We start from the raw sequence: 114,924 nt of genomic DNA on the forward strand, positions 1-114,924 counted from the left end.
CCGCCAGCGAGTTCAAAGACAAGACGACGGCCATCAATCAGCTGTGGCAGACCGACTTCACCTACCTGAAGATCATCGGTTGGGGCTGGTTCTACCTCAGCACTATCCTGGACGATTACAGCCGTTCCATTATCTCATGGAAACTCTGTACGAACATGAAGGCTGAGGATGTGACTGACACGTTGGACTTGGCGTTGCAGGCGTCAGGTTGCGATCAGGTCCACGTCGTTCATAAACCGCGCCTGCTTAGCGATAATGGGTCCAGCTATGTCTCTGGCGATCTTGCTGAATGGTTGCAGGACAAAGGCATGAAACACTCTCGCGGCGCGCCATATCATCCACAAACGCAGGGCAAAATCGAACGATGGCACCAGACTTTGAAGAACCGCATCCTGCTGGAAAACTACTTCTTGCCGGGTGACCTCGAAGCCTAGATCGAAGCCTTCGTGGAACACTACAATCACCAGCGCTACCACGAGAGCCTGAACAACGTCACACCGGCCGACGTATACTTTGGTCGCGACAACGCCATTCTACAACAACGAGAAAGGATCAAACGAAAGACACTCGAAACGCGACGCTTGCATCACAGACAACGCGCCGCATAATGCAACCAACCAGATGAGCCAAACTCTCTCTTAGTTTAAGCTACCATTGGTTCCAAAAACACTGACGACGGACATTATTGGCAGATTTGGTGACCCCGGCAGGATTCGAACCTGCAACCTGCCCCTTAGGAGGGGGCTGCTCTATCCAGTTGAGCCACGGGGCCGTTCCGATCGATCAATGCCTTCGTTTGTTCATCTGGTCAACGGGTCAAAGGGTCGTTAACAATGGCGGATACAATGACAGGATGACGCCGTGACGAGCCGTAATAAACGCCCATTGACCCTGCGTGATGTATCCGAAGCTTCGGGCGTCAGCGAAATGACCGTCAGCCGTGTGCTGCGCAACAAAGGGGATGTGAGCGCCGCAACCCGCCAAAAGGTGCAGGACGCCGCCAAGCAGTTGGGCTATGTACCCAATAAAATTGCCGGGGCTTTGGCGTCGCAGCGCGTCAATCTTGTTGCAGTGATTATTCCATCTTTGGGGAACATGGTTTTCCCTGAAGTCCTATCAGGCATATCCGAAGTTCTTGAAGATACAGAGTTGCAGCCCGTTGTCGGCGTGACCGACTATCTTCCAGAAAAGGAAGAAAAAGTTCTGTTTGAGATGCTGTCGTGGCGTCCCTCTGGTGTGATCATCGCAGGGCTGGAACACTCCGAAGCTTCGCGCGCGATGCTGCGCCAAGCGGGCATTCCGGTTGTCGAAATCATGGACGTTGATGGCGAACCAATTGACGCCTGTGTCGGGATTTCGCATCGCCGCGCGGGGCGTATCATGGCCGAAGAAATTCTTGCCGCAGGGTACAAGCGGATTGGCTTTATGGGTACGAAAATGCCGCTTGACCACCGTGCGCGCAAACGGTTCGAAGGGTTTACGCGTACCTTGGCCCAATCCGGCGTTGAGATCGCAGATCAGGAGTTTTACTCGGGCGGGTCTGCATTGGCCAAGGGCCGCGAGATGACCGCGAAGATGGTTGAACGCACGCCCGACCTTGATTTTCTGTATTTCTCGAATGATATGATTGGCGCCGGCGGTTTGCTGTATCTTCTCGAAAAAGGGATAGATGTGCCGGGCAAGATTGGGTTGGCCGCGTTTAATGGTGTCGAATTGTTAGACGGATTGCCACGACAACTTGCCACGATGGATGCCTGCCGTCGCGAAATCGGGGTGAAGGCCGCCCAAATTATCGCGGATTACCACAGTGGTGCGGATCAAGAAGATGGGCAGCTGGTGACACTTAGCCCAAAGCTGGCCTTTGGTGACACGCTGCGCCCTCGCAGGTAAGGTCTGCATCTGAGCACATAAGTAACTGACTCAGTTAGTGCGTATTGCGCTAGGTTGGGGGCAGCGAAAGTGACCGATAGGACTGTCATGACCTCTGAACTCGTACTCGCTAAACGCACGGGTTTACCCGATCCGCTGCGCGTTTTGATCAAAGAGTTTCCGCGCGAAGCCTGGCAATCGCATCCCGCGTATTCACAGCTGATCGCGTTTTGGTTGGATCGCCATCTGATGTTTCGACGTCTGCTGGCGCATCTGAATGATGATCTGCATGGTGTCATGAATGGGCAGAGTGATCCCGAAATCTACAAACGGGCGCTATCGCGTTTTGGTGGCATGTTGATCAATCAACTGCACGGACATCATCAAATTGAGGATGCAAAGTATTTCCCTGTCATGGCGCAGCTCGACACAGGGATCGCGCGGGGGTTTGATCTGTTGGATTCAGATCACCATGCAATGGATGGGTTGCTGTCTGGGTTGGCAGATTCAGCGAATGCTGTTCTGCAAACGGATGTGGGTAAAACCGCCAATTTTCGTGACACGTTAGGTGGTTTGCACGGTGTCCTTGATGGGTTTGGTACGATGCTCAATCGGCATTTGATTGATGAAGAAGAGTTGGTTGTGCCCGTCTTGCTAAAATATGCGCCTGCCCAATTCCAGTAACGTAAAAAAGGCGCCACAATGGGCGCCCTTTTTGTTAGCATTCATGCGCCTTAGAGGCCCAATTTGGAGTTTTTGTCGTAGAGGATGGTCACGTTGTTCATCCGCGCCTCAATGCCAAGGAAGGCAAAGAACAGGCGTTGACGTGCAGCTTCGTCGATTTCTGCGCCGCTTTGAACTTGCTCAAGAAGCGGCTGCACTGTGTCCCATTCTTCAACTGCGAACTGCAGGCCTTCTTCGATCCGGGGTGTCGGCGGGGGGCGCACCCCAACGCTTTCCAGCCCGTTGCGCAAAGCTGTCAACGTGTCGCTGAAAAGCTTGCTGTTACGTGCGAGATCGGCTTGGGCCTGTTCGACGTTAATACCTGATGCAATGAGGCAAACATCTTTGGACATTTGCGCGGCCAATGTCCGTTGACGCCCCGAAAGGTCGATCAAAAGCGCATCGGCATGAAGCAATGCAACCGGATCGGCATATTGGCCCGTGATTTCACTCACCAGAACGTTTGCAGTGTGCAATAGCGGGTCACTTTGGTCTGCGAGTGTCTTGATCTGCGCGTTGTCGTTACCGGCAACGGCGGTGGCTGTCGCTTGGTCAAGAAGCGGACCCCATGACGTGTTCAGCTCCTCCATCACTTGCAGCGTGCGTGGGCGGACTTCTGTACCCAACACGCCCATGCGGCGATTTCCATTGAGCAGAGCATCGGTGATAACGCCGAATTGCTGTGCCGAGATTTCGAGGACAGCTTGGCTTTCACGTACTGTGATGCCGGAGTTGAGGTTGCAAGCCGAAGCAATGATGCGTTGGCTAAGAGTTGAAAGCTGGCCAGCAATGTTGATGCGTTCGCTGGCACCTACGTCTGTCGCGATGCTTTGGGCAGAGGCACCGCTTGCGATGCAAAGGCTGATCGAGGCCGCTGTAGCAACCCGGCTTAGTCCAGAGAACGTGAACCGCCGAGACGTTGCCAACTTGGCCGTTAGTGTTGTGTGATATGACATATCGTTTCCTTATCGTTTCCATCCCATACGGCGGTGAGGGCAATGTGAAGCTGTCCGCCGAGTACTCCCCATACTCGGCGAAGATTTGCCCGATGCACGTATCCGATTTAGGTCTGACTGAGCAAGTTAAGCGGGTGACTTGATCCAGACTTCGACGCGACGGTTGATGCGGCGGCCTTCTTGGGTCGCGTTACAGCCAGAGGGTGCAACCTCCCCGTATCCGATTGATGAAATAGAGATGTCATTCAAACGGTCACCTGCATACGCAGCCAATTCTTGTGAGACTTGGGACGCGCGCTGTTCTGACAGAACACGGTTACCGTCAAACTGCCCAACATCGTCGGTGAAGCCGACCAGAAGAACTTCGGATCCTGCAGGCTGCGTTTCAAGGTACTCAACAAGACGGTCACGGTCGATCCGACCACGTTCATCAAGCTGCGCGGACCCTGTCCGGAAGCGGAATGTTGTGGATAGGCGGTCATAATCGACCATCTGGCCCAGCATCTGGCGCATAAAGCCAGCCTCATAAGCGTCCGCCGCAGGGTCAAGCAAGCTAAGTGCGCGGCTGCTATCAAGCGACTGCTCACGACGATCAACTGCAAATCCGATAAAGCCAGCTTTGCCGATCAGGCTGTCAGCGGCGTTCGACGTAGCAAATTCTACGAATGAGCGGGATTGGTCGGAAATTGTGTCTGCGCGGGTGTAAAGATACAGACGACGCTGCAGCGCGTATTCTTCGGTGCGTGCTGAGAATGCGTCAGGTGTCATTGTGATCCCGCATTCGTTGATTAAGCTCACAGGGTTCGCACCACGTTGGAACGAATAACCGACAACGCCGATTGCGCCTTGTGTTGCGTTAACCAATTGAGAAGCTTCGCTGCCAGATCCTGCAATCTGCGCCCCAGATGCAAGCGACGCTGTGGTGTCGCCAAAAATGCGGTCTTCAAACACGGTTCGCGTGCCGGATTCTTCTGACTGGGTAACGACGACGATTGGCAAATCTGGGCCATCAACCTGTGACCAGTTTGTGATTTGGCCGGAATAGATGGCGCGGACTTGATCGGTCGTTAGCGTTTCAATCGGGTTTTCGGCGTTGGTGATCATGACAAGGCTATCAATCGCGATGATGTGCTCTTGGGCGGGGTCAACCATGTTGCCTGCGCCTGCGTCACGTAGGCTGCGCGCCTCGCCGGGGACAATGCGGCGCGAAGACATCGTAATTTCTGCTTCTTCAGCCAGAAGTTTTTGGAAACCATCCGATGATCCTGTTCCGCTAACAAGGATTGAAACGAGATCGTCACCAAAACCTTGATCCGCAGTAAGCGTCGCAATCAGTTCGCCGTTTTGACTGGTGTTACCTAGCGCAGCAGCCGCATCAAGCGAACCGGCGTAACCCTCCAAAAGAAGCGGCATCAGGCCGGACCCAACCACGTCGGAACCCGCAATTGTGATGTCCGTATCTACAGCACCGAGCGATGGGCAAGATTCGCCCGAACAGCTCACCCGGCTTGCTGCAACCCGCAACTGACCGAGGGGGGTTAAAATGACATAGGCGTTGTCCTGGAAATCGACAAATTCGCCTGTCATGTTCACCGTGCCATCTGCGGATGACAATGTCACTTCACCTGCATGTGCCAAGCTTGCGAGTGTCAGGCCGCTCGCTAGGGTCATCATGCCTAGTGATTTATTAGTTCGCTTACTCATCGTTAATAACTCTCCTCCCCGCTACATTTTCAGCTGTGTTGTCGCAAAACAGCGGAAGTGATGTGTTCGGGCCTTTGTTTTTTTGGGTAACTGTCATTAACCGTTTCAATTGTGCGCAAAATGCGGCGAATTCTTTCCAAATTCGAGGAAATGGCCCCAATACAGATCAAAATGTCAATTTTTATGACCTAAGTTACGACCTAAAGCTGCATTTGATATAGAAACAGGTGGTTCAGCTCTTTCACAACCGACAGGTGATTCGTGCGACGGATTGTCATATTTTTTTCTAGACCATGCGAATGACATCTTTATCGATTGCCAACATATAGCCCTGACGCGCGATATTTTTGACCAATAGTTCACTGACCATCTGGTTCCCCAGCGTATCGCGTAGGCGCTTGATCCGGGTGGCGCCGGCGGCTTCTTCGCAGTCGGAACTGTCGCGACCAGATATGACGCCTTCGATTTCGGCACCAGATAGTACCTCGTCATCCATGCGGGCTTCGGCCAAGACCGACAGTGTTTCAATCGCCGCCGCGGTCAGCTTGAATTCAAAATCGTTCAGGTAGACTGCTTTTTGATCGCGGCTGATGGTCAATGAATTGACTTCGATCCCTTGGCGTTCAATGCGACCCATGCGGCGGTTCAATACCACAAGCATAGCTAGAAATGCGACGGCTGCGATTAGCAGCGCTGTCGCAAACACCAGCAAGACAAAGATGACAAAGCGATAAGATGACAACGTATCCGAGAACGCAGTGCCCGATTGGGCTAAGATTTCGAGCAGCTTGATCTCTGCGTTCCCGGTCAGCGTATCGTTTTCCACAAATAATCGTTCCACGCGCAGGTTAAATGCGTTGGCGTCAGGTAGGTTGATGAACAATAGAATAGCCGCGATTGCGAGGATCAAAACGATTGCTGCGATTCCCGCGACAACAATCCGCGATCCAATTTCACGAGCCTCAGTAGCGGAGGAAGTAGTCACCAGCGCTGTCCCTTCTTTCTTGCAGCCCTGCGTCATCAAAGACGCCAAGCACATTCAACAGTTCCCAGCCGTCTGCCCGTAGCGCGGCGCGAAGCTGATCTTCGGCTGACCGTACACTACAAGCGTCACGTACCTGTGTCACGCCATAGTGAAGTCGCAGTGGGTCGTCTTGCTTGGCCTTATAATCGGCATAGCAATCGGCTTGGGCGGCACCCGCAGTCAGACAAAACGTCATGAATGTATAAGAAAGAATTTTCATGGTTTCTAACTGACCTCAAAGCGCCGTGATATTCAATAACTTCCGATGTTATCGCGTGGGCCATCGCATAACCATCCCCCGATATTGTTTGGCAGCAGGTCCGGGCTGCAATTTCGTTTCATCAGCGTCGACCCGATCACAAAGGCGCAACAGATGAAAGGAAAACACATGTTTAAACCACTGATCGCTGGGGTTACCGCCCTGTCACTTACATTCGCAACAGCGATGCCCGCACAGGCCGATGGCATTGACCGTGACGATGCGGGGAAGATTATTTTTGGGATAGTTGCGCTTGCCGCACTGGGGGCGGCAATTGAAAACCGGAATGACAATGACCAGCATTCATCGCCCACGCAAACCCGATCACCGCAGCGCCATCCCACGCAAGGCAATGATCAAAGACATAACACGCGCCTACCGTCAGAATGTTTGCGCGATATTGGTCGCAATAACCAAGTGTTCACAAGCAACTGTCTGCAACGCAATGATGTGCGCGTGAATGCGCTGCCCAACCGTTGCGAAGTGCGCGTGTTTACAGGAAACCGGGCGCGCAACGGCTTCGATCCGACCTGCTTGCGCCAAGAAGGGTACCGTATTGATCGACGTCATTAAGGCGTCGGCATAAAGCGTGGCTTCAAGCCCCGGTCGCTGCGCCACCTTGGGGCAAGGGTTCGATATGGCCCTTGCCCCTTTTTAATCTTGAAACGCAGCCCGCGTTCTGGTCACTGGCCCTATGACACATCCTGATTATACATTTGAACAGGCCGCGATGGCGCGCGGCTTTTCGGCAATCGCTGGCGTAGATGAGGTCGGGCGCGGTCCGCTTGCGGGGCCGGTCGTGGCCGCTGCGGTCATTCTTGATACCAACAATATACCCGCCGGGCTGAATGATAGTAAAAAGCTGACAGCCAAGAAACGCGATGCGCTATATGATAGAATTATGGCGGTTGCAGACGTGTCGCTGGCGCAGGCCACGGTCGCGGAAATTGATGAACACAACATACTCCGCGCGTCGCATATTGCGATGGTACGTGCGCTTGATGGGCTCGCACGCCCAGCCGACCATGCCTTGATCGATGGCAATCTGGTGCCACGGGGCTTGACCGTTTCGAGCGAAACAATTGTCAAAGGTGATGGGCGTAGCCTGTCGATTGCGGCGGCCTCTGTTATTGCCAAAGTGTGGCGCGATAGACACATGGTGGATTTGGCGCAACAGTACCCTGGATATGGGTGGGAAAAGAACGCGGGTTACCCAACGGCGGTGCATAAAAGCGGCTTGGTCGAATTGGGTGTGACCCCACACCATAGACGTTCGTTCAAACCGGTGCACAATATCTTGTATCAAGAGTAAATTGTAACCCATTGATTCAATAAAGCTTTTGACAGCGAATCGTCTGTGACTCACACTAGGGGCAACCAAAGAGCGGAATAACCGCCGGGTGTATGAGGCAGAACATGACGATTAAAACCAAAGCAAAAGGGGCTTCCACGCTCCCTCTGAACACGATCCTTGATGGCGACTGCATTGAGCGGATGAACAGCCTGCCAGAAGGTTCAGTTGACCTGATTTTCGCGGACCCGCCCTATAATCTACAGCTCAAGGGCGATTTGCACCGTCCCGACAATTCGAAGGTCGACGCAGTTGATGACGCCTGGGACCAGTTCGATAGCTTTAAGGTTTACGACAACTTTACCAAAGCGTGGCTCAAGGCTGCCCGCCGTATCCTCAAACCGAATGGCGCGATTTGGGTCATTGGTAGCTATCACAACGTATTCCGCATGGGTTCTGAACTGCAAAACCAAGGGTTCTGGATTTTGAACGATGTTGTCTGGCGTAAATCCAACCCAATGCCGAATTTCCGCGGCAAACGTCTTACTAACGCACATGAAACACTGATCTGGGCGTCCAAGGAAGAAGCCAGCAAATACACCTTTAACTACGAAGCGCTTAAGGCCTTGAACGAAGGCGTGCAAATGCGGTCTGATTGGGTGCTGCCGATCTGTACCGGGCATGAGCGTTTGAAAAACGATGCCGGTGAAAAGGCGCATCCAACGCAAAAGCCGCAATCACTGCTGCATCGAGTTTTAGTCGCGACAACAAATCCCGGCGATGTTGTGTTGGACCCGTTCTTTGGCACAGGCACCACGGGTGCTGTATCCAAAATGCTGGGCCGGAATTTTATCGGGATTGAACGCGAAGAAGCTTACCGCAAGGTTGCTGAAAAACGTATCGCCAATACCCGTAAATTCGACAGCGAAGCACTTGAGGTTTCAGTCTCTAAACGCGCTGAACCACGCGTGGCGTTTGGTGTTCTTGTTGAACGTGGCATGCTGCGTCCCGGTGAAGAACTGTGGTCGCTGAATGGTCGTCACAAAGCCAAAGTACGTGCTGATGGCACGCTTGTTGGTGACGATATCAAAGGATCAATCCATCAGGTCGGCGCCCATCTTGAAGGCGCCCCAAGCTGCAACGGCTGGACCTATTGGCAATTTAAACGCGACGGGCAAAAAGTCCCGATTGATCTGCTGCGCCAGCAGATCCGCTCAGAGATGGCGAAGCACTGACGCAGGCCAACTTGCGTCGCATTCCCCAACGTTGATACCGCCGGTGATTGCGGAACACCCTGCCATGGTGGCAGGGGTCGCGATTACTAACTTTGCCCGCCGTCTTCGTACGGCGGGTTTTTTTGTGTCTTTGATCTCCGACAGGGACATAGTTACGGACATCTCGACCCGATTGTACAGCGCGCATTCCGCACGGTGTTACTTGGCTGCGGTATCGTGTATGTCGTTGAGAACGACACGCATCATACGCACGGGGGTCACTGCGATCACGTTTTTCGCAATGATGAGTTCAGCACAGGCACAGCCCGCTGGCGGCCCACCGTGTGATGGCGAAGGCCCACCTGCCGATGAACGCCTTGGCGATACCAGCATTCTGATGGGGCGCGTTGGCCGGGGCGACACCATCCTTTCGTGGCATTGAACCATTTCCACGTTTCGAAATGAACGGGCCTGAAAATATGCCGTTGATGCAAGAACGCGAAGCGTTCGCTGCGTTGCTACGGTCATTGTCTGATGAACAGCGCGAAGCGGCGCTAAATGTAACCGAGCTTTCTGCCGATCAGCAGGTACTGTTGCTTGCCGCGGTCGAGACATATGTCGGTGACCTTAACGAAAGTGATGCCGCAGCATATATGGCGCAGTACACCGCAGAGCTGTCTGAGACAGTATTGGGGTATTCGGGCACCACGGAAGTAAACACAGAAGACGACTACGTTCGCATCCATGGACCGACACTTTGGCAAGAAATTCCTGCGACCCATGTGGCTGTGATCACAAGGTATTTTGCGCAACACTTACAATTCCAAAACGGTGACGGGACATTCAGCCCAACGTTGGCGGATGTTGCAATTGAAACTGCTCAAAACGACCATGTTGGCCGTTATGCATTGCTAACGCTCCAGTACCAATTTCCGGCTTCCACATCGCCATTGTACCTAACCTATGACGCTATCATGCACGAAGTTCGCAATCAGCGCGCGGCTGTGTATTGGCAAGAATCAGGGTCTGATCCCCGGATTATTGAAGAATTCGGGTACAGGCCTTTGGATGGGATGCAGCAGCCAATCCAATTGGAATTCCTCTCGCGGTAATCACCGAGGAAGCGGGTTTGTGGCTTCTTTGTATGGGGTCCAGTCTTCGATTTCCGGATAGAATTTTGCGCGCCACGCTTTGACACGGGGGTGCATCATTCGCCGCCATGCGGTCGGAACAAGCGCAACCATTGTCATCACCGGATAGCCAAGCGGCAATTGCGGGGCCTCTTCTTCGGTATAGTTTTGCAAAAGTGGGAAGCGACGATCTGGTTTATAATGGTGGTCAGAATGGCGTTGTAGGTTGATCAACAGCCAGTTCGACGCCTTATGTGCCGCATTCCACGAATGGCGCGGCTTAACATGTTCATATTTCCCGTCGCCCAGATGCTTGCGGGTCAACGCGTAATGTTCGACGTAATTTACCAGCTCAAGCTGAAACACGGCCCAAAACGCCTGTGTGGCAAATAGGAAAACGCCCCACCATCCGGCAATTATCCACGCGAGGATCGCAAAGCCGACTTCAAGCGCCCAGTACCGCCAAAACGGATTTGATTGATGGTGCCAGGGCAGTTTTTTGCGCGATAGCATTGCTTTTTCGGCCAGAAAGGCGGATTTTAAACTTTGCCAAAGCACACGTGGAAAGAAATGATAAAATGATTCTCCATAGCGGGCACTGACGGGGTCGCGCGGTGTGGCAACATAGCGATGATGCACAAGCAAGTGTTCGGATCGAAAATGCCCGTACAAGACAGACCCAAGCAAAATATCCCCCAACCACCGCTCAAATTTAGGTTTTTGGTGCATGAGCTCGTGGCTGTAATTAATTCCAATTGTACCAGATAAGATGCCAAGCCCCGCAAAAAGAGCCCATTGCGACACCCAACCCAAGTGGTCGGACGCGGTGACATAAGCCATAATTCCAAAGATTGTGATCAGTTGCAGCGGCACCCAAAGAATTGTGATCGCCCGGTACCAGAACAGGTATTTGATGTTGGTTTCTGGATCGTTGTTGTCCAAGTTCAAGCCTAGCAAGAAATCCAATAGGCTGAACAAAAACCATGTGCAAAGCGGCAGTAACGCGATTGTCCAGCCACCATAGATTGCCGCGACGAGCGCAAGCGGGATCAGCATCAAGGACAGCCAAAACGGCAGCGCTGCGGTAATCCGGTTGATTGGCATGGGGCGCCTCCTATCTGCAGGCAATCTTAGGTATCCGGTGACTAGCGTTCAAGCATTGCGTAGCGTCGGGGCCGCGATGTCGTAAACTTTACGCATGGCTGTAGGTAGGGATTTTGGGTCAAATTCAGCTGCGCTGATAAATCTACCGCTTGTGGGTGTGACCCGAACATCGATGGTGGTGACCATAACCGTGAGCCGTAGGTGAAAATGCGTAAACGTGTGGCGGGCCTGTGTGTTCAGGGTTTGCCAATCCGCGTCAAGCGGCGGCGCTGGGTCCGGTGCATCCCCCCATTCCGATCCGGGCCAGCCCAACATACCGCCAAGCAACCCGTTTGCGGGCCGGGTTTCAAGCAATAGCGCCCCATCGTCGCGCTGCACCACATAAGCGAAGCCGTGCCGCGTGGGTGTTTTCTTTTTGGGCGCTTTCTTGGGAAGTTCCGCTGCGGTGCCTGCAATTCGCGCCGTGCATGGTGTGCGCCATGGGCAAATCCCACATGCTGGATTACGCGGTGTGCAGATCGTTGCGCCAAGGTCCATAACCGCTTGGGCGTAATCACCCGAGCGGCGCGCAGGTGTCAACGCACGTGCCTTTTCAGTCAGCGCCGGTTTCGATTTCGGCAGCGGGTCATGGATATCATACAGCCGTGCCATCACCCGTTCGACATTCCCGTCGACAACGGTTTCGGGCAGGTCAAACGCAATCGATGCAATTGCGGCGGCGGTATATGGCCCGATTCCCGGCAAGGTGAGAAGCAAAGCATGATCGGCAGGGAATTCCCCAGCATGATCCGCGACAACAGCGCGGGCGCATTTCAGCAGGTTGCGTGCGCGTGCATAGTACCCCAACCCGGCCCAAGCAGCCATGACATCCGCATCATCCGCTGCCGCAAGATCGTCGACGCTTGGCCATAAAGACATGAATTTATTATGATATTCTCGGACGGCAGCGACAGTGGTTTGTTGTAACATGACCTCTGACATCCAGACGGCATAGGGGTCGGGCAGGGTGCCACGCTTGCGCGCGTCGGGCGGTATCCGCCACGGCATTGCGCGGGCATGGGCGTCGTACCAGGCCAAAAGCTGTAAGCTGAGGTCACGCAATGGTTATTTACCTTTCAGAATGCAGGCGCTGACTTGGCGCAAGCGTTCACATACAGTAAAGAACAGATATGAAACAACAACGCCACATTGGCACCACGCGCGGGTTTTCTCGGGCGGCGACGTTGATGCAGACCCGCATTCGGTCTGCGAGCGAAGAGCGCGGCTTTGCAGTGACGCGTTTGTTGACGCATTGGTCAGAGGTGGTGGGCGACGCGACAGCTAGCACCGCGACGCCGGTGAACGTCAGCTACGGCAAAGGTGGTATGGGCGCGACCCTGACATTACTTACGACAGGCGCGCAGGCCCCGATGTTGGAAATGCAAAAAGAACAAATTCGTGAAAAGGTGAATGCTTGCTACGGTTACCGTGCTATTGCGCGTGTACGCATTACCCAAACCGCGCCAACCGGGTTTTCAGAAGGGCGCGTGGCCTTTACCCCCGCCCCAAAAACGCGCAAAGCGCCAACCGCTGAAATACGCGCAGCGGCGGAAACTTTGGCCGATACCGTTGAAAGTGATGAACTCCGCACGGCGCTTGCAGCGCTGGGAGCAAATGTCTTAACAAAACAAAACCCTGAGCAGAGGTGAATATGAAACGTAGAACTTTATTGGCGACCGGTGGTGCAGCCATTTTGACTGTGGGCGCGGGCATGGGCCTGATGCCACGCAATCAACAAACGGGTCTTTTGCCCGGTGCCGCAAATGCCCAAGAAGCGCCGGCTGAGTTGCCTGAAATCATGGAAATGGTCCAAGGCAATCCAATGGCGAATGTCGAAGTCATTGAATATGCGTCATTCACTTGTCCACATTGCGCGAGCTTTAATGCCAATCAGCACCAGTTGTTGAAAGCGAACTATATCGATACCAACAAAATCCGGTTTGTGTACCGCGAAGTGTATTTTGACCGTCCCGGTCTTTGGGCATCTATGATCGCGCGTTGCACTGATAATCCTGATTTCTTCTTCGCCTTTTCAGACGTGATCTATGAACAGCAATCCACATGGCTCGCCAGTGGTGACCCGACGATCATTATCGAAGAGCTGCGCCGCCTTGGAAAAACAGCCGGGCTTGACGATGCCGCACTTGATGCCTGCCTTAGCGATGCGGCAAAGGCTGAGGCGCTTTATACTTGGTACCAAGAGAATGCCGACCGCGACAATATTTCGTCGACCCCAAGCTTCTTGATCGACGGTGAAAACTATTCGAACATGAACTACGATGAATTCGCAGAAATTCTGGATGAAAAGCTGGGTTAACCGCGCTAAAAACTGAAAAAGGGCGGGTCAATAGGCCCGCCTTTTGCTGTTATAGCCCTAGCCGATCAAAGGCGGCGTCAATTTCCGTCCAATCTGCGATCTCCAAGCGGACGGGCAGGGTGACGACTTTCATCCGAAAGCTTTCTGGCAGACGCACCGCGTCTTTTTCTGTCGTGACCAGTTGTGCGTGGCGCGTTTGGGCTTCGACCTCTAGCCGTTTCATCAACGCATCGGACAATGGTTGGTGGTCGGCCAAGGCTTCGGCCCGGATCACATCGGCCCCCATTTCACGCAGCGTCCTAAAGAATTTTTCAGGGTGACCAATCCCGGCAAAGGCCAACAGCCTCAACCCTTTCCATGGCATGCCGGTCGGGAGCGGGGCCAATGCGCCGCGAAGATGCGGTTGATCGAAGTCCCAGTCATTTGCAAAGCCGTCCTGCGCCTTGTCAGGCCCGATAGACAGCACCAAATCAGCGCGTTTTAAGCCGGTTTTGACGGGTTCGCGCAAGGGGCCTGCTGGGATCACCCTGCCGTTGCCAAATCCGCGCATCGCATCGACGACTACGATGGATAGATCTTTGGCCACCGTTGGGTTTTGAAACCCATCATCTAACAAAATCACATCGGCACCAGCGGCTTGGGCGGCGGCAACCCCTGCGGCCCGGTCCCGTGACACCCATGTCGGGGCAAAGGCCGCGAGCAAGAGCGGCTCATCCCCGGTTTGTTCTGCCGTGTGGCCGTGTGCGTCAACTTGGACAGGCCCGGTGAGGTTCCCGCCATAGCCGCGCGACACCACATGCGGCGTGCGTCGGCGGGCCTTGAGCCGCTCAATCAGCGCAATCGTTGTGGGTGTCTTGCCGGTGCCACCTGCGTTGATATTGCCCACGCAAATCACCGGGACTGTCGCCTGAATCATGGGTGGCTGGTGCAAGCGCCGTGCCGTCAGCCCCGCATAGATCGCAGCCAATGGGGACAAAAGGCGCGCGGTAATGGCGGGCTTATCAGGGGCTGTGAACCAAAATGACGGTGCGTGCATTTAATACCCCAATTCTTCAAGCCGTAAGCGGATGTAATCTGCAATGCGGTTACTTACGATGGCCCCGCGTGATGTGACGTCCCAAGCGGCACGGGCCAGTTCGGCGGTCTTATCAACGGCAAGCAAAATCTCGATAATTGCGCCCAGATCATTGCTGCTCCGGATCAACCGCGAGGCGCCGGCAGCATTGAGCCGCGCGGCGTGTCGCTGGAACGGTGCAACCAAAGGGCCGTATAAAACGGCAGATCCCAATGCGGTTGCCTCGAATGGATCGCGACAACCGCCCCCACGTAAGGTCCCGCCGATAAACGTGATAGGCGCAATGCGGTACCACAGCCCGAGATTATCTTCGGTGTCGATGACATATACTTGGGTCAATTCGGTCGGTAGTGGCGTTTCAGAGCGCATATCCACATAGAACCCTTGCTCGCGCATAGCTTCGGCAAAGGTATAGGCATCACGGGGGTTCCGCGGCGCGATCACGAATAGCAGCCGGTGCGCGCGGCGGCTGGCTTGTTTATGGGCGCGGCTAAGATCTTTAAGTTCCGACAGATGCGCCGCAGCGGCAAGCCATGTGGGGCGCGTGCCAATTGCCTTAGCCAGTGCTTGCCGGTCAGTTTCATCGCAAGGTAACGGTGGTGGACAGTCTTCCATCGCGCCAGACACAATGATTGTTTCGGGGGGGGTGCCCGCCCGGATCAGGCGGTCCGCTGCGTTTTGATCTAGCGCCAAGATGGCTTCGAACTGTGATAAAAGCGATCGCATCGCTCCGGGCACCCATCCGCCAGTGACCTGTTCAAGCCCGTCCCCATTGGCGTCGACAAGAACACAATGCATCTTTGCCGCGCGCATTTCATCCATCAACAAAGGGTCAAGATCACCACGCACCCAAACCCCTAACGTAGGCTGCCAATGTGCGATAAATTCGCGGATCGTTTCTTTGCTACGGGGTTCTTGGATCGCGCGGCCGCCGATGGCATGGGTCCATTCGCGGATGGTCGGGATGATCGTAATCGGGTCGCCATCAACGGTGACTTTACGGCCCAGCGTTTCAATCGCAGTCAGCTGATCCGCATGGGTGCAACGCGCCCAAATCACCACGCCGTCAGGCCGGGCGGGATATTCCAAAAGGCGCGTCGGTAGGTCGGCCGACCCCCGGCTTGCCAAAAAGGCAGCAATGGACAGGGATCGCGCCATGTCTAACTATCCAAGCGAGGCTTAACCGCCAAGTTCTTCTGTGGATGACGCCGCGATTTCTTCATCGCGCAGACGGTGAATATGCGCGATGAAATAGCGCATATGTGCGTTATCTACCGTGCGCTGGGCTGCACCTTTCCATGCATTATACGCGGTCTCATAGTCCGGAAACATGCCAACAATGTCGATTGCATCGACATCTTTGAACGCGTTTTTTGTCGGATCGATCAATTCGCCACCGAAAACGAGGTGTAGGCGCTGGGTCATAAGAAAACCTTTGTAAAAATTGCGGTTAGCTACAGTCTACGGGTTTGCGTGGCGCGGCTCAAGCAACTCGGCAAGATTGCCGTGTAAATCAGGGCCAGCGGCCAAAACACCGGGCACCTTGGGAAGCAGATTATTGAACCCAAGCGCAAGCCCATGTTGATCGGTGACATTGGCGCCGGCCTCTGATGCGATAAGCGCGCCTGCGGCAATGTCCCATTCCCAACTTGGGCGTAATGTGATCATACCATCAAACCGTCCTTGCCCCACAAGACACAAGCGGTATGCAAGCGACGACCGAAACACGCGCTTGATTGGTGGCGTGACGCCGCCGCGCCAATTTCGCCCTTCAAAGTTGGGCTTTGCGCCGAGCACTGTCGCGCCGTCGATGGTCGCTTTGGACGCCGCAATTGGGGTGCCATTCAGCATGGCCCCACCGCCCCGCGTTGCCGTATACATCAGGTCGCGCACAGGCAGATAGACGGCTGCGCTGACCACCTGACCGTTTTCAACAACGGCCAAGGCGTGTGACCAATCTTTGCCGCCTTCGATAAACGCGCGGGTGCCATCGATTGGATCAATGATGAACTGCCGCTTTGTGGTCATGCGGACGTCGTTATCTTCGGTTTCTTCGGACAGCCAACCGTAATCGGGTCTGGCGTTGCGCAGCTCTTCGCAAAGCATCGTATCAACAGCGAGATCGGCCTCTGTCACCGGGCCTGCCCCATCGGGCTTATCGGTGATAGCCGGGTTTTGCTGAAAAAATCGCATCGCAATGTCGCCCGATTGACGGGCGGCCGCGGTCAAAAGCGCAAGATCAGTCTCCGGCAAGGGTAAGCCCTTCAACCAATAGCGACGGCACAACGCGCGATAGATGCCCGCGCCCATCGTTGGCCGGAATAATCGACATCAGCATATCGCGCAGGTTCCCAGCGACGGTACATTCGTTCACCGCATAGGTGATTTCGCCGTTTTCCACCCAAAAACCGGATGCCCCGCGCGAATAATCGCCTGTATTGGGGTTAATCGTGGACCCGATCATAGAGGTCACCAATAGCCCGGTGCCCATCTGTTTGATCAGATCATCGCGGCTTTGCGTGCCTTGGGTCAGGCTAACATTTGTTAGGCTTGGGTTGGGTGGTGCGCCTGTGCCACGCGCCGCGTTCGCCGTGCTTTGCAGCCCCAGTTTGCGCGCAGTGGCAAGGTCAAGCGTCCAGCCAGTCAACATCCCATCATCTACGATTGCGCGCCGCGAAGTTGGCAGTCCTTCGGCATCAAATAGTTTGGATCCAGTCACGCGCGCGCGGTGCGGGTCTTCGATCACTGACAGCCCTTTGGGCAAAACCTGTTCGCCCAAGGCATCGCGCAGCCAGCTCGACCCGCGCGCAATCATCATGCCATTGGTGGCCTGAAGCAAATGTCCGATCAAGCCGCTGGCGATACGTTCGTCGAACAAAACCGGGTAAGCGCCCGTTTTCGGCTTGCGCGCACCTGCGCGTTCAACAGCACGTGAAGCGGCGATTGTGCCGATTTCATCGGCGTCACGCAGGTCTGTGTAAAACACGCGGCTGTCATAGTCATAGTCACGTTCCATCGCAGCGCCTGTACCGCTAATTGCGACACATGACAGGCCGCTATCGGTCCGGGCATAACCGGCAGAAAACCCATTGCTGGCGGCCAGATGGATGCGGCGACGGCTATAGCCTGCGGATGCAGATTGTACTTGGCTAATGTCCGTATTGCGTAGCGCTGCGGCTTCGGCGCGTGCGGCGGCGTCTTGCAGTGCGGCCGGGTCTGGTTCTTCACTTGGATCGAACAGTTCGAGCCGCGCAGTTTCTAAATCGGTCGCCAGTTGTGCGGCGTCGGCTAGCCCAGCATAGGGGTCTTCGGGGGCTTCTTTGGCCATGGCGACCGCGCGTTCGGCGACTTGAACCAGCGTATCTGGTTTGGTGTCGGATGAGGACACGCAGGCTTGACGCTGGCCAACCAGAACCCGCAGCCCAATATCCACGCCCTCGGACCGTTCAGCGTGTTCGAGCGCGCCTGCACGCACGTCGATAGAAACGGATGTGCCATCCACTGCAATTGCATCGGCGCTATCCGCGCCGGCGCGGCGGGCGGCATCCAAAAGCTGCTGGGTCAGGTTGGATAGAGGCTGGGTCATGGGCAATCCTTTGTTCCCCATGACCTAATGTGCCGAACCATATGCTGCAAGCCTATCTGACCCGTTCGCCATTCACACGCACGCTGCCGGCATCGTCGATTTCCACAGAAGTGGTTAACGTGCCGTTACCATCATCGCGCGTAAACATACCGAGCCCCATGCGCATTCCAAAGACATCGTCACTGTTCAATAGATCTAATGCGATCAAATTATCTAGCAAAGCATGCGCGCCTGTCACGGTCATTCCGGCAGCACCCGTTGGGCGCGGCATGCCATCAAACGTGTCGAGATCGGTCATGTCAAAGGCAAATGCGCCCGTCGTTGCCAGCGATGCCCCTGTACCTGCGATATCAAAGGCATCAATCCGCAAATCATGCAGTTCGACCGGAGTTTGTTGGATCATCAATTCATTTTCGATGTTCAGGAAATCGAGCCATTCGACGTTGTAGGTCAGGCCTGCTGAAAGGTCGATGTTCATATCCATTGGGTCACGAGAAAGGACTTGATCGGGATCGAACATAGCCCAAGTATTTTCAGAAACTGTGAGGTCATCAAAGCCAATGTGATAGCGCGCGGTTTGGGCCGTGTCGGACTTGAGCAGCGGAACGATAATGTCAGCAACCGTGGCGCCAACCACAATATCGATCTCGCCGGGAATCCCGGCTATCTGGGTTGCTTGGGTTTCCTGGACTGAAATTTCACAACCATCGCCGATTCCGGCAAACACTAGCCCTTGATCCGAAAGGCCAAAATTATAGGTCGCTGGCCCGCACTGGTGCGCGAGCGCCATGAACACCTGACCGTTCGCCATTGTGACATGCTCGGCCTGTACAGATTCTGTTGTTTGCGTGCTTTGCATGAACATCCCCGCACGCAATGCAGGGGCAAGGTTCAACAGATCAAACCCTTCGGCAGGGATTGCAGAGTTTGTGGAAACTTGCGTGCGACCAATGGTATTTGTGTCAGTTGATTGGCCTTCGCCAAAATCTGACATGAATTCATATGTCATTGGCTCCACGACATATTCAGTGGTGACCGCGATCATTTCACCTTCGGTGACGGTTGAAACCACAGTGTAGCCACCACTGTTAACAGTAAAGCCGAAAACCATTTCAGCGAGGTCGGGAAACATAGAAGCAGATGTTAGTGATGCGGTGCCGACACCTGCGACGCTATCATAGGTGATTACGCCCGGTTCGCCGCTTGCCGTCATGCGCATATTAGATTGTTGTAGGTTCATCGTGGCTTGGATCGGTTCTGGCTCGACCATCGGAATTGTGGCCGCCAGCGTGTAATCCATAGATTTTGGCAAGGTCATTGTGACGGTGCCGTCTGGTTCATCCACCATCGTCATAGGTGGCACGCTGATTGAAATTTCACCAAACCCCATCGGTAACGCATAGGTCATCACCATATCGTTGATAAATACAGTTGATCCCTCTCGGATGCGATCCGCAGAGACCTGCAAGCCGAAAGCGGTGTAAAGCGCGTTCTGGTTCGCCCAGACATCATCTGAGGTGATGTCTGCAATTGCGGGGGTGCCAAAGATGGCAAGCGTGGCGGGTAGGGCAATACAGTATGTCACGAAAAATCCTATGGTCTACTAACGAAAAAAGGCGCGCCGGTTGCCCGACGCGCCCTTTCAAGTTCAAGTATGGCGCTTATTTCACGCGCTGTCCATTGACGAGAACATGACCTTCGCCGTTGACCTCTAGAGAGGTTTCAAGCTGATCTTCGCCCGTGGTTTGCGCGAACATGCCGATCATCATACGTGGGCCCATGACCTGCTCTTCTGGGACCAGACCCATTGCGATCAGATTGTCGATCAGTTGGTTCAGGCCGTTGACCTTAATGGCTGCTTCACCTTCGGGACGTGGCATCGGCGCAAATGTCTGCGTGTCGGTTGGGTCAAACGTAAAATCGCCGGAACCCGTCACAGCGGCACCCGCAACCGAAACATTCAACGTATCAAGCGACAATGTGTTCAGCTCGAACGGCAGTTCGCCATATTCCAGCGAATCTTGTTCTTCGGGGTTCATCATGTTGATCATTGGCTGGGCTGTGCCAGACAAGCCGATCTGCAAAGTGGCCGGATCGCGCGGCAAGATATTGCCCGGGTCGATCATACCCCAGATCATTTCATTGATCGCCATATCGATCAGATCGATGCTCATACGGAAGTCTTCCGGCGCGTCAGATTTGCCCAGCGGCATCTCGAAGCCAATACCGTATTCCGCGAAAGAAAGCTCGATTGGGAATGGTACTTCGGAGCCGGTCGCAGAAATAGCGACGTCCTTGGCCGATACGTCATAGACAATCGCAGCATTGCTTGCAGAGATCGCAAAGTCAGCAGTACCCATTGTGGCGGAACCCGCCAATTGATCGCCGTCTGCGTTTACGTCAAAAATGTAGTCTGCGCTTTCTACGGTATACCCGCCATTTACGGCAAACCCATCCGCGAACAGCATCTCAGGGTTTTCAAAATCTGCGTCCAGTGGCATGGCAACTGTAGCATCCAAATTCATGCCCATGATTTTACCGCCGCCGGTAATGTATTCGCCGTTCCCGCCGGGTAGCTGGATATCAACAAGCATATCCATCGAAGCAATCGCCATGTCGTAATCGACTGTCATCAGCGCGTCTTTAACGGTGGTATAGTTGCCAGAAAGGTCGTTCAAAACGATTTGCGCGTCGCCGGTAAAGGTCATGTCGCCGTCAACAACGTCTTTGAGCGCGATCGCAATGCTATCGGCGGTCATTTCGTAGTTCATCGCATCGACATCGCCGGAAACGATCATTTCAAGGCCGGAATTGGTCGCTTCCAAGTTGATCTCAACGTTACTCTCAGGGCTGAAAGTGATTGGATAGGATTCAGACATTGTAATAACGACGTTATCACCGTCTTCGCTGAAACGAATTTCATCGATGGTGTAGCTAGTGCTTATCTCTGGCGCAGCCGTGCTGACTGATAGGCCGGACACAACCAGTGTGTCGCCGGACATTTCTTCTGAGCCGACTGTAATATCAGCGGCCGCGAACATGCCCATCTGTTCTTGCCAGCTATCCCAAACCTCTTGGGCTGTGACGTCAGCGTGGGCGGCGCCACCGGCGACCAATGCAGCGATGCAGACGGCGCTGCGCATTTTCATTGAATGGTTCATTCCAAATTCCCTTCGGTTAAATACACCCCGATTCTTGTGTGGCACGATTGAGTCGTGCCAGTGTTCGGGTATTGGGTTATAACTTAATCATCAAAGTTGCTTACCGAAAGGGATGGGCATGAAAAATATGGATTTGGTCGGGAAAACCTTACTGATTACGGGCGCAAGCCGGGGTATTGGCGCCGCGACCGCGCGTGAATTCGCCGACCGCGGTGCGAATGTGGCTCTTGTTGCGCGTAGCACCGACGAAATTGCCGCGATTGCCGGTGAGATTGGTGAACAGGCGCTTACGATCCCTTGTGACGTATCGCGTCATGCAGAAGTGGAAGCCGCCGTGAACGCCACTGCACAGACGTTTGGTGGGTTGGATATCTTGATCAATAACGCTGGTGTCGTTGATCCTATTGGTGATTTGGCCGATGCTGATCCAGAAGCATGGGCGCGCGCGATCGATATTAATCTCAAGGGTGTCATGTACGGGATGCGCGCGGCTTTGCCGGGCATGATTGCCCAAGGGCATGGAACAATCATTAATGTCTCATCCGGGGCCGCGCATGGCCCTGTCGAAGGGTGGACCGCTTATTGCAGTTCTAAGGCCGGCGCGTATATGCTGACCCGTGGCGCTGATCTTGAAAATCGCGCAAAAGGTATTCGGATTATGGGGCTGTCGCCGGGTACCGTCGCCACCCAAATGCAGCGCGAAATCAAGGCTTCGGGGGTTAATGCGGTCAGTCAGCTTGACTGGTCTGATCATATCCCGCCTGAATGGCCTGCGAAGACGCTTGCGTGGATGTGCTCACCTGCTGCCGACGCTTATATGGGGCTTGATGTCAGTTTGCGTGAACCATCCATTCGTGAACAGGTCGGGCTCGTATGATCCAGTGCGAAGTATCGGGCGACCTGTGGCGTGTAACAATTGATCGCCCTGAAAAAGCCGGTGCGCTGACCCGCGATATGTTGGTTGAGCTGGCCGAAATCGCAGAGCGGGCGACCGTGGCAAAAGTCGTCATTTTTAGCGGAACAGGTGCTGTTTTTAGCGCTGGCGCTGATCTTGATCAGGCGCGCGCTGGGCTTGCAGTTGATCCGGTGTGGCAGCGATTGTCACATGCGGTTGCCGCTTTGCCCGGCCTGACGATTGCCGCGCTGAATGGCACCGCCGCTGGCGGGGCGATGGGGTTGGTATTGGCTTGTGATCTACGTATCGCGGTTCCGACGGCCAAATTTTTCTATCCGGTGATGAAGCTCGGTTATCTTCCTCAGGCCTCTGATCCTGGCCGATTGACTGCATTGGTCGGGCCGTCGCGTGCAAAGATGATCCTGATGGCGGGGCAAAAGATATTGGCCGAAGAGGCGCTGCAATGGGGGCTCATTGACCGCATTGTGCCTGCTGATGCCTTGTCAGCGCAGGTTGATCAATTGACACAGAATGTGATGCAGGCGGATCCGCGCCATGTCGCGGCCATCAAATCTATGATCCCCACAACGTGACCGATGCGCTGGTAATTGGGGCAGGCCCTGCCGGGCTTATGGCGGCAGAGGTATTGGCGAAATCCGGGCTTTCCGTGACGATAGCGGATGCGATGCCTTCGGTCGGTCGGAAATTCCTGATGGCCGGAAAATCAGGTCTCAATCTGACCAAAATGGAATCAATGGATCAGTTTTTAGCTGCTTACGGTGACGTGCCGCCCATGATGCGTCATGCGCTGATGGATTTTGGCCCGGATGCGGTGGCAGCATGGGCGCAAGGGTTGGGTCAGCCGCTGTTTACCGGATCAACGGGGCGTCTATTCCCCGTCGCCATGAAGGCGTCGCCGCTGTTGCGCGCGTGGGTTAAGCGGTTGAATGAGATGGGGGTGACGCTTAACACGCGCTGGCGCTGGACGGGTTGGCAGGATGACGCTGCGGTTTTCCAAACACCTAAAGGCGAACAGAATTTGTCTCCCAAGGTCATTATCCTCGCGCTGGGAGGCGCTAGCTGGGCGCGGCTTGGGTCTGATGGCGCGTGGGTGCAGTATTTACCCGCAGACGCCGTAACCCCCTTTGCCCCGGCGAACATGGGGATGTTGATCAATTGGTCAGACCATATGGAACGCCATTTTGGTACACCCGTCAAAGCCTGCATGTTGTCCGCAGGTGACCAACACACACGCGGTGAATTCGTGATTTCCGCACAAGGGATCGAAGGCGGCGGTGTGTATATGCTGTCCAAACCGCTGCGGCTGGGCGCGCAGCTGTATCTGGATCTATTGCCCGATTGGTCGCTTGAGCGGGTGCGCGCGGCACTCGCGAAGCCGCGCGGCAAGTTCAGCTTGTCAAACCATTTGCGCAAGGTGCTAAAGTTTGATCCGCTGCGGATTGCGCTGCTCATGGAATTTGGGCGGCCCATGCCGGATGACATTGGCCCCCTGATCAAAGCATTGCCAATCGCGCACAACGGTCCGCGCCCAATCGACGAGGCAATCTCGACGGCTGGCGGAGTCGGGTTCGATGCGCTGACAGATGGTTTCATGCTGCGGGGGCGGCCCGGGGTGTTTTGTGCAGGTGAAATGCTAGATTGGGAGGCCCCAACAGGTGGTTATCTGATTACCGGTTGCCTAGCGACTGGCGCAAAAGCCGCACATGCTGCGATAGAATACGCAAGCCACAGTAGCAATCTGTAGTGCGGCGCGCTAGATACGCCTAACGGCAGTACGGAGTACCGATTATGCGAGCAAAAGCATTTCTTGCGACAACAGCTTTGACAACAGTGATTTGCCATCAGGCAACGGCCCAAACTACCGACCTGAGCTATGGGCAATTTGGGCTGCCCGGGCTGGTCGATATGCCAATCGCGCAAAGCGCCCCGGAAGGTGAAATTGCAAGTACGATTGTGATGCGTGATGGGCTATTTCGTCTCAACTTCGCCGGACAGTTGACCGATCGGCTTTCTGGCAGCGCGAGCTACACGGTTACTGACCTTTATGACGGCACAGGCGTTGGGATCGACGATGGGCAATTTGAACGCTCCTTTAGCCTGCAATATCGGCTGATCAATGAGTCCGAATATTTGCCTGCGGTGGCCATTGGCATGCGTGATTTCTTGAATCCCGGCCGGTTTCAGTCTGAATATGTCGTTGCAACCAAATCTATTGGCGACAATCTGGCGGTGACGGCGGGTCTTGGCTGGGGGGCGATGGGCACGCATGAGGGGTTTGATAACCCAATTAGCGGACGCTCAACGCGACCCACATTTGATGAAACGACCCCGGAAGGCCAATTGGCGACGGATCAGTGGTTTGCCGGGGATGCAGCGTTTTTTGGTGGGGCGTCTTATCAAATTAACGACAAATGGGGTGTGACGGCTGAGTATTCGTCAATCGCCTATCCGCAAGAAGCCTATGCGCCGGTATTGGATGTGAACAGCCCGTATAATTTTGGCGTTACCTACCGCCCTGCCGATGGGGTGCAGGTTGCGTTGGCGTCACTGCACAGCAGTGAAATTTCGCTTTCGGCCACATTTGTTTTGAATGCGAATAACCGCCCCGGGATGAGCGGGATTGAAGGCGCGCCTGCGCCGATCAAGGTGCGCAGCGCAAACGCGCGTGCGGCGCAAACCTGGGACCGTAGTGCGCTCCCCGAAGCGGGGTTGCGTGCGGCGTTGCAAGCTTTGCTTGAAATCGAAGGGATCCGTTTGACCGGCCTTGAGGTGACCGACACTACGGCGCGTGTGCGTTACGTCAACACCCGGTATCGGTCGCAAGCGCAGGCCTTGGGCCGCGTTTCTCGGATGATGACGCAGATAATGCCCGGATCCGTTGAAACCTTTATTCTCGAACCTGAACAACGCGGCATCCCGCTTTCGGCGACAACTATCCAGCGTAGCGACCTAGAGGCGTTGGAAAACCGCGGTGGCGCATCCGAGGCGATGTTTGAACGGGCGCAGTTTTCAGACGCAGGTAGCGATGCTGGCCTCATGGGGATTGAAACAGATGCCCCGGCGTTTAGTTGGGGAATTAGTCCGTATTTTACGCTAAACTCGCTGAGCACGGATGGATCAATGTCGGTTGATGGTGGGCTTAAGCTGAGCGCGCGTTACCAAATCACGCCACAAACAGTGGTTTCAGGCGCGATAGTGCAAAGCCTTTTGAACAATGACGGCAAAGACCCAGTTGCGGATACCACACCTGAGCTGCAAAATGTGCGAACCGATGGCGGATATTATGGCGATGATGGGGTTCCGGTGCTGCAAAGCCTTGCGATTACCCACTACGGGCGCCCCGGTACCGATCTGTATAGTCGTGTCAGCGCGGGCTACCTTGAAACCATGTATGGCGGGGTCTCAACCGAATTGCTGTGGAAGCCAGTCGAGAGCAGCTTTGGATTTGGTGCAGAGCTGAACTATGTTGCACAACGCGACACGGACGTTGGGTTTGGGTTTGATGAATATGACTACGATGTGCTGACTGGACATGTGTCGGCCTATTATGATTTTGGCGATGGCATTCATTCGCAACTCGACCTCGGACGGTACCTTGCGGGGGATTGGGGCGGCCGGGTCACGTTGGCCCGCGAATATGATAACGGTATTCAAATCAGCGCTTATGTGAGCCAAACCGAGGTCAGCTACGAAGATTTTGGCGATGGGTCCTACAACAAGGGCGTGCGTATCACGATCCCGCAGGATTTCTTGACTGGTCAACCAAGCCGCAAAGACTATGGCACGACGCTGCGCACGCGTTCGGGCGATGGCGGCGCAATGCTGAATGTCGATGGGCGGTTGTACAATATTGTGCGGGATGCGCACCACGATGATCTGAACGATACCTGGGGACGGTTCTGGCGATGAAACAGTTGATTAAGATTGGCGCGGTACTTGGCGCGTTTCTGGGGGTGGCATCTTGTGGCGAACAGGGTGCAAGCGGCATTGGTGCGCGCGTCGCAGGCTTGGTCACGGGCCAAGATGCTGCGGCTGCCGCGCCCGCAAATGCGCTTGTGCCAGCGACAGAAATGCAGGCGAATCCGGGCAAATATGTACGCTTAAATATCCGTGACCAAGGGGCGTGGTCGTCGCTCGTGCAGGCTGGGCAGAACGGCAACCGCACCACTTGGATTGGGCAAAGCAATGTCAGCGTGACATTCGAAAACGGTCTGGTCGCTGCTACCCGTGGGCTACCGCGTGATTTAATGGGCGCAGAAGTGGCGCAATCTTGGGCAGCGATCAGAAGCGGCGGTGGAACCGCAGAGCGGCGACAGGATTACATCACCGATCAAGACGGCATATCCTCAGAACTGTTGCAATGTAGCATCGTTTCCGAGGGAACTGAGACTTTCACCCGCGCGGAAGTCGCGATCAATGCCACGCGTTTCAAAGAAACCTGCACCGGAGAAAACTTTACATTTTCCAACATTTATTGGGTAAATCGGCAAGGAAAAGTCGTGCGAAGCCTGCAAGCGGTCTCTCCTGACGCGGGCTATCTGCAAATCGACGTATTTTGATCTGCAGCAAACCACTTGGATTTCGCGATACGCCCTGATTTAATGGGCCAATGTGGATCGCCACGAAGTGGCAGACCACCCGTGCATTAATTGGAGTACCGACATGCGCCTTACAACTACTTTCGCCGCCACAGCTGCATTGGCTGTTTCCGCTGTTTCTGCAAACGCTGGCGGCATGTCCGAACCAGTCATGGATGCGCCTGTTGTTATGGTTGAAGAACCAGCACCAGCCGGCTCTTCTATCAGCAGCACATACATCGTTGTTGGTGTTATTGCTGCTCTGCTGATCGCAGCAGCTGCATCAGAAGACTAAATCTTGATCGTAAGATCTTGATGAAAGGCAGGCCTTTGGGCCTGCCTTTTTCGTTTAGCGACGCGCCATCATTGCAAGCCGCAAAAGTGCGCGTTCCATCAAGGGCCCTTGCGGCGCAGAGCTGGCCGAACGTAGTTGTAGATCCACATCCGTCAGCGCGGTGAGTGCTCGTTCCAACCTAGGCCGCCCCCAATGGCTGGCTTGACGGACGATTTTATCACGTCTTGGACCAAACACAGGTGGGCGCAAACGGCCAACACCAGCCGCAGGTCCTCCGGGATCTGAGGCAGCCGCGTGCAAGCGTCTGAAATGCCGCATCGCACCAATACACAAGGTTACGGGGGTTACCCCCTGAGCGTACAGACTGCTGAGAACAGGGCCAAGCTTATCCGCATGGCCAAGCGCCACGACCTCGAGCACATCGTCGACATCAACCTCGGCTGACTGTGGGGCGTTCAATGTAACCTCAGCCACGGTAAGCGGAGTATCGTCACCTTGTTTATATAGGCTTACCTTTTCCAAAGTTTGCCTGAAATCGCCGGGTTCTAGTGACGACGCCAGTGCCATCAGCGCATCCATCACATCGCGTTCAGGTTGGGCGACGCCCGCCTGTTTGAGTCCCGATTCAATATCCGCCATCGATGGCGGATCATCGTAAATCCCAATCGCCATTGCGTTGCGGTGGTTTTCGAACAATTTGCGTAGGGTGGATTTTGCGGTCAGCTGCGATGCGGTCACAACAATCTGTGCGTCGCCCGGTTTCCAATCCACTAAGGCAGATGTAATCGCCTTAGCCGCTGTATCTGTAGCATCTTCGACAAAGGCGACGCGGTGACCGGGGAAAAAACCTTGAGCTTTGACGGCGTCATCTAGCAGCGCGGGATCTTTGCGCAGATCAGCGGCGGCCATACGCGTGAGCCGCATTTCTTCTTCGCCCGATGGTCCAACGAGGGCGGCAATTGCTTGTTGGCGTTTTTCAGCGACACGCATTGGGTCTGCACCAAAAATCAACAGGCCCGCGTGGGTCGCATCGGGTTTGCGGCAATAGGCTGTGGCCGCGGCACCCGCCAGTTTCATGGTGCCAGCTTTGGGGTAAGGATCAAAAGCCGATCCGCGATCATGTCTGCAAGTATCACAGAAAGCCGCGCCGCGGCATCTGTTTCTGCAGCTTGTGTGGCTGTCGTTGACCCGGTCGCGGAATAGCTAGTGAAACTATCGACCTCGCCGCTTTCCAGCTGATCGCCCGTCGCGCTGTCTTTGAGCGTCCAGCGGGCCGTTCCTGTCAGGTTATACCGCGTTGTGTCGCCGTCGTCGGAAATTGCGGCGCTTCGGCGTCCTTGGGTCTGTGTAACGCGCAACACATAGCGCGGCACAGACGGTTTCCCAAGCCGCTGTTCAAGCTGCACACGCATCCGGTAACCCGCGACACTGTCATCAGTTTCAAATGCAATCGTATCGCGTAATCCGGTTCCATCCCCGTAGACAGGCACAAAGCCGCAGCCGCCCAAGGCGAGAAGCCCCAGAATAGCAAGGCGACGAGATGGTAATTTAGATGACAATGTTCACAATCCGCCCCGGTACGATGATTAGTTTTTTGGGTGTGCCGCCGTCCAATGCTTTTTGTACGGCGTTGTGATCCATGACGATGGTTTCAATCGCGTCTTTACTCGCGTCCGCTGCGACCTGAATTTCACCGCGCCGTTTGCCGTTAATCTGGATCGGCATGGTAAGGGTATCTTCCACCAACATGGCGTCGTCTGCAACAGGCCAAGGGGCTGTCGCGATCAAACCTGTTCCACCCAGCATAGCCCAGATTTCCTCGGACAGGTGCGGGGTCATCGGCGACATAAGTTGCGCCAAGATACGCATGGCTTCAGATTTGGCAGCCTTACTCGCCTTGGATTTCGACAGAACGGCGGTAAATCCGTAAAGTTTAGCAATCGCGGCGTTAAATCCAAAGGTTTCGACGCCCATGGTTACATCGTGAATTGCCTTATGCGCGGCGCGCAACAGATCGTCGTCGCCGGTGCCAGCAGCATCGTCCATCGCAGCAATGTCACCCGCAATACGGAACACGCGCGACAAGTGTTTATGTGTGGCTTCAGCGCCTGACGCCGTCCATTCAACGTCCCGTTCTGGCGGGCTGTCGGATAGTACAAACCAGCGCGCCGTATCGGCACCGAATTTCGCCAAGATATCATCTGGATCGACGACGTTCTTTTTCGATTTGGACATTTTGGCGGATGGGATGATCTCAACTTCGGTGCCATCTGCCAGCTTCCCATCAGTGACATCCTCAGGGAAATGATAGGTTGGACGGCCATCATTGCCGATGGTTTGGTAGATCTCGTGCGTCACCATGCCTTGGGTAAATAGCGCGTTGAACGGCTCAATCGCGCTGTCAGGCAGGTGCCCCGTGATGTTCATCGCGCGCGCAAAGAAGCGGCTATAAAGCAGGTGCAAAATCGCATGTTCGATCCCGCCGATATATTGGTCGACGTTCATCCAATACGCAGCATCTTCGGCATTGGTCGGCGTATCCGCATTGGGCGATGTGAAGCGGGCGTAATACCAGCTAGAATCCACGAATGTATCCATTGTGTCGGTTTCACGCAGCGCGGGTTTGCCGCACGCCGGGCAGGTGCAGTTGCGCCATGTCGGGTGGCGGTCAAGCGGGTTGCCGGGGATGTCAAACGTCACATCATAAGGCAGCTCAATTGGTAGGTTTTCTTTCTTTTCGGGAACAGCGCCGCAATCCTCACAATGCACAATCGGGATGGGTGCACCCCAGTACCGCTGGCGGGACAGACCCCAATCACGCAGGCGGAATTTTGTGACACCAGCGCCGATGCCGTTTGTTTCGCAATAGGCGATGGCAGCGTTGACCGCGTCGTCACCGGTTTGCACGGTTTCGCCAGAAAATCCTTTGACGTAGGTGACCGTTTCAGATTTCGTGGGGGTATAGGCCTCGGTCAGGGCCGTGTCGGCATCTGCGTCTGGCAGGAATGTCGCGGTGATTGGCAGACCATATTTTGTCGCAAAGTCAAAATCGCGTTGATCATGCGCGGGGCAGCCAAAGATCGCGCCGGTGCCGTAATCCATCAAAATGAAGTTTGCGATGTAGACGGGCAGTTCAGATCCGTCAAGCGGGTGCTTCACGGTCAGCCCAGTATCATATCCTAGCTTTTCGGCCTTTTCGATGGCTTCAGCCGTGGTGCCGCCTTTGCGGCATTCGGTGCAGAACGCCGCGACTTTGTCGTCTTTGGCTTCCAACTCTTTTGCCAACGGGTGGTCAGGCGAAACACCAACAAAGGACGCGCCCAACAGCGTGTCGGGGCGGGTGGTGTAAACCTCAATCTTGCCGCCATCGGTGCGTTCAAACGCGAATTGCAGACCGCGTGACTTGCCGATCCAGTTGGCTTGCATCAATTTGACCTTGGCGGGCCAGTCATCAAGGCTATTAATTGCCGATAGCAATTCTTCGGAATGGTCGCTGATCTTAAAGAACCATTGCACGAGTTCACGGCGTTCAACCTCTGCGCCGGATCGCCAGCCCTTGCCGTCGATGACCTGCTCGTTCGCCAGAACGGTCATGTCGATTGGGTCCCAGTTCACCACGGCCTTTTTGCGGTAGATCAGGCCCTTTGCCAGAAAATCAATGAACAAGGCTTGTTGCTGGCCGTAGTATTCGGGATCACAGGTCGCAAATTCGCGGGTCCAGTCGATGGACAGGCCCAGTGGTTTCATCTGCGCCTTCATGTCGGCGATGTTGTTGTAGGTCCAGTCCTTGGGGTGACCACCCGATGCCATTGCGGCATTTTCGGCAGGCATCCCAAAGGCGTCCCAGCCCATTGGGTGCAACACGTTGTGCCCTGTTGCCAGCTTGTAGCGCGCAATCACATCACCCATCGTGTAGTTGCGCACGTGGCCCATGTGGATGCGGCCTGATGGATATGGGAACATCTCTAGCACGTAGTATTTTGGCTTATCTTCGCTGCGCACAGCCAGAAACGTCTGGGCGTCAGCCCACGCAGATTGCCATTTCGCTTCGATATCGGCTGGCGTGTAGGATGTCATCGGTAGGGTCTTTCAAGAATGCAAACGCCGGGCGAAAGGGCCCGGCGCATTTGATAATCGGGCGATATGCCGAGGGGTTAAAGCCCGCCGTCAGCAATACGAAGTTGTCGGGCGCGCGATAGAATCGCATCCTCGACTGCGGTTTGGGTTTCAATGGATACGGGGCCACGGCTTGTTTGTAGGGCGATCTGCAACGACCGGGCATCAAGTGCGGGATCAATCACACGAATCGTGGCGCGGTAAGCTGTGCCACCGCCAGGTGGGGTGCCAAATCCGGTTGAGATCACGCCAGTGAACGGGTCCGCGGATTGCACGGGCAGAAAATCCAGTACATCTAGCGATGCCGCCCAAATATAGCGGTTCACCGCAACGTTTTCCGCGCCGCGTGGGGTTGGGGTGGCAACAGAGCCACCGCAAGACGCGAGGGTTCCGATCAACAGGGCCGTCATCCCTGCGCGCATAAGTGTAATCATCGACGTCAAACCATTTCCCCTTTGCCGGGATACTTTGTCATTGACGAAATATGTAGCGAAGGGCGGGGCGGGTCACAAGCAATTATGCGCAAATCCACACCCCACAAACGCAAAGAGCGACCCAAAAGGGCCGCTCTCGCTTAAGTTGGACGTTAGCTTCGCTTAGAAAGTGAAGTTAATTTCAACTGTTGCGCCTTCTTGGTATTCGTTAGTACCGATTTCGTCTTCCCAGTCGCTGTCATTATCTTCAGCATAAGAAATCAGAAGATCTGCGCCGCCACCGAGGTCGTATGTACCTGCGACGTAGTAGTCTTCGTCACCTTCGTTGTCGTTCAGGACGCCAGCGAAGACAGACATGCCGTTGCCAAGATCGTATGAGCCTTCAAGAGCCCATTTATCTGTGCCTTGGTCGTACTGGTAGTCAGCAGTAACCGAGATTGCGCCAGATGCATAAGCAACGTTCACACCGTAGTTGTCTTCGTTTGTGCCGTCATCTTCAGCAACGTAGTAAACAGTACCTGTGATTGCGTCGCTGAATGGGTAGGCAACTTTCACACCTGTAGATGTTTCGCCAGCTGACTCATCAGAAGCGTATGCAACTGTGATGTCTGCGCCACCGAATGTTGCGCTAGCTGACAGACCCCAAACTTCACCAGGGTAATAGTCAGTTTGTGACGCATAGTAGTTATAGAAACCGAAGACAAGGTCGTCGCTTTCTTCTTGGTAAGCAACAACAATTGTGAACTGACCCAGTTCAGCTGTTGCACCGAAAGAAAGTTGGTCAACAGTGTTCACACCAAAGTCTTCAACAAGTATGCCATCGTCGGATGCAACTGTGTATGACAATGATGCGGAAACAGCACCGAATGTTACGTCGCCGCGCAGAACTGTTTCGCCGTCAACGGCTGAAAAGTAATCTGCTTCCATGTCGCCAGCAGAAACCCAGTGTGTTTCAGCAGCGAATGCTGTTTCGCCGAAGAACAGGCCGGCTGTTTCAGATTCCAATGACAGAACGTAGCTGCCAGAAGTCAAAGTTTCGCCGTTGTTGTCGTCAGCAACGTCGAAATCAAAAGTTGCAGTCGCTGTAAGACCGTTGTCCAGTTCTTCGGACAAAGTGACGGCGATGTTTGCGTCCCAGTAGAAGCCTTCGGAGTCACCAAGTGTGTCGCCAACGAAAAGTGTTAGCAAAGTTCCTGGGCCCGTTGTTGTGGTACCCCAGAACGTCGTAGCGTTAACAACAGTCGAGTCGTTGTAGCCCAGTGTTGCTGAGCCAGAGAAAGATACTTCAGCAGCTGCCGCGCCACCAAAGGCGATCAGAGCAGTTGTTGTAAGAAGGGTGCTTTTCATGGATTTATTCCCTCGTGTTTTGCATTCCCAAGAATGCCAGTTTTCCTAGCATTGATGTGTAACTGCGCGGTTTGGGTCTGACACTCAAGCAAATTAGAGCCTTATTTGGCGGGTTCGTGCGAAATGATGCATCAAGGACACACAGTGTTTTGGGCGGTGACATCGCCCAGATTCCCCTTTATTTCGGCCTGAAACGTGACGTGACCCTTATTTTTCGGAGCCTTAACATGCCCCTTGCCGATATTCAGGACAAAATGCGCAACGCTTGTGATGCCGCAGGCCGCGATTATGATGATGTGACGCTTATCGCAGTGTCCAAGGTGCAGCCCAATGAACGGGTCGCGGCGGTGCTTGACGAAGGTCACCGAATCTTTGGCGAGAATAAGGTCCAAGAAGCGGCGGGAAAATGGCCGCGGTTTCGTGCGCAATACGAAGGCATCAAACTGCATATGATTGGGCCGCTCCAAACGAACAAAGCGCGCCAAGCGATGGAACTGGCACAGGCGATCCATACGGTTGACCGCCCTAAACTCGCCACAACGATTGCAAGGCTGGCCCAAGATATAGGGTCCTGCCCCGATTTATTCGTGCAGGTGAACACCGGGGAAGAGCCGCAAAAGGCCGGCGTTTTGCCGACAGAGGCGGATGCTTTCGTGGCCGAGGTGCGCGCGCTTGATCTGCCGCTTAAGGGGCTGATGTGTATTCCCCCCGTGGATGAAGAACCCGCGCTCCACTTTGCGTTGCTGGCCAAAATTGCTGCGCGTAACGGGTTATCGGGCCTGTCTATGGGGATGAGCAGCGATTTCGAACGCGCGATTGCCCTTGGGGCGACCCATATCCGCGTCGGATCTGCCATTTTCGGTGATCGTGTGCCTGCGCAATGACCGAATATAATCCACCGCAGGACCCGTTGGTCATTCTGCACGATGACCATGAGGTTGTATTAGTCGATAAACCAAGCGGGCTGTTGTCAGTACCCGGTAAAGGCGAGCATCTGGCCGACTGTCTGATGGCGCGACTCAAGGCCGTTTTCCCAACCGCGCTTTTGATCCACCGTTTGGATCGGGATACATCTGGGGTCATGGTTTTTGCATTGACCCCACATGCGCAGCGCCACCTTGGGTTGCAGTTTGAAAAGCGGCAAACCAAGAAAACCTACGTGGCCCGTGTATGGGGAGAGATGGCGGAAAAGACTGGGACGGTGGACCTACCGCTGATCGTCGATTGGCCAAACCGCCCAAAGCAAATGGTTGACCATGAGAATGGAAAACAAGCGGTGACCGATTGGCGCGTGCAGCGCAAAGGGAATGGCGAGACCCGCGTGCGGCTGATGCCAAAAACCGGGCGATCACACCAGCTTCGTGTGCATATGTTGGCGCTAGGGCATCCGATTTTGGGCGATCCATTTTATGCCGAAGGCCCGGCCCGAGACTATCCGCGCCTAATGCTACATTCTGAGACATTCCAGTTTCGTCACCCCGATGGTGGACAGGGGATGCGTATCACGGCGAAGTGCCCATTTTAGCTGCGACAAACAGGCTCAGACCATAGCGCATTTGAATTTGCGGGCCTATATAAAAGGCAACGCAATTCAAAATAGGAGCGCACACATGGGCCTACGTATTAATGACACTATCCCTGACCTGACAGTCGAAACGGATCACGGCACAATTTCACTGCACGATTGGATCGGCGATAGCTGGGCCGTGCTGTTTTCACACCCCAAAGACTTTACCCCTGTCTGCACGACCGAATTCGGCGCTGTCGCACAATTGGCTGACGAATGGGAAAAGCGCGGCACAAAGGTTCTGGGCATCAGCATCGATAGCGCGGAAGAGCACAAGAAATGGAAGACCGACATCGAATCCGTTGCAGGCACCAAAGCCGGCTTTCCGATCGTTGCCGATGAAAACCTCGAAATGGCCAAGGCGTTCGATATGCTGCCCGCGGAAGCCTATATGCCCGACGGTCGCACGCCAGCAGATAGTGCAACAGTCCGTGCCGTGTTCATCGTTGGTCCTGACAAGCAGCTCAAGCTGTCTATGACCTACCCGATGACCGTTGGTCGTAACTTTGCCGAAGTGCTGCGCGCGCTGGACGGTCTGCAAACCTCAGCGGGTCAAGGTGTGGCAACGCCGGCAAACTGGAACATCGGCGATGACGTGATCATCCCGACATCTGTCAGCGACGAAGATGCGAAAGAAAAATTTGGCGATTTCACAACTGTGCTACCTTACTTGCGCACAACCAAACTGTAATCCGCAGTGAATAGCGGGTGCAGGATACTGTCCTGCGCCCACTTTTTATGTTCGTTAGAAACGATAACCTAGCGAAACCCCGATATAGGGCAGGACGGTAATGTCATCAGCATCGCCCTTAGCGTCCTGCACGTCGGTATCATCATCTACATCTTGTTGAATGGCCGAATTGTCCGCGATGATATTCAAATCAATGCCGCCGTTGAAGATGACGCCGATTTCCGAATTGAATGACCACCCACGACCGAACGCCAGATCGTAACCAGTGCTCAACATTGGTGCAATTTTGTTTTCGAACTCTGCCGTGGCAGTGACTGATTGGCTACCAAGCCCATCAATATCTGTCGTGCCTGTTAGACTAAGCTCTGTATTGGAAAAGAACAATCCGCCGGATATGCGCCAGCCGCTTTGGCCCGGATAATAGTCACCAAGAAATGCTGCCCCACCAAGGTCAAAAGTACCGGAAAAATCGCCGTCATCATTGTTTTCATCGTAGTCCAAGCTGATCCCACCCATCAACGCACCTCTGACCCGAATGGCAGGGTTAATCTGATACGCTGCCTCTAAGTTGACCCCGAAAGTCGAGACCCCGAGGTTCACTGATGTGTCACCGACATCGCGTGCAAAGGTGGGTGTTGCAGTGCTCAGCAAGGCGCAGAATATGGGAAGGGCTTTCATGTATAGAGGCTCCGATATAAACATGTACGTCGGTTTGATACGGGTGGTACCTTTACAAAAGGTGGACGAATGCTTTGCGTGTATTGCCGTATTTGGAAAATTGGGGCGAGGGGCCCCACCTAGGATGCAAATATGTGTCTATTCCTTTGATGAACCGATTAGACAGCCTAGGATTTACCGCAGCCTCGGTCTATGAATTGGGAAACGAATGAGGTGAGCCCATGATCCGCAGTGCAATTTCAATGACTTTTGCTTTGATGTTCGTCGCAAGTTGCGGCTTGTCGGGTGGCCGTACCTTTGTTGAGGGTACAGGAGATGATCTTCTGAAACTGCGGGCGGGGCCGGGGCTTGGGTTTAACATCATCGTCGGCCTGCCAGACGGCACAGCACTGAACCTGCATGAATGCGTCACCGAAGTCGGACAACGCTGGTGCCGGGTCTCGCTATCGGACGCGCCGCAAACTACGGGCTATGTGTCGGCGGATTATCTGTCGCGGAGTTGATGAAGATAGGCAACGATTAGACTGGTCGCGATGCGTAAAATAACTTTTTGAGGCGGTTGGTATATACCTGCTTAGCGCACGAAATTGCCGTTCAAATTTGAATACTTTAATTGGCTAGTGTGGGGCAGAGACTATATACGAAGACGTCTCACGTGTAAGTTGAAACCGAACGATCCAACATGAGGGTTCAAGCGGTGCACCTAACAGAATTGAACTATCCAATTGCTATCCAAGGGCCTAACAGCGTGATGGGTGGCAAACATGCAGGGCTTTCAAGTCCCCGAAGGTGGCGAGGTAATGATTCTGGCTACTATCTAAGAGGCGAGTTCCAGGGTTCGATTATCTATTCCTCAGATGGCGGTAGGTTTGAAGTCGAAAAAATCTTCCTCAAACCTTTGACTTTAATCGATAAGTTAGTTTCGACTGTTGCCCATGCTGGCCCGCTGTCGGATGAATGCAACGTTGAAATGGAACTCCAACAGACAGGCGAACTTTCATTGACTGAATTCTGCGAGACGGTTCGAGGCTTGGCGCTGCAAAACCCAAGCTGGTGGAAACGCCATTCCGATACAGCCGAAATTGAAGCAATGTTCGTTGGGTGCAATACGATTAAGGATGCCATCAATGATATTGGTGTACTTGACGCCTCCCAAAAAATAAGGCCAAGAGGAAAGCCAACAAATGTGATTGACCAAAGATGAGACTGATTGTTGCGGAAGGTTTGGGTTCAAACCGGACACATCAAGTGATTTAGGGCGATCAGGGGTTCACACGGCTTTGAAAGCCTACAGTATTCACGCCCCAAAACCGCAAAAGGCCCCGGCGTTTCCACCGGGGCCTTTGTTATTTCAAAGCAGCGAAGACTATTCTTCTGCGGGTGCTTCTTCTTTGCCAGTTTCTTGGTTCACCATTTTCATGGCCAAGCGTACTTTGCCGCGGTCATCAAAGCCCAAGAGCTTGACCCAGACTTCTTGACCTTCTTTGAGAACGTCTGAAGGGTGGTTCAGGCGGCGGTTTTCGATTTGGGACACGTGGACCAACCCGTCGCGTTTGCCAAAGAAATTCACGAATGCGCCAAAGTCGACAAGTTTCACAACTTTGCCTTTGTAGATCACGCCTTCTTCTGGCTCTGCCACGATGGAATGGATCATGTCGTAGGCTTTTTTGATCGCTTCGGCGTCGTTAGAGGCCAATTTGATGATACCCTCGTCGTTGATGTCGACTTTCGCGCCGGACGTTTCAACGATTTCACGAATGACCTTACCGCCAGAACCGATGACTTCACGAATCTTGTCGGTTGGGATTTGCATTGTCTCGATTTTCGGAGCGTGCACAGAGAATTCCTGCGCGCCTGTCAGGGCTTTGCCCATCTCACCAAGGATATGCAAACGACCGGCTTTCGCTTGGTCCAATGCTTTGGACATGATGTCAGACGTGATGCCCGCAATCTTGATGTCCATTTGCAGTGACGTGATACCGTTTTCAGTACCCGCAACTTTAAAGTCCATGTCGCCAAGGTGATCTTCGTCACCCAAGATGTCAGACAAGATCGCGTAATCGCCATCGTCTTCCATGACCAGACCCATCGCAACACCAGCAACTGGCGCCTTAAGTGGTACGCCCGCGTCCATCATGGACAGTGACCCACCACAAACGGATGCCATTGAAGACGACCCGTTGGATTCAGTGATCTCTGAGACCAAGCGGATGGTGTATGGGAAATCAGTTGCCGCTGGCAGAACCGCCTGAAGCGCACGCCATGCCAGTTTACCGTGACCGATTTCACGACGACCCGGGCCAGACACACGACCAACTTCACCAACAGAATATGGTGGGAAGTTATAGTGCAGCATGAAGTTAGATTTATACATGCCAGTCAGCGAGTCGATCATTTGCTCGTCGTCGCCAGTGCCCAATGTGGTCACAACCAGACCTTGGGTTTCGCCGCGTGTGAACAAGGCTGATCCGTGTGTTCGTGGCAAGATACCGGTTTCAGAAACGATTGGACGGATTGTATCCAGCGCACGGCCATCGATCCGTTTGCCGTTTTTCACAACGTCACCGCGCAGAACATTAGATTCCAGCTTCTTCAGGGCTGCGCCCAAGTTGCCGTCTTCTTTTTGCTCGTCGGTCAGGGCGTCAATGATGGAGGCTTTTGCAGCAGCAACCGCACCTGTGCGCTCTTGCTTATCCGTGATCGCATAGGCCGCGCGCATTGCGTCTTCGCCAGCAGATTTCACAGCAGCAGACAGATCAGAGTAGTCATCTGGTTGGAAATCAAATGGCTCTTTCGCGCAATCTTCGGCCAGATCAATGATCAGGTCGATAACTGGCTGAATTTGCTCGTGTGCAAAGTTCACCGCGCCCAGCATTTCTGCTTCGGACAGTTCGTATGCTTCTGATTCAACCATCATCACGGCGTCTTTGGTGCCGGCAACAACAAGGTCCAAACGCTGCTCTGGGTTCAGACGCAGGTTGTGCATGTCGTCGATTTCTGGGTTCAGGATGTATTCACCATCTACGAAACCAACGCGACAAGCGCCAATTGGGCCACGGAACGGCGCGCCAGAAATGGTCAGCGCAGCAGAGGCTGCAATCATCGCAACCATGTCTGGGTCGTTGATCATGTCATGTGACAGGACTGTACACATTACCAAAACTTCGTTTTTGAAGCCGGGAACGAACAGTGGGCGAATTGGACGGTCGATCAAGCGGGATGTCAGCGTCTCTTTTTCGGTTGGACGTGCTTCGCGCTTGAAAAAGCCGCCAGGTACTTTACCGGCGGCGTAGTATTTCTCTTGGTAGTGAACGGTCAGCGGAAAGAAATCCTGACCCGGTTTTTGGGCGCGTGCAAATGTCACGTTGGCCATAACGCTGGTTTCACCCAACGTGGCGATGACAGATCCGTCAGCCTGACGGGCAACTTTGCCCGTTTCGAGTGTGAGCGTATCCTGCCCCCACTGCATTGATTTTTTTACTTCGTTAAACATCATGTTTTCCTAGTCGGGCCGAAGCCCATTTTGCGTAGGGGGCGTATTCCCCCTCATTCCGGTATCTTCTTTGGCAGGCGCTGGAATGCGGGCGCCGGACAGATTGGCTGGCCATAGCTGAATTTTAGCCATTTGAAAAGAGTATCCACTCACGCCTAGGCCGCGATGGCCTACGACCCATAGTTGCAACCAAGAAGTGCGTGACGCGGTGCTCCAACGATTTTTGGCGCTACTTAATCAATTCTAAGGAACCTTCACCTAATTATCTTGCCCAGCGCATTGGTCGCATGGCTGAAATCAGTTGGAGAGTAGAGCATGTAGGAAGTTTGGAACGGGAAAAATCGCCGCAATGGTTGGCGCAGAATGAAAATACGTCACAAATTTCCGATTCTTGTGGCCGTGCCCACCCTGGCCTTGATGGTTGCATTTTCGTTGTTGTCGTTTGCCACAGCACGAAGCGAGCTTAACGCTCAGCGCGAACTTGGTTTTACGAATTTGCTAGATGAGAAATCAAACCAGCTCACGGTCTGGTTTTCGGCAGTGAACGTAGATCTTAGGGTCCTTGCTGATAACCACGCAACATTCGATGCGTTAAAGGGGTTTCATAGCGGTTGGGAAGCCTTTGATGGAACCGCACAAGAAACGCTTCAGCAGCTCTACGTTTTTAACAACCCATACCCGGCGGGCGAAAAAGATCAATTGAGAGATGCTGCTGACGGATCCGCATGGTCGGAAACGCATGCAGAGTTTCATGAGACATTTCATAGTTTTCAACACGAACGTGAATACTACGATGTGTTTCTTTTCGATTTAGAAGGGAACCTCGTCTACTCCGTGTTTAAAGAGCTGGATTTTGCGACGAACTTCCGGTCTGGTGAATATTCCAACAGTGATCTTGGCGCGGCCTTTCAAAAAGCCACGTCCATGCCGCATGGCGAAGTGTATGTCACCGATTTTGCTGCATATGCACCGAGCAATGAGGCCCCGGCGAAATTTGTGGCAGCCCCGGTATTTGACACTGATGGTACGCGCTTGGGAGTTGTGGCCCTGCAATTACCTGCCGATAAAATTGGACATATTATCTCAGACAGCGAGGTATTGGGTGAAACGGGGCAGATTTATGCTGTAGGCGAAGATGGGACCGCGCGCTCCAGTTCGACGCGACCTGGCGGGCATGGAATTCTAGACGCACTGCCTGCGCTTCCTCAGATTGAAGCTGCGCAATACAGCGAAGAAACAATGATGGCAGGGGTGACTGGCCTATCGGGTGAACCGGTTATTGCCTATACAAAGGTGTTCGATGCTTTTGGAAAAGAATGGCACTTGATTTTAGAGCAAGACCTGACCGAAGCGAACGCTGCCACCCGCCATTTGATGTCACTTGTACTCCTTCAAACGGTGATCGTGCTAGCTATTGTCGCAGCCCTTGCATTCTGGATCGCAAGCAAGCTGACAAGCCGAATTGTCGCCTTGTCTGATAGCGTAACGACCTTGTCCGGTGGTGATTTAGAAAGCATTGTTGCAGAGACAAAAACTGGCGACGAACTGGGGGATATTGCGCGCGCGTTGGAACGCTTTAAGAGTGAACTGGCGGCGGGGAAGGATGCAATTTCTGAACGTCAAAAGAGCGTTGAGACTCAGGCAGAAGTTATGCAAAAACTTGGTGAAGCGCTGGCGCGTTTGGCCGAAGGAAGGCTTGATTGCAATCTACGAGAGCGTTTCCCGACTGAATATGAAGAACTGCGAGCAAATTTTAATAACACTGTCCGATCTTTGAGCGGAATAGTTGGGAACCTGCAAGACAACGCCCAACAAATTGATAGTGATGCGCAAAGGCTCAATGATAATACTGTCAGCCTCTCGCAACGAACCGAAAACCAAACAGCAACGCTAGAAGAGACTGCAGCCGCGATGCATGAAATTAACACTAGCGTGAAAGCCACAGCTACTGGCGCCCGTGATATTACGAGTGCGATTGACGGTACACGTGCGCAAGCAGAACGTGGTGAGAATGTGCGCCGCGAAGCTGTCAGTGCGATGAAAACGATCGAAGAATCATCGGAACAAATCGGCCATATCGTGCAGCTGATGGATGATATCGCATTCCAGACCAACCTATGGGGCTCAATGCAGGTGTAGAAGCCGCGCGGGCAGGGGACGCGGGCCTTGGATTTGCGGTTGTTGCATCCGAGGTTCGGGCATTGGCGCAGCGTTCATCCGACGGTGCGTCAGAAATTCGAAGACTGATCGTTGGGTCAAACGACAATATCGCCATTGGTGTTGGTTTGGTATCTGATATGGGCGCGGCCATTGAAGAGGTTCTTTCAGGCGTTAACGAGGTCTCAGCGCAGATCAAAGAAATCGCGAGCGGTGCAGAAGAGCAATCAACAGGCCTGTCTGAGATCAACTCTGGCATCGTTGTGTTGGATCGCGTGACACAGCAAAACGCAGCAATGGTTGATGAAAGCGCAACGTCATCGCTTGAGTTGCGTCAAAAAGCCGGAGAGATGAAGGAACTTGCAGGCCACTTTAGTAGCGGGGAGGGCGACGATAGAGGGTCAGATCGGCTACCGAGCACGCCATTTGCACAAGCGAGCTAGTTTTGTAGGCATTGTGATAGCAGTGACAAAAAAACGCCCGTCATTCAGACGGGCGTTTTAAATGATCTATCAAATTATTGGGAATGGGCGCATAGCCCATTGTCCAAAAACCTTAGCGGCGTAGGCCCAGACGTTCGATCAAAGATTGATAACGTGCGACGTCTTTGGCTTTGGTGTAGTCCAAAAGCTTACGACGTAATGCAACCATCTTGAGCAGGCCGCGACGACCGTGGTTGTCTTTTTTGTGGGTCTTGAAATGCTCTGTCAGCGTCGCGATGCGCGATGACAAGATAGCAATCTGTACTTCGGGCGAACCAGTGTCGCCTTCTTTGATTGCGAACTCTTTCATGATCCGAGCTTTGTCTTCAGCAGTAATCGACATCGGGGTCTCCTTGTGAAAAAGGGTGAATGGCGCGATCCGGGATGTCGTCCAGAAAGGCCCTTGGAGGTGTCCGGCAAGCGATTCCTTGCACGGATGGCTGCGTTTAAGAGAATTTCACCAAAAATAAAAGAGCTTTATTCAGCAACCAACACTACGTCCGATAAATCAAGGTCGGAGACGTTTGCCAACGTCGCTACAGCCACCCCATCAGCTAAGAGAACCAAGCCGCCATCTGACATAGCTGTGCTCAGGGTCGGTGGCGTGCCGGAATAGTTGACTTCAAGACTGTCTTCGCTGGGGCTAAAATCTTCGATAATAGCGTCACTCGCTAAGTGTAACAAAAACCGATCTGCTCCTGTGCCACCATTGAGCACGTCATTTATACCGCCAGACAAAACGTCGTCACCCGCGCCGCCATTCAGAAAATCGCGGGTTTGGTCGGCGCTGTCGTCAATGATGTCATCACCCGATCCACCATGCAGCGTGTCCGCACCATTCCCCCCAATCAAGACGTCATCACCTAATGAACCCAGCAGCATGTCGTTGCCGTCTCCTCCTATAAGCTGGTCATCGCCGCCGCCACCGTTCAAATTATCATCCCCGGCTTGTCCTATAAGCACATCGTCCCCGATGTGTCCAAACAGGTTATCGCGACCTTCACCGCCGTCCAACTGATCATCACCCGCGCCGCCATGCAGTTCATCATCGCCAGCATTGCCAAAGAGAGTGTCGGCGCCACCTTCACCGTCGATGTAGTCATCGCCGTGACCGCCAAACACGCTGTCATCGGCATCGCCAGAAAACAGAACCATGTCTTCGTCCATCGTGTCGACCAAATCGCCTATGGTGAGCACTTCATCTTCGTCGCCGGGATCATCCTCGGACGCCGTGTTGGCGGGCTCTGCGTCTGTTTCATCATCGCCGTCGATCAGCATGATCGCGGACATAGTGACACCCAGAATTCCTAGCATAGCTAACATAGCGCACCTGCTCATTACCTGAGTCGACTGACTCATGATGTGTCAGACTAGCACGAACAAAGGCGGAACGCGTCAGAAATCGAACCGATTGGTTAACGCGACCAGCACTCTGGCAACTGTGTGTAGCGAATATAAAGCGGGTGTTTTGGGTGGCCATCTTTGGTCAGGCCCAAATTGGATATCGGTTTGCCGGTTTCCCAAAGCAGTTCTGCAACAGCGGGGCCACGGTTCAAATGCGCGCCATGGGTGCCCCAGGCGGCGACGATTTGATCCGCCCAATCGACGGCATCCAGCAGGGATTGATCGTTATCGGGGCCAATTGGATCAGCGGCTTTGCGCATCAGCTGTGGGTTGGTTTCGCGCCATGCAAAGATGTTTACCACCCGAAACGCTCCATACCCCAAGGCGCGGGCACGCCGCTCGCACCGTTCTACTGTGGGGTCGTTTCGGATTTCTGTCGCCTTCGAGGGGTTCAGCATGACGAATAGAACGCGCGGGTTTTCGGGCTCCCAGCTACGGGTCAGCGCATAGCGATAGCTTTCGCAGTCGGAATAGACCGCGGATGACTGCGTCTCGCCTTGGGTGTGTTTGCGTATGATCATAATGCAGCGGCGTAGGGTGGATCTTGATCCACCTTACGTGACAAAAACCCGGGTTGGCTGGATTTCACCACCGCGATAAGTGCCGACAGCGATGGCTTTGCCTTCGAACGAAGCCCAAACCTCTTCACCAAATTCAACACCTGACGCGATGACAGAAGCCGGGTTGCCGTTGCGCAGTTTTGCGACGCTTTCGGCAAGGCAGCGGACCTCTGGCAGATCTTCAAGCCCAATTTCAAGTGGCTGAAGAAACGCGTCGAGCGCGGGCGTTTTCGCCAGCGCATCGACCTGATCCAAGGTGACACCATCTGTAGCTTGGAAGGGGCCAGACCAAATTCGGCGCAGCGATTTGATATGTGCTTTGCAGCCCAAGGCCTCGCCTAAATCGCGGGCGATGGATCGCACATAGCCGCCTTTGCCGCAGGTCATTTCAAGCACGACATGATCCGCGTCGGGGCGGTCGAGTAGCAAGAGTTCTTCGACCCAAAGCGGCCGCGCCGCGAGCGTCATTTCTTCGCCCTCACGCGCCTTTTTATAGGCCCGCTCACCGTCAACTTTCACGGCTGAAAACTGTGGCGGCACTTGCATGATATCGCCAATAAATGCGCCAAGTGCCGCTTTGATCGTTTCGTCATCGGGGCGGTCATCGCTGGTGGCGATCACTTCGCCTTCGGCGTCGTCAGTATTCGTTGCCTGACCTAGGCGCACGACGAAGGTATAGGCTTTGAGAGCATCCGTGATGTAGGGCACGGTTTTTGTTGCTTCGCCCAATGCGACGGCCAAAACGCCTGTCGCTTCGGGGTCTAGCGTGCCTGCGTGCCCGGCCTTCTTGGCATCAAGCGCCCAGCGGACCTTGTTCACCACAGCGGTAGAAGTCAGCCCGGCAGGCTTATCCACTACGAGCCAGCCAGAAATATCGCGTCCCTTGCGTCTGCGCGCCATCGTCAATTCCTTTGTCAGATTGCGCGCTAGCTAGTGTGCGTGCGTGCGGGGGTCAAGCGCTGGCGCTTCTGGGCGTCCTTGCAGTCCTAACGATTTGCAATCACTTCGAGAAACGCATCACCAAATCGTTCGGCGTGCCGTTCTCCGATGATCTGTTCTAAATGCCGTGCGTCAGCACCGCGCATTTGCGCCACTTTAGCAAGTATCGCGGCGGTGCAGCTCATCGGTTTATCGACCCCATGCGGGCCGCGCGTAAGATCGGCCTGCACTTCGAGCAAACGATCATAAACCTCACCCTCGCCCCGCCCGGCCAGTTTGCGGCGGGCAGGGTGGATTGGTTCGACCTCGCCAGCGATCACTTCAAGAAAGTCACGTCCGTAACTTTCCAATTTCTTTGCGCCGACACCGCCGATATGCGCCATCTCGTCCAAATTCATGGGCCGCTTTTCAGCCATTTCAATCAAGGATCGGTCGTTAAAGATAATATAGGCGGGCACGCCGGCTTGTTCCGCCAGAAATCGACGTTTAGCCTTGAGCGCGGACAGAAGAGGCGCGTCTTCTTCACTGACGAGCATCTTGACCTTTGGGCCGCTGCCACGCGCGGCGCGGATCGAATCGTGGCGCAGTTCAATGCTGGCTTCGCCACGCAGGATCGGGCGGGCAGATTCTGTCATCCGCAAGGCCCCATGGCGTTCGCGATCCGGGCGTAACAGGTCATGCCCCATCATTTGCCGAAAAATCGCCTGCCACTGGCGTTTGTCGTATTCTTTCCCAACCCCGAATGTGGGCAGGCTATCGTGGCCGCGCTGTTGGATTTTGTCCGTCAAATTTCCGCGCAGAATGTCGATCAAATGTCCCGCGCCAAACCATTCTTCGGTCCGTAAGGCCGCCGACAGCGCCATGCGCACTGCGGTTGTGCCATCAAAAATGTCGGCAGGCTTGTCGCAAAGATCGCAATTTCCACAGGGCTCAGGGTTTTCGCCGAAATATTCGAGCAGATTTTGCCTCCGACAGCGCAGCGCCTCTGCCAACCCCAACAGCGCGTTCAGTCGACCATGATCGGCGGCGCGGCGTTCCGGTGGCGCCAAGCCTTCGTCGATTTGTTGCCTGCGATAGCGAATATCATCGGGTCCAAACAGCGTGAGCGTTTCCGCCGGCGCGCCGTCACGTCCCGCGCGTCCGATTTCTTGGTAGTAGCCTTCGATAGACTTTGGCAGATCGGCATGAGCGACCCAGCGAATATCAGGCTTGTCGATCCCCATGCCAAAGGCGACTGTTGCACAAACGATCAACCCGTCTTCTTGCTGAAAACGGCGTTCGACGATCCGGCGGTCGTCGGCGTCCATGCCACCATGATAATGACAGGCTACGTGCCCCGCTTCGGTCAAGGCACGCCCAAGCGTTTCGGTTTTGGCGCGTGTGCCACAATAGATAATGCCGGATTGCCCTTTGCGCGCGGCGGCAAAGTTCAAGATTTGTGCGCGCGGTCCGTCTTTGGCGGCAAAGGCAAGGTGGATGTTGGGGCGGTCAAACCCGCGTAGGAACGTGGCAGGCTGCGCGCCGTCGAATAGTTTTTGGACGATTTCGACTTGGGTTTCGGCATCAGCCGTTGCGGTGAAAGCGGCCAAGGGCACTTCAAGCGCACGGCGCAAATCGCCAATTCGCAAATAATCGGGTCGGAAGTCATGCCCCCATTGGCTGACACAATGTGCCTCGTCTACTGCGATCAAACTCACGCCAACACGGCGCAGCATGTTGACCGTGCCGCCTGAAGCGAGCCTCTCAGGTGCCATATACAGCAGCTTTAGCGTGCCAGCATCAAGTGCGGCAAAGACTTCGTCGGTTTCTTCTTGGGTGTTGCCAGAGGTAAGTGCACCCGCGCTGACGCCTACTTCGCGCAGGCCACGCACTTGATCGCGCATCAGGGCAATCAAAGGGGAAATGACCACGGTAACGCCGTCGCGGACCAATGCGGGCAGCTGGAAACACAGGGATTTACCCCCGCCCGTTGGCATAATCGCCAAAGTGTTTTGCCCGGCGGTGACAGCCTCAACGATGTCTTTTTGGCCGGGGCGAAACGCATCAAAGCCAAAAACATCGGCAAGCAGCTTATCAGCGGGCATAGAGAAGGACCTGTCCAGTTGGGGTATTCGCGTTTCGGGCACAGTCCCACGTTCAGAATCGCGCAGCAAGTCTGCGACGCGAAAAAAGGCCGCCTTCCGTTGAGAAGGCGGCCTTTTGTGGGAGGAGGGAAATCGCGTTCAGCGTTTAGCGGACGATGTCGTAGTCACGCTCTGCGACTGTTTGACCGTTCACTTTCAGCACGGCGATGACGTCTTGTTGTGGGGCCTTTCCGACATTCACGCGGACATTGGAATTTGCGCCAGCGTGGACGTCTTCGGTGCCGATCAATGCGCCGGGTTTACCCGCAACGCTCTTGTAGATTTCGACAACGCCGTCAGCGTCAGCGCGGACCAAGCCGAGTTCCAGTACGGAACTTGCGTCCAGGTTTTCGCCCAATTCAAAGTAGTTGCTTGCAGAAGCAGTTGTACCCAGAGCTGCGATTGTTGCGGCGGCAAGTGCGATTGTTTTGATAGACATGATATATTCCTTTAATTCGTTTTCGGTGCGACATCTGTGTCGCGATTTGATTTGAGGCTTGGCGGCTTAGCGGACGATGTCGTAGTCACGCTCAGCAACGGATTGGCCGTTCACTTTGAGAACTGCGATCACGTCTTGCTGTGGCGCAGTGCCGACATTGACGCGGACATTGCTGTTTGCGCCAGCGTGGACAGTTTCGGTGCCAATCAATGCGCCGGGCTCACCCGCAACGTTTTTGTAGATTTCGACAACGCCGTCTGCGTCAGCGCGGACCAAGCCGAGTTCCAGTACGGAACTTGCGTCCAGGTTTTCGCCCAATTCAAAGTAGTTGCTTGCAGAAGCAGTTGTACCCAGAGCTGCGATTGTTGCGGCGGCAAGTGCGATTGATTTGATAGACATAATGTGTTCCTTTTTCTCTTTTGTTTAGCGATGTTAGATCGCTGCTATTTGTCGCGGCGACTTCGTTTGCCGTGTTGATGAAATGGATATCGGGTAGATTGGGCCGTTCGAAAAGGGCTCGGGTGATCACGAAAATGGTGACCGATGTGATCAGAAATCTCTCTTGAATTCCGTAGATGCATCCCCATGGGTTGGTTCTGTGCACAGGTGAACACAAGAGAGCTGAACTTTGTGCATTAAAGTATTTATCAACTGACATTCAGTTCACGAAACAACGCCGAACGCAAAAATGTGTAGGCAAATATTTCTTTCAAATCGCGCCTGCGTGACCCGATGTTGCAGTCAATGAGCGTTGCCAAGCGGTATTTGACCTCGTAGGTCTTAGAAAAATCAAGGAGTCGCGCATGGGCGAGATCATATTTGTGCGGCACGGGCAGGCAAATTCGGGTGCGACCGACGAACAAAGCTATGACAAGCTGTCCGAAATGGGCCACCAGCAGGCGCGTTGGTTGGGAGATTACCTGCGCGACCGGGAAGCGCCCTTTGACAAGGTGATCGCGGGCAGCCTGCGCCGCCACCGTGAAACGGCTGCGGGCATGGGGTTCGCTGATCCGGTTATCGATCCGCGCCTAAATGAGATGGACTACTTTAATCTCGGCCAGGCTCTTGATGATGTGCATGGCGTGCCGATGCCTGGACCTGAAGAATTTGCGGCCCATATTCCACAGGTGATGGAAGCATGGCACCGCGCGGAAATTCAGGGTGTTGAGACCTTTGCCTCGTTTGAAGAGCGTGTGACCGGTGTTTTGCAAGAGGCCGCGCAACCGGGTGTGCGGGTGCTTTGCGTCACATCGGGTGGGGTGATCGGGATGATTATCCGTCATTTGTTGCTACTGGACCCGACCCGGCTGGCGCATGTCTTGTTACCCATCATGAATACATCGGTTCATCGGGTGCATGTGATCCCGCAAGGACCGATATTGGCCAGCTTTAACGCCGCACCACATTTAGACCAGCCAGATCGCGCCCATGCGATCACGCATTTTTAGGGGAGCGCTATGGTACATCTATGGGTTCGTTCGGAAAGTCGTGCAAACGAAGATCGGGTTGGGCTAACGCCAGACGGCGCAGCACAGCTATTGGCAAACGGTTTTCAGGTCACTGTCGAAGAAAGCCAGCAGCGGATCATTCCGATTTCACAATATGCTGAAGTTGGGTGCACCATTGCGCCAGAGTTTTCTTGGGTGAACGCACCTGAGGATGCGATGATCTTTGGGCTGAAAGAATTGCCAGAAGACACGACACCACTGCGGCACAGCCACATCATGTTTGGGCACGCATATAAAGGTCAACCTGACGGGCGTATCTTGCTGGATCGGTTTCAGGCCGGAGGCGGTATGCTTTATGATCTGGAATATCTGACCCACGCGGATGGGCGCCGGGTTGCCGCATTCGGATATTGGGCCGGCTATGCCGGGGCAGCGGTATCATTGATGTGTTGGGCAGCACAACAAAAGGGTGAACTGGCGGCTGCGGTTCACAGCTATCCAGACGCGGCAGCATTGCGGGGTGATTTGGAAGCGCGTCTTGGCGCGACACGTCCAAACGCGCTGATCATCGGGGCTTTGGGCCGTGTTGGCACCGGCGGCGCGGATTTGTGCGAGGCCATGGGTGTTGCGGTGACCAAATGGGACATCGCAGAAACCGCATCAGGTGGCCCGTTCCCCGAGGTCATAGATCACGATATTTTCTTGAATTGCATCCTCGCGCGGCCGGGAACCCCCGTCTTTGTTCCCGCGGATGCAAAAACATCGGATCGCAAGCTGACCGTCATTGGCGATATCGCTTGCGACCCCGATAGCGATTTTTCACCGATCAAAGTTTATGACCGCACAACAACCTGGGATGCACCTGCGCTGCGTGTGCATGATGACCCGGTGTTGGATGTCACCGCGATTGATAACCTGCCGTCGATGTTGCCTGCCGAAAGCAGTGCGGATTTTGCAGCGCAATTATTGCCGCATTTGATGACGCTAGGCGCGTTGGACCGCGATGTTTGGGGTCGTGCGCGTGCCTGCTTTGAAAAGGCGGTGGGTTAAAACCCACCCTACATTATAATAGGTCTTCTTCGGCATCTGTTGGGTTGAGGCCTAATGCCTCCATCCCAGATTCAAGATGGTCGGCCAGATGTGGCGATCCTTTGAGATAGCTGGCGGTTGGCGTTGTTGCCTCGCGCGCGGCGGTTTGCTGTGCCTCGGCCAATTCGCTGGCGTCAAAACTGCCGCGCCCGATCCAAAACACCGCGACCAATGCGATTTGTTCTTCGCCGGTCAGTTGGTTCACAAACCCGTCGAGTTCATTTTCCGCCCGGTCAAGTTCACGCGCGAGGATAATCACCTCGGCGATTTTATCTGATGAAATGGCAAGCATGTTACGTTCTCCTATTGATTGCTTTTGGAACGAATCGACGTGTCGCGCTTTGATCTGGCGCAAGCGCAAGTCTACAAAGGCCAGAGGCCTGTGCGGGAGCAATAGCACAGCTGGGTTGAAACCGGACGCCTGAACCGCACGCGTCAAGACTAGCTGACTTTGGTGTCGCCGGGTAATGCCACAACACTTGGCGTTTGTTCTAAATCTTCGAAATCAAAGTTATCTAACCGATCTGCGCGTTTGCCGGCGCGGGTGGCGGCGGTGAGCACGCCGGACACGTCTTCGCCTGCTTGGCGCAGGTGCGTTTCGAGCTTGCTGGCTTTTTCAGAGATAATTCCGACGTCGCGGTGCAATAGCCGCAGCGCTTTGCGAATTTCACCCGCTTGTTCCCGCATCCGCGCATCTTTGAGGATCGCGCGCATTGTGTTGAGCGTGGCCATGCAGGTTGTTGGTGATACGATCCAGACGCGTGCGTCAAACCCGGCCCGCACGACTTCGGGAAGCCGCGCGTGCAGTTCGGCATAGACGGCCTCCGACGGAAGAAACATCAGCGCGCCGTCGGCGGTTTCGCCTTCGATCAGGTACTTTTCGGAAATCGCTTTGATGTGAACCCGCACCGCAGCCCCAAGCGCGCGCAGGGCATAGGCTTGATCGTCTTTGGTTTCGGCGGCGGCGTAGGCCTCGTAGGCTTCAAACGGAAACTTGGCGTCAATGACGATAGGGCCGGGCGGATTGGGTAAATGTATCAAGCAATCCGCGCGTTTCCCGTTCGAAAGGGTTGCCTGCATCGTGTAGCTATCTGCGGGCAGGGCTTTTGACACGATATCGGTGAGTTGGATTTCGCCAAACATGCCGCGCCGCTGTTTGTTCGACAGGATGTCTTGAAGGGACAGCACATCACCTGACAATTTTTCGATATTTGATTGCGCTTTATCGATGGTTGCAAGCCGTTCTTGTAACTGTGTCAGACTTTTGGTGGTTTTTTCGGATGATCCGGTTAGCGTGTCTTTCATTTTTTCTTGGACTTCGGCCAGCCGCGTTTCCATTGTTTGGATCACATGTACCTGTGCGATGGCTTGGGCGTCACTGACCGTTTGAATATTGCCCGCCAACTGGCTTTGGCCTTGGCCAAGGGCCACCACGTTTTGTGACAATTGCCCAACTTGTTGGGCGATGCTGCTGACGGCATCCGCAGACCGTCCGGCGCGGCGCGCGGTTGTGATCAGTAAGGTCAGAATAACAAACGTGGCCGCGATTGCCGCCAGCACCCCAATCACCAACGGATCGTTAAACGCGTAAACCTGATCGCCAATCTGGATCATGTGCGCCCGAACAACCGTTCAATGTCGGACAATTTCAATTCCACATACGTGGGACGCCCGTGGTTGCATTGCCCGGCGAGCGGGGTGGCTTCCATTTCACGCAAAAGCGCATTCATCTCTGGGCCTTGCATCCGGCGGCCCGATCGGATGGACCCGTGGCAAGCAACCCGGCTAAGAATTGCATCGATTTTGGCTTTGACGCTGGCGCTATCGCCCTGGTCGGACAGCTCATCAACGATGTCTTTGATCATGGCGGTCGCGTTGATTTCACCTAAAATCGCGGGGGTTTCGCGTACGGCAATGGCACCGCCGCCAAAAGGTTCGATGGTCAGTCCAAGGCGTGATAGATCATCGGCAATGGATAGGATCATTGCGGCGTCGCCGTCTGACAGTTCAACAATTTCGGGAATCAACAGCGCCTGCGCGGCCACCCCGTTTTCTGTCATCTGTGTTTTGAGTTTTTCGTAAACTAGCCGTTCGTGTGCTGCATGTTGATCAACAATCACGATGCCGTTTTCAGTTTGCGCGATAATATAGTTTTCATGTACCTGTGCGCGCGCCGCGCCAAGCGGTAGGTGCGCGGGTTCGTTCTCGATCACGGGTTCGATCCGGGCTGATTGGGCTTCCTGGAAACCCGGCGCTTGGGCCTGAAATGTCATGGACCGCGCGCTAAAGCTGGGACGATCCATTTGGTAAACACGAGGTTCGGTTGGCTGCGGCTGCATCGCGCCTAGCGTCGCAGTTGCCACAGTCGTTGACGCCCGATGCCCGGCATCGGCAAGCGCATGGCGCAGCCCCGATACGATCAATCCGCGCACAATGCCGGGTTCGCGAAAACGGACCTCGGATTTGGCCGGGTGAACGTTGACGTCGACAAGCGTCGGGTCGCAGTCCACAAAAAGTGCGGCAACCGGATGTCTGTCGCGCGACAACACATCCATATATGCAGCCCGCAACGCGCCAAGCAGCATTTTATCACGCACCGGACGCCCGTTCACAAACAAAAATTGTGCAATTGCGGCGCCGCGCGAATAGGTCGGCAACGCGGCGTATCCGCTCAAGTGGAACCCCTCGCGTTCTGTATCGATGGCAAGCGCGTTTTCCGCAAATTCGCGACCTAAAACAGTTTGCAGCCGCCCATGCAGTGCGTCAAACATATCGCCGCTTTGCGCGTCTGCGCGAAATGTGGTGCGTGTGTCACCTTTGGATGCATCGCGCAGGATAAAGGTGATGAACGGCTCCGCCATCGCAAGGCGTTTGACGACATCACTAATGGCTTGGGCTTCGGCGCGGTCGGTGCGCAGAAATTTAAGCCGTGCGGGGGTCGCGTAAAACATGTCGCGCAGTTCAACCACAGTGCCAGATGACAATGCCGCTGGGCGAGCCGCGCCCATTTTTCCGCCTGCAACGCTGATTGTTGCAGCATCGAAATCGCTAACGCGTGATGTGATTGAAAGGCGGCCAACTGCGCCAAGTGATGGTAATGCTTCGCCGCGAAAACCAAAGGAATGGATATTCAGTAGGTCAGACCCGTCAATTTTAGATGTGGCGTGGCGTGACAAGGCTAAAGGCAGATCATCTGCGGCGATGCCGCAACCGTTGTCAGTGACCCGGATCAGGGTTTTGCCGCCATCGGCGATCACCACCTCAATGCGGGTTGCCCCGGCATCAACAGCGTTTTCGACCAGCTCTTTGACAGCAGAGGCGGGGCGTTCCAACACCTCACCTGCCGCAATCCGATTGATTGCCGCGTCGTCAAGCTGCCGGATCACCGGACGGGGCTTTATCTGGGGGTCTGAAATGGCCATGCCACAAACTATAGCATTTCCGCGCGATTCTACGAGAGCAGATTTACGATCAGTTTGACGTGGTTAACAGGCCTTCGGGTTGCCCGACGACAACGAAATGTAGATCATCAGGGGCGAGCAATTCTGCGGCGACTCGGTTCACGTCGTCCAATGTGACGGCATCAATGAAATCATTGCGATTGGTCACATAGTCCGGCGAGAGATCGATCATTTGCATGCCTACCATGATGTTCGCGATATCGCTGTTACCATCAAAGCGCAGGGGATATTCCCCAGTCAGATAGGTTTTAGCCGCTGTTAGTTCCGCATCTGTAATCCCGTTTACAGCGGTGTCAGCCCAGACATCACGGGTGACGCTGATCGCTTCGGCGATGGTCGCATTAGATGATGCAACAGTCCCGATCATCATTTCCGCGTGAAATTTGGGGACCAAATAGGTGCCGATCCCATATGTCAGTCCACGCTTTTCACGCACCTCATGCATCAGCCGCGATTCAAAGCCCCCGGCACCTAAAACATGGTTCAGGATATAGGCAGCAAAGAAATCAGGGTCGTCACGTTTCAGGCCCGCGTGCCCGAAATAGGCGACGGCTTGTGGGGTCGCATAGTCGATAGCGGTCGTTCCGCCAGCAAGGTCAAAGACGATATCATCGGGCATATCTACCCCTTGATCGGGCAGGTCACCCAGCAAGGTATCAAGCATAGCGCCGACCTGTGAGGCGGTCACATCCCCCACGACAGACACATAGATATTGTCACGTGTAAGCGCATTTGCATGGGCCGCGATCATGTCCGTTTGGGTCAGCGCGTTGACGCTGTCCACGGTGCCGTCGCTATTGGTGCCGTAAGGGTGATCGCCAAATGCAGCGGCGTTAAACGCAGCGCTTGCGATGCTATTTGGGCTTTTTTCTTCGGAAGCTATATTCGCCAGAACCTGCGCGCGGACCCGGTCGATGGCGTCTTGGTCAAATGTTGGTGCGGTCAGCGCCTGACGCAAAAGTTCCAGTGCTGCATCTTGGTTTTCGGTCAGAAACTGGGCTGAAATGCCAACGGAATCATCCGATGCAGAGAACCCATAGCTTGCGGCCAAGGCTTCGCGTGCTGTTTGGAATTCTTGGGCGGTCATATCGGCCGCCCCTTCTTCAAGCAGTCCCATCATTAGATTGGTTGCACCGCGTTTGCCAGGCAAGTCTAGCGAGGTACCGCCACGAAACCGGATCTCAAGCGCGACAAATGGAATGCTGGGTTCTTCGACGACCCAAGCATTAACCCCACCGGGAGATGTGATCTCGATGATGTCAAGTTCGGCACGGGCCGTACTGGCGAACACACACAGTGCAATTGCAATCAGTTTACGCAGCATTAGCGGGCGTCCTCTTGGCTTGCGACAACCCAACCTGTGACGGCTTGATCGCGATTGAATACCTTGGCGGCGGCGGCTTTGATATCTTCTTCGGTGACAGATTGCAGGATGTCGGGCCATGCTTGCACGTCGGCAACTGTCAGACTTTGGCTAAGCGCCGCGCCATAGCGCCGCGCGAGCCCTTGGGTGTTATCCAATGCGTAAACCCCAGCGGCATGTAGCTGCGTGCGGATACTGTCGAGCCGCGCCGGGTCAATATCGTTTTCCATGAAATCAGCGATGACTTGATCCATAGCGGCTTCGGCTTCGGACAATGTGACGCCGGAGGCGGGGACAACAGCGACCCGGAAAACACCTGTATCTAGTGAATTACCGCTATAGGACGCATTAGTATAAAGTGCAGTTTGCGTGTCGAATTGCAACGCTGTGCCAAGGTCCGAGGTGAATGACGACCCCCCCAAGAGTTCGGCAAGGTAAGTTAGCGCTGCGGCTTCTTCTTGGGCGCCGGGGTTGCGTTCCGGGGCAAGATAGCTGCGGCTAAGATAGGGTTGGCTGACGCGTGGATCAGTATAGGTAATGCGGCGTTCGGCGCGTTGTGGCGGCTCTTGCGGGCGGACGCGCTCGGGTAAGTTTGGCTCTGCAGGGATCACACCGTAATGGGTTTCGGCGAGCGCGCGCACCTCGTCTGGGTCCACGTCACCTGCAACTACCAAAATCGCATTATTGGGCGCGTAGTAAAGGTCATAAAACGCGACGGCATCTTCGAGTTCAAGCTGCTCCATCTCGTGTTTCCAGCCGATGATCGGCACGCCGTAACGGTGGTTTTGGAACAGGGCGGCGTTGAACTGTTCACTGGCCAAGGCGTTGGGATTGTTTTCGGTACGTTGATTGCGTTCCTCAAGGATCACATTGCGTTCGGTTTCGATATTTTCAGCGGTGAGCGCCAGATCGGTCATCCGATTGCTTTCCATCTGCATCATTAGTTCCAGACGATCCGCTGCGATGCGTTGGAAATAGGCCGTGTAATCGTAGCTGGTAAAGGCGTTATCACTACCGCCATTCGCCGCAACAGTCGCTGAAAACTCACCAGATGCCAGCACATCCGTTTGCTTGAACATCAAATGTTCGAAGAAATGCGCAATACCTGATGTGCCTTCGGGTTCGTCGGCTGATCCGATCTTGTACCACACCATATGCACGGCAACAGGCGCGCGGTGGTCTTCGATCACGACGACTTCCATGCCGTTATCAAGATCAAAGGTTGTCACCTCTTGTGCCTGCGCGGCAGTCGTTGCGGTGATTATCGCCATAGCGGTAAGCAAATGTTTCATCGGAACCCTTTTTGGTTAGCTCAGGCGTAAACTGACGCTAGGACCCGCGATGTTCAAGCCGCCATACGCGGTTGTGAAGGAATGTTTTATTCCGCCGCTGGCGCGTTTGGAACAAGAACGCCAAGCGCTGCAAGTCGCGCCAACTCTGCATCTGCATCCAATGCTTGCCCCGCGTAGAGAGGGAAGTACCGGTCACGGTTCAATGGGTTGAACACGTTTGACGCTTGCTTGCGTCGGCGTGCGGTCGCATCGCGTTCGGCCAAGTTGGCACGAATGTCGGCGTCCACGCCATAGCGCGTCACTTGTGCGATCAGGCCGGAATCGCTTGCTGGGATACCGCCAGCCAGTTGCACGGCACGATTGCCACCAAGCGCCGCAATCGCATCGGCTTTGGGTGTGGGGTCAGCAAGGTTCGCACCACCGGGTGTGGGTGTCACAAGCGCCAATGTTTCAGGCAATGCTAGCGGCTGCGCGGGAATGACCGAAAATTCGTCGGGTCCGCCATCCGTTGTCCGCATGTCGCGCAAGGAACGTTCCGTATTGCCGCAGGCCGCGAGCGTGACCAAGGCTAGAACTGATAAAATCATTGCTCGCATAAAAGCACCCATTGGTAATGTCGGGGTCTTGTACCCCAAGCCCGCGACAAGGTCACGTGCTCTTCTTCTTGGGTTTAGATTTGGCATCTTCGCCGAAAAACGCAAGCCCAATTGCCCCAATAAAGATCGCAACATCCGCGATGTTAAAGGAATAAGGATTGTTGATCCCGCAGCACGACATATTCAAGAAATCCGCGACCGCTTCATAAAAGATACGGTCAATGACGTTCCCAATCGCGCCGCCGACCAACAACCCGGCTGACAGGTAGACCCATTTCGATCCGCCATTTTTGCGCAGCCACCACAACACGGCGATTGAAATGACAATCGCCAATCCGATCAGAACCCAGCGCATATCAAACCCGGAAAAGAGCCCAAAGTTCACGCCGCGATTCCATGCCATCTGAAATTCAAGATATGGCGGAAACACCTCGATCTTGCCCTGGCCTGGGTTCCCCAGACCGAGCCAATGCACGACATAGTATTTGCTGGCTTGGTCTAGCAATACCACGACAATCCCGGTCCAGAACGTCAGACGCATGAGCCGCCCCTTAGTGTTTAAAGTGGCGCATGCCGGTGAAGACCATCGCGATTCCGGCCTCATCGGCTGCGGCGATAACTTCGTCGTCGCGCATAGAGCCACCCGGCTGAATCACACAGGTCGCACCGGCGGCGGCCGCTTCGAGCAGACCATCAGCGAATGGGAAGAATGCATCGGATGCCACGGCTGATCCGATAGTCAGCGGTTGTGGCAGGCCCATGGCTTCGGCCATGCGTTCTGATTTCTTTGCGGCAATCAACGCAGAGTCCAGACGTGACATTTGCCCAGCACCGACGCCAACTGTTGCCTTGTCTTTGACATAGACAATTGCGTTGGATTTGACGTGTTTCGCGACCTTCCATGCAAACAGCAGGTCGGCCATTTGATCATCTGTTGGGGCAACTTTGGTCACAACCTTCAGATCATCCATACCGACATAGCCGGTGTCTTTGTCCTGCACGAGCATCCCACCCGCAACCTGACGGTAAGTTGTGATTGGTGTGGTAACATCAGGCAGCGCATCTGTGGTCAAAAGGCGCAGGTTTTTCTTGGCCGCGAACACGGCTTTCGCCGCATCGGATGCGCCCGGCGCAATCACGACTTCGGTAAAAATCTCGACAATTGCCTTGGCGGTTTCTTCGTCCAAAGGCTGGTTCAATGCTACGATCCCGCCAAAGGCAGATGTGCGGTCACAGTTGAACGCGTTTTGATAGGCTTCAAGCAATGTTGCGCCACGCGCCACGCCACATGGGTTGGCATGTTTGATGATGGCAACCGCTGGGCTTTCGGCGGGGTCAAATTCCGCGACCAACTCAAACGCGGCGTCAGTGTCATTGATGTTGTTGTACGACAGCGCCTTGCCTTGGTGGACCGTTGCTGTCGCCACGCCGGGGCGGTCGGTGCCGTCGGTGTAGAACGCCGCAGACTGGTGGCTGTTTTCACCGTAGCGCATCGTCTGTTTGAACGTACCTGTGAACGACCGGCGGCGCGGTTCATTTTGGCCAATCGCATTTGCCATCCATGTGCTGACAGCAGTGTCATATGCGGCGGTGCGGGCATAGGCAGTTTGGGCAAGTTTTTGGCGCAACGCCATTGTGGTTTGACCGTCGTTCGCGTCAAGTTCGGCCAATACAGCGGCGTAATCTTCGACGTCGGTGACAACAGTCACAAAGGCGTGGTTTTTCGCGGCGGAGCGGATCATCGCAGGGCCGCCGATATCAATGTTTTCGATGCAGGCTGCGTAATCGCCGCCTTTGGCCACGGTTTCCTCAAACGGGTAAAGGTTCACAACCAGCAGATCGATTGGCCCAATATTATGTTCGACCATCGCGTCGCGGTGGCTATCCAAATCGCGGCGCGCCAAAAGGCCGCCATGCACAACCGGGTGCAGCGTTTTCACCCGACCGTCCATCATTTCCGGGAAACCTGTGACATCCGCGACATCACGTACTTCAAGCCCTGCGTCGCGCAAAGCGGCGGCTGATCCACCAGTGGATAGCAATTCGACGCCACGATCGGCAAGGGCGCGGGCCAGATCAACCAATCCGGTTTTGTCAGATACAGAAAGCAGCGCGCGGCGCAGTGGTGCAAGGTCGGTCATTCAAAGTCCCCAGGTGTATATTCCACATCGTCCGCAAGGTCGGTTTGGACAAGATCACGCACAGCCGTTGGCGTGTCTTGTGCCTTGGCCAATGACCAACGGACGCGTGTCGCATAGGACATTGCGCGCCCAGATAAAACCACTTGATGTGTGCCTATTGGCCTTAAACGGCCATTTTGCAGGTAAACCGAGGGCGCAATCGACAAATCCGCGACCCCATCGTGGCTAAACACCCATGTTTCGCCGGATTTAAGGGCGAGATAGATAGATTCCCCGTCCTGCGTGGCTGCGACATCAGGATGCAGGTGGAACCGAATATTATAGGGGATTCCATCGTCCCCGCGCGCGCTGTCAAACTGCGCGTTGTCTTGTTCATCAAGCGTGGCAAGCAAGTCTTCGCAGGTGAGTTGCCGCCCATCGATCGCTAGTTTTAGGATGCGGGCATGGGTTAGGCCATGGCTGGGTTGGTACCCATTTTGGGATACCTCGATCTGGCGAACGCCATCGGTTGTCGGGGCGTTAAACCGCACGGTGCTTGGGGTCTCTATCAGCCATTTGCCCTGTGGGTTCAGTTGTGAGGATGACAGCCCTTCGATCCCAAGTGTGGAATGGCTGGCGGTCGCACGGCTGGCCCGCCGCCATTCGCGGCCAAACCGGGCGCCGGATCCGCTGTTGACGATAATTGGACGGCGACCTGAGGTAAGTTCAAACCCGAGCGTGCTTGCATGCCCCTTTGCGGATGCGGCCCCGAAAGGCGGCGCCGCAGCATCGACGATCAGCGAAGTGCGTCCGCCCGTTTGTTTTGCAAACCCCATATGCAGCCCAGCATCCGGCGTCGCTCTGACCGCCGCATTTGCAAATGCTTGGTCCAACCGCCCTTCAAGGCCGGAACCGCCCCCGTGAAACCGGGTGAGGCTGCCATCACTATGGCGCAAGGCCCGCAGTGTGGGTACGATGCGCTCAATCGCCAAAGGAATTTCACGTGGAAGCTTCTGCTGTGTTTCGGTCAGCGATTGTACCGCCAAATTGAGTAGTACGAGGATTTCCAGCAATTCTTCTGGGTTACGTGTGGTGATCGCGCCACCGGGGCTGATTTCATCCATGCAAGCCTTTGCGAGTGCGTCGGCTGCCGGGCCGACATGATCCTTCATCTGTGTCAGCATCGACCCGGCATAGATCAGCCCGCTAAGCGCCTCGAACCGTGCCAATCCATGGGACATTGTATGCCAACGGTTGGCCAAAAATAGGGTCTGTTGCGCCAAAGTTAGCATAAATTGGTCAGCGACAGGGGTGTCTTGGCCGCGCAGAATAAACGGCCCGTGATTGATCCAACGTGTCAGGCGGCGACCCGCAATATCTGGCGTCCAGCCGTTGCCGCGTCCGTCGCCATAGCGTTTGATCCAGTCGTAAACCCAATCCTGTGTCCGGCTACGCGCCTTATCGTCGCCGACCGCTACCAGATCATCCACCCAGGCAGCGCCGTGAATTTCCTCCGCGATTTCGGGGTGTTTATCAGCGATATCCCAAATCGAAAGCCGCGGCGCTTCGATATACTGTCCTGAAAAGAGGAAATTGCCGGTAATCAACTGCCGTCCACGTCCGACAACGCCAATTGAACGCGGATCAGGTGTCGTTACAAAGCCAATAGGCAGATTGCGCCGCGCCGCCCTGCGCGCGTGCACCCGGTGCATAAATCTGGTCCGGCGATCCCGCCATGTGGTCGCGTTTGCCAATGCTACGCCGCCTTGGTTACTCGTACTTGGGGCACGATAGGAAATCATTGTAACCAAGTCACGAAAACTTCTGCGCTTGGGCGTGGTTTTGCCAAAGCGTCGGTCAATGGGCGCTGCGCGGACAAGGCTGCGTTTCTACTTTGGGGCGATGGTAGGGTGGAAAATACACTGTTGCCCTGTTGCACGGCGGCCAGTCAGGGTTTCAAAATATGTGATACTTTATTGAATGTTGCCCGATGGTTGGTAGATAATTCGCTTGTTGTCTAGTTAACGATTGGAAGAGATATGAAGATTTTCGACAAGGCTTCGATGCCTGAGTTTACGCGCGGCGTTCAAGCTACAAAGATTAGCAAAAAATTTGGGATGCTCGCGGCACCATTGTTGTTGGCCGCAACAGCGGCGCACGCGCAATCGGTGAGCATTCCGCAGGTTCACAGCACAGTCAGCGGCGGTTCTGCAATCACGACGCTCACTGGTTTGCCGACTGGAACCAATGGGGATGCCACGCTTGACCTGAGCCTCTTTGGCGATTTGGATTATGCTGGCGGCGGCTCAATTGTAGCAGAAACGCTGACCGTGTTTTTGGATGGTGTGAATGTCGGTGTGGTTGGCCCTACAGGAGATCAGTGTAATAATGCGGTAAACCAAAGCCTGATTGTTGATCAGGCCACGCTTGCGCCGCTCATTGCGGATGGCCAGCTCGACATCACTTTCCAAGGATCAAGCGAAGTAACTAGTGGATTGTGTGGGTCGTACAACGGTAGCCCTAGCGGTGTGAGCTTCGTTGTCAGCGGTACCATCACTTATGATGGCGTAACTGGCCCTGCGGCAGAGGAACAGATCGCAAGTTTCATGGAAAACCGCGCGCGTGCGCTCGTGCAAAACCAGCCCGACGTGGCGCGTTTTGTCGATGGCCGCGCTGGTGGACGTCTTAATGCAGATGTAACCCAAGGTGCAGGCAGCATTGATTTTGCCTCTGCGGCGCGTGGGCCTGTCTGGGCAACCCTGACCGGCAGCGCCACGGAATTTGAAGAAGGCAACGACCAAAGCTATTTCCTTGGGGCCGCTGGTGCGCATCTGTCGTTTGGCGAAAACACCATCGTTGGTGCCATGTTGCAAATGGATTGGGCAGAGCAGGATTTTTCTAACGGAGATAAAGCCGAGGGCAAAGGTTGGCTGGTCGGGCCGTATTTCGCCGCGCAAATTTCTGAACACCCGCTGTTTTTGGATGGGCGTCTGCTTTATGGTAAAACCGATAACGAATTCACACCCGATGGCGATGCAACTGACAGTTTTGACGGTGAACGTTGGTTGGCCATGCTGAACTTGCAAGGCCGTGTTGAAATGGAACATTTCACAATGTTCCCGATCATCTCTGCCAGTCATGTGCGCGATACGCAGGATGCCTATACGGACAGCAACAGTGTTGATATCGACTCTCAGGATATTGAACAAACCGAGGTTGCCCTTGGGGTGGACTTTGAAAAACCGATGCTTTCGCATGATTTGGTGCTCGTCGGGGGGCTGTCAGGCATCTGGTCGGATACCGTTGGTGATGCCGATTCGTCATCTGCCATTGGCAATTATAATGGCTGGCGTGGCCGGATCGATGCAGGCGTGAATTATTCCAATGGCGCTGGGTTGAATGCTGGGCTGAGTGCCTTTGTTGATGGTCTGGGCGAAGATGATTTGAAAACCGTCGGCCTAAGCTTGATGCTAGATTACCAGTTCTGATCCAACTGATTATGAACCGTTCAATTACCCGGGCGTCCGCAGACGTTCGGGTGATTTGTTTTTGGGCTATCTGATTTAATCGATCAGACGTGGCCAGCGGGAATATCATCAAGAAGGTTCGTGTGAACTTCGACGTGCGCGGGGTGCATTAAAAATATTCGATGCGACGATGGTGCCAAGTCATGCAAACTTATGAAGGTGCGCGCGGTTTTGCCAAGGCTGTGAACTCATTTAAGAATGTGGCCAAGTGGGCGGCGTTTTGAGGGTCTGACATAATATCCGCTACCTGCGTTGGGGTTTTTCCGATCAAAGAAAACCGAGCGAATATATCAGTTGAAAAGCCGCTACTAACAGTGGCAAGCACTATCCGTAATGCGTCTAGCATGTCGTCACCGCGATGGGATGCGTGCAAAATCGCCATTGGCTTTGCAATAATTGCGTCGCCAGAGACCAGCCAATCAATCGCGTTCTTCAATCCACCTGGCAGGCTGCGTACGTATTCAGGGCTTGCAAAGATGATCCCGTCGGCATCGACGGCTAGTCGTTTGAAATTTGTAATTGCTAACGGCGGCTGCGCATCTAAGTCAGTCGAAAAAACGGGCAACGTCGCCAATTGGTCATAGACGTTGACTGTGGTGGATGCGGGTGCAATCCTAGAGAGACCGCGCAGCAGAGCAGTATTTGTTGATTCTACCCGTGTACTGCCTGAGATCGCGAGGATATTCATACTGCTTTACGCAGCACAGCCATATAAAATCCATCCATTCCGCCCAAATCGGCGAAATAGTCGGGCCGCAGGCGAAGCCCGCCCTCGTCGCTGATCCATGTAGGGTCAATGCCGGGTGCAACGGGCCGTTCAACGCTAAGGTTCGGGTGACGCGAGAGCGCCTCTTCGATCTGCACTTCGCCTTCGTCGGGTAGCAGTGAGCAGGTGCAAAATACCAATCGCCCGCCGGGTTTAAGCAGGGTCAGCGCGTGATCAATCATGGTTTCTTGTTGGTCAATCAATGCGCCAAATTCAGAGCCGTCTTTGGCATAAGGCAGGTCAGGGTGCCGCCGGATTGTGCCTGTTGCCGAACAGGGTGCATCCAGAATGATCGCGTCAAAGCCATCTTCAGTGAATGCAAAGGCATCGCTGGTTACCGTGCGTGCCTTGAGACCGACGCGTGTCAGGTTTTCAGTGACCCTATCCATGCGCCGTGATGACAGGTCTACTGCAGTCACATCCGCGCCTGCGGCAGCCAGTTGCATGGCTTTGCCGCCCGGTGCGGCGCAGAGGTCCAATACCTTTAAGCCCGCGACATCGCCTAAAAGCTTGACCGGAACTGCGGCCGCTGCATCCTGCACCCACCAATCGCCAGCGTCGTAGCCGGGCAGGGTGGATACTTGGCCCGCGTTCATGATCCGCACTGATCCGGTGGCCAGCACCTGGCCACCCGTCGCATCGGCAACGGCCTGTGCATCGGCCTTGGGGCTCAGATCCAGCGGTGCGCCGCCAAAATGCGTGGCCTCCATCGCAACAACCGCGTCACGGCCCCATGCTGCAACCAAAGGCTGACGTAGCCAGCCCGGTGTCAGCGGTACTGCGCGTTTATGCCAGCCATCGGGGCCTTCGGCTGCGATTTTACGTAGCACCGCGTTGGTCAGCCCCTTCATCGATTGGGTGCGTTTGTTGCGGCCCACAATTTCAACATAAGCGTTCACAACGCCATGTGCTGCCTCACCACCGCACAGCTCAATCACACCAAGGCGCAGGGCATTCAGCACATGGTCAGGTGGCGTCTTTTTTAGATAGGGTTTCAGCATCCGATCTGCACGGTCCAAGCCGCGCAAGGCATCTGTGGCCAAGCGTTGCGCACGGGCGCGGTCGTCATTGGCAAGCTGTGCAAGTGCGCCGCCTGCGATCAACTCGGCCATCAGGCGACCTTCGGTCGTGATTTGCATCATCAAATGATGCGCGGTACGTCGGGCAGGCAGACCTGTTTGGTTCATTGGGTATCTCTTGATGCTGGGTGCAAGCGGGGTATATCAAAGCCATGCCGCCGACAAGGAGAGTTCAAATGTCCGACCAGCCTTCCGACCAAACAACCCCTGCCCAGCGCGCCCTTGCAGAGGCCGAAGCCCGCCGCAAAGCTGCTGGGAAAGACGGTTTGCCGACTGAGTTGGGTGGACGAGATGGGCCGGAGCCCGTGCGTTTTGGCGATTGGGAACGCAAAGGGATTGCAGTCGATTTCTAAGCGATGCAATCAGCGGGTAGCTTGTGTCGGGCGCGGTCGCGTTATGCGGCATTGCATCACTCTGCAATTTTCCATATTTTCTGCTCTGCTTTCATGAAGATTTCAGGTAGTCGTAAAGAAAATTGATGCCGCACGCGTAATTTGCGGCCGTCTGAGGGAGTAAGCATGCCGTTATTGATGCTGCGCATTGCCGTACTGGGATTATGTCTATTGACTGCTGGCTGTAGCCTGCCGCGCGGGGCTGGGTTTCAATCCGAAGTGTTGGCCGCATCCAACGCAGGCAACCGCGAAGAGGGCGAAGAAGCCGTCTATGATTTCGAAGTTGTCGCGGTCACCCGTGAAACATTGCCGGTGATCAATGCATGGCCTAATCGCGATGTGCAGTCTTTTCCTTGGATCGCGAGCCAAGAACAGCCTGCATCGCTGATTATCGCGCCGGGCGATACCGTTCAGCTAACAATATGGGACGCTGAAGAAAACTCGCTTTTGGCCGGGACTGGGCAGCGTGTCACACCATTGCAAGATACCAAAGTTGGTGCCAACGGGCGCATTTTTGTCCCTTACATCGGCGATATGCAGGTTTCCGGCATGTCGGAAATGACAGCGCGGGCGCGTATCGAAGAAGAGCTAAGCCGCACGATCCCATCGGCGCAGGTGCAACTGATCGTCCTTCCCGGCCGCGCGAACATGGCCAATCTGATGACAGGTTTTGGCGCGCCGGGGCTTTATGAACTGCCGGATCGGAACTTTAAGTTGCTGGAACTTTTGTCGCTTGCCGGGGGCGCTGACCCGTCGCTTCTGAACCCGCAGGTGCGGCTGATCCGCGCTGGGCGCACCTATGGCGTGTCGCTGAAACGGTTGATGGAAGAGCCCGCGCTGAACACGACTATGCGTGGCGGGGACCGCGTGATGATTATTGGTGACGACCGCAATTTTCTATCGCTTGGGGCAACCGGGTCTCAAGCCGTGCATCAAATTGCAGGCCAAGACATGACAGCGCTTGAGGCGATGGCGACGATCGGTGGGGTTAGTGCAGGTACGGCGAACCCTAAGGGCATTTTGATCATGCGTGAATATGATGCCGACGCAGTGCGCGAAGATATGACAGGCCCTGCGCAGGCTCGTGTGGTGTTTACGATGGATCTGACGTCAGCGGATGGGCTGTTTTCGGCGGGCAAATTTATCATCCAAGATGATGATTTGATCTATGGCACCGAAAGCGCGCTTGGGCCCGCTTTGACGGTCTTTAGTCTGGGACAAAATATCGCCTCACTGGTGAACTGACTCTCTTAGAAAAGACTGATGTCATCCGCGAGCGTGGTGGCATCAGTCACGTTTTCAATGGTCAATACATCGCCATCCCCAAAGTCGATGATCATTTGCGTTCCATTAAGCGTCCCATAGATCAGCAAAAGGTCGGCCGCAGATGTGAGCCCGGTCCAAAGACCCGCATCAAGCGTAATATGGTCTTCGCCTTGTGTGAAATCTGCGATCACATCGTTGCCGCTTTCAAAGATAAATTCATCCGCGCCAGCATCGCCATAAAGAATATCGTCACCTGCCCCGCCGCTGATCGTGTCATTCCCGTCACCGCCGCGCAGAACGTCTTGCCCGCTCCCACCAGAGATGGCGTCATCGCCTGCGCCGCCTAGCAGCATGTCAGCACCGGCATCGCCTTCCAAAACGTCATCACCTCCACGCCCCATAAGCGTGTCATCACTAGCACCGCCAGTTACGGTGTCGTTTCCACCTCCCGCCATAATCACGTCGCGCCCGTCACCGCCGTTGATCGTGTCATCCCCTGCTGTCCCTGTAATAAGGTCATCGGTTGCGGTGCCATCGGTGGGGCCGGGGCTGGATGCCCCATCAAATGCGTCACGCAGGTCGTCACTGTTTCCATCTGCGATCAACGCTGTGCCGGCCAATGGATCCATGACGCCGGTATCTATAACAGGGGGAGATGAGGGGGGCGGATCAGGTGGCGGGGTGGCGGGACCCGGGTAGCCTGGTGTCGCGCTATCTGGAATGCGGGTCAGCCCGATCAAATCAGCATTGGTGAATGCGCGATAGTCAATTGGGTTCCCATCATCACTATAGATCGTCAGCAGCTCATCGCCATATCTGATTTCGACACCGTTTGCGATAATGGTCATGGTCAGTTGGTTGATGTCACGCAGCATCGTCCAATTTGACAGATCAATAGTGTCTTCGCCCAAAGTGAAGTCGGTAATTGTGTCGTCCATGCCATCAGAAGAGAGGATAAATACATCCGCACCCGCCCCGCCGGTCATCGTATCGTTGCCATCGCCATCACGCAAAATGTCATCGCCAGCGCCGGCTAGCAGATCATCAGCGCCGTTGTGCCCTTGCAAAATATCAGCGCCGGCCGTGCCGGCAAGGATCCCGCCCGCAAGCGTGGCGGTGGTCGTGATCCCGGCAGCACCGATGTCATATCGCAATTTGGTTAGGCCAATTTCGCTACTGCTTGCGACATAAATATCAAGCCCATCGCCGGTTCCGGCCACTGCAATTGCGCTGATATCATCAAGCCCCATTGCGGTGGTGTCGGCGATATGCGCGCGCTTTACCAATTGCCCGCCTTCAAGCAATGTGAATACGGTGATACCGTCATCAGCCCCGCCCGCGATAACATATGTCTGCCCGTTGTGGGTTACGGTCTCTAGGGCTGTGATCCCGTCAAACCGGGTATCTAAGGTATCCAGCACATGGTCGCGGATAATCATCTGCCCGCTGGCGTCGATTTCCATCACGCTGATACTGCCGCTTCCGGCCGCGCCGAGTAATACATAATTTGTGCCTCCCACAAGCGCGGTCGCCATAACCGTAGGCGCAGATACCCAAAGGTTTTCGATGGTGCCAAGGTTTTGTGCCAAGGTCAACGCGCCCGTCGCATCGACCAACCAACTACTAATCCCGTTGTCCACACCACTTGCCGTCAGAAGCAGGTCTTGACCGCCAATATTGACTGCGGCCGTCGCCGATATCTGATCAACATAACTGCCCGGGGTCCCAGTCAATTGCGCATGTGTCGTCATGACACCAGTCGCGTCAAACGTGATTTGTCCTATTCCTGCGGCACCCGCGATGCCACCATAGGCGATCTGTGCCCCAGAACTCAGGGTGATCATCGTAATTTCCTGAAACCCGGAAAAGCTAACCCCGCCCAGCGCTGAGGTCCCATCAAAGGCCCCACCTGTATCAAGGGTTACGGTTTGCAAGGTGCCACCGGCGGCGCCCCCGCTTAGGATCGTGATGCCGCTACCTGTTTGTACGGCAGCTATCGTCGCTGTGTTGCCCGCAATATCCCCACCGTCGAGCGCGAAGCTGTCGATCAGCGACGGGACCGTCCCGGTAATATCCCATCCGTTCAAGAGCCCGTCGTATTGGGTTGTGCTGTAAAGCACCTGCACCCCATCTACTGTCATTAAGGACAGATCCGTGATGTGCGAATACGCGAACTCAGCCCCATTGCTGAGGTAAGTAACCAAAGTGATGTCTGACATGTGTGGTCCCCCCCCAGGACCAAAAAACAGTCGTCGATCTTTAGGGTCGTGGGAGGGCGAGGCAGTCACATGGTCGAAATGCGGCAGCATCATGGACCTTGCGTTGAAATTGGCTCAATAAATCAACGAATTTTATAGAGGTGCTACGGGTGTACCTGTGACGCAGGGGGCGGTAGAACGACCCAACGTGGAAGGTGAAAATCATGAGCACACCCAAATTTGGCACCAGCGGATTGCGCGGCCTTGTCACCGCACTGACACCGGATTGCGTTGGGCAACATGTCACGGCTTTCATCGCGTCTTGTCCGATCGGCACAGGGGTTTACATCGGTTACGATCTGCGCCCGTCCTCGCCCGATATTGCTGAAATGGTTTCCCTTGCGGCGATGGCGGCTGGGGTGCATGTGACTATGTGTGGCGCGGTGCCTACCCCGGCGCTGGCCTTGGGGGCGATGTCCGCGGACGCTGCGGCGGTGATGATCACGGGGAGCCATATTCCCGCGGATCGCAACGGGCTTAAATTCTATACGCCAGCTGGCGAAATCACAAAGGCGCATGAGCAAGCGATCCTTGCTGCACTGGGCAAGACGGTAACGGCCAATCCCGGCACCCTGTCCCAGAACGACCAAATCTGCGCCCAATATAACGCGCGCTATGTGGCCGCCTATGGGCAGGTGTTGCAGGGGATGCGGATCGGATTTTATGCACATAGTGCAGTGGGGCGTGATCAGCTTGCCGATTTGTTAACCGCGCTGGGCGCGGAAGTGGTGATGCTGGGTTGGTCCGATACATTTATTCCTGTTGATACCGAAGCCGTTTCACCTGCCTTACGCGCGCAATTGCGCAAATGGGCGTCAACGCAGGACTTGGCGGCGATCGTTTCTACCGATGGCGACGGGGACCGTCCGTTGGTGACCGATGCCGGGGGGGGCGTGGTCTCAGGCGATATTCTGGGTCAGATAGTGGCGCAGGCCCTAGGGGCAGAAATGGCGGTGACTCCGGTGTCGTCGAATACGGGTGTTGATCAAATCCTTTCGGTGCGGCGCACCAAGATTGGGTCACCATATGTGATTGCCGGAATGGAAGCATGCGAAGGCAAAATCGTTGGCTATGAGGCAAACGGCGGATTCCTTTTGGGGTTTTGTGCGCAGGGACCGAACGGGTCATTGCCGCCATTGATGACCCGCGATGCCGTTTTGCCCATGCTTGGGGTGCTTTCCGCAGCACGTCAGCGCAGTGTCGCAGAACTGGTCGCCGATCAGCCGGCTCGGTTCACTGCTGCAGATCGCTTGCGGAATGTCGCGACAGATAAGACGCAAGCGCTGGTGCATAAGCTTTCCGAAACGCAAGAAGCGCGCGCCGCGTTTTTGCGGTGTTTCGAGGGGCAGGAAGCCGCCATTGATCAAACTGATGGGCTACGGATAACTTTGCAAGATAGTCGCATAGTCCACCTACGGCCGTCGGACAACGCCCCTGAATTGCGGCTTTATGTCGAGGCAGATCGCGCCGAAGCCGCGCAAGAGATGCTGCGGGTCGGGCTTGCTGACATCTCGCGCCGACTTGAAGTGTAATATATGGCCAAATTCACAAAATTCTTGGTGTATTGTGACAAAATGCACAGACTTTAGCACCTAAAAGCTTAGAAATCGGCGTCAGGGCAAGGTTCTTGTGATTTGGTTAATGATTTGTCTAAGGGCTTCTCGTGTGATTTTCACCGGGAAGCCTTTGTCATTTTTGGGGATCGTACCCGTTTGGATTCGCGGATTGCCACGCCCATGTGCTTGCCGCCATGTCGTTGAGATCATGTTCAGCCCGCCATCCGAGTTCCGCCGCCGCACGTGAGGCATCCGCCTGCATGGCTGCGATATCTCCGGCACGGCGCGGGGCTTGGACTGTTGCGATTTTCTGGCCGCAGGCACTCTCAAAAGCCGCAACCATATCGCGCACACTATAGCTTTGCCCGGTGCCGATGTTGAACGGGCGCGCGCCGGGTGTTTTGATGGCATAACCCAGCGCTGCGACATGTGCGCGGGCCAGATCAACCACATGGATATAGTCGCGCAACCCCGTACCATCGGGTGTGTCGTAATCATCGCCAAACACGGTAAGCGCCGGACGTTTTCCGACGGCGACCTGCGCGATGTATGGCATCAAATTGTTGGGAATATCTTTGGGGTCTTCGCCGATCTTTGACGAATGATGTGCGCCGACCGGGTTAAAATACCGCAATAGCACGGCGGCGGCACCCTGTGTCGCGTGCGCCCAGCCTGTTAGGATGTTTTCAGCCATCAGCTTTGACTGGCCGTATACGGACATTGGCGCGGTTGGGTGGGCTTCGTCGTAGGGCAGATAGACAGGTTCGCCGTAAACTGTGGCCGACGAGGAAAAGATGATCGTGCGACAACCTACGCGATCCATCGCGCGCAGGAGGGCCAGCGTACCGCCCACGTTCACATCGTAGTACAACAGCGGCTTTGCTTCGCTTTCGCCAACCGCCTTCAGGCCAGCAAAATGGATCACCGCATCCGGGCGGAAATCTTGCATCACTTGATCAAGCATTGCGGGGTCGCGGACATCGCCCGTGTAGTCTGTCACTGTGCCGTTCGATAGGACGCGCACCCGGTTCAAAACCTCGGGCGTGGCATTAGAGTAATCATCAAGAACACAAACCTCATGGCCTTGGGCCATGAGCTCGAGCAATGTATGGCTACCGATATAGCCTGCGCCACCGGTAACCAGAACACGCATTAGAAGATAAAGTCGTTTGCCACGTCTACAGACGTCGTGCCCGTCAGCAAAATAGCCATATCGTCGGTGCCATCACCATTACTGTCGATCAAGACAGTTGTGTTGCCACTAGATGTGTTCAGCGTGACTTCGGCACTGGTGATCCCAAATGCTGACAGGTCGATTGTATTGGAACCGTTTTCAAAATCAACAATCGTATCACCATTCCCGACAAAGCTGTCAGACATCGCATTAAAGACGAATGTATCTGCGCCGGCACCGCCCGTTAGTGTATCCGCACCCATGCCGCCAATGATCGTGTCGGCACCTGCGTCGCCATTGATATCGTCGTCGCCACGCCCACCATACAGTGTGTCGTCGTCGCCGCCGCCAGAGATGTTGTCGTCGCCACTGCCGCCAAAGATCGTGTCAACACCCGACCCGCCGTCCAAGTCGTCAAACCCGCTGCCACCATAAATGGTATTGTTACCGCTGGACACAGTGGCATCATCACTGCCTGAATCCCCGTAGAGCGTATCATCATCGCTACCGCCGTCCAGATCGTCGTCGCCAGTGCCGCCTACCAATTCATCGTTGCCACCGTTACCGGTTAGCTCGTTATCAGCGCCATTTCCGATCAACGTATCGTCGCCTGATCCACCGATCGCGTTCTCGATGACTGCGCCGTTCGCAATGGTATAGCCACCCGCAACCCCGTCAGCCCCAGAAATGTACCCGCCGCCGCCTTCGGCGTAGATCAAAGTTGCTTCGCGCAGATCGATTGTGACGTCTTTTGTGCCCGAGTAGCTGATTGTGTCTTCGCCGCCCGTATCCCAAATTGAAATCCAAGCATCATCATTGTCCGGGATTTCATAGACGTTATCGCCGCTATTGTAGGTCGTGTTGGCGCCGTAAATTTCTTGCAAAATCGCAATGTCGAGCGCCATGGGCGTGGCAGAGTTCCCCTCGTTTAGCCCTGCAGGGGTAGTATACAGCCCATCATTGTAGGACATGATCGTATAGATGCCCTGATTGAGGTCGTAGTCGCCGTATTCGCCAAATGGAGACGCACCCTCTACAAGCCCGTTCAGAATGCTATCGCCGTCATGCGGGTGCGCAAGGCCCAGCCCGTGCAGCGCTTCGTGAATGATTGTTGAATAGCCTAGTCCGCCAGCTTCAAGCCCGCCGTCTTCATTCCAGCCAAGACCATTACTATTGAATGCTCCCATGACCGAAGAGTTATCGCCTGCGTAGCTCGGTAAGTAGAAATAACCAAGAGCGCCGCTGCTTGAGAATTCGTTGTCATCAAGGACGACTTGGAAGTCAGCGTCAGGGTCGCTTGATTCTTCAAAGGTCACATCGATGTAGTTAGAGATCGTAGCGACAGCCTTCATGAACTGCTCTATCTCTTCGTCGCTCCATCCTTCGGATTCCATCTCGTCCGAGCCAGAAGTGTCATAGATTTCGTCGGCCGCGTTCGCATCGTCCCCGTCTTGCACAAAGTAAATCGTGACGACGTTATCGCCGCGGTAGGTGCCGGAATCGAGTGTTGAGGCTGGGCAGTCTGCAGAAAGACCAGAAACTGATTCAGTTGTATCGGCGAGGGCTTGGCAAACTTCACACAAGGGACAATTTCTCCTAAGAAATAAACGTCTAAATAGTTGCGATGCTTTTAAACACCAGAATTGCGGCAAAAATTAGCACGGTTGGCAACTTGCGTTCAACGTATGAAACGCAGAGTGCTGCCTTGCACATCTATTGATTGTAGGCTCTGCGAATGCATTAGTCACGTGCGTAAATGTCTTCATAACGAATAATGTCGTCTTCGCCGAGGTAGCCGCCAGTTTGTACTTCGATCAGGACCATCGGCAGTTTTCCTGGGTTTTCAAGCCGATGGATGGCGCCAAGCGGGATATAGATGGATTGGTTCTCGCAAAGAAGTTGGGTATCTTCGCCAACGGTGACTTTTGCGGTCCCTTGTACGACGATCCAATGCTCTGCGCGGTGATGATGCGATTGCAGGGATAATGCGCCGCCTGCCTTAACCACGATCCGCTTGACCTGAAAGCGATCACCTGTTGCGAGGCTTTCGAACCAGCCCCACGGACGGTGATCCTTTGGAAAGCATGTTGCCTGCGGTGCGGATTTTTCTTTCAGAATCGCAACGGCTTTTTTGACGTCCTGCGCGCGATCTTTATGCGTGACCAGCACCGCATCAGGCATGGCCACGGCTATAATGTCGTCCAGACCAATGCCGACAATTTCTTGCGTGCCGACTTCGGAGCGTAGCAACGTATTGGTGCAATCAATTGCGGTCGCCGCCCCGGAAAGCGCAAGCCCATCTTTGTTGGTTTCACGCCAAACAGCGGCCCAATCGCCCAGGTCTGACCAGCTACTGGCAAAGGGCACGACCGACAGGTTGTCGGCTTTTTCCATCACCGCATAGTCAATTGATATCGCCGGGGCTGTGGCCCATGGGTCGGGTGCTAACCGTAAAAATCCAAGGTCAGATTGTGCGCCGGCAACAGCGGCTTGCACGGCGGCATACATGTCGGGGCTTGTGGCTTGATAGGCCGCGAGGATTGTTTTGACTGAGAACAAAAATATCCCTGCATTCCACAGATAACGACCATCTGCCAACATTTGCGCAGCATGTGACGCATCCGGTTTTTCGACAAACCCTTTGAGCGCAACGGGTTCTATTGCACCGGTCGGAACAGTATCAAGTGCGAGATACCCATAGCCAGTTTCTACCTGGTCAGGTTGAATGCCAAAGGTGACCATTTGACCGTTTTGCGCGGCTAGGGTCGCTGCAGTTACGGCCTCATCAAACGCGATGTTATCGGGGATAACGTGGTCAGATGGGGCAATAAGCATGAGCCCCTCGGGATCTGTCGTTGCCAGATGCAACGCCGCCGCCAAAATCGCAGGGCCAGTGTCACGCCCTGTGGGTTCGATCAAAACGGCACCCGGATCGATCCCAATCTCTTGTAGTTGTTGTGTGACCGTGAACCGAAATTGGTCTGCGGTGACCACAATTGGGCTTTTGTATGCCTCGCCCTGCAACCGGAGCGCGCTGGTCTGAAAGAGGCTTTGGTCGCCGATTATGGGTGCAAATTGTTTCGGGTAGCTTTTGCGTGAAAGCGGCCACAGTCGCGTGCCAGACCCGCCACATAGTATGACCGGAGTAATCATGTCACTTTCCTCAACCTGGGTTGCGCGCGTTCATCTGTTCGCCGCGCGTTCAACCACTGATAGGTGTCGGTGATCCCGGTGCGTAAGTTGATTTTCGCGCGCCAGCCAAGGTCGGCCATTGTTTGCACGTTCAGTAATTTGCGTGGTGTGCCGTCGGGCTTGCTGCGGTCAAAGGTGATGGTGCCCGAGAACCCGGTAATCTCTGCGATCATCGCCGCGAGCTCTGCAATTGTGATGTCGGTGCCTGTGCCGACATTGATGTGGCTTTGCATCGGCGATGTCGCGGCTGTGTAATGCGCTTTATCCAATTCCAAAACGAACAATGCGGCCATCGCCAGATCATCGACGTGTAAGAATTCGCGCCGGGGCGTGCCGCTGCCCCAAACGGTTACGGTATCATCGCCCGCCTGCGTGGCCGCATGAAACCGATTGATCAGCGCTGGCAGAACATGGGCATTTTCAGGATGAAAATTGTCGCCCGGACCGTAAAGATTGGTCGGCATGATTGATCGGTAATCGGTGCCATATTGTCGATTATAGCTTTCGCACAGTTTGATTCCGGCGATTTTTGCGATTGCATAGGGTTCGTTGGTTGGTTCAAGCGGACCTGTTAAAAGTGCAAATTCGCGTAGGGGTTGCGCGGCGTCACGCGGGTAAATGCACGAAGATCCAAGAAACAAAAGCCGATCAGTCCCAGCGTTATGGGATTGATGAATGACATTCGCTGCGATCATCAGATTGTCGTAGATGAATGGGGCAGGGTAGTTTGCATTGGCCATGATTCCGCCAACACGCGCCGCGGCAAGGATAACCGCGTCGGGGCGTTCTTGGCGCAAAAAATCACGGACGGCGCTTTGGTTGGTTAGATCGACTTGCGCGCGCGGTGCCGTCAGGATTTCGTGATCAGTCTGCGCCAGTTGCCGCAGAATTGCGCTGCCAACCATGCCGTTGTGCCCGGCCACATATATACGCATGTTTAGGCCTCGATCGTCATCGGCAGGCTTAACCCATGTTCCCTCAGAAGCGCATGGCGCCGTGCCGTTTGCAGGTCTTCGGCGATCATCTCGGCGCACATCTGTTGTGCAGTGATCTGCGGTGACCAACCAAGCTGTGCCTGGGCCTTTGTCGGGTCGCCCAGCAATGTGTCGACCTCGGCGGGTCGGAAATAACGCGGATCGATCCGCATAATCACATCGCCGGGTTTGGCCGAGGCGGCGCGGTCACTGGTGACGGCTTCCACCACGGCCATTTCATGAATGCCTTTTCCCTTAAAGGCCAATTGTAACCCCAGTTCAGCCGCCGACCAGCGTATAAAGTCGCGCACAGAATGCTGAACACCGGTGGCGATTACATAGTCTTCGGGGCAGTCTTGTTGCAGCATCATCCACTGCGCGCGCACATAGTCGCGGGCGTGTCCCCAATCGCGCAGCGCGTCGATGTTGCCCATATAAAGACAATCTTGCAGACCCATTGCGACATTAGCCAGCCCGCGTGTGATTTTCCGGGTGACAAATGTCTCGCCGCGCCGCGGGCTTTCGTGGTTAAACAAAATGCCGTTGCAGGCGTACATGCCATAAGCCTCGCGATAGTTCACACAGGTCCAATAGGCGAATAGCTTGGCCACGCCATAAGGGCTGCGCGGATGAAACGGGGTCTGTTCAGTCTGCGGGCTTTCAGCCACCTGCCCGTAAAGTTCAGAGGTCGAAGCTTGATAAAACCGGGTTTTCTTTTCCAGTCCCAAAAAACGAATGGCCTCTAGCAGGCGCAACGTGCCCATTGCATCCACATCAGCGGTGTATTCGGGGGCTTCAAAGCTGACGGCGACATGGGATTGCGCGCCGAGGTTATAAACTTCGTCGGGCTGTACCTGTGCGACGATCCGGGTCAGGTTCGAGCTGTCGGTCAGATCGCCATAGTGCAGGATGAATCGTGCGTCGTCGGTTTGCGGATCTTGGTAAATGTGATCAATGCGATTGGTGTTAAATTGCGATGCGCGGCGTTTAATGCCGTGGACCTCATAGCCTTTTTCAAGCAGAAATTCGGCAAGGTAAGACCCGTCTTGGCCTGTGACCCCAGTGATCAAAGCGCGCTTCACGTGAATTCCTCTCATGCCACAATTACGATTCGTTAACTACTTTGGTGCCTGAGAGGTCTTAACGACGCGTTAACCCCCGTGCGCTGGATGCAGCGATCGTTTACACGGGTGGGTCAATACTGCCGGGGATTTCACATTTCCCAAAAGGCGCGATGACCCCATGTCTGATTTTACCCCGAACCTGTCCATGCCGTTTATCTTGCCAGCACAGGCGCAAAAACACGTCACGCATAACGAAGCGATCGAGCTGCTTGATCTGCTCGTGCAGCTGACGCTGGAAGAGAGCGGCGCCACGATGCCCCCCGCTAGCCCGGCGGAGGGCGAATCTTGGGGGATCGGGACGGGTGCGACGGGCGATTGGGTCGGGCAAGACGGGCAAATCGCAACGTGGCGCGGCGGGGGGTGGCTATTTGTCGCGCCCGTAGATGGTTGGACAGCATGGGTGCGCGACATTGGCGAGCTGCAAGTCCTGAATAGTGGGGTTTGGGTCACGAAAGGGGCGGCGTTTGAGCCGCAGAATGTCGCGATGATCGGAGTGAACACGACAGCCGATGCGATCAACCGATTGGCTGTTTCCAGTGAGGCGACGCTATTGAACAATGTCGGCGCTGGGCACCAGCTTAAAATCAATAAGGCGGGGGTCAGCGACACCGCATCACTACTCTATCAAAGTGGGTGGTCCGGGCGCGCGGAAATGGGGCTTTCTGGCAGCGATGATTTTAGTATTAAAGTCAGCGCAGACGGAGCGTCATGGTTCACAGCCATCGGAATCGATGGTGCTGATGGGCGCGTGCGTATTAACCAAGTGTTACATGTGGAGCCGAGCGCGACGCCCGGAACTGCGGCGGCTGGCGACGTCTACTTTGATTCGACGACGAACAAGTTGCGATGCCACGATGGCACCGGGTGGCAGGACCTCTTTTAGAAGAATTCGGTACGACAACAGATTCGTTGATAAAGGGTGTGGTCTTAATTGACCGCACCTTTTTTGCTTTTTGACCCGACGTTCGTGGTTTGGCCTCAAAAATGATACACCAAATCCCTATCAAGCCAGATATGGTGTGGATTAACTGCGCAGGGAACTTGCGACAGCATAGTTGCTCTGCTACATCGCACAGGATTTTGACGCTTTCGTGATCCACGGGGGCCAAACAAGTTGCTTGGTTGTCGCCCTAAATGGGGTGGTGATTGGGCCTAAGACATCGGAAGGGTGGACGTGTCCGAAACTGCTGGTATCTCCACAAGCATTGCGTCGCGTTATGCGACAGCCGTGTTTGACCTTGCCAAAGAAGGCAAGGCCATCAAAGCGCTCGAAACTGACGTAGCGGCTTTGGAAACTGCAATCACTGAAAGCGATGACATGCGCACGCTGTTGTCTTCACCGCTGTATAGCCGTGAACAACAAGGTTCCGCGATCGCCGCGATTGCAACAAAAATGAAATTGTCTGCATCAACAAGCAATGTATTGGCGCTGCTGGCAAGCAAGCGCCGTTTGTTTGTGTTGCCGCAGCTTTTGGCTGTTCTGCAAGGCATGTTGGCCGAAGAACGTGGCGAGGTGACTGCCGAAGTGACCGCAGCCAAGAAGCTGACAAAAGCGCAAGCCGATAAGCTAGCCAAAACACTTACTGCCCAAGTGGGCAAATCTGTCACCATCAAAGAAACCGTCGATGCCTCTATCATCGGCGGTCTTATTGTCAAAGTGGGCTCTAAGATGATCGATACGTCGATCGCCTCAAAGCTCAACGCACTCCAGAACACTATGAAAGAGGTCGGATAAATGGCGATCCAAGCGTCTGAAATCTCTGCGATCCTTAAGGACCAGATCAAAAACTTTGGCCAAGAAGCCGAAGTGGCCGAAGTCGGCCGGGTACTAAGCGTTGGTGATGGTATCGCCCGCGTTTATGGCCTTGATAACGTACAAGCCGGTGAAATGGTTGAATTCCCCGGTGGTATCCGCGGGATGGCGTTGAACCTTGAAGCTGACAACGTTGGTGTTGTTATCTTCGGTTCTGACCGTGACATCAAAGAAGGCGACACTGTTAAGCGCACAAAATCCATCGTGGACGTTCCTGTTGGTGACGAACTGCTTGGTCGCGTTGTTGATGGTCTGGGTAACCCGCTTGACGGCAAAGGCCCGATCAAAACGAAAAAACGCGCAGTTGCTGATTCCAAAGCGCCCGGCATTATCCCACGTAAATCGGTTCACGAACCAATGGCGACGGGTCTGAAATCTGTTGACTCAATGATCCCAGTTGGCCGTGGCCAGCGCGAATTGATCATTGGTGACCGCCAAACAGGTAAAACAGCGATCGCACTTGATACGATCCTGAACCAAAAATCATACAATGATGCGGCTGCAAGCGATTCGGACAAACTGTTTTGCGTATACGTTGCGGTTGGTCAAAAGCGGTCAACAGTTGCACAGCTGGTGAAAAAGCTCGAAGAATCCGGCGCGATTGAATATTCAATCGTTGTTGCTGCGACTGCTTCTGATCCTGCGCCAATGCAGTTCCTTGCACCATATGCTGCGACAGCCATGGCAGAGCACTTCCGCGATGCGGGCCGCCACGCGCTGATCATCTATGATGATCTGTCCAAGCAAGCTGTGTCTTACCGTCAAATGTCACTTCTTCTGCGTCGTCCACCAGGGCGTGAAGCTTACCCAGGTGACGTTTTCTACCTTCACTCCCGTCTGCTCGAGCGTTCATGCAAACTGAACGAAGACAACGGTTCCGGGTCTTTGACGGCACTGCCGATCATTGAAACCCAAGGTGGTGACGTTTCTGCGTTTATTCCAACCAACGTGATTTCGATCACTGATGGTCAGATCTTCCTTGAAACTGAACTGTTCTACCAAGGGATCCGCCCAGCGGTGAACACAGGTCTGTCAGTTTCACGTGTTGGTTCTGCTGCGCAGACAAACGCAATGAAATCTGTTGCTGGTCCTGTTAAGCTTGAGCTTGCGCAGTACCGTGAAATGGCTGCCTTTGCACAGTTTGGTTCTGACCTTGATGCCGCGACACAGCAATTGCTGAACCGTGGTGCGCGTCTGACTGAATTGATGAAACAGCCACAATATGCACCACTGACAAACGCGGAAATCGTTTGCGTGATCTATGCTGGTACAAAAGGCTACTTGGATAATGTTGGCGTCAAAGACGTTGGCCGTTTCGAGGCTGGTTTGCTCAAGCACCTGCGTACAAACGCATCTGACGTGCTTGAAATGATCACCAAAGAAGATCCAAAGATCAAAGGCGACGCTGAAGCCAAGATCAAAGCTGCTTTGGACGCTTTCGCTGCTGATTTCGCTTAAACCTAAAGATAAGGAGACGAACACGTGCCTAATCTTAAGGACCTGAAAAATCGGATCGCGTCGGTCAAATCGACCCGTAAGATCACGAAGGCCATGCAAATGGTCGCGGCTGCAAAATTGCGCCGCGCCCAGGAAGCAGCCGAGGCATCACGCCCCTATACAGAGCGTTTTAACGCTGTGATGGGTCAGCTTGCTGCGTCGGTGGGTGGTTCAGAAACTGCACCAAAATTGCTGTCCGGTACGGGCAGCGATCAGGTGCAATTGCTGATCGTCATGACGGCTGAACGTGGTTTGTGTGGTGGCTTTAACGGCAACATTGCAAAGCTTGCTAAAACGCACGCGCAAAAACTGATCGCAGACGGCAAGACAGTGAAAATCATCACTGTCGGCAAAAAAGGCCGCGACGCGATCAAGCGCGAGTTGGGCGATTACTTTGTCGATCATGTCGACATGAGTGGCGTCAAACGGCTTGGCTATCTGAACGCACAAGACATCGCCAAAGGCGTGTTGGCCCGCTTTGACGAAAACGAATTTGATGTCGCGACGATCTTTTACGCGCGTTTCGAAAACGTTGTCACACAGCACCCAACCGCCCAGCAAATCATCCCATCTAGCTTTGATGTGGCCGAGGACGCTGACACAACCCTATACGACTACGAGCCTAGCGAAGAAGAAATTCTAGCTGACTTGTTGCCGCGCGGTGTTGCGACAGCCATCTTCAGCGCGCTGCTGGAAAACGCGGCCTCTGAACAGGGCGCGCGGATGTCTGCGATGGACAATGCGACACGCAACGCTGGTGACATGATCGACCAACTGACAATTGAATTTAACCGTTCGCGTCAGGCCGTCATCACCAACGAGCTGATTGAAATTATTTCGGGCGCGGAAGCGCTCTAGACTCCGGAGAAAACCATTATGGCAAACGCTAAAGGTAAGATCACGCAGATCATCGGCGCCGTCGTTGACGTGCAGTTCGGTGACCACCTGCCTGAAATTCTAAACGCCCTCACCACGGACAACAACGGCAAGTCACTGACACTTGAAGTTGCACAGCACCTTGGTGAAAACACAGTTCGCACAATTGCGATGGACGCGACCGAAGGTCTGGTCCGTGGTCAAGAAGTGACCGACCAGGGCACAACAATCACAGTTCCAGTGGGCGACGCCACACTGGGCCGGATCATGAACGTGATTGGTGAGCCAATCGACGAACGTGGCCCAATCGGTGAAAAAGATCGCCGTTCCATCCACGCCGAAGCGCCAGAATTCGAAGCACAGTCAACTGCTTCTGAAGTTCTGGTAACAGGTATCAAAGTTATCGACCTTCTCGCGCCTTACGCGAAGGGTGGTAAGATTGGTCTGTTCGGTGGTGCGGGTGTTGGTAAAACAGTTCTTATTCAAGAATTGATCAACAACATCGCGAAAGTACACTCTGGCTACTCCGTATTCGCGGGTGTGGGTGAGCGTACACGTGAAGGTAATGACCTTTACTACGAATTCATCGAATCCAAAGTTATCGACATGGATGACCTGACCAAGTCCAAAGTGGCCCTGGTTTACGGTCAAATGAACGAGCCTCCCGGTGCGCGTATGCGTGTTGCCCTGTCAGGTCTGACAATGGCCGAAGCGTTCCGCGACCAATCTGGTACAGACGTTCTGTTCTTCGTCGATAACATCTTCCGCTTTACACAAGCCGGTTCCGAGGTGTCTGCGCTTTTGGGTCGTATCCCATCTGCGGTTGGCTATCAGCCAACATTGGCGACCGACATGGGCGCGATGCAAGAGCGGATTACATCAACGAAGAACGGGTCGATTACATCGGTTCAGGCGATCTACGTGCCTGCGGATGACTTGACCGACCCTGCGCCTGCGACATCGTTTGCGCACCTTGATGCGACAACCGTTTTGAACCGTGCGATCTCTGAAAAGGGTATCTACCCTGCTGTTGATCCGCTCGATTCAACATCACGTCTGCTGGATCCAGCAATCGTTGGTGAAGAGCACTACGCAGTGGCTGCTGACGTTCAGCAAATGCTACAGCGCTACAAATCGCTTCAAGATATCATCGCGATTTTGGGCATGGACGAATTGTCTGAAGAAGACAAATTGACCGTTTCCCGCGCGCGTAAAATCGAACGCTTCTTGTCACAGCCGTTTGACGTTGCTGAAATCTTTACCGGTTCACCGGGTGTTCAGGTTCCTCTGGACGACACGATTTCTTCGTTCAAAGCGGTTGTTGCCGGTGAATACGATCACTTCCCAGAAGGCGCTTTCTACATGGTAGGCGGCATCGAAGAAGTGAAAGCAAAAGCCGAAAAAATGGCTGCTGACGCGGCCTAATGTGATAAAAATATCTATTCAAAAGGGCGCTTCGGCGCCCTTTTTTATTAAGGTTTTCACCAATCCACTTTTCCCGCATAAGTATAACCTAGTTTAAATAGGTGGCTATGGATTGTGGTATGGCGGTTGCTCAGCTGAATTTGGTTCGTTTCGCAACGATTTCGGCTGCCGCCATGGCGCTTCTATTGTCCTTTTACTACGAGCTTTCTGATGGTGTGTTGGATATAAGCGGCCACGTTTTAGGGCGAGACTTCTTGAATTTTTATACCGGAGGCGAGCTTCTTGCGTCTGGTGAGTGGCAGACTCTATTTGATGGACTGGCCTATATGGATGTCATAGGTGAGAGTTATGGCGACAATTACCCGAGCCACAATTGGTCATACCCACCCTCGATTTTCATTTTTTCACGCATCGCAGTGACGATGCCATATATGCTGGCTTTGGCGCTTTGGTATACGTGTGGTGTCATATCTATCGCTTTTGCCGTTCGTGCACTGAAATTGGATATGATTTGGGTCGCCTTGGTCGTATTTTCACCTGCTGGAATGTTAAACATACTTGCTGGGCAAAATGGGTATTTCACGGCTAGTTTGATAACCTTAGCAATTGTATATGCCGCGCAGAAACCCAAGATTATTTCGGCTACAAGTTGGGCGATGCTTACGATCAAGCCGCATCTTGGTCTCGTTGCGCTTCCCATGCTTGTGGCACAAAGAAATTTCTACATTATTATTATGGGTGGCGTTTGCCTAATTCCATTGATTGGCGTTTCGATTGTGATGTGGGGTGTAGAGCCGTGGTACTTGTTTTTTGATTATACTGTCGCGCAGCAGCGGCTTGTAATAGAGAACTGGCGTGGGTTTATTTACGTGCTTGTCCCTACCGGCTTTATGCAGGGAAGAATGTTAAGTTTTGATACCGGAATAGTATATTTTTTTCACGCAGTTTATGCGATCACTGCAGCGTTTCTATCGGTGCGTGCCTGGCCGGGGCGCAAAGCTGATCACCGTCTCTGGCTAGCGTGGTTTGTCGTTTCGACATTTATCATGCTTCCATACAGTTTTCTTTATGATCTTGTCGTTTTTCAGGTCGTTTTGGCACTGTATGCTGCGCAACCTGAAAAGCTATTTTATATATCCAAAAAATGGTCTCAGTGGCTTTGGATGCTGGGGTGGCTGTTGCCAATTCTTACTATCCCGATAGTCTTCGTGCTTAAGTTGCAGGTTTTGCCACTATTTTTGCTGTTTACCTTGTGGAGGTTGGGTGTGGCCAAGCGATCCGAAACAGCTTTGCAACTTGACGCTGGCACAGCTTCTGAGTAATTCGTCTGAGGCGTTGTTTTGCGCCTCAAAAACATGGTATCCGCTCGTTGTGGATGATATGAAAACGGTGAAAGCTGACCGCTGTAAATCGCAAAGGTTGGTTATCCCGCACAGAACCTGCAAGGAGCCAACATGGCAAACCTACAATTCGATCTCGTTTCACCTGAACGCCGTTTGGCTTCAGTCGAAACAACCGAGGTAGTTATCCCCGGTGCTGACGGTGACATGACTGTGATGGCGGGCCATGCGCCCACCATTACAACATTGCGCCCTGGCATTATGCGTGTGACGCACGATGGGACGACCGAGGAATATGTTGTACTTGGCGGCTTCGCTGAAATCAGCGCAACGGGCGTTTCGGTCTTGGCTGAACAGGCTTTGCACCGCGATGAGATGACGCAAGAAGTCTACGAAAAGCTGATTGCTGACGCCAAAGAGCTGTACAAGAAGCATGAAGAAGAAGTTGAAAATGAACCGGGCCCCGTCGATGAAGCCGCGAAGCTGATCGCGGATATGGTTGCAATGGGCACCCATATCGGGTTGGATTCAGAGCACTCTAACTTCGGTTAAAAAAGCGCTAATAATTACAAGGGCCTCGCATCGCGGGGCCCTTTGCTATTGTAGGGTCGCGTTTGTTTGTGAGATGTGACATACAACCCCAAGGTTTTGAAGGGGTCGCAAAAGGCGATGCATAGATTAAACAGTGGCACAGTTGGTATAGATCACGGCGATGTGGTCCTGTTTTCTGATTTTGAAGATGACGGTGCGATGTGGCGTGGCAACGGCCCACGCCAAAGCCGCGAACATGTGAAATTTGAAACCCAATATCGGACGCCTCCGCACGTGCAAGTATCGATGTCGATGTGGGATATTTCAAATTCGACGAATACACGGGCCGATGTTCAAGCCGAAAACATCACTGAAGCTGGATTTGAAATTGTGTTTCGCACTTGGGCGGACACACAAGTCGCGCGCGTCCGGATTGCATGGACGTCCTTTGGTGAGCTTCCGAATGACGATGGCTGGGATCTGTATTAGCAACAATCGGTGTTGCAATGTTATCGCAAGGGTACATGAATGGCCGGGTAGAATCCGTTTTTCATGACTTTTTGGGTTTTTTGGCGCAGAGTTTTTCCATTAATCGACGAATATTAACCTATGGAGAATAAGATGATCAAAACTATTCTAGCAACGACAGTATTTCTTTGCGGGACAACCGCCCAGGCCGATGGGCTATATTACGGCGGTGGGGTTTCGTTGGTGCAGGGCGATTCGCTTGAAGGTGTCGCAGGCAACAATTCGTCTACTGACACTTATGGCGCAATTACTGGGACCGTGGGATACCGTTGGGACCAGACAGATATGTTTTTTGGTGCGGAGCTTGGCGCGGATATAGCTGTCGGTAGTGATTTTGAGAACGGTGGGAACACGTGTTCGGATGGGGCGACCGGGCCTTACTATTGTGAACATTCTGCAACGACCCGTTTGCGCGGAATCGTCGGTATGCCGGTCGGCAATTTCGAAGGTTTCGCATCCTTTGGTTTTGCCGCATCCAGCGGTAGCGCCGCGACAAGCCCTTCCACTAGTGCTGATGCTGTAAATTCTGGATACACGGTTGGGCTGGGTCTGCAGCAGGACTTTAACGGCAACACGCTGCGGTATGAACTGATCTACGACAATCTTGAAACAAATACGACGAGCCAAGGTGGGGGATATGAGCCGACGTTTGAAGCGGTCTCGTTGAACGTGTCTTACCTGTTTAACTAACGTTGTTGATGGCACCCTTGTTGAACGGCTGAGGGTGCCATCAAATGCATATCAGCGGCTAGTCCGCCGCGTATAGGCCTTCGTAAATTGGGCCGAGCGTTTTGTGGTCGAACAGGGATGACACGGATGTGCCGTTCCAAGTGTTCAAGATTGCCTGCGCAAACATCGGTGCTGTTGGTACGACCCGGATATTCGGGGCGGCCAAAACTGGTTTTGTCGCGGCGATCGTGTCTGTAATCACAAGACTTTTCATCGCTGAATTTGTGATCCGGTCGACTGCAGGGCCTGAAAGGACACCGTGGGTAATGTAGGAATGCACTTCGCGGGCACCGTTATCCATCAAGACTTCGGCGGCTTTGCACAGGGTGCCAGCAGTATCAACGATATCATCGACAATGATGCAAACGCGGTCTTTGACGTCGCCGATAACGGTCATTTCAGCGACTTCGCCCGGTTTTCCGCGACGTTTATCAACGATAGACAGGGGCGCACCAAGGCGTTGGGCAAGGTCGCGCGCGCGCGCCACGCCGCCAACATCGGGTGATACCACCATAACGTCTTCCATCCGATCACGGAAATTGTGCATCGCATCCAATGCGTAGATCGGGGATGCATAAAGGTTATCCACCGGGATATCGAAAAAACCCTGAATTTGCGTGGCGTGCAAATCCAAGGTCAAGATACGTTCAACGCCAGCTTCGACCAGCATGTTCGCAACCAGTTTCGCCGTAATTGGCGTGCGCGCCTTTGATCGGCGGTCTTGGCGTGCGTAGCCAAAGTAAGGGATCACAGCGGTGATACGATCAGCAGAGGACCGGCGCAGCGCATCGGCGATAATCAGCAATTCCATCAGGTTATCGTTGGCCGGGTTGGATGTCGGCTGAATGATAAACATGTCTTCGCCGCGGACGTTCTCAAACACTTCGACGAAAATTTCGCCGTCGTTAAAGCGTTCGACACGGGCATCAACCAGCCCGACATCCATACCGCGATGCATCGCCATACGGCGTGAAATCGCAGCGGCGAGCGGTTGATTCGAGTTTCCAGAAATAAGCTTAGGTGCAGTCATAGTCGGCATTGGGGGGTCCTTTGGCAGAAGGCAGTAACAAGTACATGACAGATTCGAAGCGTTGACACCGACTAACACAGGGTTACCGTCGCGCAAACATTTCGCGGACAACTGGAGAAAAAATGGCCCATATTGACTACTTCTTTGCAACGATTTCACCGTTCAGCTACCTATGCGGGCAACGCCCGGGCGAAATTGCTGCCAAACATGGTGCGACGATCACATATCGCCCTTTGGATATCATGAGCCTGTTTGCGCGCACCGGTGGCACCGCCCCCAAAGATCGCCACCCAAGCCGGATGGAATACCGCGCCCAAGAACTGCGTCGCCAGACGGCGCAGACCGGCATGCCGTTAAATCCTAAGCCTGCGTTTTGGCCAACCAATCCTGCGCCGTCTTCTTATGCAATTATCGCGGCGCAGAATGAAGGCGGCGACGTGGCTGGGCTGGTCCATGCGATTGGCGCGGCATGCTGGGCGGAAGAGAAAGACATTTCCCAAGACGACGTGATCCGCGAATGCCTAACAAAGACAGGATTTGCAGCCGATCTTGCTGACAAGCATATGTTGACCAGTGCAGAAACCTATGCGGCTAACCTTGAAGATGCAGTCGCCAATGGCGCCTTTGGCGCGCCATTCTTTATTACGGACACGGATGAACGGTTTTGGGGTCAAGACCGGCTTGACGCTTTGGACGTTTATTTGGGGGGATAAAAATCTAGCCGTGCAGTAGGTCGATAAATTGCTGCACGGCATCTTCTGTTACTGACCAATCAGTGACCAAACGCCCGGTCAGCATTTCATCAGGATCACCTGAATCGGGTTCGCCATTCGTCAGATAATAAAACGCACCCCCGTCAAGCATCCGTTTGTGTTCACTGCGGGGCATTTCGAAAAAGATAATGTTGGCTTGCGGATCAAATTGGAACGTCAGCCGATTGTGGCCACGTAGCCCGTCTGCGAGTTGCGCACAGCGCGCGTTGGCAGCACGGGCCGTTTCTAGCCACAGATCATCAGTCAAATATCCTTGCATTTGCGCTGACAGAAAACGATGTTTCGACAATAAATGACCTCCACGTTTGCGGCGCAACTCAAACTCCCACGCGAGGTCAGGATCAAAAATCACGCAGGCCTCAACACCCAAAGCGCCATTCTTTGTGCCGCCAAAGCTGATGGTGTCGATCCCAGCCTTCCACGACATCTCGGCGGCAGTGCAATCGAGCGCGACCATCGCATTAGCAAAGCGCGCGCCGTCCATGTGGGTTTTCATGCCAAATTCACGGGCCACATCTGTCAACGCGCGAATTTCGTCCAAGCTGTATATCGTGCCTTTTTCGGTCACCTGAGTGATCGAGAGCGGTCCGCGTTGCGGGCCATGTACGCCGCGGTTCTGTTCAGATTCGATTTTGGCGCGTAAGGCATCAGGTGACATTTTGCCGTCGACTGTCGGCACCAAAGTCAGCTTTGCCTGCGAATAGAATTCTGGCGCGTTGCATTCGTCTTCTTGGATATGGGCGACATCGGCACAAAAGATCGTGTCCCAAGGCTGGGACATGGTCGCAAGCAGTAACGCATTTGCGCTGGTGCCGTTGATGACAAAATAGACAGCAGCATCAGGTGCTTCAAAAACGTCGCGGACCTGTTGGCGGGCAGCCTCGGTGATCGCGTCACCACCATAGCCGGGCGCGTAGCCCGTGTTGGCTTGTATGACGGCTTCGATGACTTTTGGGTGCGCTGGACCCGCGTTATCGGATGAGAAAAACAATTATGTTGGCTCCTCTATGATGTGGTCTTCCCAGTCGTCTTCGTCGATTTCAAACTCTGGGATGGTCATGCCGCGCACGGATACGCCGGCGCGGTGAACCGATTCGGGGTCACCTGTGATTAGCGGGTGCCAATCGTACAGGGGACGGCCTTCGTAAACGAGCCGATATGCGCAGGTTTGCGGCAACCAATACATCGTGTCTTCGATAGTTTTGGGACTGAGCACGATGCATTCGGGCACAAAATTATGCCGGATTGGATAGTTTCCGCATAGGCAGCTTTGGTTGTCGAGCAACCGACAGGCCACGCGGGTCATCACAACAACGCCGGTGTCTTCGTCTTCTAGCTTGTTCAGGCAGCATTTCCCGCAGCCATCGCAAAGCGCTTCCCACTCGGGTTGCGAAAGCTTGTCCATTGGTTTGGTTTCCCAAAACCGGTCAGCCAACCCCGCGCGGGTGATTTCATTCGACATCTTGCAAAATCTTTCGGGCGGTGGCGCAATCAGCGTTCATTTGCGCGATCAGCGCGTCCAACCCGTCAAACTTTAGCTCTGGCCGCAGATAGTCGACCAATGCAACCGAAAGCGTCGCACCGTAAAGGTCACCTTTAAAATCAAACAAGTAGCTTTCGCAATTTGGCACATCGCCATCAAACATCGGGCGCACACCAATAGAGGCCGCACCATCGTAGCTGCCTGCGTGCGGGCCGTCTAAGACATCAACTTTGACAGCATACACGCCAAATTTTGGTGGGTGCAGGCCGGCAATTGACATATTTGCCGTCGGAAACCCAAGCTCGCGGCCACGTTGATCACCGCGAATAATTTCGCCTTCGATACGGTGCCAGTGGCCTAGCATCGCGGCCGCGTCGCGCGGTTTGCCTTCGCTCAGGGCCTGCCGAATCGCGGTGGATGATACATTTGCAGACCCAATCTTTAAAATCGGGGCCACGGTAACGCCAAAACCCATTTCATCCCCAAAGGTGCGTAGGTCACCAATCGTTCCAGAGCGCCCTTGTCCGAAACAAAAATCGGCACCGACAACGACGTGTTTCAACCCTAGCCGATCAGCGATGACGTCTTGTGCAAATGCGCGCGGTGTGAGGCTGGCAAGGGCTTCGTTAAACGGAACCTCGTACAGCTTTTCGACGCCAAGCTTTTCCAACCGGTTTGCACGGGCCTCGGCATTCATCAGACGGAACGGGTCGAAATCGCGCGAAAAATAGCTGCGCGGATGCGGTTCAAACGTCATCACTCCCAAAGGCGCATGTGCGGCCTTGGCGATGTCCCGTGTCAGGTCAATCACCGATTGGTGGCCGATATGAACCCCGTCAAAATTCCCAATCGCCGCAGCTGCGCCGCGGTCGCTAGGGTCGATAAAAAGTGTGTCACGAATGATGCGCATGGCCTTGCGTAGCGCGGCCTGCAAAGGGCTGCAACCCTAGTCGAACTTGCGCGATGGCGCGAGAACCGTGGCGTCGCCGACAAGCACCTTTTTGCCGTTCACAAGGCAGCGCGTATTCATTGTCACGCGGCGTTTTGCGTTGTCGATTTCCATCACTTCGACTTCGGTTAGAACCATGTCGCCGGGGCGCACTGGGGCCAGAAATTTCAGGCTTTGCCCCAGATATACCGTGCCATGCCCCGGCAATTGTTCACCGATCACCGCGCTGATCAATCCGGCTGTGAGCATGCCGTGTGCGATGCGCCCGCCAAAGATTGTATCTTGGGCATAGTCATCGTCGAGATGCACAGGATTACGATCGGTCGAGACTGTGGCGAACATTTCGATATCTTCATCCGTCACAACCTTGCGTAGGGTGCGGATCATCCCAATTTCGATGTCCTCAATGCAGATGGTTCCACGTGGGGCATTATCAAGCATGTTTCGCTCCGTTGGGTAATAAAAGTCCGATAGAGATTTCGGCTTTGAAATTTTATTACTTTGTGATTGCGAAAAAATCAAGTGCCCTTAGCGTAATTGCCCGATTGCAAATGTCGCATGCGTTTGCTGCGCGTTCAGGTAGTCGCGCAGCGCCTTCGGGTCAGGTTGGGTCGCTGTTTTGGTCTCAGCGGCGGCAAGCCCTCCAGAAATAAACAGTACGTCCAAATCTTCTTGTACAGCGCCCAGAACATCAGTGTGAGGCCCATCACCGATGGCGATAATTGGTGCGTCTGAAGGTACTTTGTTCAATGCGGCCAAGCGGCGGCGTGCAAGATCATAGATCGGTGGATGTGGTTTGCCGAAATATAGGCTTTCGCCGCCCATATCGGTATAAAGCTGGGCCAATGCGCCCGCACACCATTCACGCACCTCGCCGCGATCCACAACGATATCAGGGTTCGCGCATAGCAGTTTCAGGCCTTTTTGTTTCGCAAAAAGGAAATCGGCACGGTTGACATCGATTTCGGCCATCGGATCAAACGGGCCGCAGCAGACGATCCCTTCGGCCTGATCAAGCGGCACGCGTTGAATATCGACTGGGTTTTCGATCACTGACAATGGCTTAAAAAAATCATCGTCACGTGGGCTTTCACCCATGAAATAGACTTTTTCTCCAACGATCCCACGATACATGGCGGCGCGGGCGCTATCGCCTGAGGTGGCAATCGCGTCCCATGCGTCTTCGGGAATGCCAAAGCCAAGGATCTGTCGCGCAACTGATTCCCACGGGCGCGGCGAATTGGTGACAAGCACCACGATACCGCCGTTGGCGCGGTAAGCCTGCATCGCGGCGACGGCATCAGGCAGGGCCTTAATCCCATCGTGCATACAGCCCCAAAGGTCGACAAAGGCCGCATCATATTGGCCCGAGATGTCTGCGAAAGTTTCGATAATCCGGGTCATGGCGCGGCCTTTATATAGTGTAATTTAAGCTTTGAGGTTCGGAATGATCTGCTTTTTACGGCTCATGATGCCAGGCAGAACAACGCTGTCACCGTCGACAACGGCATCGAATGATTTTTCGGCCACTGTTTTTACAATATCGTTTGGAATGAACATTGTGGCTTCTTCGTTCAAGATATCAACAACGAACAACAACACCTCATCGACGCCGTCTTCTTTGGCGACCTTTGGCATTGTTTTCATGATGGATGCCTGACGGTCGAGGATGATCTTTGGCGCAGTGGTTTCCAACACAGACACGCGGAATTTTTTGCCGTCGACGCCATATTCTTTGCTGTCCATGCGCAATAGTTCCGCGTTTGAGAATGCAGAGACGTCTGATTTAGCTTCGAACATTTCGGATGCGTAGGCTTCGAGATCGATTTTCAAATCTGCGGCCAGTGTTTCGGCCAAGTCTTTATCCATCGATGTTGTGGTCGGCGAACGGAAAGCCAATGTGTCTGATAGGATGCAAGACAGCATCAGCCCTTTGACGCCCTCGGGCATGTCGGCGGCTTTGTCGCCCATCATTTCGTGCATGATTGTCGCCGTACAGGCGAGCGGCCGGATGGTGATGTTGATCGGGTTCTTTGTTTCTAGGCCGCCAGCCAGTTTATGGTGGTCGATGATCGCCAGAACGTCGGCGTTGTTGATGTTCGCGGGCAGTTCGGCGGGGTTGTTGGTGTCAACGATCACACATTTCTGGTCATCTTCGACATCTTCAATCACGTCGGGCAGATCAAAACCCCAGCGCTTTGCGACAAACGCAGCCTCGGTGTTGGGGGTGCCCAAAAGTACGGCTTTGGCCTCGATGCCTGTGTGGTTCAGGAACCATTCCCAAATCAGGGGAGAGCCGGTGCTGTCGGTGTCGGGGGCTTTGTGGCCAAAAACAAGAGTTGTCATTGCGGTCGCTTTCTAAGGGAGGATTTTGCCGTCTTATAGAAGTCTGCTGCGATGCTGTCACCCCATCACGTCGGTTTGACCGTTTCGCTGGGCTGTGGTAAATTGAACCACCTCAAAAGGAACGGACCAATGGACCAGAACGCTTAACCGCCTCACCATTTCTTGGGCAAATTGAATGCTCACCCCTTTCAGAGGAGCACCCTGCCAATGGACATGCTGCAATAACGCATCCGCGTATATCGCTGGCCGTAACGGCCCCATGAACATTTTCTAAAAGGTGCACATATGCCCCGTAAATCATCCAAACCCCGCAAGCCGGGACCATCACCTGTAGCCAAGGCAAAAAGCCGCCGCACACGGCCTATTGAAAAGCGCCAAGCACGGCCTGATTCTACCCTGCAGCGCAGCAGGCGGATTGATGCCCGCCCACCGCGTTTTCCCGGTCGTCTTGGGGGGCGCTAATTATCAGGACCCCGCCGTCTTTAGGTGGCGGGGCTTGCCTGTATCGCCAAATTCGTTTTGGTTGACGTAGTATGAAGAAACCATTGCGCGAAGCTGACCTATACCCGCCGATCAAGGCCTATCTGCAGCGCCAAGGCTATGACGTCAAAGGAGAAGTCGGGGCCGCCGATGTTGTCGGACGGCGCGGTGATGCACTGATCGTGGTTGAGCTGAAGTTGGGCTTTTCGCTGGCACTTTTTCATCAAGGGATTGAGCGGCTTGTGTTAACCGACGATGTTTACATTGCGGTTCCCGCCGGTGGGCGTGCCAAGGCATTGAAGGCAAATGTAAATCTCGCGCGGCGCGCGGGTTTGGGCGTCATGACGGTGCGCGCGCGCGACGGGTTTATTGAGGTTCTGGCAGATCCCGGTCCCTATGCGGCCCGCAAATCCAAGAAAAAGAAAACCCGGCTGTTGCGTGCTTTTGATCGGTTGCAGGGCGATCCAAATGCGGGCGGTGCCACGCGACATGGGATCGTGACGGGCTACCGCCAAGACGCTGTGCGCTGCGCCCGATTTCTTGCGATCCACGGGCCATCAAAGGGTGCAAAGGTCAAAGATTGGGCCGAAGTACCGCAGGCCACGCGCATTATGGCCGACGATCATTATGGTTGGTTCGAACGTGTCGACCGCGGCATTTATGCGTTGACCGATGCGGGCAAGCAGGGGTTAGCTGATTTCGGCGATGACTAGTCAGCGCGCGTTAGTGTCCAGCCGTCGTTTTGGAGCAGATTTAATATCCCGTTTTCACCAATCAAATGCGCGGCCCCGGCTGCGACGATGACATTACTATGAGTGTGGGTTGCCTCGGTGATGACAGGAATCCAGTTGCGGTTACGTTCATCAAGGATTGATTCCTGGGTTTCGTCAAAAAGCACTGTGGCGGTTTCTAAATCCAGCTCTGGCAAATCGGCGAGCGTGAGGCGCGACATTTCCCATAAGGTGCCAACGTCTTTGGCGAAGTAGCGATCAAGCATGGCGACGAATACCTGCTGTTGGGTGTCGGGCATCATCAGCCCCATGCGCAGAAATTCGATCTGTTCGTCCAAGCTATCCTCTTGGAAGATCGCGAATAGCGTGGTGAAGGCTTCAAGTGATTGCATTGGCACGCCAGCTTCTGCCGCAGCGTCCATGATCATATGGTCAAGCCCCAAGCGACCTGCGAGCACATCATCCATTGCGCAAGGCGGCATAGCCAAGAGTAGCGACGCGTACCAAGGTTGCATTTTCGCGATCATAAAGCTTGGAATGCTCCGGTCAGCGGCGGCCTGTGAAAGCAACTCCCAGGTTTGGGTATCTAGAAGTTCAGGCAGCGTAGGACCGTCGACAAGAAAAAGTTGACTGGGATCACGGGCCATCAGCTGTTGCAGGTTTGCCTGATCGTCAGGCGTGGCCTCGACCAAGATCAAATCGGCTGAGACTACGCTCGCAGATATGCTTGCGAACAGCGCATCAAGGCGCGGATCATAGATATGCATCGTCCCGATTATGCGCAGGTTTTGCGCATCTTTTTGCGCGTCCCAAACCAGCCCTTGCCCAAAAGGAATATCAGCGACCACTGCCGACAATTTTTGGTGTTCTTCGGTGCTAAGCTGATCAAGATAGCTTTCGCCAGCGCATAGTGCGAAGGCGGGCAAGCTGAAAACCGTGAAGAGGGCAGTGGCGGCGGCGCGCAAGAACATTGGCATTCCTTTTGGTTATGACCCCGTTAAGGTAAGCCGTCTTTTGCGCTGGTCAATTGTGTGGGGGGATTAAGTTATCAGGCGCTGCAACAAAAATACGCTTGCACCGATGAGCCCAACAACACCTTCGGGACCTAAAATACTAAATAACCTCACGATGGTGCCACCTTTCAGATACGAATAACGTGCTTAACATATCTTCTTGATACAGTTTGTAAGTTAAAGCACCGTTAAGATAGATCATCGGAAAGGGCAGCCGGATCAAGAATTTCGATACGTTGCCGTGCAGCTTTTATGACTCCGCGTTTCGACAGTTTGCTGATTGACCGGCTCACCATTTCACGGTTCGCGCCAATGGTTCCCGCAATTTCCGCATGTGTCGGGGCGTTTTCGATGATGGCACCCGTACATAATTTTCCGTGTTCTGCGGCAAGACGGAGTAGGTACATGCTGACCCGTTGCTCGACGGACAACGTCGTCATTTCCATGTTTCGTTCTGTCAGCGTACGAATGCGCGCGACCATTTGTTGCGTGATCCGATCACGGATCAACGGTACTTCGTTAAACAAGTGCAAAAAGCTGTCGCGCTTGAGGATAAGGACTTTGGTCTCGGTTTTCGCGACGGCGGCCAAAGATCTGCTTGTGCCGTCTAGCGCAGCCAGCTCGCCAAAATGCGCGCCGATCGCAAAGCGCGAAAACACGATTTCTCGTCCTTCACTTGTCCAAAATACGGCGAGCAAAGATCCATAGAGCAAGAAATAGACATCGTGTGAATTGTCATCTTGATCAAAAATCGTTTGCCACGCACCAAATGTCTTTTCAGCTAGGGAAAGTGGAATATCGGCTAAATCTTCGACGGTTACACCGGCAAAAAGCGGCAAATTGTAGTTCAGCACTTCTTGAGGTGTCATCGTATAAACCACACGTGTTCACGGCCCGTAATGCGCTGGTATCGTAAGCGTGTCATGATACATCCCTTTGTCCGCAGTGGGACTATAGGCACGCAAGCGAGCGTTCCAAATATAGAAAGTGATTTACCAAGCAGATTTGGGTCGCAGCCGAAACGGTGCGGATCATTGGCCAGCAAGCAATGCTCGCATTTTAACCAATTATATCGGGCTTTTGGCTGTGTTCACCACGTGATGCCCAATCACGTGATGTGGCTTAGAAACAACAACTTAGTGCGGTTGATCGCACCCTATCCAAGGGGCCGCGATGTCAATCGACAAGGCCGTCTCACCATCAGCTTGCTCTGAAATCCAGATATCACCGCGAAATGTGGCGTTTGGAACTGTTGTTTGTAGATGGTCAATCAGGCAGGCGTGCCTTTGGTGCACGCGCTGTTTCAAGCTGGTAAGCTGTGCCAATATTTCTGTATCGGCAGAGGAGATGTCATTTTGGGTCACCTTATACGCGGTGTCTTCGGTGCCCAGTTTTCTGCGTGTCGCAACGGGCTGTTTGCGGGCGCAGACGGCAGGCAATTGGGTCAAGGTTTCGGTATCAGGGATGCTAAACAAAGTGACATGTTTGGTTTGAACATCATAGGCTAGCATCGTCACATTTTGATTTGCGGCATGGTCTGCCCCGATCAGGGAATGTGATAGCAATCCGGACATATCCGATGCGCCTTCAGGCAATTCGACATACAAGGTCAGATGCAGCGCGTTGTTATCGTGACGCAAACCTAGGCGTGCACCGAACGTCAGGGGGGATGATCCCTGCGCGGCGCTGATAACTTCGCGAAATGGTGTTTCGGGGGCTTCGCCGCCTAATGCGGTGATCATCTTGCAGGCGGTAGAAAGTCGCATTTTCGGGTCCTGAGCAGGGTTTTCGACCTCTGTGATGACCGACAATGCCTGATCATGCGTTGAAAACTGAACCGCAACAGGGGCACCAGTTTCGGTTAACGCGCTGTGCTGCCAACGCGCCCAACCCGTATGATCCATCACACCAATTTTGTACAAGGCGCGTTCGATTGCATCGCCTGCTTTGCCAAAGCCGCGCAAAAACCAGCACCATTCCAGATCGCTGCGGGCGGGGTTTGCGGGGGCGAGAGTGAACATGATTTGAGCCTTTAGTCTGTTTTCTGGACACACGAACGTATGCTTAAGAAAAAACTACGCCCCAATCGCCTGCCCGTTTGTGACTTTGGACACAGAGTTGACGAAAATTCAGAATAGTACCTTCGCATTGGCCGCAAAGACACAGATTTTGGGCAATTCACCGTTTTGCCCCCCACACGAATCGCCACTTGATTAAGGGCGAGCACATGAATAAGTTGAATGTATTGCGTCGCCTAGCGTTTAGCGCGAATTCGACTGTTGCAAATCTACAGCAGCATTTCGGCGGCGCTTTTGAAAGTGATTTATCTAGTATCTTGTATTTGTAATAGTTTTCTCAGGCCCGGCAAGGCCATCAGTTTTTTTGATGAAAACGATGAAGTAAAATAGTTTTTAGGTCAGATTGTTAATACGTAAACGTTTGCGCAAGCATGTCGTGGATAACTCTTGGTTGACGCATGTGCGAAAGCAAGACGGGCTTTTTGTAGGAGCAAGCATATGGCTGGCGACAGAAAAATGGATGTGGATTTTTTGGGCGAGGATGCAACAGATTTTCAGGTACCTACAGTGCATTTTCCCGCTGAAGATGATGCGCGTGAAGATCGGTTTCCGGACGTTGACGACATCCTTGATCGGCTGACAACAAACACCGAAGCTGTCGAAAAGAAGTAATGCTCGCGCCTGTGCCGCTCTGCCGCTAAGTTGCCATCAAATTCCGTACCTGAGGCAATGCAATGCGGCGACTGACATTTTTGGTCATATTCCTATCCATTCTATACAGCGGCTATTGGTTTGTCGGTGCACGCGCCGTTGCCTATGGCGCGCAAACCGCAGTCACGCAGGCGCGTGCCGACGGTTGGGGTTTGACCTATGCTGAGATGAACACAATCGGCTTCCCCTCGCGTTTCGACACGACAGTCACAGATATCTCACTTTCCCCGCTGGACGAAGGTTGGCAATGGGCCGCGCCCTTTGTGCAGGTGTTCGCGCTCAGCTATCAACCCAATCGCGTGATCGCCGCCTTCGCCAATGATCAAACCCTGCGCTTTGGTGATCAAACCCTGCAGATTACAACCGAGAATTTGCGTGCAAGCGCGGGTGTTGCAGCAAATACCGCACTTTCCTTTAATGACGCGACCGTCGAAGTTGGCGCGGCCCAAGTTGCGTCTAATTTTGGCTGGAAAATCAATGCGGAACGCGCGCTTTTGGCCTTTCGCGCGGAACCCGCTGCCGAAAATCGGTATGACGCCTATTTCGATGCCGATCAGGTCGTGCTTCCCAGCGTAATTGCGCAACAAATCGACCCTACTGGCGCATTGGGCACTGCCATAACGCGTGCTGTGTTTGATAGTGCCGTGACATTTGATCAGCCGCTTGATCGGCATGGTTTTGATGGGCGCGGACCTGAACCGCGCGCGACGAAATTCACCCTGCGCAATCTAACGATTTCATGGGGGCCGATTGAGATACGCGCGCAAGGTGCATTTGACATTGATGCCCAAGGCAACCCCGATGGACGGATCACATTCCGATCTACGCAATGGCGCGAGATCATTGATTTGATGGTTGCGGCAGGGGTGATTGACGCAGGTGTCGCCCCAACGGTCATCAATCTCGCATCCGCTATGGCTGTGGGCGGGGGGATACCTGAAATTCCCATTTTTTTCAAAGCTGGGCGCATGTCGCTGGGGCCACTGCCAATTGGCGCGGCACCGCAATTTTGGTAGGGCTAGGCCTTTCCAAATAGCCCGCTAAGCGCGCGACGCACGAGCGCCGTGACCGATGGGCGTGGTCTGGCGTGAAACGGCAGCGGGCGGCAGACTTCCATCGCGGCTACGCCAACGCGGGCTGTTAATGCCCCGTTGATCACGCCTTCTCCAAAGCGCCGCGAAACCTTGGACAACACCCCGCCACCCGCGATCGATCCAATCAAATCGTCGCCCACAGCGACAGCACCTGTGGCCACCAAATGCGTCAGCACTGAGCGCGTCAAACGCCAACTGCCCAATGTGCCTGCGCGGCCGCCGTAAATCTCTGCGATGCGCCGGATCATCCGCATGTTGGCGGTCAGCGCTGTGAATAGATCCGCGAGCGCAAGCGGCACAATCGCGGTGACGGTCGCGACTTGCCGGGCCGCGGCTTCGACTTCGCGCTGTGCGCGGGCGTCGAGCGGGTCTAACAGCGTGTTTTCAGCTAGCCCAATCAGCCCGTCGGCGTCCAGTACATCGCCGCTGCGCGCCTGCAATTCGGCTCGGCCCCAGGCCGTATCTTCACGCATCATATATAGCTTATCTAATGCGGTAACCACCGCGCGTGCGGCTTTTAAGTCGCCTGTGTTCAACGCATCATTGGCTTGGCGTTGGATGGCATCGAGCCTTTTTAAGCGCGTGAACGCTGCCAGTTCGCGTAGCGTAACCAACCCGAGGACAAGAGCCATCGCCCCGACCAGCGCGGTTGCGATGCCGCCTAGAATGGGCGAACGCGCAAGCAACCCGGTCACGTAATCCCATGCCGCCAAAGACAGCATGAACCCCGCCAATGTCACCGTGATCGACCAAAACAAACGGGCCAGCCGCGACGGTTTGCGCGCCGCGATTGTCGCCACCTGTTGCATCGCCGCCCCTTGGGCATTGATTGCAAGATCAGGCACCGGTGGTGCCGCATCTGGCTGCGCCTTCTCAGTTTCGTCAAGATCAATCAGAATAGGGCCATTGGTCATCTTTGTGCAGTCCAAACATAGCGAATATCAGGCAGTTTTTCTTGGTTTTCGGCACCACCCGTCATATGGGACACAAGAAAGCCGTGGCGCTCATAGAACCGCCGCGCGCCTGTGTTTGCTTGAAAGCACCAAAGGTTAAGCCGCTCACGGCGGGTCTTCATTTCATTCAGCAATGCGCTGCCAATACCACGACCACGCGCGGCGGCGGCAAGGTAAAGCTGCTCAATCTCGCCGTCAGCGCGCGCGATAAACCCCTGTACTCCATCATCATCTGCGACCAGCACGTCTTGGCTAGATACCACATGGGTGATGAATTTACGGTCCTGCGCACGGGTGTGAAGCATGGGGATATAAGGCGTGTCCGCGCACCAGTCGCCCATAATTTTTGCAATCGCATCGATATCTGTTTCAGTGGCCGCGCGTAATTTCATAGCTTGTCTCCAAACAGAAACTGCGCAGCCTTATCGAGCCGAATATGTGGTGGCCCGTCACCGGGGCGCAGCGTCAGCGGCGCGGGGGCGAACCGCATCACTGCGTAGTCCGCGTCCAGCCATTTGTCGGCCCCGGCGCGGGCCGGCGACAGCAAATGCGCGGGGTCGTCGGGTAGATCACCGGGATAAAACGCGGCTTGCTTTCCGGTTTCAAGTAGCCGACCGCGCACAACATCAATCGGCTTGCCTGCGTGATCGACTGTATTTTCGACGGTGGTACGCAAGGCCGCAATGGACATGGCGGCGGTCTTGGCCCCCGCGAAATCAGCGCGGTCGCTGGCCTCGCGTAGCAATGCTTGGGTAATGGCTGTCAGTTGCGGGTGCTGGCTGTGGTGCAAATGGTCGGCCTTGGTCGCGGCGAATAGAATTTTCTCGACCCGCTTACCTTGAAAGATACGGGTCAAGAATGCATTGCGCCCGGGGCGAAACGCGCCCAAAATTCCGGCCATCGCATTGCGTAAATCGTCAAGCGCGGCGGGCCCTGCGTGGATCGCGCCCAGAACATCGACAAGCACAATCTGCCGATCGATCTTGGCAAAATGGTCACGAAAGAACGGGCGCACGATATTGTGCTTATAGCTTTCGAAACGGCGTTCAAATTCGCGGCCCAATGATTTGCGCGCGAATTTTTCACTGGGCAGAGGTGCAAATGTGAGCACGGGTGATCCCGCCAATTCGCCGGGCAGCATGAAACGCCCCGGTGTGCAGTCTGAAAACCCAGCCGCGCGGCTAGCGTTCAAGTGGCTGGTGAACCCAGTCGCCAGCGCCTGCGCGGTGGGCTCGTCCAAGGTGGAATTTGCATCGACACCCTGCGCTTGCTGAAGATAGGCATCCCCTTCGGGCCGTCCTTTTGCGCGGGTCAATGCGGCAGCAGACCACTGCGCATAGCTTTGGTCCAGCAAAGCCAGATCAAGCAACCATTCTCCGGGATAGTCGACGATATCGATATGTACCGTGCGCGGGCCAGATAGTCCGGCCAACAGCCCCGAAGGCTGCACCCGTAAAGACAGCCGCAATTCGCTAATTCGATCAGTGCTATCAGGCCATTTGGGGTCAGGCGCGGTCAGGCACCCCAGATTGGCCTCATAAGCAAAACGCGGGATCGTATCATCGGGTTGCGGCTGTAGGTATGCGGCGGTGATTGCCCCGTTTGCGGCGGCGGCCAGTTGCGGCATCCGCCCGCGATCCATCAGATTTGCGACCAGCGAGGTGATAAACACCGTTTTACCCGCACGCGACAGCCCGGTTACCCCTAGACGGATCACGGGTTCCGCGAACGGGTGGGTCAATGTGTCTGTGATTTCGGCCGCGGCCCATGACACTTGATTTGTGATCGTCCTAAAAACCAACCTTGGGCCCTTTCACTGTGTGGTTTCAAGATAGGGGTGGTGCGCGCAGATGTGTAGGGATTGATTTTACCGCCCGGCGGGCCTAATCGGGGGCATGCCACGTTTTGCCCTTCTTGTTGAATATCACGGCGCGCCCTTTGCCGGGTGGCAACGCCAGAACGACCAGCCGTCAGTGCAAGGCACGATTGAAGCGGCCCTTGCCAAGATTGAGCCGGGCGAACACACAATTGGCGCCGCCGGGCGCACAGATGCTGGCGTCCATGCAACGGGGCAGGTCGCGCATTGCGACTTACAACGCGATTGGGACCCGTTTCGCCTGTCCGAAGCGCTCAATTATCACCTTAAACCCAATCCTGTTGCGGTTTTGGATTGTGCGCGTGTTGACGATGAATGGCACGCGCGCTTTGGGGCGCTTGAGCGACAATATTTGTTCCGGTTGATTGCGCGACGTGCGCCGTTAACATCCGAGGCCGGGCAAATGTGGCGGGTGAACCATGCTTTGGACGCTGCTGCGATGCAGGCAGGCGCGGATCGGTTGATTGGTTTGCATGATTTCACGACCTTCCGGTCATCGATCTGTCAGTCAAAAAGCCCGGTGAAAACCTTGGATTCGCTTCAGGTCGTTGAAATCCCACGTGCAGTTGGTACCGAATATCAGTTTCATATCCGCGCGCGATCCTTTTTGCACAACCAAGTGCGCAGCTTTGTCGGAACGCTTGAACGTGTCGGGTCCGGGCGCTGGACGCCAGACGATGTGACAAAGGCGCTTGAAGCCAAAGACCGCGCAGCTTGCGGCCCGGTCTGCCCGCCGCAGGGGCTATATTTGGCTGCAGTGAAATACCCGAGCGACCCGTTTGCCACTTAAGTGAATGGTCAATGCCGTACAGCTTGGTTACTGTTGGTCGCGATAACTGTGATATTGGGTACGGGGGCGGCGAGTGACCAGTTTTAGACGGCTAATTGCGGGTTTTCTTTGTGCGGCGGGTGTGGCCCATGCCCAAGATGTGCGGCTGATCAGCGATGAAGCGCGGGGGGTGCTTGATGAGGCATCATTGCTGCGCGCACTTGATGATACGGCTGTCCCCCAAGATTATATTGCCGCCGCCCGCGCCGACTATCGCAGGCTTTTAACTGCACTTTATGCCCAAGGCTACTATGGTGGCCAAATTTCGATCACCGTCGATGGGGTCGAAGCGTCAAACATCGCGCCGCTGTCAGCGCCTTCTGCTATCACAGAAGTGGTGATTAACGTCGTTCCCGGCCCGCAATTCACATTTGGTGAGGTGGCGATCGCGCCGCTACCGACAGGCACCGAATTACCCCAAGATTTGGGGCCACGCCAGCCGGCGCGTTCGGGCGAAATTTCGGGGGCCGTATCCGGTGGGATCAATAGCTGGCGTGATCAGGGTTACGCCACTGCACGGGTCACATCCCAACAGATCACGGCGCGCCACGCAGATGACAAATTGGACATCACAGTTGCGCTGGACCCAGGCCCATTAGTGTATTTTGGTGATTTGTCCGTGACCGGAAACGAAGACGTCAGTCGCGCACGCATCTTGCAGATCGCGGGGTTGCCATCGGGCGATGTTTACGCCCCGTCCGAGATCGCAGCAGCCGAGACGCGTTTGCGGCGCGCGGGTGCGTTTGACAGCGTTGCAATGACCCAAGCGGATGATTTAATTGATGGAAACATCTTGCCGATGACTGTCCAATTGGATGAAGCCAAGCCACGCCGCTTTGGTTTCGGGCTTGAGTTGTCCTCGATTGAGGGGCTGACGGTTTCGTCGTTCTGGCTGCATCGCAATCTACTGGGCGGGGCTGAACGATTTCGGGTGGATACTGAAATTGCGGGCATAAATGGCGAAACCGGCGGCACCGATTATAGCATTAACACGAGCTTCACCCGGCCAGCGACTTTTGGTGCGGACACAGATTTCTTTATCACGTCAGAATTGTCGCGCGAAGATGAGCCAGATTACCTGATCGATAAGTTTGAGGTCGATGTCGGGTTTTCGCGAATCCTTAGCGATGAACTGACGGTGCGGGCAGGCGTCGGCCTATTAACAGCGCATGAAGAAACCGAACTTGGGACGCGTGATTACACGCTATTTACGCTGCCGTTAGACGCTACCTACGACCGTCGCGACAGTGAAACAAACGCAAAATCAGGCTATTATCTGGACCTATCGGTCACGCCTTTCATTAGCATTGATGATGAATTGGCTGGTGCGCGGTCATATGGCGATGCGCGCGGATATATCAGCTTTGGTGAAGAGCAGCAGTTTACGTTGGCGGGGCGTTTACAGATTGGCAGTGTCGCAGGCGCGGATACGACAGAAGCGCCCGCTGATTATCTGTTTTATTCTGGCGGCGGCGGGACCGTGCGTGGTCAGTCCTATAAAAACTTAGGCGTTGAAACATGGAACGGCAGTGAATTCGTGACCACGGGCGGCACATCGTTTGCCGGTGCACAGCTAGAGGCGCGCTATGTGATCCGTGAAAAAATATCGCTTGTGGGGTTTTATGACATCGGACAGGTCGGCGATACGGCTGTGCCGCTTGAAAATGGTGATTGGCATGCAGGCGCTGGAATTGGGTTGCGTTACGACACGGGGATCGGGCCGATCCGGCTTGATATCGCGACCCAAGCGAGCGGCGACGACGCGGGCGAAGATGTGCAGGTTTATATCGGGATTGGACAAGCGTTTTGAAACATATTTTTGCGCTCCTCTGCCTGCTTTTTCCACTCTCCGCTTTGGCGCAAACCCAAGAGGAAGAAGACAAAGGCTATCTGACTAATCTGATTGAAGAAAACCTTTCCGGGGTTAGCCGGGATGTTACCATCATTGGTTTTGAAGGCGCGCTAAGCTCGAGCGCGACGATTGATGTGCTGACTGTGGCCGATGCCGAAGGGGTTTGGCTGACGCTTGAAGATATTGTGCTGATCTGGAACCGAAGTGCGTTGCTGCGCGGCGCGATTGATGTGCAAGAACTGAGTGCTACGCGCATCATCGTGGCCCGCCCACCAGTGTCTGAAGATATGGACACCCCAAGCGCAGAAGCCAGCTCATTCGCGCTGCCTGAACTGCCCGTTTCGATTACACTTGATCAGCTTGATATCGCTGAAATCCTGCTAGGCGAAGCGTTTCTGGGAGAAGAAATCACTGTTAGCTTGACAGGTGACGCATCACTGGGAGGTGGTGAGGGTACGGCAAAAATTGTGGCGACCCGCCTTGGCAACAAGTCGGGCGTCTTTGAAATCAACGGCGGTTATTCAAATGAAACCCGCGTACTTGATCTACTTTTGAATCTGGAAGAAAGCGAAGATGGGATCATTGGGCGTATCCTTGATTTGCCCGGTCGCCCGGCGATTAAAATGGGGATCGCGGGCAATGCGCCAATTGACGATTATGCCGCGACGATTGCAATCGCAACGGACGGCCAGGACCGGTTAAGCGGTAATTTTGAATTACTAAACGCAGATGGCGAACAACGGATTTCTCTTGATGTTGGGGGCGATATTTCGCCGCTGTTTAACCCCGAATACCAAGATTTTTTTGGCACGGATGCCAAATTGTCGGCTGCGGCCGTACTGTCCGATACGGGTCGCATTGATATCCCCGCCCTGACGATTGACGCAGGCCGCGTCACCCTAAATGGTGCATTGTACATCGGTACCCAAGGCTGGCCAGAACTGATCGACCTGACCGGTGCGATTACCCCGGTCGCGTCTGAGCCGGTGTTGCTACCGTTGTCTGGCCCAAAAACCTATGTGAACGGGGCGCAAATCGCGATTAGCTATGATGCGGATGTGGCCGATGACTGGCGCGCCGATGTTTCCGCCACAGGATTTGATCGCCCCGGGCTACAGATTGAAACGCTTAGCCTGCGCGGCGGTGGTATTTTGCAACCGGGCGAGGGCGATCTGATCGGCCAAGTCACCGCGAACTTTGCCTATGGCGCAACCGGTGTTGGGCTTGACGATGCTGGGGCGGCGCGTGCCTTTGGTGACAGTGTTGAAGGTCTGTTCACTGCCGCCCGGACGGAACATGAACCGATGCGCATCAGCCAGATTTCGTTGCGTGGGGCGGGGATTGATATTGATGCCAACGCAATCATTGATGGTCCGGAATCGGGGCTTCAAACGACGGGTTCTGCGCGTGTTGAAGTTACCGGGTTGGACCGGTTTTCGACCTTGATCGGTCAAGAACTGGGCGGTAACGCTGCATTCGACCTTGATGCCGAAATCACACCGCTTGACGGGTTGTTCGATCTATCGCTTGCGGGAGAAATATCCGATCTTTCGGTGGGTGTGCCAGAGGCAGACGCCGTTTTGGCGGGGACCGGAACGCTTGCGGCAAGCGCTGTCCGCGACGAGGCGGGCACCCGGCTTGAGAGTTTGCGCATTCAAACACCAGCGGCAACCGTGACAGCATCGGCTGATCTGACCAGCGATGGCTCCGCCGCACAGTTCACGGCGCGTGTCGCCGAAATTGCTGTAATTTTGCCTGATCTAAATGGCCCTGTTTCCGTTGCCGGGGATATTGCGCTCTCAGCAGATGGGGTGACGGGTATCACGGTAAACGGCACCGGTCCCGCGGCAACATTTGCAGGAGAGGCGACGCTAAATCCTGCCGAAACGGGGCAAACAGTTAACGCAGAGCTGACAGCAAGCGTGATCGACTTGTCACGCTATGCCGCGCTGGCCGGGCAGCCTATTTCGGGGCAGGCCAATTTCACGACCAGCGGCGTTCTGCTAAGCGATCAAATGCGCTTTGATGTCGATATTGCGGGGCAGACCCAAGACGTTACCACGGGAATTGCACAAATTGACCCGCTGCTAAACGGCGCAGGGCGATTTACAGCCGCTGTGGCGCGCCCCGCGACTGGCAAGATTTCACTATCGGATATCGTGGTGACGACGCCCGCCTTTGCATTACGCGGTGCAGCCGATTTGGATATGAACGGCCCCGCACAGGCTGATGTTGATCTACGTTTGTATGATGCTGCCTTGCTTGATCCGAGCCTTTCCGGGCCAATGAATTTAACGGTGACTGCCGAACCCGGTGCAGATGATACAACGCAGGCTGTGCTGCAGCTGTCGGGTTCCGGTACGACAATTGGGTTGGATGCCCTTATCGGCACAGCCGCCAGCGACTTTGCCACTTCAGGCGCGCTTAATGCGGAAGTTGCTGAGCTTGGCGCCTTTGCTACGCTGATTGGACAGCCCATTTCAGGGGGCGCCACAGTCACTGCATCAGGTGATTTACTGCCTGACCTAAGTCAGTTCGATCTGAATATCGTAGCCCGCAGCCAAGACCTGAGCATCGCAAACCCAACCGTTGACCCGCTGATCACGGGGGTTGGCCGAGTGAATGCGACAATTGGGTTAGCAGATGGGGTTTTGGCGGTTCGCACGTTGGAATTATCGACGCCACAGCTGTCGATTGTTGGGGCTTTGAATGGCGCATCTGGTTATGGCCAAGGGCGGTTTAACGCCAGTTTGCGTGACGTGGGTGTGTTAACGGATCAGATCAGCGGCCCTGTGCGCGCGACGGGATCGGCGTCACTGGATGCGGATGGCAATTGGGGGATCGATGCTACGGGAACAGGCCCCGGCGGGTTGCAAGCAGATATCAGCGGTCAGACGACCCAGTCCTTAGATATGGCCCTAAACATTACGGGCGCCGCGCCGCTTGCGCTTGCCAATGCTGCGATTGATCCGCGCCGTTTAAGTGGCACTGCGAATTTTGACATCGGGGTGAACGGGCCGCCCGCGCTGACTTCGGTCAGTGGTAAGGTGACTTTTGCCGATGGGCGGTTGACCGCGCCAACGCTGCAACAGGCATTATCGGATATTGGCGGGCAGATTAACCTGTCGGGCAGTGCGGCGCAGTTCGATCTGCGCGCGGGCGTTGAAGGCGGCGGTGATCTGACGATCCGCGGTCCCGTGGGGCTGACGGGTGCAAAGCAGGCTGATCTGACGCTCGCGTTCAATGATGTGGTGCAGCAGGACCCCGAGCTGTATTCGACCATTGTGAACGGGCAAATTACCTTGAACGGCCCGCTTGATGGCGGCGCGCGGATCGCGGGGCTTTTGACGCTTGGGCAAACAGATATTCAGGTGCCCTCATCCAGCGTCAGTTCACTGGGCGATCTGCCAGATGTCGTGCATCTTAACGCAGACAGCGCCGTCCGGCAAACGATGTTGCGCGCGGGGGGTGGGCAAACAACCGAATCCAGTGGCGAGGGTAGCAGCACGTCACGGGTTTATCCATTGAACATTGTGGTTGATGCGCCGTCGCGGATATTTATCCGGGGTCGTGGGCTTGATGCGGAACTTGGCGGTCAGTTGACCATCGGGGGGACTACGGCGAATGTCGTGCCTGTTGGGCGGTTTGAACTGGTGCGCGGACGTATTGATATTTTGCAACAACGGTTTGACCTGACCGAAGGTAGCGCCACAATGCAGGGCGATTTCGATCCATATCTGCGCTTGGTTGCGACGACCGAAACGGATAGCGGTACTACGATCAATATCATCGTTGAAGGGTCTGCTGATGCGCCCGAAGTCACATTCGAATCTGTGCCCGAGTTACCCCAAGACGAAGTCCTGTCGCAGCTTATCTTTGGCCGTGATCTGCAAAGTATAAGCCCGCTACAAGCAGTGCAGCTTGCCTCGGCGATCAGCACGCTTGCAGGTAAAGGAGGCGGGGCTGTGGATCGGTTGCGCCAAAATATCGGCCTCGATGATTTTGATGTCACAACGGATGAAGAAGGTAATGCCGCCGTGCGTGCTGGCAAATACCTCAGCGACAATGTCTACACTGACGTCACCGTCACCAGCGACGGCAGCACCGAGATCAACCTCAACCTTGATGTCACAGATGAAATCACAGCCAAAGGCAGCGTCGATCAGGATGGGGAAACCAGCGTTGGTGTGTTCTTTGAGCGGGATTATTAAAGCCTGAGCGTCTTTGCCGGGACCGATACCTCGATGAAACCGAACTTCCGCGCGTGATGCAGCGAAAGTCTTAAGAGAGCCCATGTAGCCATTTTTCTGGATCGCGGCGAATGCCTGCTGTAAAGATTGGATGGACAAGGTGTCAAGCTCACCACGACTTCCTTGGGAAAAGGAAATAATATGGCTTTCATCTCCGAAATTCACTACCAAAACAGCTATGCATCTAGCAGTGGCGTTTCGGAATTTGTTGAGGTCTCACTGACAGCGGATGAAGCAGCACGTGCGGCGGATTTTGACCTTACCACATATAACCTAGATGGAACCGTCATCGACACGTTCAACCTTGCCAGCATTACGCCGGTCATTGATCCCGTTACTGGTCTTTACGTCTATTCTTTTGATACTGTCACAACCGACCCCAATGGCGGGGGGGCTGGCAACGCCGAAGCAATTGCGTTGACCGACAGTACGCTGACTGAGCCAATCAGCTTTTTTGATATTGGTGGTGGCACGACAGCAATCACGGCGACGGAAGGGCTCGCTGATGGCGCGACTTCGGTTAACATCCCGGCTTCAGCTAGTGGCACTTCAATCCAGTTTGATAATGAAGGGAACCGCCTCGATGGCACACTGACCGTTGGGAGTGCAGTTTGTATTGGGAATGGCGCAGAAATAGAAACGGCGCGTGGTCCTGTTTTGATTGAGGATCTTTGTGTTGATGACTTAGTCGTCACGCGGGACAACGGGCTGCAGCCGTTGCGATGGAAATATTCCCGGTCTCTCAACCAGTCTGATTTTGCGACAAACCCGGCTATCACGCCGATTTGCATCAAATCCGGAGCCTTGGGTAAAGACCTTCCGAGAACCGACTTGCACGTTTCGCCCCAACATCAATTGCTTATCGAGGGCCAAGCTGTCGATCTCATCACTGACAGCGCGGCCTGTCTTGTCAAAGCGAAACACCTTTGCGGCTACGTTGAAAATGTGTTTCAAGACCGTGCCTGCACGGGCATCGAATATTTTCATCTCCTTTTTGATCGGCATGAAATCATCTTTGCTAACAGCATACCGACAGAAAGCTTCTTTCCCGGCGATCAAGCTCTAGAAGCGATGGACAACGGTCAGATTGAAGAATTAGAAGCGCTGTTTCCCGGGTTAGGTCAAGCACCTCAGGCAGACTACATTACTCTCAAGCAATGGGAGGCAACTGTCGTTGCCGAGATGCTGCGACCGCCGACCTGATATGCGACACAATCATCTCATCAAGCTTTTGTAGACGTCTCCCATTTCGCCAATTAGGTCTTTGCTTTGACCTTCAAATTTGGCCGACGACGCGCGCAGTCTGCGGTTTAAGTCTTTATCACATGATTTCTGTCTTTAGATGGGGGCGGCTCTACAGCCCCAAGACATCCATCATGTCATAGGCGCCGGGTGCTTTGCCTTGGCCCCACAACGCGGCCTTAAGCGCGCCGCGTGCAAAGATCGCCCGATCCGTCGCGAGGTGGCGCAGAACGATGCGTTCGCCGGGGGCTGCGAACATCACGTCATGTTCGCCCACAATATCTCCGCCTCGGATGGCGGCGAATCCAATGTCGCCACGTGTGCGCGCGCCTGTGATCCCGTCACGCCCGCTGTCGCGTACATCGTTTAAGTCCACGCCGCGCCCTTCGGCGGCAGCTTCACCCAGCATCAATGCCGTGCCTGACGGGGCATCAACTTTGCGGTGGTGGTGGGCTTCGATGATCTCAATGTCGAAATCTTCATCAAGTGCGGCGGCGACTTTCTGGGTTAGCTTCACTAAAAGGTTCACACCCAACGACATGTTGCCTGCGCGCACAACGACCGTATCTTGTGCGGCAACATTGATCGCGGCGATGTCGTCATCCGTTAACCCGGTTGTGCCGATCACATGAGCAATGCCCGCTTTGGCCGCAAGCTTAGAAAACGCGACGCTTGCCGCAGGGGCGGAAAAATCGATGACGGCTTGCGCGTCGGAAAACGCAGCTTCGGCGTCATCCGTCACGATCACCCCAATATCAGCACCGCCCATCGCGGCACCGATATCGCGTCCGATCCAATCGTGGCCGGGACGATCCACGATACCTGCCAGATGGCATTTGTCCGATTCCAGCACGGTTTTAATCAACATCTGGCCCATTGCGCCTGATCCGCCTGTGATGACGATGCCTGGTGTCTGTGTCATGGTCTTTTCCTTCGCGATTACCCCTCTCTTAGCTGGGGATCGCCGTCTGTGCAAAGCCTTGCTTGGCATTGCTGCAGAACAGGCCTAAATGTGGGGTATGGCTAAGAAATCAAATCGCGACGGCAAGGCACCCACACAACGTATGTTGCGCGTGGGCGAACAGTTTCGCCGAATCCTGTCTGAGGTCCTGCAACGCGGTGACGTGCATGACCCTGAATTGAACCGCATGTCCATTACCGTGGGTGAGGTACGGATGACCCCGGATCTCAGCATTGCAACGGCGTTTATTCTGCCGTTGGGTGGCGATGGTAAGGAAGAGGCGCTCGCCGCGATGCGCCGCAACCGTTATGAAATTCGCCATTTGGTGGTAAAGGGCGGGACGATGAAATTCGCGCCCGAGCTGCGGTTCGAAATCGACGGCACCTTTGATCAAATGGACGCGACCCGCGCGCTGTTGGCGGAAAGCCATGTGCGTCAGGACATCGACGACTAATGCGCTGGGCTGTATTTGCCTTGGTTTGGTTGGCTGCCCCTGCGGGTGCGGTGACCTGCACCAATGTGGATTATGCCGGGAATAGCTACACCACTTGTGAAGTCGATGCCGCGTCAGAAGACCTGCGTTTATTCCTGCGGGATGAGAGTGGTGATGTTCTGGGCGGTTTTGCGGCTGTGGATAATTTCATTCCCGACGAAGTCCTCGTCTTTGCGATGAACGCTGGCATGTATCACGACGACCGTGCGCCCGTTGGGCATTATGTCGAAAACGGTGTTGAAGAGATGCGTATCGTGCCAAATGCGGGGCCCGGCAATTTTGGGCTGCTGCCCAACGGTGTGTTTTGCGTCAATGATGGGTCCGCCCAAGTCTACGAGACCTTGGATTTTATAGAAAACGCGCCCGCCTGTCGCGATGCCACGCAATCTGGCCCAATGCTGGTGATTGCCGGGGCGCTACACCCGCGGTTCCTGATAGACAGCACATCGCGTTATGTCCGCAACGGGGTGGGAACAACTGCGGATGGCGCGCGCGTGATATTTGCGATTTCAAACAATGCAGTCACATTTCACGAATTTGGCAGCTTTTTCCGCGATTTTTTACAAACCCCTGATGCATTATATTTCGACGGTAAGGTGTCACGTCTCTATGCGCCTGATCTGCGGCGCTCTGACTTTGGGTTTCAACTGGGGCCGATTGTGGGTGTTGTTGAACAGATCCCAGACCCTGAATAGATGGCCTGTGCCTGCGCGATGATTTGCGCCACGTCGGCGCTTGTTTCTAAAGATGCGATGGTTTCGACGTCAAACCAACGCGCGTCACTGACGTCGTCCGATGCGGATGGGGTGCCCGATACGTAGTGACACAAGACAGAAGCTAGCAAAAAATGATGGGTGATTGTTCCATTAGTGTCGCGCACGATAATATCTAGGTTCGTAATGTAGCGGTCAGGGGTCGCCACAACACCGGTTTCCTCAAGCAATTCGCGTGCGGCCGCGTCCAATGCCGTTTCGCCAAAATCAACATGCCCACCCGGAAACCCCCACAGCCCCGCATCCGGTGCGTTCTTGCGCTTGGCCAGCAAAATTTGGTCGCCGCGCAAAACCACCGCTATCGCAGCGAGCCGTGGTTTCTTGGGGTTTCCATCCGCGCAATTGGCCACTGTTTTTTCCATACCCACAAGCTAAGTGGGTGACGCGTTGCGGTAAAGTGTCATTCCCCCTTGGCCTAGCGCGTCAGAACGCACATATATGCATGGAATTTGAATAAGGAGACGGACCATGCTGGAACTGGACGCGACACCACAAGCCTCTGCTGATCTGATCAAAGACGCAACTGACGCCTCATTTGCTGCCGACGTTATTGAAGCCTCACAAACCGTTCCCGTGATTGTGGATTTCTGGGCACCTTGGTGTGGCCCGTGTAAAACGCTGGGCCCTGCGATCGAGGCCGCCGTGACCAAGGCCGGTGGCCGGGTCAAACTGGTCAAGATCGACGTGGACGCGAACCAAGCCTATGCCGGGCAATTGCAGGTGCAATCGATCCCGACAGTTTATGCCTTCCACCAAGGGCGCCCTGTTGACGGCTTCCAAGGCGCGCTGCCACCCTCAGAGATTGACGCATTTGTCGAAAAAATAACAGCACTTGCAGGCGATCCAGAGGCCGAAGGGCTGTCAGCGGCGATTGAAGCCGCAGAACAGATGCTTGAAGAAGGTGCGGTTGCTGACGCCGCCGAAACCTTTGCCGCGATCTTGCAAGAAGAACCCAATAGCGCACCTGCCTATGCAGGGCTTGTGCGGGCTTATCTTGCGCTGGACGATATCGATCAGGCCGAGGCCATTTTAAACGGCGCCCCTGCTGAAATCTCAACGGATCCACTTCTCGAGGCGGTACACGCGCAAATCACACTTGCGCGCGAGGCTGCGAATGCGGGACCTGTGACTGAATTGCAGGCTGCAATCGAATCTGACCCGGACAATCATCAGGCGCGGCTTGATTTGGCGATCGCGCTACATGCCAATGGCGATGTCGAAGCGGCCATTGACCAGCTATTGGAATTGTTCCGCCGTGATCGTGAATGGAATGACGGCGCGGCTAAGGCGCAGTTGTTCACGATTTTCGATGCGCGGGATGCAAAAGATCCAATTGTTCTGAACGGGCGGCGCAAATTATCATCATTGATATTTGCATAGGCGTCGGATCGGCTTAGGCTATCTGTCATGATACCAATCGCTGACCTGCCAGATGTTGTGCCAGTGTTCCCGCTACCGGGGGCGCTGCTATTGCCGCGTGCGCGCCTGCCGTTGCAAGTGTTTGAGCCACGATATCTGGCGATGTTGGATGATGTACTGAAAACATCGCATCGGTTGATCGGAATGATCCAACCCTATGCACGCCCTGAAAACAGCAATGGGTTACACATGATTGGCTGCGCGGGGCGAGTTACCTCGTTCTCGGAAACCGATGACGGACGCTATATGATCACGCTAACAGGTGTATCGCGGTTTCGGATTACCCAAGAACTGGACAGCTTCACGCCGTATCGCCGCTGTAATGTGAATTGGGCTGGCTTTGATCGTGATCTTGGGGTCGCTGAAAAGGATCCCGGTTTTGACCGCGCGCCATTCCTTAAGATGCTTGGCCGCTTTTTTGAGGATAAGAGCCTATCGACCGATTGGGATAGTTTGGGCGATGCGGATGATGAATTGCTGATTAATTCGCTTGCGATGCTTTGCCCGTTTGATCCTGAAGATAAACAAGCCCTGCTTGAAGCACCGTCGCTGACGACGCGCCGCGAAACCCTGATAACATTAATCCAATTCGCCCTGCGTGGCGGATCAGGCGATGAGATTTTACAATGACCGAAACAGAATTTGACCCCAAAATGCTTGAGGCTTTGGTTTGCCCAATGACCCAAACCACGCTGGAATATGACGCGAAAAAACAAGAACTGGTGTCAAAAAACGCGCACCTCGCGTTTCCCATCCGCAACGGTATTCCGGTGATGCTGGTCGATGAGGCGCGTAAGCTGGATTGAGAGTGCGCTATGGAACTGATCAGCCAGTAATCTTACCACGCTCAAAACAGGCGATATCTGCTTTCGTCATGTAAGGAATCTTATTCTCCTTACCGATGCTCCATTGCCAGTCGATGATTTCAGTATCTGTTGTAATAATGATGTCGGTGCCGCCTTCGAACCTAAGTGCTATCTCGGTCTCGGCATTTATCGTTGCCGAGATGATTGGTCGATAAATCATGGCTGCCCATATCGTAGCCCAAGCAATGCCATCTTGATCTGAACGATCCATTAGGTCCGGATGGTCTGTCTGTAAGGTCTTCACTAAGGGTTTTATCTTTTTAGAAAACATTCCATTGAAATGAAGATAATAGTTATTTCTTCCTAACCGCAGCGTCCAGGTATCGCCAGTCGTAAACCCGATTACCCAATTCCCGATGAGCAGCTGTTCTAGCCGTCGGTTTGCTTCAGGCAAATCGATGATATCGTATGCCACGGCGCTACCCCTGCATTAATTTCGGCAAATCACCCGATAGCCCTGCGGCCTCGCGGATGAAACTACGCCGCAGGCCGGGCATTCCGTTGACCACGCCCATGCCAATGTCACGCAACCCGCGCAGGACTGGGTTATCGTTCGAAAACAACCTGTTGAACGTGTCGGTGGCCAGCGCGAGCGTCGCTGTGTCGAACCTGCGCCATTGCTGGTAGCGCTGCAAAACTTGCGGTCCGCCGATGTCTTCGCCGCGTGCGCGGGCGTCGGACAGGACTTCGGCCAGTGCGGCGACATCGCGCAGCCCTGCGTTCAACCCTTGCCCCGCAATCGGGTGCATCCCGTGGGCTGCGTCCCCGATCAGAGCCATGCGATCACCGATAAAACTATTGGCGAGGGTCAGCCCAAGGGGGTAGTTGAACCGCGCGCCTGTCAGGCTGATTTGCCCGAGAAAACTGCCAAAGGCTGGGCGCAAGGCATCCAGGAAATCCGCGTCGTCCATCGCAGCCAGTTCCGTGGCGCGCGCGTCGGTTTCGCTCCAGACAATCGAGCTACGATTTTCGGTCAGCGGCAAGATCGCCAGTGGGCCAGCAGGCATAAAGAATTGATGCGCAATGCCGCCGTGTGGTTTTTCGTGGGAGACTGCGCAGACCACGGCGGTTTGGCCGTACCCCCAGCCCGTGCGTTTGATCCCGGCGCGTTCGGCGGTGCCGCTGCTGCGCCCGTCCGACCCGATGAGGATGGACCCGGTAATGACCTTGCCTGACGCCAATGTGACGCTGGCCGACGCGGGCCCAATATCCTGAGATACCACAGTTTCTTGCGACATCTGGGTGATCAAAGGTTCCGCTGCCATCGCGTCCAAAAACGCGTGGCGTAGGTGGCGATCTTCGACCATGAAACCCATCGGGCCTTCTTCGATTTCGGCATGGTCAAAGTGCAGCATCCATGGGCTGGCCCCTTTGCCAGCGACCCCGTCTGTGACCTTAATCTCAAGCATCGGTTGGGCATTGTCACTGACCGTGTTCCAGACACCAATACCTTGCAAAAGCCGTTTTGATGCCAGCGCGAGCGCATAGCTGCGCCCATCAAAATCAGGGCGCTTGCGCCGATCAACGGCCAAGCTGTCAATGATCGTCACGGCAAAGCCCGCCTGAGCAGCGGCCAGTGCCAAAGCAGGCCCATTCAGCCCACCACCCACAATGATGATATCCGTATCCATAGGGCGTAATATGACCGCGCGCGCGGGATTGTCCATGCGGTGCATGGCCCCACCGTACGGTGGTT

General features: G+C 54.6%; 111 protein-coding genes, 1 tRNA gene and 1 pseudogene. 51 read left to right on the forward strand and 62 right to left on the reverse strand.

From position 1 onward, the window contains the following. Positions 1-608: pseudogene (locus DS901_RS00065) on the forward strand (transposase); the annotation flags it as partial. 87 nt (positions 609-695) lie between these two features. Here the strand turns inward: DS901_RS00065 and DS901_RS00070 are convergent. Next, positions 696-772, reverse strand: a tRNA-Arg gene (locus DS901_RS00070). Positions 773-861: 89 nt separating this feature from the next. On the opposite strand from DS901_RS00070, the gene DS901_RS00075 reads away from it, so the two are divergent. Then, positions 862-1,890: a LacI family DNA-binding transcriptional regulator gene (locus DS901_RS00075; protein ID WP_113774894.1), complete on the forward strand. Its 1,029-nt coding sequence runs from the start codon at positions 862-864 to the stop codon at positions 1,888-1,890. Between the two features lie 87 nt (positions 1,891-1,977). After that, positions 1,978-2,553: a hemerythrin domain-containing protein gene (locus tag DS901_RS00080; protein WP_113774895.1), complete on the forward strand. Its 576-nt coding sequence runs from the start codon at positions 1,978-1,980 to the stop codon at positions 2,551-2,553. A 50-nt stretch (positions 2,554-2,603) separates the two neighbouring features. Here DS901_RS00080 and DS901_RS00085 read toward each other — a convergent pair whose 3' ends face one another. The 4 genes from DS901_RS00085 to DS901_RS00100 all read right to left on the reverse strand — a co-directional run bounded on the left by DS901_RS00085 (position 2,604) and on the right by DS901_RS00100 (position 6,496). Continuing rightward, entirely contained in the window at positions 2,604-3,548 is a 945-nt protein-coding gene (locus tag DS901_RS00085; RefSeq protein WP_113774896.1) for a type IV pili methyl-accepting chemotaxis transducer N-terminal domain-containing protein, read from the reverse strand. Positions 3,549-3,674: 126 nt separating this feature from the next. Beyond that, positions 3,675-5,252: a phosphate ABC transporter substrate-binding/OmpA family protein gene (locus DS901_RS00090; RefSeq protein ID WP_113774897.1), complete on the reverse strand. Its 1,578-nt coding sequence runs from the start codon at positions 5,250-5,252 to the stop codon at positions 3,675-3,677. Positions 5,253-5,538: 286 nt separating this feature from the next. After that, on the reverse strand, positions 5,539-6,273 hold the full coding sequence (locus DS901_RS00095) for a winged helix-turn-helix domain-containing protein (RefSeq protein WP_404932325.1): 735 nt from the start codon (positions 6,271-6,273) through the stop codon (positions 5,539-5,541). Continuing rightward, a complete protein-coding gene (locus DS901_RS00100; protein WP_113774898.1) occupies positions 6,215-6,496 on the reverse strand; it encodes a hypothetical protein in 282 nt (93 codons plus the stop codon). Before DS901_RS00100 ends, DS901_RS00095 begins: the two co-directional genes overlap by 59 nt. 168 nt (positions 6,497-6,664) lie before the next feature. Between DS901_RS00100 and DS901_RS00105 the strand changes: the two genes are divergently transcribed. The 5 genes from DS901_RS00105 to DS901_RS00125 all read left to right on the forward strand — a co-directional run bounded on the left by DS901_RS00105 (position 6,665) and on the right by DS901_RS00125 (position 10,152). Then, on the forward strand, positions 6,665-7,108 hold the full coding sequence (locus tag DS901_RS00105) for a hypothetical protein (RefSeq protein WP_147249816.1): 444 nt from the start codon (positions 6,665-6,667) through the stop codon (positions 7,106-7,108). Between the two features lie 121 nt (positions 7,109-7,229). Further along, positions 7,230-7,847 (forward strand): ribonuclease HII, encoded by a 618-nt coding sequence (locus DS901_RS00110; protein ID WP_113774900.1) that lies wholly within the window; start codon positions 7,230-7,232, stop codon positions 7,845-7,847. A 104-nt stretch (positions 7,848-7,951) separates the two neighbouring features. Continuing rightward, positions 7,952-9,061: a site-specific DNA-methyltransferase gene (locus DS901_RS00115; protein ID WP_113774901.1), complete on the forward strand. Its 1,110-nt coding sequence runs from the start codon at positions 7,952-7,954 to the stop codon at positions 9,059-9,061. Between the two features lie 220 nt (positions 9,062-9,281). After that, entirely contained in the window at positions 9,282-9,482 is a 201-nt protein-coding gene (locus tag DS901_RS00120; protein WP_113774902.1) for a hypothetical protein, read from the forward strand. Between the two features lie 46 nt (positions 9,483-9,528). Then, complete coding sequence (locus DS901_RS00125; RefSeq protein ID WP_258546606.1) at positions 9,529-10,152, forward strand: DUF3500 domain-containing protein; 624 nt, start codon at positions 9,529-9,531, stop codon at positions 10,150-10,152. Here DS901_RS00125 and DS901_RS00130 read toward each other — a convergent pair whose 3' ends face one another. Then, entirely contained in the window at positions 10,153-11,274 is a 1,122-nt protein-coding gene (locus tag DS901_RS00130) for an alkane 1-monooxygenase (RefSeq protein WP_113774904.1), read from the reverse strand. It lies immediately after the preceding gene. Between the two features lie 48 nt (positions 11,275-11,322). Further along, positions 11,323-12,321, reverse strand: a complete 999-nt coding sequence (locus tag DS901_RS00135) for an A/G-specific adenine glycosylase (protein WP_404932330.1) — start codon at positions 12,319-12,321, stop codon at positions 11,323-11,325. A gap of 122 nt (positions 12,322-12,443) precedes the next feature. Here DS901_RS00135 and DS901_RS00140 point away from each other — a divergent pair, with 122 nt between their 5' ends. Together DS901_RS00140 and DS901_RS00145 are read left to right on the forward strand one after the other, a co-directional pair. Next, complete coding sequence (locus DS901_RS00140) at positions 12,444-12,962, forward strand: DUF721 domain-containing protein (protein WP_113774906.1); 519 nt, start codon at positions 12,444-12,446, stop codon at positions 12,960-12,962. A 2-nt stretch (positions 12,963-12,964) separates the two neighbouring features. After that, complete coding sequence (locus DS901_RS00145) at positions 12,965-13,630, forward strand: DsbA family protein (RefSeq protein WP_113774907.1); 666 nt, start codon at positions 12,965-12,967, stop codon at positions 13,628-13,630. A gap of 49 nt (positions 13,631-13,679) precedes the next feature. On the opposite strand, the gene lpxK is transcribed toward DS901_RS00145, so the two are convergent. From lpxK to DS901_RS00180, 7 genes are all read right to left on the reverse strand, one after another. Then, positions 13,680-14,666 carry a tetraacyldisaccharide 4'-kinase gene (lpxK, locus tag DS901_RS00150; protein ID WP_113774908.1) on the reverse strand — a complete coding sequence of 329 codons (987 nt, stop codon included), beginning with the start codon at positions 14,664-14,666 and terminating at the stop codon, positions 13,680-13,682. Further along, positions 14,667-15,863: a 3-deoxy-D-manno-octulosonic acid transferase gene (locus DS901_RS00155; RefSeq protein WP_113774909.1), complete on the reverse strand. Its 1,197-nt coding sequence runs from the start codon at positions 15,861-15,863 to the stop codon at positions 14,667-14,669. It lies immediately after the preceding gene. A gap of 21 nt (positions 15,864-15,884) precedes the next feature. Beyond that, positions 15,885-16,130 (reverse strand): DUF4170 domain-containing protein, encoded by a 246-nt coding sequence (locus DS901_RS00160; protein ID WP_113774910.1) that lies wholly within the window; start codon positions 16,128-16,130, stop codon positions 15,885-15,887. A 36-nt stretch (positions 16,131-16,166) separates the two neighbouring features. Further along, positions 16,167-16,958: an inositol monophosphatase family protein gene (locus DS901_RS00165; RefSeq protein ID WP_113775046.1), complete on the reverse strand. Its 792-nt coding sequence runs from the start codon at positions 16,956-16,958 to the stop codon at positions 16,167-16,169. Beyond that, complete coding sequence (locus tag DS901_RS00170) at positions 16,945-18,291, reverse strand: TldD/PmbA family protein (protein ID WP_113775045.1); 1,347 nt, start codon at positions 18,289-18,291, stop codon at positions 16,945-16,947. Before DS901_RS00170 ends, DS901_RS00165 begins: the two co-directional genes overlap by 14 nt. 52 nt (positions 18,292-18,343) lie before the next feature. Then, the gene (locus DS901_RS00175; RefSeq protein WP_113774911.1) at positions 18,344-19,876 is read right to left on the reverse strand and encodes a DUF2125 domain-containing protein; all 1,533 of its coding nucleotides are present in this window, start codon (positions 19,874-19,876) and stop codon (positions 18,344-18,346) included. A 76-nt stretch (positions 19,877-19,952) separates the two neighbouring features. Next, positions 19,953-21,452, reverse strand: coding sequence for a DUF2125 domain-containing protein (locus tag DS901_RS00180; RefSeq protein WP_258546607.1), 1,500 nt, complete (start codon positions 21,450-21,452; stop codon positions 19,953-19,955). A gap of 118 nt (positions 21,453-21,570) precedes the next feature. On the opposite strand from DS901_RS00180, the gene DS901_RS00185 reads away from it, so the two are divergent. From DS901_RS00185 to DS901_RS00210, 6 genes are all read left to right on the forward strand, one after another. Beyond that, positions 21,571-22,329 (forward strand): SDR family oxidoreductase, encoded by a 759-nt coding sequence (locus tag DS901_RS00185; protein WP_113775048.1) that lies wholly within the window; start codon positions 21,571-21,573, stop codon positions 22,327-22,329. Next, the gene (locus DS901_RS00190; protein ID WP_113774912.1) at positions 22,326-22,940 is read left to right on the forward strand and encodes an enoyl-CoA hydratase/isomerase family protein; all 615 of its coding nucleotides are present in this window, start codon (positions 22,326-22,328) and stop codon (positions 22,938-22,940) included. The genes DS901_RS00185 and DS901_RS00190 overlap by 4 nt, the downstream gene beginning before the upstream one ends. Beyond that, positions 22,937-24,112, forward strand: a complete 1,176-nt coding sequence (locus tag DS901_RS00195; RefSeq protein ID WP_113774913.1) for a TIGR03862 family flavoprotein — start codon at positions 22,937-22,939, stop codon at positions 24,110-24,112. The genes DS901_RS00190 and DS901_RS00195 overlap by 4 nt, the downstream gene beginning before the upstream one ends. Positions 24,113-24,156: 44 nt before the next feature. Continuing rightward, positions 24,157-26,277, forward strand: coding sequence for a YjbH domain-containing protein (locus DS901_RS00200; RefSeq protein WP_113774914.1), 2,121 nt, complete (start codon positions 24,157-24,159; stop codon positions 26,275-26,277). After that, entirely contained in the window at positions 26,274-26,927 is a 654-nt protein-coding gene (locus DS901_RS00205; protein ID WP_113774915.1) for a YjbF family lipoprotein, read from the forward strand. Before DS901_RS00200 ends, DS901_RS00205 begins: the two co-directional genes overlap by 4 nt. A gap of 103 nt (positions 26,928-27,030) precedes the next feature. Continuing rightward, positions 27,031-27,240: a hypothetical protein gene (locus DS901_RS00210; RefSeq protein WP_113774916.1), complete on the forward strand. Its 210-nt coding sequence runs from the start codon at positions 27,031-27,033 to the stop codon at positions 27,238-27,240. 54 nt (positions 27,241-27,294) lie between these two features. On the opposite strand, the gene holA is transcribed toward DS901_RS00210, so the two are convergent. From holA to DS901_RS00235, 5 genes are all read right to left on the reverse strand, one after another. Further along, positions 27,295-28,317 carry a DNA polymerase III subunit delta gene (holA, locus tag DS901_RS00215; RefSeq protein ID WP_113774917.1) on the reverse strand — a complete coding sequence of 341 codons (1,023 nt, stop codon included), beginning with the start codon at positions 28,315-28,317 and terminating at the stop codon, positions 27,295-27,297. After that, positions 28,314-28,799 (reverse strand): LPS assembly lipoprotein LptE, encoded by a 486-nt coding sequence (lptE, locus tag DS901_RS00220; RefSeq protein ID WP_258546608.1) that lies wholly within the window; start codon positions 28,797-28,799, stop codon positions 28,314-28,316. Before lptE ends, holA begins: the two co-directional genes overlap by 4 nt. After that, positions 28,789-31,317 (reverse strand): leucine--tRNA ligase, encoded by a 2,529-nt coding sequence (leuS, locus tag DS901_RS00225; RefSeq protein ID WP_113774918.1) that lies wholly within the window; start codon positions 31,315-31,317, stop codon positions 28,789-28,791. The genes lptE and leuS overlap by 11 nt, the downstream gene beginning before the upstream one ends. Before the next feature lie 77 nt (positions 31,318-31,394). Beyond that, positions 31,395-31,799, reverse strand: coding sequence for a DUF3576 domain-containing protein (locus tag DS901_RS00230; protein ID WP_404932326.1), 405 nt, complete (start codon positions 31,797-31,799; stop codon positions 31,395-31,397). Positions 31,800-31,952: 153 nt separating this feature from the next. Continuing rightward, a complete protein-coding gene (locus DS901_RS00235) occupies positions 31,953-33,137 on the reverse strand; it encodes a porin (RefSeq protein ID WP_113774920.1) in 1,185 nt (394 codons plus the stop codon). Between the two features lie 227 nt (positions 33,138-33,364). Here DS901_RS00235 and DS901_RS00240 point away from each other — a divergent pair, with 227 nt between their 5' ends. The 3 genes from DS901_RS00240 (at position 33,365) to DS901_RS00250 (ending at position 35,395) form a co-directional block, all read left to right on the forward strand. Beyond that, the gene (locus DS901_RS00240) at positions 33,365-34,021 is read left to right on the forward strand and encodes a YggS family pyridoxal phosphate-dependent enzyme (protein ID WP_113775050.1); all 657 of its coding nucleotides are present in this window, start codon (positions 33,365-33,367) and stop codon (positions 34,019-34,021) included. Then, positions 34,018-34,662 (forward strand): pseudouridine synthase, encoded by a 645-nt coding sequence (locus tag DS901_RS00245; RefSeq protein ID WP_113774921.1) that lies wholly within the window; start codon positions 34,018-34,020, stop codon positions 34,660-34,662. Before DS901_RS00240 ends, DS901_RS00245 begins: the two co-directional genes overlap by 4 nt. An 85-nt stretch (positions 34,663-34,747) precedes the next feature. Beyond that, positions 34,748-35,395 carry a peroxiredoxin gene (locus DS901_RS00250; RefSeq protein WP_113774922.1) on the forward strand — a complete coding sequence of 216 codons (648 nt, stop codon included), beginning with the start codon at positions 34,748-34,750 and terminating at the stop codon, positions 35,393-35,395. A 54-nt stretch (positions 35,396-35,449) separates the two neighbouring features. On the opposite strand, the gene DS901_RS00255 is transcribed toward DS901_RS00250, so the two are convergent. Next, entirely contained in the window at positions 35,450-36,073 is a 624-nt protein-coding gene (locus tag DS901_RS00255) for a hypothetical protein (protein ID WP_113774923.1), read from the reverse strand. A gap of 221 nt (positions 36,074-36,294) precedes the next feature. Between DS901_RS00255 and DS901_RS00260 the strand changes: the two genes are divergently transcribed. Both DS901_RS00260 and DS901_RS00265 read left to right on the forward strand, forming a co-directional pair. Continuing rightward, the gene (locus DS901_RS00260; RefSeq protein ID WP_113774924.1) at positions 36,295-36,576 is read left to right on the forward strand and encodes an SH3 domain-containing protein; all 282 of its coding nucleotides are present in this window, start codon (positions 36,295-36,297) and stop codon (positions 36,574-36,576) included. Positions 36,577-36,755: 179 nt separating this feature from the next. After that, positions 36,756-37,277 (forward strand): hypothetical protein, encoded by a 522-nt coding sequence (locus DS901_RS00265; protein ID WP_113774925.1) that lies wholly within the window; start codon positions 36,756-36,758, stop codon positions 37,275-37,277. 162 nt (positions 37,278-37,439) lie between these two features. Here DS901_RS00265 and pnp read toward each other — a convergent pair whose 3' ends face one another. After that, on the reverse strand, positions 37,440-39,566 hold the full coding sequence (pnp, locus tag DS901_RS00270; protein WP_113775051.1) for a polyribonucleotide nucleotidyltransferase: 2,127 nt from the start codon (positions 39,564-39,566) through the stop codon (positions 37,440-37,442). A gap of 399 nt (positions 39,567-39,965) precedes the next feature. Here pnp and DS901_RS00280 point away from each other — a divergent pair, with 399 nt between their 5' ends. Together DS901_RS00280 and DS901_RS00285 are read left to right on the forward strand one after the other, a co-directional pair. Further along, positions 39,966-41,705: a methyl-accepting chemotaxis protein gene (locus tag DS901_RS00280; protein ID WP_181820692.1), complete on the forward strand. Its 1,740-nt coding sequence runs from the start codon at positions 39,966-39,968 to the stop codon at positions 41,703-41,705. Then, the gene (locus DS901_RS00285) at positions 41,684-42,166 is read left to right on the forward strand and encodes a methyl-accepting chemotaxis protein (RefSeq protein ID WP_113774928.1); all 483 of its coding nucleotides are present in this window, start codon (positions 41,684-41,686) and stop codon (positions 42,164-42,166) included. Before DS901_RS00280 ends, DS901_RS00285 begins: the two co-directional genes overlap by 22 nt. 112 nt (positions 42,167-42,278) lie before the next feature. Here the strand turns inward: DS901_RS00285 and rpsO are convergent, their stop codons facing one another. The 7 genes from rpsO to DS901_RS00320 form a co-directional block, all read right to left on the reverse strand. After that, positions 42,279-42,548: a 30S ribosomal protein S15 gene (gene rpsO, locus DS901_RS00290; RefSeq protein WP_113774929.1), complete on the reverse strand. Its 270-nt coding sequence runs from the start codon at positions 42,546-42,548 to the stop codon at positions 42,279-42,281. A gap of 134 nt (positions 42,549-42,682) precedes the next feature. Beyond that, positions 42,683-43,528 (reverse strand): calcium-binding protein, encoded by an 846-nt coding sequence (locus DS901_RS00295; protein WP_258546609.1) that lies wholly within the window; start codon positions 43,526-43,528, stop codon positions 42,683-42,685. Between the two features lie 92 nt (positions 43,529-43,620). Continuing rightward, entirely contained in the window at positions 43,621-44,130 is a 510-nt protein-coding gene (locus DS901_RS00300; RefSeq protein WP_113774931.1) for a DUF1643 domain-containing protein, read from the reverse strand. Positions 44,131-44,163: 33 nt separating this feature from the next. Next, on the reverse strand, positions 44,164-45,069 hold the full coding sequence (gene truB, locus DS901_RS00305) for a tRNA pseudouridine(55) synthase TruB (protein ID WP_113774932.1): 906 nt from the start codon (positions 45,067-45,069) through the stop codon (positions 44,164-44,166). A gap of 86 nt (positions 45,070-45,155) precedes the next feature. Next, positions 45,156-47,192 carry a DNA helicase RecQ gene (gene recQ / locus DS901_RS00310; RefSeq protein WP_113774933.1) on the reverse strand — a complete coding sequence of 679 codons (2,037 nt, stop codon included), beginning with the start codon at positions 47,190-47,192 and terminating at the stop codon, positions 45,156-45,158. 145 nt (positions 47,193-47,337) lie between these two features. Next, positions 47,338-47,670, reverse strand: a complete 333-nt coding sequence (locus tag DS901_RS00315; protein ID WP_113774934.1) for a hypothetical protein — start codon at positions 47,668-47,670, stop codon at positions 47,338-47,340. A gap of 66 nt (positions 47,671-47,736) precedes the next feature. Further along, complete coding sequence (locus DS901_RS00320; protein ID WP_113774935.1) at positions 47,737-48,069, reverse strand: hypothetical protein; 333 nt, start codon at positions 48,067-48,069, stop codon at positions 47,737-47,739. Positions 48,070-48,473: 404 nt separating this feature from the next. Here DS901_RS00320 and DS901_RS00325 point away from each other — a divergent pair, with 404 nt between their 5' ends. Both DS901_RS00325 and DS901_RS00330 read left to right on the forward strand, forming a co-directional pair. Further along, the gene (locus DS901_RS00325) at positions 48,474-49,118 is read left to right on the forward strand and encodes a histidine phosphatase family protein (RefSeq protein ID WP_113774936.1); all 645 of its coding nucleotides are present in this window, start codon (positions 48,474-48,476) and stop codon (positions 49,116-49,118) included. Between the two features lie 9 nt (positions 49,119-49,127). After that, complete coding sequence (locus tag DS901_RS00330) at positions 49,128-50,168, forward strand: saccharopine dehydrogenase (protein WP_113774937.1); 1,041 nt, start codon at positions 49,128-49,130, stop codon at positions 50,166-50,168. 13 nt (positions 50,169-50,181) lie between these two features. On the opposite strand, the gene DS901_RS00335 is transcribed toward DS901_RS00330, so the two are convergent. From DS901_RS00335 to DS901_RS00375, 9 genes are all read right to left on the reverse strand, one after another. Beyond that, positions 50,182-50,499 carry a DUF3775 domain-containing protein gene (locus tag DS901_RS00335; protein ID WP_113774938.1) on the reverse strand — a complete coding sequence of 106 codons (318 nt, stop codon included), beginning with the start codon at positions 50,497-50,499 and terminating at the stop codon, positions 50,182-50,184. A 149-nt stretch (positions 50,500-50,648) separates the two neighbouring features. Continuing rightward, positions 50,649-51,821: a DNA recombination protein RmuC gene (locus DS901_RS00340; protein WP_113774939.1), complete on the reverse strand. Its 1,173-nt coding sequence runs from the start codon at positions 51,819-51,821 to the stop codon at positions 50,649-50,651. Beyond that, positions 51,818-53,629 carry a DNA mismatch repair endonuclease MutL gene (mutL, locus tag DS901_RS00345; RefSeq protein WP_181820693.1) on the reverse strand — a complete coding sequence of 604 codons (1,812 nt, stop codon included), beginning with the start codon at positions 53,627-53,629 and terminating at the stop codon, positions 51,818-51,820. The genes DS901_RS00340 and mutL overlap by 4 nt, the downstream gene beginning before the upstream one ends. Positions 53,630-53,678: 49 nt before the next feature. Then, positions 53,679-54,992: a M16 family metallopeptidase gene (locus tag DS901_RS00350; protein WP_113774941.1), complete on the reverse strand. Its 1,314-nt coding sequence runs from the start codon at positions 54,990-54,992 to the stop codon at positions 53,679-53,681. Further along, on the reverse strand, positions 54,992-56,323 hold the full coding sequence (locus DS901_RS00355; RefSeq protein ID WP_113774942.1) for a M16 family metallopeptidase: 1,332 nt from the start codon (positions 56,321-56,323) through the stop codon (positions 54,992-54,994). Before DS901_RS00355 ends, DS901_RS00350 begins: the two co-directional genes overlap by 1 nt. Positions 56,324-56,409: 86 nt before the next feature. Continuing rightward, positions 56,410-56,919, reverse strand: coding sequence for a DUF3035 domain-containing protein (locus DS901_RS00360; protein WP_258546610.1), 510 nt, complete (start codon positions 56,917-56,919; stop codon positions 56,410-56,412). A 52-nt stretch (positions 56,920-56,971) separates the two neighbouring features. Next, positions 56,972-57,460, reverse strand: coding sequence for a signal peptidase II (lspA, locus tag DS901_RS00365; protein ID WP_113774944.1), 489 nt, complete (start codon positions 57,458-57,460; stop codon positions 56,972-56,974). 10 nt (positions 57,461-57,470) lie between these two features. Further along, positions 57,471-59,060: a bifunctional phosphoribosylaminoimidazolecarboxamide formyltransferase/IMP cyclohydrolase gene (purH, locus tag DS901_RS00370; protein ID WP_113774945.1), complete on the reverse strand. Its 1,590-nt coding sequence runs from the start codon at positions 59,058-59,060 to the stop codon at positions 57,471-57,473. Then, positions 59,057-60,793 (reverse strand): heparinase II/III family protein, encoded by a 1,737-nt coding sequence (locus DS901_RS00375; protein WP_309472518.1) that lies wholly within the window; start codon positions 60,791-60,793, stop codon positions 59,057-59,059. The genes purH and DS901_RS00375 overlap by 4 nt, the downstream gene beginning before the upstream one ends. Positions 60,794-61,078: 285 nt before the next feature. Here DS901_RS00375 and DS901_RS00380 point away from each other — a divergent pair, with 285 nt between their 5' ends. Next, on the forward strand, positions 61,079-62,527 hold the full coding sequence (locus DS901_RS00380) for an autotransporter outer membrane beta-barrel domain-containing protein (protein WP_113774946.1): 1,449 nt from the start codon (positions 61,079-61,081) through the stop codon (positions 62,525-62,527). Positions 62,528-62,717: 190 nt separating this feature from the next. Here DS901_RS00380 and DS901_RS00385 read toward each other — a convergent pair whose 3' ends face one another. Further along, the gene (locus DS901_RS00385; RefSeq protein ID WP_113774947.1) at positions 62,718-63,254 is read right to left on the reverse strand and encodes an NADPH-dependent FMN reductase; all 537 of its coding nucleotides are present in this window, start codon (positions 63,252-63,254) and stop codon (positions 62,718-62,720) included. Next, entirely contained in the window at positions 63,251-64,519 is a 1,269-nt protein-coding gene (locus DS901_RS00390) for an RsmB/NOP family class I SAM-dependent RNA methyltransferase (protein ID WP_113774948.1), read from the reverse strand. Before DS901_RS00390 ends, DS901_RS00385 begins: the two co-directional genes overlap by 4 nt. A gap of 68 nt (positions 64,520-64,587) precedes the next feature. Between DS901_RS00390 and DS901_RS00395 the strand changes: the two genes are divergently transcribed. Both DS901_RS00395 and DS901_RS00400 read left to right on the forward strand, forming a co-directional pair. After that, a complete protein-coding gene (locus DS901_RS00395; protein ID WP_113774949.1) occupies positions 64,588-64,764 on the forward strand; it encodes a DUF1674 domain-containing protein in 177 nt (58 codons plus the stop codon). Positions 64,765-64,929: 165 nt separating this feature from the next. Continuing rightward, complete coding sequence (locus tag DS901_RS00400; protein ID WP_113774950.1) at positions 64,930-66,048, forward strand: polysaccharide biosynthesis/export family protein; 1,119 nt, start codon at positions 64,930-64,932, stop codon at positions 66,046-66,048. A gap of 5 nt (positions 66,049-66,053) precedes the next feature. Here the strand turns inward: DS901_RS00400 and DS901_RS00405 are convergent, their stop codons facing one another. After that, positions 66,054-68,288 (reverse strand): calcium-binding protein, encoded by a 2,235-nt coding sequence (locus tag DS901_RS00405; protein ID WP_113774951.1) that lies wholly within the window; start codon positions 68,286-68,288, stop codon positions 66,054-66,056. A 203-nt stretch (positions 68,289-68,491) separates the two neighbouring features. Between DS901_RS00405 and DS901_RS00410 the strand changes: the two genes are divergently transcribed. Then, positions 68,492-69,859 carry a phosphomannomutase gene (locus tag DS901_RS00410; protein ID WP_113774952.1) on the forward strand — a complete coding sequence of 456 codons (1,368 nt, stop codon included), beginning with the start codon at positions 68,492-68,494 and terminating at the stop codon, positions 69,857-69,859. Positions 69,860-70,016: 157 nt separating this feature from the next. Here DS901_RS00410 and galE read toward each other — a convergent pair whose 3' ends face one another. The 5 genes from galE to gmd form a co-directional block, all read right to left on the reverse strand. Then, positions 70,017-71,036, reverse strand: a complete 1,020-nt coding sequence (gene galE, locus DS901_RS00415; RefSeq protein WP_113774953.1) for a UDP-glucose 4-epimerase GalE — start codon at positions 71,034-71,036, stop codon at positions 70,017-70,019. Further along, positions 71,036-72,640: a M10 family metallopeptidase C-terminal domain-containing protein gene (locus DS901_RS00420; protein ID WP_113774954.1), complete on the reverse strand. Its 1,605-nt coding sequence runs from the start codon at positions 72,638-72,640 to the stop codon at positions 71,036-71,038. The genes galE and DS901_RS00420 overlap by 1 nt, the downstream gene beginning before the upstream one ends. Positions 72,641-72,797: 157 nt before the next feature. After that, positions 72,798-74,210: a mannose-1-phosphate guanylyltransferase/mannose-6-phosphate isomerase gene (locus DS901_RS00425; RefSeq protein WP_113774955.1), complete on the reverse strand. Its 1,413-nt coding sequence runs from the start codon at positions 74,208-74,210 to the stop codon at positions 72,798-72,800. After that, on the reverse strand, positions 74,207-75,184 hold the full coding sequence (locus DS901_RS00430; protein ID WP_113774956.1) for a GDP-L-fucose synthase family protein: 978 nt from the start codon (positions 75,182-75,184) through the stop codon (positions 74,207-74,209). The genes DS901_RS00425 and DS901_RS00430 overlap by 4 nt, the downstream gene beginning before the upstream one ends. Positions 75,185-75,186: 2 nt before the next feature. Next, positions 75,187-76,305 (reverse strand): GDP-mannose 4,6-dehydratase, encoded by a 1,119-nt coding sequence (gene gmd, locus DS901_RS00435; RefSeq protein ID WP_113774957.1) that lies wholly within the window; start codon positions 76,303-76,305, stop codon positions 75,187-75,189. Positions 76,306-76,465: 160 nt separating this feature from the next. On the opposite strand from gmd, the gene DS901_RS00440 reads away from it, so the two are divergent. The 9 genes from DS901_RS00440 (at position 76,466) to DS901_RS00480 (ending at position 85,047) form a co-directional block, all read left to right on the forward strand. After that, complete coding sequence (locus DS901_RS00440) at positions 76,466-77,230, forward strand: DUF2793 domain-containing protein (RefSeq protein WP_113774958.1); 765 nt, start codon at positions 76,466-76,468, stop codon at positions 77,228-77,230. Positions 77,231-77,515: 285 nt separating this feature from the next. Continuing rightward, positions 77,516-78,082 (forward strand): F0F1 ATP synthase subunit delta, encoded by a 567-nt coding sequence (locus DS901_RS00445; protein WP_113774959.1) that lies wholly within the window; start codon positions 77,516-77,518, stop codon positions 78,080-78,082. Then, positions 78,083-79,618: a F0F1 ATP synthase subunit alpha gene (atpA, locus tag DS901_RS00450; RefSeq protein ID WP_113774960.1), complete on the forward strand. Its 1,536-nt coding sequence runs from the start codon at positions 78,083-78,085 to the stop codon at positions 79,616-79,618. It begins immediately after the preceding gene. A gap of 24 nt (positions 79,619-79,642) precedes the next feature. Next, positions 79,643-80,515 (forward strand): F0F1 ATP synthase subunit gamma, encoded by an 873-nt coding sequence (locus tag DS901_RS00455; protein WP_113774961.1) that lies wholly within the window; start codon positions 79,643-79,645, stop codon positions 80,513-80,515. Positions 80,516-80,533: 18 nt separating this feature from the next. Beyond that, positions 80,534-81,958 (forward strand): F0F1 ATP synthase subunit beta, encoded by a 1,425-nt coding sequence (atpD, locus tag DS901_RS00460; protein ID WP_113774962.1) that lies wholly within the window; start codon positions 80,534-80,536, stop codon positions 81,956-81,958. Positions 81,959-82,077: 119 nt separating this feature from the next. Continuing rightward, the gene (locus DS901_RS00465) at positions 82,078-83,280 is read left to right on the forward strand and encodes a glycosyltransferase family 87 protein (RefSeq protein WP_181820695.1); all 1,203 of its coding nucleotides are present in this window, start codon (positions 82,078-82,080) and stop codon (positions 83,278-83,280) included. Positions 83,281-83,412: 132 nt separating this feature from the next. Further along, positions 83,413-83,850 (forward strand): F0F1 ATP synthase subunit epsilon, encoded by a 438-nt coding sequence (locus DS901_RS00470; protein WP_113774964.1) that lies wholly within the window; start codon positions 83,413-83,415, stop codon positions 83,848-83,850. A gap of 117 nt (positions 83,851-83,967) precedes the next feature. Next, positions 83,968-84,318 (forward strand): H-type lectin domain-containing protein, encoded by a 351-nt coding sequence (locus tag DS901_RS00475; protein WP_113775053.1) that lies wholly within the window; start codon positions 83,968-83,970, stop codon positions 84,316-84,318. Positions 84,319-84,450: 132 nt separating this feature from the next. Then, on the forward strand, positions 84,451-85,047 hold the full coding sequence (locus DS901_RS00480; protein WP_113774965.1) for a hypothetical protein: 597 nt from the start codon (positions 84,451-84,453) through the stop codon (positions 85,045-85,047). Between the two features lie 58 nt (positions 85,048-85,105). Here DS901_RS00480 and DS901_RS00485 read toward each other — a convergent pair whose 3' ends face one another. After that, entirely contained in the window at positions 85,106-86,125 is a 1,020-nt protein-coding gene (locus DS901_RS00485; protein ID WP_113774966.1) for a ribose-phosphate pyrophosphokinase, read from the reverse strand. A 113-nt stretch (positions 86,126-86,238) separates the two neighbouring features. Here DS901_RS00485 and DS901_RS00490 point away from each other — a divergent pair, with 113 nt between their 5' ends. Further along, on the forward strand, positions 86,239-86,829 hold the full coding sequence (locus DS901_RS00490) for a 2-hydroxychromene-2-carboxylate isomerase (RefSeq protein WP_113774967.1): 591 nt from the start codon (positions 86,239-86,241) through the stop codon (positions 86,827-86,829). A 4-nt stretch (positions 86,830-86,833) separates the two neighbouring features. Here DS901_RS00490 and DS901_RS00495 read toward each other — a convergent pair whose 3' ends face one another. From DS901_RS00495 to DS901_RS00520, 6 genes are all read right to left on the reverse strand, one after another. After that, a complete protein-coding gene (locus DS901_RS00495) occupies positions 86,834-87,880 on the reverse strand; it encodes a threonine aldolase family protein (RefSeq protein WP_113774968.1) in 1,047 nt (348 codons plus the stop codon). Further along, positions 87,881-88,351 (reverse strand): YcgN family cysteine cluster protein, encoded by a 471-nt coding sequence (locus DS901_RS00500; RefSeq protein ID WP_113774969.1) that lies wholly within the window; start codon positions 88,349-88,351, stop codon positions 87,881-87,883. Next, positions 88,341-89,282: a bifunctional riboflavin kinase/FAD synthetase gene (locus DS901_RS00505; protein ID WP_113774970.1), complete on the reverse strand. Its 942-nt coding sequence runs from the start codon at positions 89,280-89,282 to the stop codon at positions 88,341-88,343. The genes DS901_RS00500 and DS901_RS00505 overlap by 11 nt, the downstream gene beginning before the upstream one ends. A 36-nt stretch (positions 89,283-89,318) precedes the next feature. Further along, positions 89,319-89,762: a MaoC family dehydratase gene (locus DS901_RS00510; RefSeq protein ID WP_113774971.1), complete on the reverse strand. Its 444-nt coding sequence runs from the start codon at positions 89,760-89,762 to the stop codon at positions 89,319-89,321. A gap of 87 nt (positions 89,763-89,849) precedes the next feature. After that, entirely contained in the window at positions 89,850-90,725 is an 876-nt protein-coding gene (locus DS901_RS00515; protein WP_113774972.1) for a TIGR01459 family HAD-type hydrolase, read from the reverse strand. A gap of 24 nt (positions 90,726-90,749) precedes the next feature. Continuing rightward, complete coding sequence (locus DS901_RS00520) at positions 90,750-91,667, reverse strand: manganese-dependent inorganic pyrophosphatase (protein ID WP_113774973.1); 918 nt, start codon at positions 91,665-91,667, stop codon at positions 90,750-90,752. Between the two features lie 533 nt (positions 91,668-92,200). Between DS901_RS00520 and DS901_RS00530 the strand changes: the two genes are divergently transcribed. After that, entirely contained in the window at positions 92,201-92,860 is a 660-nt protein-coding gene (locus DS901_RS00530) for a DUF2161 domain-containing phosphodiesterase (RefSeq protein ID WP_113774975.1), read from the forward strand. On the opposite strand, the gene DS901_RS00535 is transcribed toward DS901_RS00530, so the two are convergent. The 3 genes from DS901_RS00535 to DS901_RS00545 form a co-directional block, all read right to left on the reverse strand. After that, positions 92,857-93,849, reverse strand: a complete 993-nt coding sequence (locus tag DS901_RS00535) for a TraB/GumN family protein (RefSeq protein WP_113774976.1) — start codon at positions 93,847-93,849, stop codon at positions 92,857-92,859. The genes DS901_RS00530 and DS901_RS00535 overlap by 4 nt on opposite strands. A 230-nt stretch (positions 93,850-94,079) precedes the next feature. Next, complete coding sequence (locus tag DS901_RS00540) at positions 94,080-94,760, reverse strand: Crp/Fnr family transcriptional regulator (RefSeq protein ID WP_113774977.1); 681 nt, start codon at positions 94,758-94,760, stop codon at positions 94,080-94,082. A gap of 267 nt (positions 94,761-95,027) precedes the next feature. Then, on the reverse strand, positions 95,028-95,912 hold the full coding sequence (locus DS901_RS00545; RefSeq protein ID WP_113774978.1) for a hypothetical protein: 885 nt from the start codon (positions 95,910-95,912) through the stop codon (positions 95,028-95,030). A 495-nt stretch (positions 95,913-96,407) separates the two neighbouring features. On the opposite strand from DS901_RS00545, the gene DS901_RS18620 reads away from it, so the two are divergent. Beyond that, positions 96,408-96,581, forward strand: a complete 174-nt coding sequence (locus tag DS901_RS18620) for a hypothetical protein (RefSeq protein ID WP_181820696.1) — start codon at positions 96,408-96,410, stop codon at positions 96,579-96,581. 62 nt (positions 96,582-96,643) lie between these two features. After that, the gene (locus tag DS901_RS00550) at positions 96,644-97,636 is read left to right on the forward strand and encodes a DUF2125 domain-containing protein (protein WP_113774979.1); all 993 of its coding nucleotides are present in this window, start codon (positions 96,644-96,646) and stop codon (positions 97,634-97,636) included. A gap of 2 nt (positions 97,637-97,638) precedes the next feature. Here DS901_RS00550 and DS901_RS00555 read toward each other — a convergent pair whose 3' ends face one another. Genes DS901_RS00555 through DS901_RS00565 form a run of 3 tightly spaced genes read right to left on the reverse strand, consistent with a single transcriptional unit; the run spans position 97,639 to position 100,468 of the window. Next, positions 97,639-98,628 (reverse strand): YcjF family protein, encoded by a 990-nt coding sequence (locus DS901_RS00555; RefSeq protein WP_113774980.1) that lies wholly within the window; start codon positions 98,626-98,628, stop codon positions 97,639-97,641. Beyond that, positions 98,625-99,059, reverse strand: a complete 435-nt coding sequence (locus DS901_RS00560) for a GNAT family N-acetyltransferase (protein ID WP_220150197.1) — start codon at positions 99,057-99,059, stop codon at positions 98,625-98,627. Before DS901_RS00560 ends, DS901_RS00555 begins: the two co-directional genes overlap by 4 nt. Further along, a complete protein-coding gene (locus tag DS901_RS00565) occupies positions 99,056-100,468 on the reverse strand; it encodes a YcjX family protein (RefSeq protein ID WP_113774981.1) in 1,413 nt (470 codons plus the stop codon). Before DS901_RS00565 ends, DS901_RS00560 begins: the two co-directional genes overlap by 4 nt. A gap of 94 nt (positions 100,469-100,562) precedes the next feature. Between DS901_RS00565 and truA the strand changes: the two genes are divergently transcribed. From truA to DS901_RS00585, 4 genes are all read left to right on the forward strand, one after another. After that, positions 100,563-101,333 (forward strand): tRNA pseudouridine(38-40) synthase TruA, encoded by a 771-nt coding sequence (gene truA / locus DS901_RS00570; protein WP_113774982.1) that lies wholly within the window; start codon positions 100,563-100,565, stop codon positions 101,331-101,333. 73 nt (positions 101,334-101,406) lie between these two features. Continuing rightward, entirely contained in the window at positions 101,407-103,182 is a 1,776-nt protein-coding gene (locus tag DS901_RS00575) for an autotransporter assembly complex protein TamA (protein WP_113774983.1), read from the forward strand. Beyond that, a complete protein-coding gene (locus DS901_RS00580; protein WP_258546612.1) occupies positions 103,179-107,435 on the forward strand; it encodes a translocation/assembly module TamB domain-containing protein in 4,257 nt (1,418 codons plus the stop codon). Before DS901_RS00575 ends, DS901_RS00580 begins: the two co-directional genes overlap by 4 nt. Positions 107,436-107,561: 126 nt before the next feature. Further along, positions 107,562-108,677, forward strand: a complete 1,116-nt coding sequence (locus tag DS901_RS00585) for a Hint domain-containing protein (protein ID WP_147249818.1) — start codon at positions 107,562-107,564, stop codon at positions 108,675-108,677. 151 nt (positions 108,678-108,828) lie between these two features. Here the strand turns inward: DS901_RS00585 and dapB are convergent, their stop codons facing one another. After that, entirely contained in the window at positions 108,829-109,638 is an 810-nt protein-coding gene (dapB, locus tag DS901_RS00590) for a 4-hydroxy-tetrahydrodipicolinate reductase (protein ID WP_113774985.1), read from the reverse strand. A 97-nt stretch (positions 109,639-109,735) separates the two neighbouring features. Here dapB and rbfA point away from each other — a divergent pair, with 97 nt between their 5' ends. Both rbfA and DS901_RS00600 read left to right on the forward strand, forming a co-directional pair. Further along, positions 109,736-110,131: a 30S ribosome-binding factor RbfA gene (gene rbfA, locus DS901_RS00595; RefSeq protein ID WP_113774986.1), complete on the forward strand. Its 396-nt coding sequence runs from the start codon at positions 109,736-109,738 to the stop codon at positions 110,129-110,131. Next, the gene (locus DS901_RS00600; protein WP_113774987.1) at positions 110,131-110,865 is read left to right on the forward strand and encodes a phosphodiester glycosidase family protein; all 735 of its coding nucleotides are present in this window, start codon (positions 110,131-110,133) and stop codon (positions 110,863-110,865) included. Before rbfA ends, DS901_RS00600 begins: the two co-directional genes overlap by 1 nt. On the opposite strand, the gene DS901_RS00605 is transcribed toward DS901_RS00600, so the two are convergent. Then, positions 110,814-111,305 (reverse strand): NUDIX hydrolase, encoded by a 492-nt coding sequence (locus DS901_RS00605; protein ID WP_113774988.1) that lies wholly within the window; start codon positions 111,303-111,305, stop codon positions 110,814-110,816. The two genes, DS901_RS00600 and DS901_RS00605, sit on opposite strands and share 52 nt — an antisense overlap. A 106-nt stretch (positions 111,306-111,411) precedes the next feature. Here DS901_RS00605 and DS901_RS00610 point away from each other — a divergent pair, with 106 nt between their 5' ends. From DS901_RS00610 to DS901_RS00620, 3 genes are read left to right on the forward strand one after another with little or no spacing between them, the layout of a single operon-like run. After that, positions 111,412-112,323, forward strand: a complete 912-nt coding sequence (locus DS901_RS00610; RefSeq protein WP_113774989.1) for a thioredoxin family protein — start codon at positions 111,412-111,414, stop codon at positions 112,321-112,323. Between the two features lie 27 nt (positions 112,324-112,350). After that, positions 112,351-112,992, forward strand: a complete 642-nt coding sequence (locus DS901_RS00615) for an LON peptidase substrate-binding domain-containing protein (RefSeq protein WP_113774990.1) — start codon at positions 112,351-112,353, stop codon at positions 112,990-112,992. Beyond that, entirely contained in the window at positions 112,989-113,168 is a 180-nt protein-coding gene (locus DS901_RS00620; RefSeq protein WP_113774991.1) for a Trm112 family protein, read from the forward strand. The genes DS901_RS00615 and DS901_RS00620 overlap by 4 nt, the downstream gene beginning before the upstream one ends. 19 nt (positions 113,169-113,187) lie before the next feature. Here DS901_RS00620 and DS901_RS00625 read toward each other — a convergent pair whose 3' ends face one another. Next, entirely contained in the window at positions 113,188-113,643 is a 456-nt protein-coding gene (locus DS901_RS00625; RefSeq protein ID WP_113774992.1) for a hypothetical protein, read from the reverse strand. Positions 113,644-113,647: 4 nt separating this feature from the next. Beyond that, positions 113,648-114,895 (reverse strand): UbiH/UbiF/VisC/COQ6 family ubiquinone biosynthesis hydroxylase, encoded by a 1,248-nt coding sequence (locus DS901_RS00630; protein ID WP_113774993.1) that lies wholly within the window; start codon positions 114,893-114,895, stop codon positions 113,648-113,650. Positions 114,896-114,924 lie beyond the last annotated feature (29 nt).

Source organism: Loktanella sp. D2R18 (assembly GCF_003318235.1).
Lineage (GTDB): Bacteria > Pseudomonadota > Alphaproteobacteria > Rhodobacterales > Rhodobacteraceae > Yoonia.

Excerpts from the sequence above, each read along its gene's own strand:
- DS901_RS00080 (WP_113774895.1), top strand. The coding sequence starts at position 1,978 with ATGACCTCTGAACTCGTACTCGCTAAACGCACGGGTTTACCCGATCCG.
- DS901_RS00085 (WP_113774896.1), bottom strand. The coding sequence starts at position 3,548 with ATGTCATATCACACAACACTAACGGCCAAGTTGGCAACGTCTCGGCGG.
- DS901_RS00090 (WP_113774897.1), bottom strand. The coding sequence starts at position 5,252 with ATGAGTAAGCGAACTAATAAATCACTAGGCATGATGACCCTAGCGAGC.
- DS901_RS00095 (WP_404932325.1), bottom strand. The coding sequence starts at position 6,273 with ATGACGCAGGGCTGCAAGAAAGAAGGGACAGCGCTGGTGACTACTTCC.
- DS901_RS00100 (WP_113774898.1), bottom strand. The coding sequence starts at position 6,496 with ATGAAAATTCTTTCTTATACATTCATGACGTTTTGTCTGACTGCGGGT.
- DS901_RS00105 (WP_147249816.1), top strand. The coding sequence starts at position 6,665 with ATGTTTAAACCACTGATCGCTGGGGTTACCGCCCTGTCACTTACATTC.
- DS901_RS00110 (WP_113774900.1), top strand. The coding sequence starts at position 7,230 with ATGACACATCCTGATTATACATTTGAACAGGCCGCGATGGCGCGCGGC.
- DS901_RS00115 (WP_113774901.1), top strand. The coding sequence starts at position 7,952 with ATGACGATTAAAACCAAAGCAAAAGGGGCTTCCACGCTCCCTCTGAAC.
- DS901_RS00120 (WP_113774902.1), top strand. The coding sequence starts at position 9,282 with ATGTCGTTGAGAACGACACGCATCATACGCACGGGGGTCACTGCGATC.
- DS901_RS00125 (WP_258546606.1), top strand. The coding sequence starts at position 9,529 with ATGCAAGAACGCGAAGCGTTCGCTGCGTTGCTACGGTCATTGTCTGAT.
- DS901_RS00130 (WP_113774904.1), bottom strand. The coding sequence starts at position 11,274 with ATGCCAATCAACCGGATTACCGCAGCGCTGCCGTTTTGGCTGTCCTTG.
- DS901_RS00135 (WP_404932330.1), bottom strand. The coding sequence starts at position 12,321 with ATGCCGTGGCGGATACCGCCCGACGCGCGCAAGCGTGGCACCCTGCCC.
- DS901_RS00140 (WP_113774906.1), top strand. The coding sequence starts at position 12,444 with ATGAAACAACAACGCCACATTGGCACCACGCGCGGGTTTTCTCGGGCG.
- DS901_RS00145 (WP_113774907.1), top strand. The coding sequence starts at position 12,965 with ATGAAACGTAGAACTTTATTGGCGACCGGTGGTGCAGCCATTTTGACT.
- lpxK (WP_113774908.1), bottom strand. The coding sequence starts at position 14,666 with ATGCACGCACCGTCATTTTGGTTCACAGCCCCTGATAAGCCCGCCATT.
- DS901_RS00155 (WP_113774909.1), bottom strand. The coding sequence starts at position 15,863 with ATGGCGCGATCCCTGTCCATTGCTGCCTTTTTGGCAAGCCGGGGGTCG.
- DS901_RS00160 (WP_113774910.1), bottom strand. The coding sequence starts at position 16,130 with ATGACCCAGCGCCTACACCTCGTTTTCGGTGGCGAATTGATCGATCCG.
- DS901_RS00170 (WP_113775045.1), bottom strand. The coding sequence starts at position 18,291 with ATGACCCAGCCTCTATCCAACCTGACCCAGCAGCTTTTGGATGCCGCC.
- DS901_RS00180 (WP_258546607.1), bottom strand. The coding sequence starts at position 21,452 with ATGAACCATTCAATGAAAATGCGCAGCGCCGTCTGCATCGCTGCATTG.
- DS901_RS00185 (WP_113775048.1), top strand. The coding sequence starts at position 21,571 with ATGAAAAATATGGATTTGGTCGGGAAAACCTTACTGATTACGGGCGCA.
- DS901_RS00190 (WP_113774912.1), top strand. The coding sequence starts at position 22,326 with ATGATCCAGTGCGAAGTATCGGGCGACCTGTGGCGTGTAACAATTGAT.
- DS901_RS00200 (WP_113774914.1), top strand. The coding sequence starts at position 24,157 with ATGCGAGCAAAAGCATTTCTTGCGACAACAGCTTTGACAACAGTGATT.
- DS901_RS00205 (WP_113774915.1), top strand. The coding sequence starts at position 26,274 with ATGAAACAGTTGATTAAGATTGGCGCGGTACTTGGCGCGTTTCTGGGG.
- DS901_RS00210 (WP_113774916.1), top strand. The coding sequence starts at position 27,031 with ATGCGCCTTACAACTACTTTCGCCGCCACAGCTGCATTGGCTGTTTCC.
- holA (WP_113774917.1), bottom strand. The coding sequence starts at position 28,317 with ATGAAACTGGCGGGTGCCGCGGCCACAGCCTATTGCCGCAAACCCGAT.
- leuS (WP_113774918.1), bottom strand. The coding sequence starts at position 31,317 with ATGACATCCTACACGCCAGCCGATATCGAAGCGAAATGGCAATCTGCG.
- DS901_RS00235 (WP_113774920.1), bottom strand. The coding sequence starts at position 33,137 with ATGAAAAGCACCCTTCTTACAACAACTGCTCTGATCGCCTTTGGTGGC.
- DS901_RS00240 (WP_113775050.1), top strand. The coding sequence starts at position 33,365 with ATGCCCCTTGCCGATATTCAGGACAAAATGCGCAACGCTTGTGATGCC.
- DS901_RS00245 (WP_113774921.1), top strand. The coding sequence starts at position 34,018 with ATGACCGAATATAATCCACCGCAGGACCCGTTGGTCATTCTGCACGAT.
- DS901_RS00250 (WP_113774922.1), top strand. The coding sequence starts at position 34,748 with ATGGGCCTACGTATTAATGACACTATCCCTGACCTGACAGTCGAAACG.
- DS901_RS00255 (WP_113774923.1), bottom strand. The coding sequence starts at position 36,073 with ATGAAAGCCCTTCCCATATTCTGCGCCTTGCTGAGCACTGCAACACCC.
- DS901_RS00260 (WP_113774924.1), top strand. The coding sequence starts at position 36,295 with ATGATCCGCAGTGCAATTTCAATGACTTTTGCTTTGATGTTCGTCGCA.
- DS901_RS00265 (WP_113774925.1), top strand. The coding sequence starts at position 36,756 with ATGAGGGTTCAAGCGGTGCACCTAACAGAATTGAACTATCCAATTGCT.
- pnp (WP_113775051.1), bottom strand. The coding sequence starts at position 39,566 with ATGTTTAACGAAGTAAAAAAATCAATGCAGTGGGGGCAGGATACGCTC.
- DS901_RS00285 (WP_113774928.1), top strand. The coding sequence starts at position 41,684 with ATGGGGCTCAATGCAGGTGTAGAAGCCGCGCGGGCAGGGGACGCGGGC.
- rpsO (WP_113774929.1), bottom strand. The coding sequence starts at position 42,548 with ATGTCGATTACTGCTGAAGACAAAGCTCGGATCATGAAAGAGTTCGCA.
- DS901_RS00295 (WP_258546609.1), bottom strand. The coding sequence starts at position 43,528 with ATGTTAGCTATGCTAGGAATTCTGGGTGTCACTATGTCCGCGATCATG.
- DS901_RS00300 (WP_113774931.1), bottom strand. The coding sequence starts at position 44,130 with ATGATCATACGCAAACACACCCAAGGCGAGACGCAGTCATCCGCGGTC.
- truB (WP_113774932.1), bottom strand. The coding sequence starts at position 45,069 with ATGGCGCGCAGACGCAAGGGACGCGATATTTCTGGCTGGCTCGTAGTG.
- recQ (WP_113774933.1), bottom strand. The coding sequence starts at position 47,192 with ATGCCCGCTGATAAGCTGCTTGCCGATGTTTTTGGCTTTGATGCGTTT.
- DS901_RS00315 (WP_113774934.1), bottom strand. The coding sequence starts at position 47,670 with ATGTCTATCAAAACAATCGCACTTGCCGCCGCAACAATCGCAGCTCTG.
- DS901_RS00320 (WP_113774935.1), bottom strand. The coding sequence starts at position 48,069 with ATGTCTATCAAATCAATCGCACTTGCCGCCGCAACAATCGCAGCTCTG.
- DS901_RS00325 (WP_113774936.1), top strand. The coding sequence starts at position 48,474 with ATGGGCGAGATCATATTTGTGCGGCACGGGCAGGCAAATTCGGGTGCG.
- DS901_RS00330 (WP_113774937.1), top strand. The coding sequence starts at position 49,128 with ATGGTACATCTATGGGTTCGTTCGGAAAGTCGTGCAAACGAAGATCGG.
- DS901_RS00335 (WP_113774938.1), bottom strand. The coding sequence starts at position 50,499 with ATGCTTGCCATTTCATCAGATAAAATCGCCGAGGTGATTATCCTCGCG.
- DS901_RS00340 (WP_113774939.1), bottom strand. The coding sequence starts at position 51,821 with ATGATCCAGATTGGCGATCAGGTTTACGCGTTTAACGATCCGTTGGTG.
- mutL (WP_181820693.1), bottom strand. The coding sequence starts at position 53,629 with ATGGCCATTTCAGACCCCCAGATAAAGCCCCGTCCGGTGATCCGGCAG.
- DS901_RS00350 (WP_113774941.1), bottom strand. The coding sequence starts at position 54,992 with ATGCTGCGTAAACTGATTGCAATTGCACTGTGTGTGTTCGCCAGTACG.
- DS901_RS00355 (WP_113774942.1), bottom strand. The coding sequence starts at position 56,323 with ATGAAACATTTGCTTACCGCTATGGCGATAATCACCGCAACGACTGCC.
- DS901_RS00360 (WP_258546610.1), bottom strand. The coding sequence starts at position 56,919 with ATGCGAGCAATGATTTTATCAGTTCTAGCCTTGGTCACGCTCGCGGCC.
- lspA (WP_113774944.1), bottom strand. The coding sequence starts at position 57,460 with ATGCGTCTGACGTTCTGGACCGGGATTGTCGTGGTATTGCTAGACCAA.
- purH (WP_113774945.1), bottom strand. The coding sequence starts at position 59,060 with ATGACCGACCTTGCACCACTGCGCCGCGCGCTGCTTTCTGTATCTGAC.
- DS901_RS00380 (WP_113774946.1), top strand. The coding sequence starts at position 61,079 with ATGAAGATTTTCGACAAGGCTTCGATGCCTGAGTTTACGCGCGGCGTT.
- DS901_RS00385 (WP_113774947.1), bottom strand. The coding sequence starts at position 63,254 with ATGAATATCCTCGCGATCTCAGGCAGTACACGGGTAGAATCAACAAAT.
- DS901_RS00390 (WP_113774948.1), bottom strand. The coding sequence starts at position 64,519 with ATGAACCAAACAGGTCTGCCTGCCCGACGTACCGCGCATCATTTGATG.
- DS901_RS00395 (WP_113774949.1), top strand. The coding sequence starts at position 64,588 with ATGTCCGACCAGCCTTCCGACCAAACAACCCCTGCCCAGCGCGCCCTT.
- DS901_RS00400 (WP_113774950.1), top strand. The coding sequence starts at position 64,930 with ATGCCGTTATTGATGCTGCGCATTGCCGTACTGGGATTATGTCTATTG.
- DS901_RS00405 (WP_113774951.1), bottom strand. The coding sequence starts at position 68,288 with ATGTCAGACATCACTTTGGTTACTTACCTCAGCAATGGGGCTGAGTTC.
- DS901_RS00410 (WP_113774952.1), top strand. The coding sequence starts at position 68,492 with ATGAGCACACCCAAATTTGGCACCAGCGGATTGCGCGGCCTTGTCACC.
- galE (WP_113774953.1), bottom strand. The coding sequence starts at position 71,036 with ATGCGTGTTCTGGTTACCGGTGGCGCAGGCTATATCGGTAGCCATACA.
- DS901_RS00425 (WP_113774955.1), bottom strand. The coding sequence starts at position 74,210 with ATGATTACTCCGGTCATACTATGTGGCGGGTCTGGCACGCGACTGTGG.
- DS901_RS00430 (WP_113774956.1), bottom strand. The coding sequence starts at position 75,184 with ATGCGTATATATGTGGCCGGGCACAACGGCATGGTTGGCAGCGCAATT.
- DS901_RS00440 (WP_113774958.1), top strand. The coding sequence starts at position 76,466 with ATGTCTGATTTTACCCCGAACCTGTCCATGCCGTTTATCTTGCCAGCA.
- atpA (WP_113774960.1), top strand. The coding sequence starts at position 78,083 with ATGGCGATCCAAGCGTCTGAAATCTCTGCGATCCTTAAGGACCAGATC.
- atpD (WP_113774962.1), top strand. The coding sequence starts at position 80,534 with ATGGCAAACGCTAAAGGTAAGATCACGCAGATCATCGGCGCCGTCGTT.
- DS901_RS00465 (WP_181820695.1), top strand. The coding sequence starts at position 82,078 with ATGGCGGTTGCTCAGCTGAATTTGGTTCGTTTCGCAACGATTTCGGCT.
- DS901_RS00470 (WP_113774964.1), top strand. The coding sequence starts at position 83,413 with ATGGCAAACCTACAATTCGATCTCGTTTCACCTGAACGCCGTTTGGCT.
- DS901_RS00475 (WP_113775053.1), top strand. The coding sequence starts at position 83,968 with ATGCATAGATTAAACAGTGGCACAGTTGGTATAGATCACGGCGATGTG.
- DS901_RS00480 (WP_113774965.1), top strand. The coding sequence starts at position 84,451 with ATGATCAAAACTATTCTAGCAACGACAGTATTTCTTTGCGGGACAACC.
- DS901_RS00485 (WP_113774966.1), bottom strand. The coding sequence starts at position 86,125 with ATGCCGACTATGACTGCACCTAAGCTTATTTCTGGAAACTCGAATCAA.
- DS901_RS00490 (WP_113774967.1), top strand. The coding sequence starts at position 86,239 with ATGGCCCATATTGACTACTTCTTTGCAACGATTTCACCGTTCAGCTAC.
- DS901_RS00500 (WP_113774969.1), bottom strand. The coding sequence starts at position 88,351 with ATGTCGAATGAAATCACCCGCGCGGGGTTGGCTGACCGGTTTTGGGAA.
- DS901_RS00505 (WP_113774970.1), bottom strand. The coding sequence starts at position 89,282 with ATGCGCATCATTCGTGACACACTTTTTATCGACCCTAGCGACCGCGGC.
- DS901_RS00510 (WP_113774971.1), bottom strand. The coding sequence starts at position 89,762 with ATGCTTGATAATGCCCCACGTGGAACCATCTGCATTGAGGACATCGAA.
- DS901_RS00515 (WP_113774972.1), bottom strand. The coding sequence starts at position 90,725 with ATGACCCGGATTATCGAAACTTTCGCAGACATCTCGGGCCAATATGAT.
- DS901_RS00520 (WP_113774973.1), bottom strand. The coding sequence starts at position 91,667 with ATGACAACTCTTGTTTTTGGCCACAAAGCCCCCGACACCGACAGCACC.
- DS901_RS00530 (WP_113774975.1), top strand. The coding sequence starts at position 92,201 with ATGAAGAAACCATTGCGCGAAGCTGACCTATACCCGCCGATCAAGGCC.
- DS901_RS00535 (WP_113774976.1), bottom strand. The coding sequence starts at position 93,849 with ATGTTCTTGCGCGCCGCCGCCACTGCCCTCTTCACGGTTTTCAGCTTG.
- DS901_RS00540 (WP_113774977.1), bottom strand. The coding sequence starts at position 94,760 with ATGACACCTCAAGAAGTGCTGAACTACAATTTGCCGCTTTTTGCCGGT.
- DS901_RS00545 (WP_113774978.1), bottom strand. The coding sequence starts at position 95,912 with ATGTTCACTCTCGCCCCCGCAAACCCCGCCCGCAGCGATCTGGAATGG.
- DS901_RS18620 (WP_181820696.1), top strand. The coding sequence starts at position 96,408 with ATGGCTGGCGACAGAAAAATGGATGTGGATTTTTTGGGCGAGGATGCA.
- DS901_RS00550 (WP_113774979.1), top strand. The coding sequence starts at position 96,644 with ATGCGGCGACTGACATTTTTGGTCATATTCCTATCCATTCTATACAGC.
- DS901_RS00555 (WP_113774980.1), bottom strand. The coding sequence starts at position 98,628 with ATGACCAATGGCCCTATTCTGATTGATCTTGACGAAACTGAGAAGGCG.
- DS901_RS00560 (WP_220150197.1), bottom strand. The coding sequence starts at position 99,059 with ATGAAATTACGCGCGGCCACTGAAACAGATATCGATGCGATTGCAAAA.
- truA (WP_113774982.1), top strand. The coding sequence starts at position 100,563 with ATGCCACGTTTTGCCCTTCTTGTTGAATATCACGGCGCGCCCTTTGCC.
- dapB (WP_113774985.1), bottom strand. The coding sequence starts at position 109,638 with ATGACACAGACACCAGGCATCGTCATCACAGGCGGATCAGGCGCAATG.
- rbfA (WP_113774986.1), top strand. The coding sequence starts at position 109,736 with ATGGCTAAGAAATCAAATCGCGACGGCAAGGCACCCACACAACGTATG.
- DS901_RS00600 (WP_113774987.1), top strand. The coding sequence starts at position 110,131 with ATGCGCTGGGCTGTATTTGCCTTGGTTTGGTTGGCTGCCCCTGCGGGT.
- DS901_RS00605 (WP_113774988.1), bottom strand. The coding sequence starts at position 111,305 with ATGGAAAAAACAGTGGCCAATTGCGCGGATGGAAACCCCAAGAAACCA.
- DS901_RS00610 (WP_113774989.1), top strand. The coding sequence starts at position 111,412 with ATGCTGGAACTGGACGCGACACCACAAGCCTCTGCTGATCTGATCAAA.
- DS901_RS00615 (WP_113774990.1), top strand. The coding sequence starts at position 112,351 with ATGATACCAATCGCTGACCTGCCAGATGTTGTGCCAGTGTTCCCGCTA.
- DS901_RS00620 (WP_113774991.1), top strand. The coding sequence starts at position 112,989 with ATGACCGAAACAGAATTTGACCCCAAAATGCTTGAGGCTTTGGTTTGC.
- DS901_RS00630 (WP_113774993.1), bottom strand. The coding sequence starts at position 114,895 with ATGGACAATCCCGCGCGCGCGGTCATATTACGCCCTATGGATACGGAT.